Origin of the sequence: Leptospira venezuelensis, from assembly GCF_002150035.1 — a bacterium.
Lineage (GTDB): Bacteria > Spirochaetota > Leptospiria > Leptospirales > Leptospiraceae > Leptospira_B > Leptospira_B venezuelensis.
The window spans coordinates 980,416-1,095,758 of record NZ_NETS01000010.1 but is presented as its reverse complement, the minus strand read 5'-3'; the positions used below and the strand labels follow the sequence as shown (position 1 = coordinate 1,095,758).

Below are 115,343 nucleotides of genomic sequence, written 5' to 3'. Positions count from 1 at the left end.
GACCTATTCTTCTCCTATAGCAAGAAGTCAAACGTCTGCTACAAATACCGAGATTGTAGGACTAATCTGGTTAGTAATTACTGTATTAATTTTATATAATGCAGGAATTGCGTTTTTTCGGAATTTATTCTTAGAAAATTTTTCTGTAGCCCAAGAAGGTTACAGAAGTCTCGAAGCATTGCTTTTTAGCGTTTTAAGCCTCGTTCTTTTTTTAATTGGCTCTAAAGTTGGAAGTTTATTCAAAGCAGATATAAGTACACCGGAACTTCTAATGGCCGTTCCTATTATCTTAGTTGCAACCTGGGAAAATTTTCTAACTAGAACGATTGGTTTAAAATTCAGATCTGCCTATCTCATCTTTACGGCAGTATTTCAAATCATAGTTTATATTAGTTTTATGCTCTCATTTCTTAAGCTGGCAAGCTTGGATGGATTCGACTGAAACAAGGTCGGACCACATTTTAGAACAGGTCGCTGAAAACGATTTTTGAAAAATTTTAAATCTGGTTTGGATATGTAGGCTTTTTCCCGTCTTAAAAAACATGCCGACCATTCTGGATTTCGTTCATAGCGTTTTTACTCGGGTTTATCCCAAAGATTCCTTCATATTCAAAGAAGGAGAAGAATCCGACGGAAACATGTATTTCCTTTTTCAAGGACATTTAATGGTCAGCAAGAATCGTCCTGATGCTGGAGACAAATCCATTAAGGAAGTTTTCCCTGGAGAATTTTTTGGAGAGATCGCTTTAATTTCAGGAAGAGCGAGAGCGATGTCGGTCCAAGTTCTTTCTCCTTCTGCAAAACTAGGAGTCTTGAACAAAGGTGTTTTCGAAAAACTGGAAAAAACCAGTCCTCAATTCTTACTTTTACTTCTCAAAAACACTTTCGAAAAACTGAATAGAGCAGAGATGAAACTGGAAACTCTTTATACAGAGATCCACAAAAAAGAAGAAGAATCTAAATCTTCAGAAGCACCAGTAGCCGAAAAACGAACAGAAGTTTCAGAAGCAACAAAAACTGAGGCCACTCAAGAAGAAACTCCTGCCGAAGCGGCCGCAAATAAGGAATCATAAGATGGGAATCAATATTTTAGAGTTCATCAATAACGTATCCGTTAAAACCTATCTAGCCGGAGAAGATGTCTTTAAAGAGAAAGATCCTTCTAATGGAATGATGTATTTTGTTTTTACCGGCTCTCTAGAAATCAGAAAGTCTTATGACGGAGAGGAAAGGGTAATTCGAAATTTAGAGCCAGGGTCATTTTTCGGAGAAATTGCATTGATCAATAATGTGCCAAGAGCCGCGACCGCAAGGGTGATCACTGAAAAAGCAAAGATAGGCATTTTGGATCAAGAAATGTTCTATAGGATCGGACAAACAAACCCTAAATTTTTCTCACTACTACTAAATACCACAATCCATAGATTGGTTTCTGTAGAAGATGAAATCTCAAAATTAAGTGCAGGACAACCTATTCATCCGATCCGAAGTTAAGAGTAATTTTCGATCAGGCCACCTTCTTCTTTTTGGAAACCTCCGAAGAAGGAGAATCCGAAAAGAATTTATTTAATAAAAACGTAAACAAATAACACTTCGAAACTCCGTGTTTTCTTGCATAATTCCCTAATAGATTCCAATCTTCCAGATCAGGTCTAAAATTCAGACGATTCCAGCCCGCTTGCCTCCTTCCTTCCTTTTTTTGGTACATCATTAAAGCTGAATCAGGATTTAGTTTTTCTTGGAATTGCAAATCCGGTCCGTATAGTTGTAACAAATCCTTCAGACATGTTGCTCCTGGCCTTGACCCGTGCCAGTTTTTCAGATAATTTTTGTATAACTTATCTGGAAGTATCAATGTACAAACTGGCATAGATTCTCTGGGAGACTTTGCTTTCCACGATTTACTTTTGATCGGTTTGGGGTTTAATATTAGTTTGAACTTCATACCCGTCCCGGTCTCATTTCGTGTTTAGCGCTTACGTTTTTTCGGAATAAATTCGGAAAAATGTTTCCGCAATTTGACTTTCTGACCGGAATCAAATCTAATAATAGAGGAGGATGGGATGTCAGAACAAAAAGATCTGGAATATGCAATTTTAGGTGGGGGATGTTTTTGGTGTGTCGAAGCGATCTATCAATTGGTAGATGGTGTAGAATCTATTGTCTCCGGTTATGCAGGAGGACATGATCCTGCACCAAATTATAAATCAATTTGTACGGGACTTACGGGTCATGCAGAAGTGATCCGAGTAGGATTTGATCCAACTAAGATCTCCTATAAAGACATTTTGCAAATTTTTTGGGAAGCTCACGATCCAACTACAAGGAACAAACAAGGTAACGACGAAGGGCCTCAATACAGAAGTATCATTTTATATGAAAATCAAACTCAGAAGGAAATTGCAGAAACTTCCAGAACAGAAGCAGGACCCAAATTTGCCTCTCCTATCGTAACAGAGATTGTGGCCTTAGAGAAATTTTTCCCCGCGGAAAATTATCATCAAAATTATTTCAGACTGAATCCAGGACAGCCTTACTGTCATTATGTGATCCGTCCTAAAATAGAGAAATTCCTAAAAAAGAAAACTCATTGAGGTAAAGTTACTAAGAACGCTGTGCCTTTGGGAGAAGTTTCGAATCCGATCGATCCTCCGTGGTTTTCCACGATACGTTTTACAATGTCTAAGCCTAATCCGGAACCTTCTCCGGGAGCTTTAGTTGTAAAGAATGGTTCGAAAATTCTTTCTTGGATCGATTCAGGAATTCCAGGTCCGTTATCCGAAATTCTGACGCAGATATGGTCCTTCCCCCCTCCACCGCCTACATTTATTTTTAGGATTCCTTTGAATCCCATCGCTTGGGCAGCATTATAGATCAGGTTGGTCCAGACATGTAATAGATCATCTGAATATCCTTGGACAACAGGGGTTTCTGGTTCATATTCTTTTATGATCTCTATTCCTGATTTCAATTGGTTTTGATAGATTGTAAGAACTGTATTTATACTTTCTCTAATATCAACGGGGGCCTTCGGTCCACCATTACTGAAATGAGAAAAGTTCTTAAGCGCATATACTATTTTAGAAGTCCTATCTACCGACATATCCACCAATTTGGAACTTCTACTCGCTTGGATCTCATCCAATGCATACTGGATTACTTGTTGGATTTTTTCTCCGATGAATAGTTTTGGAAAATCTTCTAACGCATCTTCCAATCCTGCCTCTACTAAACCTTCCGCTAAATTTCTGGCTTCTGGAATTCCAAGTTCCTTAAATCTAGATTCTAAAATTTTAGTTTTAGCTCGTACTTCTTTAGGAGGAATAATTTCTTGATAAGCCCTTCCCTTCTTTAATAAGGTTTGGAATTCTATCTTTGCATCATTACCCAGATTTTCTAAGACAGAAGCAGCTTCCTGCATTCTATCCAAGACGCGATCAAAATGGCTTTTAACAGATTCATTCGCTGCTCGGATCACTCCAATCGGATTATTGATCTCATGTGCAATCCCAGCAACCAACTGTCCAAGCGAAGCCATCTTTTCAGAAAGTATCAGTTGGTTTTGCGTCTTTTGAAGATAATCAAGTGTGGATTCTAATTCTGCTTTTTGTTTTGCAATCAATTCGTTTTGAGCAGAGATTTCATTATTCAAAACTCTTAATTCTGCTGCTTCTTTTTTGGAAGAAATATCTTTCACCATATTGATCATACGGGTTTCTCCGTCGATGATCGCAAATCTAGTAGAAAACTCCACTTGCAGCAAACGCCCATCTTTGGCCCTAAATGTTACTTCTTCATTATATAAGAATCCGTCTTTTTTGATCTTTTCTTTAAAGGAATCTCTTTCAGCCGGATGCAACCAGACCCCCAATTCAATGCTAGTGCGACCTATCACTTCTTCTCTGGTGTAACCGAGTAATTCGGTAAATCCATCATTTATATCTACATATTTTCCATCCTCGAAATTTGAAATGGAAGTTGCATATGGACTTAGTTTGAATACTTTAGAAAATAATTCCTGACTTGCTTTAATCTCCTCGCCGGCTATATGTTTTTCCGTAATATCTTGGCCAGTTCCATAACCCATTATAGAATCTTTATATTTTCCCTTGGCCAAAATGTATCTGGTCTTGCCGTCATCTCCTTTTGTTCTAAAAATAAACTCAGTAACGTAAGACGGATCGCTAAAATATTGCGCACCTTCTGCGAGTATTGCCGGTATCCTTTCTTTATCTTCGCCTTCCACATACTTTTCAATGAACTTATTCATATGAATTGTAATAGATTCTTTGGCGCTCTTATTTCCGAGCATGATGCGATATTCTTTGGATAAAGTCACTTCTTTGGTTTCCAAATTTAAAGTGATCGCTCCTAACTTGGCATCGATTTGAGCTCTAGACAATTCTTCTCGTATTTTAGATAATCCTGATAAACCAAATTTCATCAGGATCCAAGACATAAATAAACCTACGGAATTCCCTATAAATGCAGACCATTCTCCAGTAGGATAATTTGGAGCAGGTATCATTCCCTTTGATTTCAAATAAATACTTAAAAGCCCTGTGAAGAATGAGAGAAGTGCATAGAATAATGCTCCGCCCTGTCCTAGAATCAAAGATGCCAACACTATAATGATCATAAATTGAGAGAATGATGTGGCATAGACTCCACCTTCTCTCATTGATACAATACAAAGAGCCAACCATTGTAAGAAGATCATGATATGTGCGCCGAGCTTTATCCTTCCCGATTTTGCGAGAAGGTGGCAAATGATCACTGCAGTTGGAATGAGATAGAAAGAGTAATACGCGTTCTTCGGTTTTTCAGAAATAAGTGGATGAAGTATCCGATATAAAACTGCTACTGCGAAAGTGACATACATCAGACCATAAAGAAGTCTGATCGAAACGTCTTTTTCGGGGTCTGCTGACAATGGGGGAGAAATCGATCTTTTAAGACGTTGTAAAATCATTCTTACTGCCGTGAACATTCAAATAAGAATTTCTTATTCGGGATTGAAAAGAAGGATTTAAAAATCCGAATAAAATTCAAGGGTACGAGAACATTCCGTTAATCCGAAATATCTAAATTCTTAACCGATCTATCTCTTATGTATCGGTTTTATAAGGATCATTTTTTTGCCTAGGCAAAGAGATCAGGTAAAAAAATTTTGCAAATCGGGACCTAGGCTATAAATGAGAACCATGAACTTCCTGAAAATTTTATTCCCTTCTCCTTTTAAAATCCACAGGTTAGTGGAAGTTCTAAGTATACTTTTATTCTTAGTTTTTGCCGGACTATGTCTGTATGAGTTCGGAATATTATCCTTGTCGGTCTTAAAGGATTCTCCATGGATTTTCTTAGCCGAACTTGTAGCTCTCTTATTCTTAGCTTATATTACCGCAGACTTTCTTTCCGGCTTTGTTCATTTTTTGGGAGATAGTTTCGGGAACGAATTCACTCCTTATATTGGACCTGCTTTTATTTTTCCTTTTAGAGATCATCATGTAGACCCAAAAGGGATCACTCGACATGATTTTGTGGAGACTAACGGAAATAATTGTCTAGTGTCTCTTCCCATTCTTTTGTATTGTTTTTTTGCTTCTATAGAGGATGGGATTTTTCCTTGGGCGAGAACATTCTGGATACTCGTTCTGGTCGGGATCTTTTTTACCAATCAGATCCATAAATGGGCCCACCAAGACGAGCCAAATAAACTTATCAAATACATGCAAAAAAAGCGTTGGATACTTTCTCCCGAGCATCATAAAATACATCATACTGCTCCATATGATACGTATTTTTGTATCACCACAGGTTGGTGGAATCCTCTACTGCATAAGATCCGATTCTTTCCTACTATAAAGAAGTCGGTGGACTCCTTTCTAAATTTTCTACACATCGGTTAGTACGAACATTGTTCTTTACTTGAAATTTAGTTTTGAATTTTCCTTGATTCCATTTCGGCAAGGAGGAGGATCGCGGGTATGCTTCGTTTTCTTTCCGCATTCTTCGTATGCGTACCGCTAATCGTTTCTTGTTCCGCGAATATCGCGTTAAAAGGAGAGATCCTTCATCCGAAAACCTCAGATGGTTGGGACATCACTCTCGAACATTTTCCTCCTCTGCAAGGAACCACTAATAAAAAATATCCTGTGATACTTTGTCACGGATTCATAGCGAATCGTATCTATCTTAAGATCAATGAAAAGTCATCCATAGTGGCTAATCTTCAAAAAGAAGGATATGATGTTTGGCTTTTAGAGTTACGAGGAAAACAAGAAGCCGGGTCTCCTTCCTTATTCTGGGGAGATAAAACTTTTGATTATTCCATCGATGATTATATAAAACAAGATGCAGATGCTGCTATCCAATATGTTCTCAAAGCTACAGGCAAAGAAAAAGTAAACTGGATCGGTCATAGTATGGGAGGTATGCTCCAATACGCAAGACTCGGAAGTTTAGGAGAGAATCGAGTGGCTAACTTTGTTGCGATCGGCTCTCCTGCGATCATGGATCCTCCATCAGACGCTTTAAAATTATGGTCTAGTTTTACTTGGGCTTTAAATCTGTGGCCTGCAGTTCCGACTGAAACTTGGTCCCAGGTCAGAGGAGGAACAGGACTCCCCATTTTTCCGAAAAGAAGTTTCGAAGAAGTATTTTGGCACCAAACAAATATAGATCCTAAAATTGTTTCCGGTATCTTTACCGACTCCATCGCCACTGTTTCTAAAAGAGAAGCAAGACAGATGGATAAGATCGTAGAAACAGGGCATTTCCGTTCAGAAGACGGCAAACTCATTTATTCACAAGCTTTCGGAAATATTAAGATCCCTGTGCTGTTAGTCGCGGGCAGAAGGGACAAACTAGGATTCACATATTCTCTCAGATATGTTTACGACCAATTAGGCTCTGCAGATAAAACCTTATTCGTACTTTCGAAAGGGAAAGGTTTTTCAGAAGACTATGGCCATACTGACCTAGTAGTTGGAAAGAAGGCGGATGATGAAGTATTTCCGACTATCATCCACTGGTTGAACAAAAGAAATTAATTCTGGATCATAAAATGAAATTCAAAAATAAAATTATATTTTTCTTATTTTCCATTTTTCTGTTTTTTTCCTGCACTCGTTATGCAGTGATCACGGAAGAAGCCTTCAAGAATCAAACCGCAAATATAGCGTCTAATGTATATCTCACGAACTTTTTAAAACATAGTTCCGAATATCCTCCTATTCTACTTTTGGATCCGATCCTTGTGAATAAAAAGTCTTTGTATCTTGGAGATTACAACGGACTTATCGGAGTTCTGAGCGGAAATGGATTCTCCGTTTTCCTTTTACATTTCGAAGTATATCCTGGATTAGATCTGAAAGAAGTGGGAGAAAAGCTCATACCTCAGGCAGTCTCTCAAGTACAAGGACTAAGCAATCGTAAAGATTATATTTTAGGTGGGGTCTCAGTCGGAGGCCAAGCGATCCTTCATTTTATCCGATCCAAAAAAGATCCTGCAATTTCTAAGGTTTTCTTTTTGGGAACGGGGATGGATTATAAATATAATGATAGTTTCATAGACGATATGAAAAAAGAAAAACGTTTCGGAACTGACCTTTCCAATTCTTGTAAAAACAAAGATAGTTTCTGTTCCAGATTTATTTCTTTGGACGAAGACAATCCTACAACATTATATCTTTATCAAACATTATGGAATTATCTTCCTTCATTAGAGGAAAATCCAAAAGTTTGGGCGGACTTTGAGTTAATGGATTTCCCAACTTTATTTGTCGCTGGTAAGTTAGATAATATTGCTACTTCAGAATCTATCCATCCAGTTTATCGCAGAAAAAAAGGATTCACTCAGTTCTTGGAAGCAGGACGTGATAACGGTGGAAAAATAGATTATGATCATCTTTCCTTATTCGCACATGAGTCTGCTCCTTCTGATATCTATCAAAAGATCGCAGATTGGTTAGCTAAGAAGAAGGGAGAGTAATACATTACTCACATTTTGAAATGCGATGTTGGAACTCCAACATCGCGTAAAAAGCAAATTTCATCCAGGACGTTTCCAGTCCAATCTGTCCAAGACCTTTTTTATATCTTCCCAAACATCTCTTTTTAAAGGACTATTCTCGCCACCGTTGCGAATTACATAACTTGGATGATAAGTAGGCATAACAGGGATCCCGTGAAAATCTGCCCAATGCCCTCTGAGTTTTGTAATCCCTTCTTTCGTTCTCAAAATGAATCTAGTAGAAGGGTTTCCTAAAGTAATGATCACCTTTGGTTGTATGACGGAAATTTGCCTGAGTAAAAAAGGGGAACATGCGATTACTTCGTCATCCTCAGGAGGTCTGTCTTTTTCGAATTTTAGATCTACGGTGGGTCTACATTTAGTTACGTTCGCGATATAAACACTGTCTCTGGAAACTCCCATCCCCCTTTCTATAATTCTAGTTAATAATTCTCCTGCTTTTCCTACAAATGGCCTGCCGGTCAGGTCCTCTTGTTTGCCTGGACCTTCTCCTATGAACATAATATCTGCATTTGGATTCCCTTCTCCAAAAACAGTTTGGGTCCGAGTCGAACTCAATTTGCATCGAACGCAAGGCGCCACTTCTTTTGCAATGATCTCAAGCTCTTGTTCTTTTGAAGATTCACTCATACCAGCTCTTATCGATAAAGAGAACCCGTTATCCTGCAACCAATTTCTAAAAAAGGTACTGGAAGAATTTTGATACTTTCATTATTTTAGATTCATGCAAGGGCATCATCATTCTCACGATGATCATCATGGACACTCTCATTCCCATTCGGGAGATCCTCATGCATCTTCAATGCCGGAAAACTCCAGGGCTTTTTTATTCGCATTTTTATTAAACTTTGGATTTGCGGGAATAGAATTTGTAGGTGGATATTTTTTTGAAAGTTTGGCAATCCTTTCCGATTCTCTTCATGATCTGGGAGACAGCGGCTTCTTAGCTCTTGCTTGGATCTTTCAAAAGATCGCTGCAAAACCAAGGAACCAAACCTTCACATTCGGGTACAGGAGACTCAGTCTTTCTGCTGCATTAGTAAATTCTTTTGTTCTATTTTTAGGATCTTTCGGGATCTTATTCTTTGCTATTACTAAATTGAACGAGCCAGGTTCTCCGAATGGTTGGGGAATGTTAGGTCTTTCAATTTTAGGTGTGATCGTTAACGGAGCGGCATTATTCAAATTAAAGAATAGTTCCGGACTAAATGCAAAGACTGCATTTCTTCATCTTCTGGAAGATGTACTCGGATGGGTTGCAGTATTCTTCGGAAGTATTGCTTTGATCTTATTCGGATGGTCTTGGGTAGATCCTCTGTTATCTATCGCGATCTCACTTTGGGTCGGGATCCAATCCTTCCGTAATTTACGAAAGATACTTCTTTTACATCTTCAATCTTCTCCGGAAGGGATCGATACAAAAGAATTAGAAAGCCGTATCTTGAAATTGAAAGGTGTCCGCTCCGTACATGATCTTCATCTTTGGTCCATGGATGGAGATTATCATGTTCTTACTCTTCATGTTGGTGTTCAGGAAACTTCTATCGCGCAAGCTCAGAAGTTAAAAGAAAAGATCCGCAATATTACTAAAGAATTCCATATCCCTCATGCAACTGTGGAAGTTGAACCCGCAGGCACCGAATGCCCTTACCAAGAATGTTGATGACTAAGCTGTAGGAGCTCCTACAACTTAGTGCGATATCTTAAAGAGACATAATCCGCCGCTTAAAACCGCATTACCCTCACGAGTCAGCCCTTCCCCGCAGTAACGGACCTTCTATACTTGACAGTGGGGAAACGACCCGGATTTTGGTTGGTATGAACCAAAAAACAGCTAAACTTCTCAAAAAATACGCGGAAGCAAAAGGTATTAACGAGAAACAAATCAAACGTGAGTGGCTGGTATTAAACGAATTTCAGAAGGACCAGAAAAAACAGGAAATCCTGAAAGAACTGGTTAAAAAGTAATCCGCTACTGATCTTTCTTAAGACCGACTTAATAAAGTCGGTCCGTGTATTTCCGGATCGGTACTCCGAAACCGGGCTTTCATTTTTCAGAATCAACCATTCGTCCAACATCTAAATGGAAGAAATAGAACTTACCAAAGAATTTCGTTTCGATGCCGCTCACTTCTTACCGAATGTTCCGGAAGGTCATAAGTGCAGAAGGATGCATGGGCATAGCTTTCGTTTCAAATTACATCTGAAAGGTAAGGTGGACGAAAAAACAGGTTGGTTGATGGACTTCGCCGAAGTAAGTAAGGTTGTGAAACCTTTACTCGAAAACTATCTAGATCATTATCTTTTGAACGAAATAGAAGGTCTGGAAAATCCAACCAGTGAGAATATCAGCATCTGGTTGTGGAAAAAACTAAAACCTCAACTTTCTCTTTTATACAAGATCACTTTAAACGAAACCTGCACTAGCGCATGCGTTTATAACGGACCTTCTGAGAAATAAAAAATGAGTCCTTCTTCTAAGTCGAACGGTGTTCGAACGAAATCTCATTCAAAAAATCCAAAAGCAGTAGTTCTTTTCTCAGGTGGATTGGATTCAACCACTTGTTTGTACCAAGCCATTCAAGACGGTTATTCTCCCATTGCTCTTTCATTCGATTATAATCAAAAACACAAACAAGAACTCAAATCTGCCAAAAAGATCACAAAACTTTTAGAAGTTCCTCATCTAATCCAAAAATTGAATCCTGAATTTTTCCAAGGTTCTTCTCTTACCGAAAAGAAGATCAAGGTGCCTAAAAATTCTTTAGGTCATTCTGAGATCCCAAACACTTATGTTCCTGGTAGGAATATTTTGTTTTTATCTTTCGGAGTTTCTTTGGCAGAAGGTATCGGAGCCCAAAGACTCTATATTGGTGTGAATGCTTTGGATTATTCAGGTTATCCGGATTGTAGACCTGAATTTATAAAAGCATATTCAGACGCGATCCACATTGGGACCAAAACAGGATCGGAAGGTCATCCTCTTGAGATCTGCACACCTTTGCAGTTCTTAGATAAAAAAGAGATCGTGTTATTGGGTTCTAAACTAGGTGTCCCGTTCTCTATGACTCATTCTTGCTATGATCCCGTCGGAGGCAAACCCTGTGGAAAATGCGACTCCTGCTTGCTTCGAAAAAAGGGTTTTCAGGAAGCAGGCGTCCCGGAAAAGTGAACGAACAGATTTTAAGGCATCGGTTTTGAGGATTTATCCCTGCCGCCGTCCATAGGAAGCTAATATGGAACAGTTCGTAAGCTACCTGACGATATTTTTAATCGCAGTGTTCGTAGGAATCGAGGTCATCAACCGTATTCCTCCTTTATTACATACCCCTCTTATGTCAGGCTCTAACGCCATTTCGGGGATTACAGTCATCGGAGCGATCTTAACTCTTCATACTACAAATCATTGGATTATTCAAGTATTAGGATTTATCGCGATCGTTGCAGCAACCGTCAACGTAATTGGAGGGTTCGTAGTAACTCACCGTATGTTGGGAATGTTCAAGAAAAAGGATTAATACATAAATGGAAAAAGCGTATATCAACCTCATTTATCTAGTTTCAAGTATCCTTTTTATCATTGGATTAAAGTTACTTTCTCATCCTAAAACTGCAGTAAAAGGAAACTTTACCGGAGCATTCGGTATGTTCCTAGCGATTGTAGGAGTATTCTTCGAATACGGAACTATCAATCAAAACGATATCATCATTATCGGTGCTGCTCTCCTAGTTGGAACTGGAATCGGAACTTTTATCGCCCTTAAAGTAGAAATGACCGGAATGCCTCAGCTTGTGGCGCTTCTGAACGGACTCGGAGGACTTGCTTCCTTCTTAGTTGGTGGAAACTCCTTAATGGAAATTCTACAACCTGGTCATGATACTAAACAACTTGCAGATCTTCAGTTCACAATCTCTACTGCAGCAACCGGTATTATCGGAGCTGTAACTCTTACAGGAAGTTTGATCGCTTTTGGAAAACTGCAAGGTTTGATCTCTGAAAAATCGGTTCGTTACTTCGGAGACCAGATTGTAAAAGTTTTATTCTTAATTGGTGCGCTTTACTTAGGTTATTTGAACGTAACCGAGCCTACTAAGATCGAGTGGTACTGGTACATCGTACTAGTAGCGTCTATCCTTGGAATTCTATTAGTAATTCCAATCGGTGGAGCGGATATGCCGGTGGTAATCGCTCTTCTTAACTCTTATTCAGGACTTGCAGCTTCTGCAACTGGATTCGTTTTAGGAAACAATGTTCTTATCATCTCCGGATCTCTTGTAGGAGCTTCCGGTATCCTTCTTACCCAGATCATGTGTAAGGCGATGAACCGTTCTCTTCCGAATGTTCTTTTCGGTGGGCTCGGCGCTGCTCCTTCTTCCGCAGATTCCGGGGACATCTATACTGGAAAAACAAAAGCTACTTCCGCAGAAGAAGTGGCAATGTTGCTGGATATGGCGCAAAGAGTAGTTATCGTTCCTGGTTACGGAATGGCAGTTGCTCAAGCCCAGCACGCAGTTCGCGAACTTTACAACCAACTTACTGATAAAAATATCGAAGTTGAGTTCGCTATCCATCCAGTTGCAGGAAGGATGCCTGGTCACATGAACGTTCTATTAGCAGAAGCTGATATTCCTTACGACAAAATGAAGGAAATGGATGAGATCAATCCTACTTTCAATACTGTAGACGTAGTGATCATCAACGGTGCAAACGACGTGGTTAACCCTCTGGCAAAAACAGATCCAGGCTCTCCAATCGCTGGAATGCCGATCTTAGATGTGGACAAAGCAAAAACCATTATCGTGATCAAACGTTCCTTGAGCCCAGGATTTGCAGGAGTTCCTAACCCACTCTTCATCCAAGAAAACTGCTTAATGTATTTCCAAGATGGTAAAAAAGCCACCCAAGAGATCGTGACTGCACTCAAGGATACCTGATAAGAATTTTCCGAGAAATTCAGGAAATGATTCTTGCAAAAGGGAGGCGATAGCCTCCCTTTTTATTTTCAACACAAATTGAAAACGAAACACCTTCAGCAAGAGGAATTCCATTGGCAGAACAAAAGGATTATAGCCACGAAGTAAAACTTCATAGATATGGATTCGTTCGTTATTTATTGATCATAATAGGAACCATATCTTTGATTTTGGGGATTATCGGGATCTTCACCCCGGTCCTTCCTACTACTCCATTCTTACTTCTAACCGCGGCTTGTTATGCGAGGGCTTCTCAGAAGTTCTATAACTGGCTGATGAATAATAAATATTTCGGAAGTTTTATTAGAGATTGGAGAATCCACAAAGCGATCCCACTTAAAGCAAAGATTATCTCTGTTTCTACGATAGTGCTTACCATGACAGTGAGTGCGGTATTCGCTCCTCTATTACCGGTTCGCATCGGAATGGCAGTAATAGGTGCATGCGTAATCTTTTATATTCTTCGCTTCCCTACAAAAAAGGAAGAAATGGCTGAATGATCAGTTATACGGAGAACGAGAAGGAAGCATATGATACACTTTCGGATCGTTCTCTCTAAGAAGTTCCGCAGTATCCAAAGCTTCTTGGATCTTTAGTTTTTTTTCTGGTTCTTCTAACATCCAAGAAGCTACAAAAGTTTCTAATCTTCTGTAATCCTTAATATATACTAAAGATCTGAGATAGTTAATTCTATCTTCTTCCGTAAGTATTTTAGAACCTGAAATGATTGAATAAATATTTGCAGAAGCCCTGTAATTCGAAGTATGAAAGTAAGCGTGGGCCAAAAATCTTTTTTCGTTAAAAGGAAGATCCGGGAACTGATTATAAAGTTTGATCGCCTTACGAAAATTTTTATCTATATCCATCGCGAGTCTTGCGTAGATATATGCGAATTCCCTATGAACAAAACCTTCTTTTGCAAATTCCTTACACTGAGCCAAAGCATCCGCTTTATTTCCTAAAAGAAAATTCACTTTTAGTAATATCAGCTTTAGATTTCTATAATTAGGTTTTAGTTCTATTCCCTTCTCCGCTTCAGCTTTTGCTTTTAAATATTGCCCTGTTTCAAAATAAGCCAGAGCCATATTCAATCTGTAAAAAGGATTATAATTCGCAAGTTCCACTGCTTTTTGGAAGTATTGAACTGAAGATTCCCATTTACTTCTTCTTACGAATATCATTCCAAGAAGATAATAGGATGGATCGTGACTTGGATTAATCTCCACAGCTTTTAAAAGTGCTTTTTTGGATTGGGGATATCTTCCAATCACATACAAATACGCACCATTCAGATAATGATATTCCAAACAATCAGGATCCAATTTTTTCAAACGTTCTATATTTGCTTGGGCACGCGCTATTGCATTGGATCTTAATAGATTAATTGTCTCAGTATTCAAAGCCAAGATCTGATATTTTCTTCTAGAAACTTCGCTTTGGTCGGTTGGTTGAGGGGGAAGAGGTAATTCCCCTTCCGGAGAAGGGGCAAGTATGGATTGGTTTTCGTCGGAAGTTTCGGTTTCCTTAGATCCTAGGCCGGCTCCTAACAGAAGTATAAAGCCTAGGAGTAATGCAGAAAGTTTCTTCCGACTAATAATCATTCTGGAGCAGGACCTAATTTTTTATAAATTTCGGTATTGTTCAGATCGGGATTAGATAATTCGAGAGTTTCTTTATTCGCTTTTTTCACGATATAACGAATATCAAAGCCAAGGTTCAAAAATCTAAATATAAGTTCAGGCTCTCTGGATTTGGTTTCTTTTTCATAAAACTCATATTCAATTCTGCGTTGGTTTTCTGGATCTTCGGGATTTTCATAGATCGCAAGTCCAGGTCTGAAAATAGAAAGTTTAGGAGCCTTGCCTGGCTCAGAATTTTTACACTGACCATCTGCGGTACAAACGGAAGTTCTTTCCCATATACCTAAGATTCTTTCCTGCAGAGGGGGTTGACAGCCTATGAGTAAGGATAAGACCGCTAAGGAAAAAAGATTTTTTTTCATGGAAACCAAGCTATACCGAATAGTAAGGATGTCCAGGGAATTCCCGACGCCTTTGAACCTGAAAGCGTGAGGGTTGAGAGAGCTTAACTTGTGAACTTTAGATTCGTTGAAAGTATTCGTCGATCTTGAGAACTTCGAAAGTTTTCATCAAATCGGGATGTATCTCTCTTATATCGATTTTGATACCTTCTAACTTAGCATTTTTACAAAACCAAACCAGGGAGCTGATAGAAATTGAATTCATTACTGGAATTTTGCTTAGATCTAGGACGATTTTAACCGGTTTTTTGGCAATTGCATCCATCAACTGGTTTCGAAATGCGTAATAGTCGTTAAAAAGGGCAGTCAGCTCCGGCTTGATCTCGATAATCTCCGAATTTTCACCCATTTTCGATTCGAGTCCTTTTCTAGCCTTTTCTGAGAAATTTTCGGCCAGATTTCTTTTTTTATCTTTGGGAATTTTGAAATTCAACCGAAATTTTATATGGGAGAGCTTTATGTTCCAAAAAACACATTTCATGAAGACTCAGGACTTACTAGAGAAGGGAATGAACGCCGCCTCTATGAAAAGAAAAGTCCTCGCAGACAATATCGCAAATGCGGATGTTCCCCATTTTAAAAGAAGTGAAGTACTTTTCGAATCCATGATCAAAAGAGCATTGGAGTCAGAAAAGATAGAAGCTTCTAAAGCCATCCCGACCAGGATCGAAGACGAACGTCATATCTCCTTTTTTACTCCATTAGATTATAAATCCGTAAAGCCTAAGGCAAACATAGATTATCTGACCACCGTTAGAGCCGACGGAAATAACGTAGATCCCGAGAAAGAGGTAATGGAAGCTTCCAATTCTCAAATGCAATACATGATGATGGTCGAAAGAATGAATGCAAACTTCCGTGATTTGAAAAACGTAATGAGGTTGGCTTAATCTCAATAGAGACATAGCTAAGATTTAGAGGAAGAAGATGGGACTATTTAGCGCAGTTAATATCTCCGCCACTGGACTTTCCGCACAAAGACTTCGTATGGATGTGATCGGAAACAATATCGCGAACGCAACCACTACAAGGAATACTAATGGAGACGGCCCTTTCCGCAGGGACAGAGTGATCCTTACTCCTGTAAATCTTAGAACTAAATGGAAAAGTCCAGTTTATCCTTTTGGTCTTTCTCCTGGAGAAGGTAAAGGTGTGAAAGTAATGAAAATCGAGAAGGATATGAGTCCTTTACGATTAACTTATGATCCGACCCATCCTGACGCGATCCAGATCGGACCTAAAAAAGGCTATGTGGAAATGCCGAACGTAAATATAGTCACCGAAATGACGGACATGATCTCTGCTTCCAGATCCTACGAGGCAAACGTCCAGATGATCAACGGATCCAAGGCTATGTTCAATAAAGCCTTAGAGATCGGAAGAGCTTAATAGGAGAGAAGAATGAACGTAGATTTTAATTCCAAACTTTGGTACAACTATAACTCCGGATATTCCGATTCTCGCTTTCCACTTTCTCCAAAAGGAGACAAGGTTTCCGTAAAGATAGATGACCAACGTCATTACGGAGATGTGAAAGAACCTGTGGCTCCTGACTATGTTGCTGAAAGTTTTTCAGAAGCAATGAGAAACGCATTCAAATCTGTAAACGATCTACAGGTAGAAGCAGACGAACTCACTCAAAAAATGGTATATGATCCGAATAGTGTGGATGCTCACGAAGTAATGGTTGCTTCTGAAAAAGCAAGAGTAGCGCTCACATTCACTAAAACATTAGCTGATGGGGTTGTAAGAGCTTATAGAGATCTTACTTCCATGAGATAATTTTTCGAATTAGAATTTCGATTCGACTAATCTATTCCTAAAATACAATAAGACCATGCCTGAGTTGCTCGGATGGTTTTCTGACGGGATGATCCTCTTCGGAGGATTTCTTTCTTTTTTGCTCGCAATCGGAGAATTTCCTTCCGATAGAAAACATAGATTCCAAGTTTACCTTTCTCTTACTCTGGTCTCCTTAGGATTTATGCAACTTTCAGGTTCTCTTGTACTGAACCCGAATGCAGGCCAGGATCTAAACCTAAAACTTTGGAACCTTCCTCTTTTATATCTTCCCCCCACTTTTGCTTTTTTATCCCTTCTAGCTTTTTTGGAAGAAGACTTCAAATATAAGCCGGTACATACACTTTTCTTCCTTCCATTCTTACTTTGTTTGGGAGTTATTTTATTTTTTAGATTGGGAGAATATACCGGATCTTCCCCCTTTTCCGAGATCCATTGGAGTATCCAAGATCCAATTTCTGGAGCAGGGATACTTTATTTAGGAGCGGGGATTTTTTCTTTCAGTTTTGTTTTTCCGATCTTCAAGATACTTCCTCAGATCTCTGAACTAAAATTTAAGATCTTATTCGGAATCTTTGCATTAGATTGTTTGATCGTTTCTATTTTTGGAATGATAGGACTAATATTCAATCCTGTCTTTCTGAAACTGGCGCTTCTGACTGTAACACTTGCAGTCTCACTAGTATATTATATCCGCAGGAAATATTTCGATTTTCCCGAAGTTGTTCGGTCTGATCTGGCAACGTCAAAATATTCAAGGACCAGATTAGAAGGTCTCGAAATCGACCTTATATTAGAAAAACTAAACCTTCTATTCGAATTCGAAAAAATACATAGAAGAGAAGATCTATCCTTGGCAGAACTTGCAAAAGAATTGTCTCTGACCACTCACCAATTTTCAGAACTGATCAATAATAAGATCGGAAAAGGATATTTTTCTCTGATCAATCATCATCGGATAGAAGATGCAAAACAACTTTTAACTGAGACCGACAAAACTGTTTTGGAAATCGCAATGACCGTTGGATTTAATAACCGCTCTTCCTTTAATGAGGCTTTTTTGAAACTTACTCAAAAAACCCCGATTTCTTACAGAAAAATGTGTAAGCCTTTATAACGCCGGACGACCGACCTTCAGAAACAGTGTATCCTCTTCTCATCCCAAACGAGAGGACAACGATGCAAACTCATTCACTTTCAGATCAAACTGGTTCACTTATAGGTTGGATCACTAAAATTTTTCTGGCACTAAACTTAGTTGTATATGCCGGATTTACCGTAGCCTTCCTTTTCTTTCCGATTCCGCTAGCGAATACAATCGGTTATACAATCCATTCTAGCGCAGCTCTTGCTGATTTCAGGGCAATGTATTCAGGATTGTGTTTCGGTGTTGGGCTTATTGTATATTATGGTTTAGTAAAGCCAGAGTTCAAAATTCAGGCGATTCTTCTTTCAGTAGCTAGTGCAGCAGGATTGTTCGTAGCAAGACTATATACTCTATTCTTGGACGGGCCAGGAAATGAATATATCTACTTGAGCATGGCAACTGAAATTGTTTCTGTATTCTTGGGAGCTTGGCTTTTAAAAAGAAACTAAGTACACGGAACTTTTACAGAAATAAAAAAGGCGGGTGAAAGCCCGCCTTCTCATCTTAACAATCAGCTAATCTTATGGTTTGATCTTCTTGATCAATTTCAGATCCGCCTTGCTGAATACCGCAATTTCCGTTTTTCCGGAACCTTCTTCTTTACCGGTAACGTAAATTTTTTCACCAAAGAAGGTTACGTTCGAGTTCGGGCTGATCTCTTCTTCAGTTCCAGCAGTTTTCTTTAAACCTTTGTCGTAACGGCTTAAATAATATTTTCCGTTTCTTTCTTCAAAGGCATAAATCTCTTCTCCTTTGACGATCATTGGAGTTCGCCAGAATACAGAATCTCCGGACCAAACTGCAGGTTTTAATGTTTCTTGATCTATCAGTATGAGTTTGTGAGCAGCAGAGTGATCTGACTCGTAACCTACTACAAGAGCTTTTCCATCCACTACTTCAAATGTACGTCCACAAATCTTGTTAAAGTCTCCTTTGAAGATCGTATCATCCTTAGCCGGATCTAACGCGTGAAGTTCATTGCTATAATGTCCGTCAGAAGTGTACTTTAAAGTTTTAAGAAATAGAATTTTTCCACCGACAACGTTCTTGTCGAATTCTTCTTTTTTCTTCTGTTCTTCTTTAACTGTTTCTAACTCTTTTTTAGTTTCTTTCAGCTCTTGTTTGATCTCTTCCTTGGACTTATTGTCGTCGGACTTAGCTTCGGACTTTTTAGAGTCTCCGGAAGAAGAACTTTTGGAATCGGATGAAGATGAGGAAGATTTAGAATCCGATTTACGAGATTCTTCTTTTTTAGCGATATCTTTCTCTTTCTCTTTTAATTGTTGCTCTTCTTTTTTGGCCTTTTGTTGTTCTTGCTGGGCCTGTTTACGTTCTTCTTGTTTTTGAGTGATCTTTTGTTTGTTCTTAACAGGATCTTTGTTCAGTTCCTGGATCTCTCTTTCTGCATTCCTTTCTTTGCTGGAAGCATCTTCTTGTTTTTTGCGATTCTCTTCCTGCTTGTCCTTGAGTTTACGTTTTTCTTCTTCCGCCTTCTCATTTTGAAGGTCGTTCATTTTTTTCTTATCGTCTTGACCTTCTTTCTTTTTATCCAGGTCTCTGTTTACTTCTTTCTCAAGTTCGTCTGTATCCAGATCTTTTCCATCATCGGAAAGAATATTAGTTACGATAGGGATAATGATCTGGGTTTTTCCTGGCCATTCCGTATAACGTCTGCCGATACCAATCTTATCATTTTGTGCGTTCTTCACAACTTCAGCATTGTATTTACGTTTAACGTAATCTGCGCCCTTCCGATGGATCGCATTATAATAAAGTATATATGTCGCTAATGTATCCGAGTTTGCTTCAGAATATCCGAAGTTTGCTTTCACATATCCGGAAAGAATCCTTTGGATGGAGTTGATATGTCCATAATCCGCATCTTTACCTATGCTGATTAGATCTGCTCCGAATTTTTTTTCTTTCTCATCTGGAAGAATACGGATCGCGGTGATCCCATCTGCAGAAGCTGCTGATTTTGGATCCTTCTTTAATGCTTCGGATAATCCAGCACCCGTTCTTGCGTTACTTCCTTTTGTCTCCTCGTCAGCTCTTGCAGCAGACCTATTGACGAAGTTCACTTTTCCGGAAGAACGAACTTCCTTTTCTCCAAGTTTAGGCCCCTCTTGGGCGAAGATCGGAAAGCTAAAACTTCCGAGGAAGATTAGAAATACGGCCAGTCGAATCCGTGACATTATGGAACTCCTTTGAAAAACGAACCCCCCAAACTTGGGAGAGACGAATGGCTATCTTATGATTCTAGATAGGACTCTGCCAAGGATTTTTCAATTCTCTAAGAATGTTGGAACAGTAAGAAGTTGCCTCCCAAGACCTGATTTTTACCCTAACCTCATGAGCAAATTTGAGCGCCGAATCTACAATTTTTGCGCAGGTCCTGCGATGTTACCTACTCCAGTCATGGAGAAGGCAGCTTCCGAGTTTCTGAACTACCGCGGGTCCGGTATGTCCATTATGGAAGATAGCCATAGGGGAAAACTTTTTGAAGAAGTCCTAGATACTTCCCTTTCCTTGCTCCGAGAATTATTATCTGTTCCTGAAAATTACGAAATTATGTTTCTTTCCGGAGGAGCTAGCCTCCACTTCTCCGCCCTACCCTTAAATCTTCTGAAAGATGGAGAGTCCGCTGACTTTGCAGTCACTGGTATCTGGGCAAAGAAGGCTATGGAAGAAGCACTTAGATTCAATCCGGTCAAAAAAATTTATGATGGAGAAGATCATAAGTATACAGAATCTCCGGAACTGAATGACTCAATGGTAAATCCTGGAGCGGCATATGTGTATATCACTTCTAATAATACTTTATTAGGAACTCGTTATGTAACACTTCCGACGATCACTAAGGCTCCTCTAATCGCGGACATGACTTCTGAAATTCTTTCTAGAAAGATAGATGTGAGTAAGTTCGGTGCAATTTTTGCGGGAGCACAAAAGAATATCGGACCATCCGGTTTAAGTGTTCTGATTATCCGCAAAGATTTACTAGGACGTTCCGGCAGAACTGTTCCTATACTCATGGATTATGCACTCACTGCAAAAAACAAATCCATGTATAATACTCCTCCTACATATTCTATTTATATGGCCAAACTTGTATTCGAATGGTTAAAGGATCTAGGCGGAGTGGAGAAGATCGAAAAGATCAATGAGGAGAAGGCCAAAATTTTATACGATTATTTGGAAACCACTTCCTTTTATAATGCTCCGGTAAAACCGAATTCAAGATCCGTAATGAATGTTGTCTTTACTATTCATGACAAAAATTTAGAATCTAAGTTTTTAGCTGGAGCAGAAGAAAAAGGACTCCATGGTTTAGAAGGTCACAGACTGGTCGGCGGCCTGAGAGCTTCTATCTATAATTCCATGCCAAAAGAGGGAGTAATTTCCTTAGTAGAATACATGAAGGAATTTGAGAAGAAGTCCTAAATCTTCTGAAAGAATAGAATGAAACACATTCTTCTGATTCTAATATTTCTATGCGCAGGTATCGTTCAGATGCCTGCTTCTCCTTTATTCTTTCCTACAAAACTGAAGATAAGCCATTGCCTATCTCAGGGCGTAAATCATAAAGAATTAAAGGAATTTTATACTTCTAAACTTTCTCCGGACGAAAGAACTAAGATTGCAGAAAATCTTGCCTTACAAGAAGCAAAATCTGCTTACCAAAGTATAGAATGTATTCGTATGTCCGGACTGACTAAAGAAGAACAAGTGACCTTACTCGCTGACCATTCTCATCATAGAGAAACTAAAGAACTTATGTTTTCTTATTATGAAAACTTTTTGCTCTCAGACGAAAAGACGATCCGTCTATCCGCCTTCGAAGAGAAAAACCTGCGCAGCTTTATAGAGGCGAAAAAAGAACTCTTAACAAGATTGCACCAGGCAGAGGTTCAATCCTTATCAGAAAAACTTCTACCCATATCTACTTTCCAAAACACCTATATGGCCCTCTTCTTCCAACATTGGGAATTCTACCAGACCGCTCCCGATTTCCTGAAAGAAGGACTCTTCGATTAAGAAACTTTTCCTTATTTTCCGATCCTAGTTGTAAATTGCTTGAATCGGAGAATTCGCGTAGGTACGGTACCTTTAGAACATGAAAAAAATTGGCATCGCTTCCGATCACGGTGGATTCGAACTTAAAGAATTCCTTCGCAAAGAATTAGCGGACTCGATTGAGATCTTGGACTTAGGAGTTAAGGACGAGACCTCTGTGGATTATCCTTTAGTAATTGCAGACGCCTGCAAAAAAGTACTCTCTAAAGAAGTGGATGGACTGATCGCACTTTGTGGAACAGGTATCGGAGCATCTATCGCAGCAAACCGTCATAAGGGAATTAGAGCTGCTCTTTGCCATGACGAATTCACTGCAGAAATGTCTCGCCGTCATAACAATGCAAACGTATTGGTATTAGGCGGAAGAGTTTTAGGCAAAGAACTTGCGACCCGCATCGCTCAGAAATGGCTGAATACTTCCTTCGAAGCTGGACGTCATGAAAGAAGGGTGGGTCAGTTAGACACCATCGTTTAATAAGCGGAATACCTTTTTAAAAAATGCGAAACAAGATCCTTTATCCGGTCTATCTCTTAGGTTTGGTCGGTCTTGTTTCTTTTTTCTCCGGCTCTATTTCAGCCGAATCCAATTCATTCTCTCTAAGTGCATTCGTTCTTAAATATGTCCGTTTGGGAAGTACCGAAAACGGAGCTCCTAAATTAGAATTAAGCCCACGTGACAGGAAAGAAGGTTCAGATCTATTCTTAGATTTTGAGGAGAAGGAAGCAGCTGACCTGAACGATAAGGCCGGTGGCTACAGAATATTATCTTCTTCTTATCTTCCTGATGCAGCAAAAGCACATTCTGGAAAAAGGTCTGCAGGTTTCGTAGGCAAACGTTCAGGGATCAAAGTTTCTGGAAAAACCAAAGGAATTCTCACAAGTCCGGACATCAAAGAAGAATTTTATATCTCCTTCTTCTTATTACCTGGAAACTTAGATAAGGAAGCAATCTTACTTTCTAAAGACTTATATACCAGAGGAAAGAAGTATGGTTGGGACCTCAGAATTAAAGACGAGATACCAATATTAGAATTTCGTAACTTTTTCCAAAAAGCTGACAAAACACATCTTTCTCTTAAACTTGCAGGAAATTCAAGACTTTCCAGATCGGATTGGAATCATTTTATCATTCATTTCAGACCCGCTCAAAGAGAGATCGTATTCTATATTAATGGAAAAGAAACAGATAGAGCTTCTGTTTCATCGAAAGAACCTATTATCCGAATTGGTTTTCATCCAGAAGACAGCACACCCTTTAAAATTGGAGAAAGTTTTTACGGATGGTTGGATGATTTTTTAGTCTCCAAAGGAAGCCCTGATCCGGAAGTTTTATCCACTCAGTACGATGGACAAAAATACGATCCTTCTTCCTTTACAGCGGATGCAAAATTCGGAACAGCAATATCTCCTGTTTATAAAACTAAATTTTCTAATTCTTTACCTGAAGCCGTGTTATTTAAAGCAAATGTTCCTAATTCTTCGGTATTAGAATTATATTTTAGATCTTCTCCTAAAATTTTCTCCAAAACAGAAGAATACCCAGCTTGGAAATCGATCGATCTCAGAAAGATAGAAGAAGAATTCAAAGAAGACGATCCCTACAGAGAAACGGAAGAAGAAAGTTCTCCTAAAGGAAAATCTTCCACCTATCGGATCCCATTGGATAAGGTTTGGGGAAACAAACTTTCCTATTTCAAATATTACCAGGTAAAGGTAAAATTTAAAACCGATTCAGGATCTAAGTCCAGTCCTGAATTAGAAGCATTAACATTTTCTTATAGAGAGACTATTCCACCGGTCAGGCCTGCCGGTTTAAAAATAGTAAATTTTGACGATTACGATCCTGAGGCTCAAGGCCCTCGAGTTTGTTTGAGTTGGACCCAAAATCCGGAAAAGAATGTACAACAAAAAGGCGGCTATGTAATCCACTACGGAGTAGGTCCGAATCGTATGGTGGGGATCTTGAAAGGTACTAGCAAAGAACTAGCAAAAGGAAAAATGCCAGTTTTAACCACCAAGGGAAAAACCAAACATCCTATGAGCGAATATTTGGATCCAATCTTGGGCGATGATTCCAGCTGTCCTAAACGTAATGATATGAGTGGTCCTAAACTTTGTCAGTGTATTGACAATCGACTCATTTCTTTGAACGCGGAAAAACCTGAAGAAAACGATGATGAGGACGAAAGTCCGAAACCAAAAAAGAAAAAATCAAAACCTCGCAAGGATCCTTACGATAAAAAACTTTTATTTTTCCAAAAGGGACTAACGTATTATTTCAAAGTTGCAGCTTATAATTCAGTATACGATCCGGAGAATGGACCGGATCAACTCAGTCCCTTAAGCGACTCCGTCGAGGTCTATTTCCTGAGCGAGTAGGATCTTTACAAGATTCTGCTCTTTCCATTTAGGATCCGTACACAAGATCCCATCCAGATCCGCCAAAGAAGCGGTAGCAATCTCCAACCATTCTCTCCATTCTAAGTTCTTAGAAGAAGAAAGTCGTAATGCGAGGGAGATCTCTTCTTTTCTTATGGCAAGGAAATCCAAGAATAGATTTTTAGATTGGGTCCAGATGATCTCTCTGGTCAAAGGATCAGATTCTTTTTCAAGAACAGCTTCCAAACTTGGAAGAGCTAAAACGAAAATATGATTTTTTTTGGTAAGTGATTCGATTGCATTCGATACATATCGACGAGAAGGGGAATTTCCGAGTACCAATTCCTTAAAACAATCAGAAGAGACTAATAATTTCAAATTTTCCCTTCCGGATAAATTTTGGATAATTCTCTCAAAGCTTCTAATCTCTGATAAGAATCTGACTTAAAAATTTCGTTCCTAAAACAAGAGCGAAGTAACTCTGAAGCGGAGAGATCTCTTTTCTCTGCTTCGGTCCTCAATAATTCGAATTCTTCCTCAGTGAGGAGCATCTGAAATCTTCTTTCGACACGTGCCATTACTCCTCTTCTTTCAGTTCCTTTTCGTTTTTCAAGTAGGTTCCATAATAAATTTGAGAATCTAGTATCTGCCCCAAGCTTTCATAAATGGCAGCGATATTATAATTTGCCTGGTTTAAACGAAAATCATGCTTAAAAGACTTCTTAAATAGCTGGATGGCCCGATCTTCCCTTCCTGCATACCATTCGGACATGGCCCATAAAAAGGTCCATTTTCCCAAATCTGGATCTCTTGGACTTACCTTTCCTAAATAACCTACATTCTCTTCGAAAAGGCTCGCCGCTCTAAGATAATTGTCACGTATCCTTCGGACCTTCTCCATTCTAGAAAACACATCTTCTGAATGACCTGGCAATTCTAAGTCCGCTCTCCAAAAAAGTGCTCGAGCAAGATATAACTTATAAATCAACTCGTTCGGATTTTTTTTAACATACTCTTCTAAGAAAGGAAGGCTCTCTGCTTCTTTTCCACTTTGATGAAGAAGTAAAACTTTTTGTTTTGCAGCTTTATTCCATTCTCTTCTATTTTCTTCTTGGGGGTAAGAAGAAGTTACACTAACACATAACAAAAGGATACAGCAGAGGGTGCGCATTTCAGATTAGATTATAGCCAATTTAGAAATATTTTTTAAATATATGTGTATAGATTTTTGCCATTTTCCGGATAAGGAAGTGGAGTGATCTTATATTCTTTTCCTATCGAATCCAAGATCATTTTCAGTTCGGATTCTCTTTCTTCTCTAGACAAAACAAAAATTTCAGAAGGAGAGACCCCGAATCCGTAATCTTCCGATCCAAGCCTAGGTTGGATTTCCTCAAGGACATCTTTTCTCCATTTGTCTATGGAAGAATAATCTAAGTCACCTGTACATTTAATCTTATACAAATTACATCTGCTTCTTTCACCATGGGTTGCCCAACGTAGAAGCAAGAATTGTATTTGGACCAAATCTCGTTTGTCCTGGATAGCATGTGAAGCTTGCTCGATTTCCAATTGTAAAAATGCATCTTCTACCGGTTCGATAGAATTTTCTACATTCTCCCTAATCTGATCCGCTAAATCATTATTAGGTGGATCTGGGAACATTAAGAAGAATCTGAAATCTAAACCGCATCGGAAAAGTGAGAAGGAAACAATCCTCATCACTCCATCCAAATCAGCCGAATCAAATTTTTTACGGAAGAAATGATCATTACGTCTTTCTTCAGTAACGTCTATGATAGAAACATCTCCCGCTTCTTTTCCCAAGAACTGATCACCATATAAGAAGATCATGTTCTGTCGGCTATAAGGTTGTAAACCATAGGAAACAACAGGAAGATAAGCTCCTCTTCTTCTATCATAAAAATGAATACTAAAAGATTTCAAGTGGAGAGAAGAGAAGATAGTAAGATAATATTTCAATAACGAAGATATCGGAGTATCTAAACCTTGATGGATCTCATCTAAAACTTCTAGGATTTTTCGTTTTTCACGAATAGGTTGTTTGTCCAACCACTCTCTGAATTTTTCAGAAAGAGGAAGTTCTTCGTTCGGATCTGTTTTACGAATTCCCCACCAAGCCCTTGCCCAAAGGAAGAATCTAGACTTATGTTGAGGAGCAAGACCTCTTGCTGCTTTCAAACCGATCTCTGCGAGTCCAGTCACTCTCAATGCTTTAGCTAAAAGTCCTGAATCCTTAGGACGATCTGAAATTTCTATCCGAGGAATTTCAGGGGAAGTGGATTTGACCTTATCCACAAGTCTTGCAAGTTCATCTGTAAAGATAGAATCTCTCTTTTTTTGAAGAGCTTCCGGCATTTCCACAACGGATACAGCGGAAGGAGCAGATGCCACCTCTCTTTCGACATGAATTGGCTCTCTCTTCTCCCTTAAAAACTTAGGAGTTAAAAATGAATCCCCAGGTAAATCAAAAGGTAAAACATAAAATGTGCCGCTTGCATTAGGTTTAGTTTCCAAAACAGGAGGAATGGTTACCATTTCGGGAATATCATTTAACTCTGGCAATTTTACCGTTTCTACCTGTTTAAAATTAGTTTCTTCGATTCTTTGAGAAAGAGTTTGGATGAGATTAGACACATCTGATTTTGCGTAAGCAGAAGAAGATTTATTTTTTCTAACAAGCAGAATGCAAACATCGAGCAGAAATAAAAACCCAAAAAACACTGGGAATAATATTAGAAAAATATTACGTTCATAAGGAACTAACAGTAAGATCCCTTGGATAAAACCTATCTTATCTTCCGGATAGAAAGCGTAATAGGCCCTGTATAATTTATCCCCTAAACGAATTTCTCTGAAGTCGTTTCCGACGTCCTTCATGGACTTCAAAACTTCTTCTGAAACTTTTCTTGGATCAGTCTTGTCTCCATTTTCTTCCCAGTCTCGGAAGGTGCCAAGTCTTGGTTCTGGAACAAAATATTCTATTTTATCATCTAAGGAAATTTTGAATTTTTCTTTGTCGAGTACGGCGAGAACTGCAGTTGACTTTGTATATAATGGAACAAAGAGTACAGGCTCATTTTCTAAAGAAAGAAAGCGACTGGTCTTACCTTCCCAGGCTTGGGACAATAAATATCTTTCTTTATCACCTGAAAATTCCAAGTTCGGAGTATTTTTAAGACTCGGATCCCAAGACAAAAAATTTCGAACAGGAAGGAATAGATTATTCGCATCCAATTCTTCTGGATCTGATTCTCTGATCTTTTTTTCTAACTCTAGTATCTCTTTATTAAAGGAAGAAAATACTGAATCCAATCTAGACTTATAAAAAATCCCTGAAGGAAAATATGGCTCTAAAAGGAGCACCGAGACGGAAAATATAAACGATAAAGCAAGTATAAGTCTGAATTTAAAGCCGATCATTTTGTCTTTTCCCTAAATTGTCCGAGCAAACGAACCAGCTCGGTTTTCACTTGGATCACTTCTTCTCTTTCAGAAAAACGATTCTCTGTTCGGATCGTGAATAATATTTTAGAAGCAAGTATCCCGCAAATCAAAGCGATTAAAGAAATTCCGAAAGCACTTAAGATCAATAGTAACTCTTCTGCTCTTGTCTTTCTAGGTTGTGATAGAAAAATTTCTAGATCACCTTCGATTGTTTTTTCCCAAACAGGACGGATTAAAAAATTCTGAGGTTTTGAATTTTTATCCAGCAACGCATGTATCATTGCCTTTGATTCTTCCGAGTTAGAAACTTCGATACCAGGAAGTAATGTACTGTCTGGACTCAAATTTGTTTCTAGGAGCTCTGAATCTTCTTCCTTCTTTTTGTATACCCAATATAAGATCCCTTCTGAAAAGTCCCGAGGCAAAAATGATTTTTTAGAACCACTTGCTTCTTGAACAATCCGATCCCCATCTTCCTTCAGGATTTGAAGATAAAGATCTCCGGAGGAATTTCTATATAACAAAAACCCATCGGTATCTTCTAACCAGCTAGCTACAGGCAACTGCATTCCGAGTAGTCTTAGCCCTTTATGAAATCCAGGCCCCTTTGGATCGGAAGAATACATTGTTCTATAATTATAATCATAAATGCGGATCTGTTTTAATTGAATGGAAGAGATAAAGTGTTTTCCTAAAACTTCTGCATCTTTGTCGGTCTCAGGCTTAGGAAATTCTCTCATTAAATATTCGAACCTATAACCCAAGTCATAATACTTGTTCTGAAATCTATCTAGGATAGAGTCTAGGAAAGATTCCTTTTTCAGTTTAGGGTACAAACTAAGAATTTGGATAGGAGAGAAGAAAACTGCATCCTTCCAAGCACTGGGAAAAAAAGGGATGGAAATCAATACGATACATAGCAGTATCAGAGATAGAATTTGAGATCTTTTGCTATGTTTGCGCGGGTTCACCTTTCTAGTATCGGCGATTCTATCATAAAGAATCAGTCTAATTCGATAGGATAATCGATACTTCTCGGGCCAATTAAATGATATTTTATGTATTTATAGACGGGATAGGCTTTGGGGAAAACAATCCGGATAAAAATCCGTTCTCGAAATATGCGAAGGGGATTTTTCTACCTTTAGGCGGCAAGTCGATCCCTGAAGATTCTCCATCCCGCATAAAAGACCTCACCTATCTAAAAACTGATGCGAGCATGGGGATTAAAGGACTTCCCCAAAGCGCAACTGGACAAACTTCTCTTTGGACTGGGATAAATGCCTGCCAGGTATTAAACCGCCATATGAGTGGATTTCCTACATTCACTTTAAAACGTATCATTGCTAAATATTCAATTATTCGCATTCTAGAAGAGAACGGATTTAAAGCAGACTTGCTGAACTGTTACACTCCAGGATTTACTGAACATATAAAAAAACATCCAAGACATGTATCTGCTTCTACTCTCATCCAAATGGCAGCAGACAAACCGCTAAAAGATATGGATGACCTGAGAGATGGAAAAGGTCTCTACATGGATATCAGTCGTGATTTCCTCAGAAAATTCGGAAAAGATTTTATAGATAAGGATGACCCAGTTTTAGAGATTCAAGATCCGTACAAAACTGGAAATGATATTATTCCTGCAATGAAAGACCATACTTTATGTATCTATGAATACTTTATTACAGATAAAGTAGGTCATAAGATGAATTGGAAAGGAGCTGAAAAGTGTATCTCCGACTTAGAGCACTTTTTGTTAGGAGTTATAGATGCGATGGATCCGGAACAGGACCAACTCATTGTAACTTCCGATCATGGAAACTTAGAAGATCTCACTGTCGATGTTCATACCGTAAACCCAGTGCCGACCATTCTTTACGGTAAATACACTGAACAAATGAAAGATAAAATCCACGCCTTAAAAGATATCCCTCATGCAATCTACGATTGTTTAGGGGTGCAGATCCAAATGTCCGAACAGGAATTTGTTCAGACATCCACTAATTAAAATTTCTTAATATTTCCAATCGTCATCTTGGCGGTCGTCGTCAGAAGGTTTTGTTTTTCCACCACTTTCTCCATCCTTGTATCTAAGATCGTCTTCGATCTGATCCAAAGCTTCCTTCTTCCAAGTAGCTGATTTTTTACCGACAGGACTATCTGGATTTCTGTCAGCCGATTCTTGGAAAACCGCGGCGGCCTTCTCATATTTTCCGCCTCTGAAATAGATGGTTCCTTTTCTAAACATTGCTGCCTGGTCTAAAGTTCCATCTGAGTTTTCCAGAATTTTGTTCAGATATTGAATAGCTTGTTCAGATTTTCCTAAAGCATCATAACTTTCTGCGATATAATACCAGGCTTGTTCTCTAGCTCTTTCGCTAACTCCAATGTCCAATGCTTTCTTCAAGGTTTCGATCGCAGAATAATATTCTTTGCGTACGTATAATTCTCGTCCTTTCTCCAATAGTCCGGAGCGGAATTCCTTATCTACAGCAACCTTATCCGGATCAAAATATGCATCAGACTGAACATAGTCCTCATACACATCGTAAGCAGACCAATCCTTGCCCATTCTACGTAAAGATTTTCCCCATCTGACTCTTGCTTTTACGTTTTCAGGATCTTCTTGTAAGGCCAATACGTAGTTCTTTCTGGACTGATCGTAATTGCCTTTTTTCATGTAATAGTCGGCAATTGCAGATAACGCGTTGGATCTAAGTTTATTGTCTCCAGAAGTCCTGAGTACTTCCTCTAAATGACCTTTTCCTTCTTCGTCTCTGTTTAATAAAAGAAGAAGGTTTCCAAGTCCATAGGCAACCTTAGCTTTCTCTTCACGAGCCAAACCTTCTTTTTGGTTCAACTCTCTGAAAATTCCGAGGGCTCTCATTTTATCGCCGGTTTTATCCAAAGCAGTTGCAAGATCATATTGGATCCTGAAAGAAAGATCAGATCCTACATCCTTAGCGGACAATTCTGCAAAAATATCCAGTGCCTTTTCTGAGGATTTAGGGTTGGAATGTTTTAGGAACTCCTCCCCTTCTCTTACTTTCTCAATGATCCCTTTATTTGTAGAATCTGTATCTTGGATCACCGCAGTGTAAATCCCCGTAAGAAGACCTGCACACACGAATAAAAATCCTGTTACTAATATGATGGAACGGTTCATCTTCTTCCTCCGCTGATCCGGGCCAGACATTGTTTGGTCCAGAACTCGGTTCGTTCCGGATTGTAGTTCTTTGTATCTTTTTGTACGAAGAACTTTAAGGCTTTATTATATTCGCCTTTTTTATAAAAAGACATTCCGAGGAAAAACTTAGCCTTTCCTCTTATATCGATATCGTTTGAACCAGCATAAGGAGCCAATTGTTTTACTGCTTCTCCGTATTCGTTTTTCCAATAAGTAGATCGTAAAACTCGATCGACTTCTTCTTCACTTGGTTCTTCCTGCTCAACGATCAGAGGCTGTTTTTCATTATTCTGAACATTTTGGTTGTTCTGATTATCCTGGGGAACTTGCTCTTCTTCTTTAGGCTCGTTTTTATCAGGCTTATCGTTGTTATCTGCAGTTTGAGTATTATTATCAGTAGAACCTGGGCCACCAATTGCAACATAAGATTGATCCTGAGTCAGAGTGAAGTCTTCCAGATCTCCTCGTTTGACTGTAACACCAAAATACATTGTTCCAGAGTACGGTTTCATCTTAACCATAACGTTAGTATCCGGATGAGAAACTTCTCCCAGTTTCCTAACATTACCACCTAGGAAAGTGGAAACTCCTCCTGACAAAGGTTTGCCCGCTTGATAAATAGAATATACAGTATTTTCGTCCGCGCGATCTGGAGCTTTCCAATCCAAACGAACTCCTCCATCAACTGCATTCGCATTCAGATCCTTAACGTGCATTTCATCATATGCGAATTGAGGATTGGTTACTACCTCATCTTCTTTAGGAGGTTTTCTTTTATCCTGATCATAAACATAAAACTGGCGAATGAATGACTGGTTCTGCACTAAAGGCAAAACTTCTTTCAATCCTTGTTTTACTGAAACACCATAGTATAAAGTTTGAGACTTGGTCAGATCTTGATCCAAGAAAGTATTTTCAGGATGAGAAACTTCCGCTAACTTCTCCGCTTTTCTCATCAATGTCATACTGGACATTGGCTCTGCCGATTTATAGATAGTGTAGATTGTTTCTCCTTGAATTCCTTTTGGATAAGGTTCCCAAGAAATTCGTAGGAACTGGCCTTCTCTTTTTACAGATATATCAGTTACTCGAGCATTATCTGAAAGATACTTTTGTTCTTCAGGCGGAGGTTGATTCGTATTCGTAGCAGGTGGATAATTATTCTGAGTATTGGTCGGAGGATAATTATTTGTTTGAGGTGGCGGATTATTTTCGATTACGATCGGGATCGTAGTGTAGTTACGATTAGCAACTAATCTTACATCCTTCTTCCGTACATGATGAGCTAACACAACCGCGTAATAATATGTTCCGGGTTTCAGATTATAATCATAAATCTGATTCACACCGTTAGCTACACCGCTTGGAAATTTTCCTAAAGAATCTGAGATGTAACATTTTTCAGGGCTATCAATGATAGAAGAAGACCTAGCAACGATAATCTCGCCTGTTTCTCTCGGAGCTTCCCAACTGATACGAACTGATCTGCCGTCTTTAAGGACTTCTACATTAAGAGAATTTGCGACACTTGCGTTATCATTGTCCAGACGAAAGGTGTCCTGGGCATAGATAGAATTTCCCAATGCCATCAGGAAGAATATAGATAGGATCCGGAGTCGAATTTTCATCTGGAAATAAGGTTCCGAATTAGATTATCGGTTGCTACAATGGAAATTTTTACTTCGGTTTTTAGCAGAAAGTGGGGAAAATAATATAAAATGCGCAAGTTACGGAAACTTCCCCCTGCGGTTTGATCTTGACTAATGAAAGCATTCATAAGACATAATACGACTTCCGGCATATAAATGATCGATATAGAATATTATTACGACCCAGAATATCAGAATTTTCTCCTCTCTAGTAAGAGACGTGAGCTTACTCCTCCGGAAACCGTTTTAAAACATTTTTCCCTGAAGGATGTGCAGAATATCGTCGATTTCGGGATGGGCCTCGGTTTCTGGACAGAAACTCTTTTGAAATCGATCCACAAAGAGGGTTGGGTTTGGGGTGCAGAATGCAATCAGGACTTCCTAGACGAAGTATTGCATTGGAAAAATAGAGAAAATATCCAAAGATTTACGCCATTTTACATGGAGAAGGCAGATCGTCCCTTATTGCCTGAATGGATTCCTGTCCCTGAAGTCATTTTTGCTTCCCTAGTACTTTCAACCTTTGCAGACCCTGGACAAGCAATGGACGGTTTAATTCGTTCTATGAAGAAAGGTGGCAAATTGATCGTTCTTGATTGGGTTAAAAACGAATACCCTGTCGGCCCAAGGATTAACGATAAGATCTCTTTAGATAAGATGAAGTTCTTAGCAGAACAGTATAAATTAGAGATCGTTAAAACAGTAAGAATTAGTGAAAACGTTTATGGTTTGGAAATCCAATCCGGCCCTGAATTCGAATACGGGTATTACGATCTAAGAGAAGAGGAAACTTACTCCGAAGAATTGATCAGGTCTTAAAGAAGCGATTTTAAGAGATATTCCCTTAAAATCGCTAATATCTTTTTATTTTAAGTTATAGATTCCGTCTTTAGATGCTTCTTCTAATACAGAATAAATGGTAGTTTTGAAGCCAGCAGGAATTTCTGAACCTGGAGACTTGAAAGGAAGCGCAAAAATAAGTAAAAGTTGGATCCAAGTATTGAAAGTAACATTTCTAATGTATTGTTTCACTACTTTATCTTTTTTATCCTTAAAAGTATAAGTGATCGTAAAATCATCCTTCGCCCAAGCAGGTAAAACAGTAAGTGTCAATCCGCTAATAAAAGCAAGGGCCTGACCGCCGCCACCACCTTGGTCAACTCCTTCGATTTGTAATTTCAAATCAGAAGGTTGTAATGCAGTTGTGGTACCTTTAAAATAACCGGATTCGGAAACATGCTTTTCAAACTCTTTCTGCATTGCTTCGAGAGCATTAGCATTTACCTCTAACGATTGCCCGCTTGGAGAAAAGGATTTCTGAGTATAAGTCACTGAAATAGTTTTATTAGAAGCTTTTTCGGGCTTTTGGTAAGTGGGGCTTTGAAAACCTTCAGGGTATTTGGTAAAAGTAGCACAATTGAACAGTCCTATTACTGCACAAGTAGCTAAAGCCAATTCAATTTTTTTCATTAATTTTGTCTCCATTACTATGTTTTAATATGAATCGATGAGCATTATAATACGAGTCGATCAATGAGGATATCACTTCAGTCCTATCCTCAATTCCACTCGGGAAAACATAATATTTGCTGTAGAAATTTACATCACGAGTATTAAAGAGTTTCTTAACATTTCTAAATAGAACTTTATTATTAGGATTTTTAACAGTCAAATCACACTCGTAGCTCGCTGAATCTGTTGCGATCGCTCCCCCCGCCCAAATATAAATTGTTAAAGTCAAAATTGCTAAGGGAAAGTAAGCAGGATGAGGTTTTCTGATTTCCTCGAAACTGGAGCAGGCAATATTAAAAATTTTATAGTTATGATCCGAAGGCTCTCTATAATTTATATATGCGACCCTTTGGAAATAATTTGCTTTTCGAGCGTATTCTATAACCGCAAGGGTTAAATTATCTTCCTTGGTTTGTACTGAATTAATTCCAGACGGCAAAGTTACTCTTTCTATAAAAATGCTCAAAGGAAGAGGTTGTTTTTGATCTTTTGGATCATTCAAGGAAACCTGAACTGGAATAGTAATGCAGGAAACCAGTGTTAGAAAAGAAAAGAATGCTAAGAATTTCAATTTCATCCGTATAAAAACCTAATTCACTTTTAGGACAGGCCTAACCCAAGAAGGGACAAGTACGCTAACGTTTGAGAATTATTTTTTTGCGGGGCAGTAAGGCAATAAATTTTCTCCTTTTTTCAAGGTTTTGACATATTATAAATATTCGTTTTAGAATTTTATAAAATCAAAATATTCTTTAATATGTATCGAGTAGCAGTCTTCTACATCTCAAAGAGGTGAAAACCACTCAAAAGATATATATTGTTTTTGATTAACCGATCGCGGCAAGAATCCGCGCAGAGACCTTACCTTCTTTGTCGGAGGCATCTGGGATATATTCTCCGATTTCTACGGTTAAGAATTGTCCTGGGCTTAAACTTTTCAGATCATTTTCAGGAATTACTGCTTTCAGATAATTATCAGTAACTGCAATTCCTCCGCCTTCCAAAACTGCCTCTCTCTTTTTAGAGAATTGGCTTTCTGCATATTTACGGTGCAGCCTTTGAGAAAGATCCATCAGAGTATGAACCCTTTCCTTTTTAGTTTCTTTAGAAACGGTTTCAGGGAATTGCTCCGCAGAAGTATTCTTGCGAACAGAGAAAGGGAATGCATGTATTTTAGAAAAACCCAATTCTTCTAAGATTGAAGTAGAATCCGCAAAGTCTTGTTCCGTTTCTCCAGGGAAACCAACGATCACATCTGTTCCTAAGAACAGATCCGGAACTTTAGATTTAGCGAGCTCTATCCTTTTACGGAAAGTTTCAGGATTATAACTACGTTTCATCCTTTTTAGGATCTCTTTACTTCCACTTTGTAAAGGAACATGTAAGAATGGAGTAAATCTAGGATGAGTAAGAAGTTCAGCAAGTTCCACACCCACATCAGGTGGTTCGATGGAAGAAAGCCTAAGTCTAGAGTATTCTAATTTATTCAGGATTGCTTCGAGCATTTTAGGAAATGCCTTTCTACCTTCTCCATCTCTATACCAACCTAGGTTCACACCTGTGAGGATAATCTCTCCTACTCCATTATCTTGTAAGAAGGAGACCTGATCTAGTACATCTTTCCAATTTCGGGAGACACCTTTTCCTCTTGCTTGAGGAATTTTACAATAGGAACATTGGCGATCACAACCGTCCTGGATCTTTAAATATGCTCTTGTATGTCCGTTAGGTAGAACATCAGAATATGCAAATCGATCAGAAACTGTTTGGATATGAGAAGAATCTGCGCCTTCTTTTTCTAAGATCAACCTAGGTAAATCCGATTTGTTCTCATTACCAATCACACCCGCGATACCAGGAATTGACTCTATAGATTCTTTATCAGTTTGTGCATAACAGCCGGTTACCCAGACCTGAGCACCTGGGTATCTTTTGATCGCATTTCGAATAATATTACGATTTCTTGAATCTGCTTTATTTGTGACGGTACATGTATTGACCACCACCACATCCGGAATATCCTCTCCAGCAGCCACGGAATATCCGTGTTTACTCAAAGAAGAAAATAAACCGTCTGACTCAAAAAAATTGAGCCTACAACCTAAGGTATGAAATAGTACCTTTTTTTCACCCGGCGGAAAGGGCATTGATCCTTGCCTCTATTCTTCTGATATTACCTTTTATTTTTTCATCGTCAGGTTTTATCTTAAGTGCTGATTCTAATTGTTCTTTAGCATTTCTTAATTGTTCGAGGGCCTTTTTGATATTCCCTCTTTTTGCTTCTTGGTTTCCCGCTTTTTCGTAAACTAATCCTAAGTTATTTAACACGTTAGGATTATTAGGAACTAAGGACTGAGCCCATTTCAAACTGACTTCTGCTTTTTCTGCGCTTCCTAAATAGAAGTATACCTGAGCTTCTAAAACAAGAGGGCGATAATCGTTTCCATCTTCCGCTTTTAGTTTTTCGATAATATATAATGCTTCTCTTGCTTTATTATTATATAATAAGGCAGTCGCATATAATAGTCTTACTTCTCTGTTCTTAGGATTAGATTGGTAAGAATTATAAATGATCTCTAATGCGTCGGAATTCCTACCTGCTTGGATCAAATATCTGGCAAAATCCAAGCTAACCGCAGGATCTCCAGGTTTTAGTTTTAATGCTTCGGACCAGTGAGTGGCTGCGGATTTATTTCTTCCTGCATTATAATGACAGAATGCCGCTAAGTAATGAGTGTCGTAAGATCTTTTACCTTGTTCGTGAAGTACACGAATGATCTCTAGAGCTTTTTCTGAATTTCCCTTTTGGAATTCTGCTAATGCTGTTTGATAATCCGGTTCGCTCTGAGCGAAACTATTCCCCGCGGAAAAAACAAATAGTATCAGTGTAAGTAGGAGTATTTTTCCTTTGTGCATCTTTTGGTCACTTTTTATAGGCGGGAAAAATTTTAGGTGGGGACCCCCATTGATTTTGTATTTAGACAATCAATTAAGGAATGAAATGGCTCCACCGGGTCGATGAATACGATTATACTCGGATATCGTATAGAAAGGAAATGTTCTATTCTTTCCTCAGATACGATCTGAAAATCACCTGTTTCTAAAACAGGTAAACCATCCAAGTTTCTGTAGATCTCGTATTCCTCTTGATCGAGGAAATCAGTCAACAGCATATAACCGGATCCGAAGTAGACCCCGCCTTGGAAGTAGTATTTGTAGAGGACGCGTACCTCGGGAAGAAATAAATCAGGCTGGAAAACGCATAGGGAAATTTTTTCGATCCCGGCAACGGTTCTGATCTTACGTAGATGAAACCATACCTTACGGACTAAAAGGTAAAGGAGCACAAATATAATGGGAATCAGGTACGGCATAGACCCTCTCCAATAAAGTCTCCCTTTTTAGATCAAAAGCCCTCCTTTCGTCTCCGGAGGGAGGGCAAAGATCTTTTACACTAGCGCAGGTTCTTCGGAACGCTCCGGATTGTTCGGAGAGCTTCCTCCGTCTGAACCTTGATCTGCAGGTTTATAATCTGTCCAAGCTTCTTCCAAGAAGTCCAGTTTGCCCTCTTTGAAAGCAACTGTGATCTTGGTAGGCTCTTTGTAAGCGCCTTTCAAGGTTTGGACTGCCATATAATCTTCTAACTCGCGTTGGAATACTCTGCGTAATGGACGTGCTCCGAACTTCTCGTCGTATCCGATATCCATGAAGTGATCCTTCGCTTCTTGAGTCAGGTCTATCTTGATCTTCTTGTCCAATAATCTCTTATTGGTGTCTCTGATCATGATATCCATAATCGCCATAAGTTCTTCTTTTCTGAGAGGTTTGAAGTAAACAACCTCATCCACCCTGTTCAAGAACTCTGGGTTGAAATGTTTTTTCAACTGCTCACGAGCTTGGTCTGACTTATACTTGTCGGTCTCTCCGGAACGATCTTCGAATCCTAAACGAACTGTGCTGGAAATTTCCTTAGCACCGATGTTAGAAGTCATGATGATAATCGCATCTCTGAAGTTTACCTTACGACCTTTAGTATCAGTCAGGTTACCTTCTTCCATTACTTGGAGAAGAACGTTGAAAATATCATGGTGAGCTTTTTCGATCTCATCCAATAGAATGATTGAATACGGTTTTTTGCGAACGAACTCAGTCAATTGTCCGCCATCATCGTAACCAACATAACCTGGAGGAGCTCCGATCAATCTACTGACTGCATGCGGTTCCATGTATTCAGACATGTCCACACGAAGCATAGCATCTTGGTCTCCGAACAAGAACTCAGCAAGTGCCTTAGCTAACTCAGTCTTACCAACTCCTGTTGGTCCTAAGAAGATAAAGGATCCGGTAGGTCTACGCTCTGCTTTGAACCCTGTGCGTGCTCTACGAACAGATTTTGCGATCTTCTCGATAGCTTCGTCCTGACCGACAACTCTTAGTTTAAGCTCTTCTTCCAAACGAAGTAGTCTAGAAGATTCGTTTTCTTCCATTCTTTGTAATGGAATTCCGGTCCACTGAGAAACTACGGAAAGAATATCGTCTTCGTCGATAGAAACTGCAAAATCATCCAGTTTCTCCTGCCAAGATCTGATCTTTTCTTCCAGAACTTGTTTCTTACGATTTACTTCGTCGCGAACTCCGGCAGCTTTTTCATACTCTTGAGAACGAACTAGATCTTCTTTCTTTTGAGAAAGTGATTTGATCTCTTCTTCCAAGTCTTTTACTGCTTGAGGACGAGCGCAATTTGCAAGTCTTGCTTTTGCACCCGCTTCGTCGATGATGTCGATCGCCTTGTCAGGTAGATATCTATCATTGATATATCTATGTGATAACTTAACGGATTGTTCCAAAGCACGATCCGAATAACGCACCTTGTGGTGAGCTTCGTATGCTTTTTTGAGTCCGGTAAGGATTTGGATAGCATCGTCTACAGAAGGTTCTGCAACTTTTACTACTTGGAACCTTCTTTCTAACGCAGAATCACGCTCGATATACTTGCGGTATTCAGTGCTAGTTGTAGCTCCGATACATTGCAATTCCCCTCTTGCAAGTGCAGGTTTTAGGATATTTGCTGCGTCCACAGCCCCTTCTGCAGCACCTGCTCCGATAAGAGTATGCAACTCATCGATGAATATGATGATATTATTAGAAGAAGAAATTTCTTTCATGATCTTCTTTAATCTTTCTTCGAATTCTCCGCGATACTTTGTTCCTGCGATCAAGCTTGCAAGATCCAAGGAAAGTACACGTTTATCAAATAGAAGATCCGGAACATTCTTCTCTACAATTGCAAGTGCGAGTCCTTCTACGATAGCTGTTTTACCAACGCCGGACTCTCCCACTAATACTGGATTATTCTTAGTTTTACGAGAAAGGATTTGGATCACCCTTTGGATCTCGTTAGCTCTTCCTACAACTGGATCCAATTTTTTATCTCTGGCTAGTTGAGTTAGATCTCTCGCAAACTCATCCAAGATTGGCGTTTTAGTTTTTTCGGCGCGAGGAGTTCCAGGCTGAGCGGTTGGTTGACTGGATACACCAACTGTGCTTGTAGGAGGAGCGCCTAACAGACGTAATATCTCTCCTTTGATCACATTATAATTCACGCTAAAGGAGTATAACGCTCCGCCTGCGATATTATTATTATCTCTCAATAATGCGAGAAGGATATGCTCTGTGCCCACATAGTTGTGTTTCAGACGTTTGGCTTCTTCCTTAGATAGTTCGATAATCTTTTGGTATCGATCCTGTCCTTGGGCCATGTCCATCAACAATGTGCCGGAGTTCTCCCTGGTCCTGCGCTCTACTTCTTTACGAAGTTCGTTCAGGTTGATGTTCAGGTTATTCAGTATTTTTATCGCGACTGAATCTTCTTCCTTTAACAATCCTAATAAGATATGTTCAGGGCCGATAAATTCACTGCCAAGACGTTTTGCTTCGTCCTGCGCGATCTCGTTGATTACTCGTTTTGCTCTTTTAGTAAATTCCAACATAATTGCACGCCCTTCCTGATGGGTTCTGTAGGTTAGACTGTATTCGCATCCAATTTCCAACTGGGAGCCGGAATCTCCCTTAAAGAATATATCGGACTAGTTAACCAAAAAGGATTACGGGGCAAATGAGGCTTTTGTCCCTTCTTTTCCGCTTATTACCAGTAAGGCTAAATACGAAACCAAATTGAAAAAGGAATTTTTTCTATTTGGGCCGAAATTTTTTCGGAAAAAGACCAATCTGCCCTTCAATTCTTCCCGATAGAAGCCCCAGTCCGTAGGCAGCCTAAAATCCCTTAACTCTCCCGAGTCCGCAAGTCTTGCCGGAATAGAAACAGAAAGTTTGTCTCCAAAACCGGAGTTTGTAGGACAGGAATTGATGAATCCGATCCCTTTTTGAAAATCAAACTTATCTTCTGCCTCGAATTTCGCTAAAAATTCGGATTTTAGGACAGAGTTTAACTCAAGCAAGGAATCAGTCACATATTCCCAGCGAATATGATCCTCGTCGCCCATCACTAATGTCCCTGAATTCCAGGGAATTCTTTGTTTTAATTCTAGGTTCTGACGTTTTTTTACCTGATTCAGATCTTCAGTTTGGGAATCATTCTCTTCTAAAAATGACTTTAGGAACTGGTTCGTTTTTTCAGTACGTTTTGTATAAGTAGAATGTTTCGGATTTCTAGCGATACGAAACCTATACGTAAATGGCAAACGATAAGAATCTATATAGGCCAAACCTTCTTCCCAATTTGTTTTTCTGAATTTTTCCCAGGTTGAGATTGCAGTAAAATGAGAAGGAGGTTCCCAATCAGAAGGGGCCTGGATTGGAATAAACTTAGTATATTCTTCTCCCAGAAATTGGATACAGTGAGCACATCCTATCTTCCCCCGATTTTTCCAGTCGAGAAGGGATAAGCCGCAATAAATACAGCCATCCATAAATATTTATACCGTTTGTGGGACCACTGCGGGTTTGAGTTTTCCTTGGAAGATCTGGTTTCTTTTATGAGCGAGTGCTGCCAGTTCCATATCGTGGGTCACTAGTATTAGACTGAATTTAAGATCCTTTTGTAATTCTTGGATCAGATTCATTAGGTTTCTAGAATTTTCTCTATCCAAGTTTCCGGTAGGTTCGTCCGCAAGTATGAGTTTTTTTCCGGCGACTAAGGCTCTTGCCACACCTACTCTAGCACTCTCTCCTCCGGATAATTGAGAAGGATGAGAATGTATCCTTTCTTTCAGTCCAACTTTCTCCAACATGGAGATAGCTTCTTTCTCCGCTTTAAAAGTAGAATAACCTTTGATCAAAAGCGGGATGCTCACATTTTCCAATGCTGAAAAGTCGGGAAGAAGAAGATGATGTTGGAAGATGAATGCAATCTTCTCCGCGCGGAAACTTTCTTTTCCTTTCTCATCTAAATTGTTTAAGTTGATACCACAGATTTCGATCTCACCTGAATCGAAGCTGTCCATTGCACCGAGTATATTGAGAAGAGTCGACTTTCCAATCCCGGATTTCCCTTCAATGGAGAAGATCTCGCCTTCTTCCACATCCATATCTAATCCATCTAGAACGGAAAATTCCTTTTCTAGGATATGATACTTTTTAACCAGATTTCGGATCTTAATAATACTCACGTTAGTCGTTCCTTATGGTATCGACAGGATTCAAGCTGGCAGCCCATCTTGCGGGGAAGTATCCGGCGATCCCGGAAAGTATCGTAGCAGCAGTAGTTACCATAAAAATAAAAGGTATATTGATATCTACAGGCAGTTTATCAAAATAATAGATACGCTTGGGAACTAACTCTACAGGAGTCCAATCGGAACCAGTGAAAGAAGGTCCCAGTAAATTGATAATCTCTTCAATATAACCTATAATAGTATCGAGAGAGTTTGCCAAGAACACTCCTCCAACACCTCCGGTCAAAGAAGCTAAGATCCCCACAAGCATTGCATTCAATGTAAAAATCAAAAGAATATCAGAAGCAGGAAGTCCAAGTGCTTTGAGCACTCCGATAGACTTTCGTTTTGCTCGCACTAAAGAATATACCGAAGCGACCATTCCAAGTGCGGCCAAGATAATAAATAAGAAAACGATAATAGAGATGATTGTCTTTTCTAACTGTAAAGCTGCTAAAAGATTTTCTTGCTCTTCTGCAATGGTTCTAACGGATAATGAAGAAGCTGCATCAATTTCTTGTTCAAACTCTAAACTATTAAAAAGTTTATACAATTTACGTTTACTGATCGCAAGATCATCCAAAGATTTAGCCTTGATAGTGATCTGATTTACAGAATCTTTCATTTTGAAAAATTTCTGAGCAACAGGCAATGCCATATAAACAAAGCTAGAATCGAACTTATAATTCCCAGTTTTGAAAAATCCGGATACTCTGAAATTTTGAACGCTTACTTCGACCCCTTTTCCGAGAGAAAACCTTCCCCCCGGAACCGCTAAAGTAAGTTGTTTGCCTAAACTAAAATTGTAAAGGTCCTCCATCTCTTTTCCCAAGATGATATAACTTTCGCGGTTTAGATGACCTAACTCTTCTCTATCGTAATGAACGATTCTCGGGAAGTTATGAAGTTTATGTTCTATCAATTCGTCCACACTTGGAATAGCTACTGCCTTGATAAGAACTGGATAAAATACGTTATATCGTTGGATGAGTCCGTGGCTTTGGATCCCGCCTTCCACAGAAATGATCCTATCTTTTAGTTCAGGATCGTTTTGTATATATTTGATGATCTTTTGGTAGTCTCGGATCTCTCCGCCATTGGAACTACTTTCAATTGTAATATGTTCGCCACCTTGCCACAGGGATTCCTTAAGTTGTCTTTGGAATCCATTGAAGATGGAAAGTACTACGATAAGCAGGGCAACTCCGACGGCCATTACGATAAACGAAATCCTGGACTTGATCGAAAGTAGTCCTGTGACTCTGGATCCTCGGATATAGCGGGAAGTGAGAAGTAGGATTAGGGGGGATCTATGAAAGAAGAAATTCATCAGTTGGGCGGCTGAAATTAAACAAATCCGCAAATTTCCTTAGTTTGACAATTATCAGATTCCGATGCAGGATGTCAAAAAAAAGTCGATACCGATTTGGCCTCATAGTAGTATCGGTGTTTCATTCGAAATTTTATGCCATCCGAACAAGTATATTCCTTATTATTCCAGTCTAGGGACTCGACATCCTCACTTTACATCTTATTTGGGGGAATTGTAGATCCGGTTTCCAGTCGAATCGATAGATTCGAAGTAGTGGCCGTAGGAAACAGCGAGTTGATCAATATTCCGTTATCCGGAACCACCTTCAAAGATATCACCAATGTCTGCCAAAAGATCAAATACGAAGGCAAACAACTTAAAAACCTTACGAATAAACTTCAGGAATTATTCCAAAATAGTGGGCGCTCCGACGATTTTATGGAGCAGCTCATTCATTATATCAATAAACGTGAAGACGATAAAATCAAATACCTGATCAACCAGATCCAAAACCAAGCAATGGGAAATTCCAAACCTGATATCAGTCTTTGGTATTCTTTAATCAATCGTGACAAGATTGATGAAGCAGGTTCCGGAAAATCTTCCTTTGAATCTCTGGACTCTGAAGAAGCACATGAAGATTCTGCTCCCGAAGAAGCCCCGACAATCCCAATTGGAGTTCCAACAGGTATAGATGCTTCGATTCCGCCAACTGCTTCAAGGGTTCAGTTCAAATTTATCCTTTCTCCCGTTTCTGGAATTCCAGTCAACCAGCTCAAACCTGGTGACCAAATCGTAGTACAACTTACAGGAAGTGATCCTACAACTATGGGAATCATAGATTCTATGAAACTCAAAACGGAAGACGGAAGTATCAAACCTATTCCTGCCACAGTCGTCGCCACAGAAAACAAAGGTGTGGAGAATGAAACCGTTGTCAAAATAGGGAACGATGTCTTCGGTAAAATTTACGAAGAAGAAAATTCCATCAAGGTCCGTCTTTACACAGGAGAAAAACCTGTCGCTAAATCCGGCGGATCAAGTGCTTCTGCGGCTTCTAGCGCTTCCTTAGAGGCAGGAGAATCCAGTCTACTTCTGACTGTACTAATCGCTTTGGGAGTTGTAGGAATTGGAATGATCGCGATTTTTGTATTCTTACTTTAAGTCAGGTATTTCTCTCAGAACTTTTTGGATGGAGAGAATCCAGCTTAGTAAAATCATAGCCCTATCAACGGATCCGATATGAAATCTCGCATTAAATTGACCATCACTTACATTATCCCTTTCGTTCTTCTATTGGTCAGCGGATTTCAACTTTTCCTTCAACCTACATTTTTAAATACAAACGACACTTCTACTATGGAAGCGTTATTAGACGGAACAGCAAGGGAGCCAATCTCCGGATTTTATTTCCAAGGTGGCGCGATCTCTCAGATGCTTCTGACTGAAAACATCTTAAAAGAAATAGAAGATCCAAGTCTTCCGAATGATTCTCAACCTGAAGAAATTAAAAACAGATTGGGAAGAGTTCTACTCGGTCAAAGATTGCAAATCTTCTTTTATGTATTCTTAGCAATTCTTTCTCTGACTTCTTTTCTTTCTCTTTATTTCAGAGCATTTTTCTATGCCTTCTTAAATCGAATTCTATATTTTTTCGGTTTTATTCACGGACTTTTCAGCATGCCGAATATCGCTCTGGCCGGCGCAAGTTCAGGAAGGACAGAAGATCTTGTTTGGGTGATACCTTCTCTATTCTTAGCATTTGCTTGGATTATAGGTATGGTTTATTTAATGTTCACCATCGGAAAACTTTTCTCTAAAGATGAAGCGGATCGTTTTCATTCTCTTAAAAATTTAAGAGAAGACGAATCGGAATTTAGGTCTGAAAATAATCGAAACAATTCTTTTGCTACTGCACTTCTACACTTTTTGGGTATTGTAGCATTAGGTACTTTGATCGGGAATATAGTTTATATTCCATTATTTGTTCTTCAAAAAAATTATTCTGAACCGTTTGGGATTTTGATCGCAGGAGCGGTTATCGCTGTTTCAGCATTTTATATCCGAAATTATCTTAAATTCGGAAGAAGTTCCGAGCTAAGTACTTACCAGAACTTGGCGTTAGGGATCAGTTATTTACAGGTAAGATTTATTAGAATCGCTTTGATGATTCTTTTGGTTCTGGTCTTGGTAATTGTATTTATTCTTTTCTTATTCAATCTACTTACTATCAACTTTGGGATCTTAGAATCCTTGTTTCCATCCATCGATAGTAGACAAAATCTCTAAAGCGTTCTTTCCCAGCCAATAACAAAGAACAATATGAGAAAAAGATAAAGCAGAATAACTTAATCTGTCCAGAACCCTTCTGAACGCGATAAATATTCCTAGATGAGTCACCATCAAGGAAAGTATAAGGCCTTCTCCTGCATAATGATTCAATGTAAGATAAAAACTTAAATAAACTGTGATGATAACGAATCCCCAGGCTACAAACTTCTCCAGTTTGAGATGCCTTGGGTCCATATTAGCCGCAGTTAGATTCTTTTTTCTGAACTTCGCAGAGAACTTTACCAGTTGGAGAAAAAATAGTTCTAGATAAGAAAATACCATTCTCATCAAAAACTTCTACAGACTCTGTTTGTCTGTTTGGGAAATAATAGAACCAAGTGCGAATCTTCTTTCCCTTGGAATAATAACCTGAATATTCCAATTCCCCGTCTTTGAAGTATTTTTGCCAGAAATCGGACTTTTGTCCGTTCTTATAATTGCCTTTTACTTCTATAGTTCCTTCAGGATAATATCTCTCGTACAAACCTTCTTCGTTTCCTTCGTCACCATTAAATTGGGCGAATTCGTTTTTGATCTGGCTTCCGAATCTTTGTTTGATATAAGGTTTGCCGTCGGAAAAATACCAAACCCAGTCCCCAATCTTGGACCCGTGCTCATATTTTCCAACAGAAGAGATCCCGTCTTCGGATCTTAGATAGGATTTGCATACCCCGTGATAGAGTCTATTCTCATCTAAGGGGCATTCAAAATACAACTTTCCATTATCGTAATATATTCTAGTGAGTCCCGGCTCGTTTAGAATATATGCATTCATGTTTTTGTCGAATTTTGCTCCCGCGGGCAGACCGTTTGGCTTTTCTGCAGACTCACAAAAAAATGCAAAAGAGCAAATGAAGAATATTATAAATTTTGAAAATTTCATCTAGTCGATGGTAAACTTTTTGGATACGAGAATTTCTCCATTCTCGTCTTTGATCTCTGCTTCGTAAGAACCTTCGTCATCGAAAAAAGAATCATCATAATAGGTTTGGAATTTATCAAATCTACGTTTGAATTCTTTTTCTTGAACGCTGATCTCTTCCTTAGATTCATCCACCTTATAGATTGTAAGTTTGATCTTGTCAGGGGAGAACCAACCGCCTCTCTTATAATAAATGAAAAAGTCCTGTCCATGAGTGAAATGGTATTCTTTTTCGGAACCCATCCCGGAAACTTTGTCCGGAGTCATCTTATCCACGTCCATATAAATCTCGTGTTTAGAAGGCCAGATCCACCAAACAAAGATCAATACCAAGAAGACACCGAGGATTCGGATCCATTTTTTATTTCCGTTGGAATCACGGAGTCCCGTTTGTGTGTATTCTTCTATCCTCATACCGTTGTTTAGCTTGAAAATGGGCTCTTTTTTGGGCAATTGTTTTTCCCGGCTTTTCTCAGCTTCTGAGGAAACAGAGGTGTCAGCCCCGGATTTAGAATTCTGCTCTGGTGCCTGTGGAATAGATTGGGAGGTAGAAGATTCCGGTTTCGAATTTTGCTCAGCAACCGTGGACTTGGAGCCTTCTTCTTTAGAAACTTCTCCCCCAAGTGTTTTTTTGACGGCTGCTCCTGCCGCTTTTTTTAATAAGTCCTTCTTACCTGCCAAAAGAGTAAACCTCGTCTGTGAATCGTTGGTAAGCCTTGGTCGTTTTGTTTTTGGGTTGGTATTCGTATAAAGATTGGTTCAAAAGATGTGCCTCTTCTACAGCAACAGAAGGAGGAATTTTAGATTCAAAGAGTCGAAGATGTTCTTCGACCATAGGAACTACTGTTTGAGACATCGTAGTCCTTTGTTGGAATAAGGTCAATAATGCTCCTAAAATTTTCAAATCAGGATTAAACCTTTTTACTGTATGATTTTTGGCCTCTAAGATCGCTTCTATCCCATCCAATGAAAATTTAGAGATCTGCAATGGTACAATCACTCCAGTCGCAGCAACAAAAGCATTCATGGTGATCAAAGAAAGACTAGGCGGACAATCTATCACCACCCAATCAAAATCATTCGCGACAGTTTCCAGAGCTTCCTTCAGGACAAAAAATCCATCCATTTTTCCAGACAGCAAAACATCAATCTGAGAAAGTTTAGAAGATGCAGGAAGCAAACTTAAACCTTCTATCCTGGTAGGCGTAATCAATTCACGAATTGGGACCTTCTCGCTAAAAAGCAAAAATGAGTCCTTACCATTCTTGATAGAAGATTCCGGAAATACGGAACTCGCGTTTTTTTGGGCATCCAGGTCTATGAGCAAAACCCTATCTCCCTTTCTGGCAAGACCCACAGCAAGATGGACGGACGTGGTCGTTTTCCCCACTCCCCCTTTTTGATTGGCTATACAAAGAGTTTGTTTCATTCAAAAATCCGTTGCCGGTACTGGTCCTCTTGGAAGAATAACTACATAGGCCTCTAAAATTTCAAGGAGAAGGAAAAAATTCCTAATCTTTCAGGAGCTGAGGCAAGGGAGTCCTAATGGAATACGAAGTAATCATCGGTTTGGAAGTACATGCTCAGTTAAACACGGATTCCAAAGTTTTCTCCGATAGCCCTTCCAAGTTCGGAGCCGCTCCTAATTCCCAGGTCTCCTCGGTCTGTTTAGGACTTCCAGGTTCTTTGCCTGTTTTAAACGAAGAAGCTTTGACCAAGGCAATCATGGCCGGTCTTGCATTCGGTTCTAATATCACTCTTCATACTAAGTTCGATAGAAAGAATTATTTTTATCCAGACCTTCCGAAAGGTTATCAAATTTCACAATTCGACAGACCGATCTGCGAAGGTGGAAAAATCTTTTTCACAGTTAAGGGAGAAGATAAACCAAGATTTGTAAACCTTACCCGCATTCATATAGAAGAAGATGCCGGAAAATTAATACACTCCGCAGATCCTAAAATTCCTCAGTCTTATGTAGACTTAAATCGTGCTGGAACTCCTCTAATAGAGATCGTTTCCGAACCTGATATGCGTTCTTCTGACGAGGCATACTATTATCTTTTAGCTCTTAAATCTGTTCTTAGATATATTAGAGTTTCCGATTGTAATATGGAAGAAGGTTCACTCCGCTGTGATGCGAACGTTTCTATTCGTCCGAAAGGTTCCGACAAATTCGGGACTAGAGTAGAGATCAAAAACTTGAACTCATTCAAAGCAGTCAAAGCTGCCATCGATTATGAAGTAGAATGGCAAAAAGATATGTATACTCAGGGAAAAACTTTCCCTCAACAAACCAAACTTTGGGACTCGGCCTCTAACGTAACTCTCACAATGAGAACCAAAGAGATGAGCCATGACTATAGATACTTCCCGGATCCGGACCTTCCTCCTGTAATTCTTACTAAAGAAACTGTAGAAGATATTCGGAAATCTCTTCCGGAACTTCCTGATGCAAGAAGAGACAGATTTGTAGAAAAATTAGGACTTCCTAAATACGATGCAGAAGTATTAACTGCGGAACGAGAAATTGCAGACTATTATGAAAGCGCTCTCAAAGTTTCCGGAGACGCTAAAAAAACGTCCAACTGGGTCAAAGACGAAGTATTAGGAATTGTTAATAAAGAAAGTATTACCATCTCCGAATTCAAAGTAGGTCCGGAAAGAATAGGCGGCCTTGTAAAACTGATCGCTGACGGAAAAATTTCAGGTAAGATCGGTAAAACTGTCTTCGAAGAAATGCTCGGAACAGACAAAGATCCGGAAACAATCGTAACCGAAAAAAATCTGATCGTAGTTCGTGACGATAAAGAAATCGAAAGGATCGTGGACGAAGCCATTGCCGCAAACGAAGATGCTGTGCAAAAATACAAATCTGGTAAAGACAGAGCTCTTGGCGCTATCGTGGGTTACGTGATGAAGGTTTCCAAAGGAAAAGCAGATCCGAATCTAGTGAACCAGATGTTGCTCGATAAATTAGGACCTTTGCCTCCTAAGGGTTGATCCGAGTTTTATTCCATAAAAGGCAGATCTTAGATACGAGATTTTTTCTTTCCTGAGTTCTGCCTCTGATCGGATTCTATTTGCCCATCAACCATATTGATCCTTCGATCGGCTAAAGCCGCATATTCTGGATCGTGAGTAACGTATAGTATGGTCGTGCCGTTCTCCTTATTCCTTTTTTTAAAGATCTCCATCGTCTTGTCGCCGTTTGTGGTATCTAAATTTCCTGTGGGTTCGTCAGCGAAGATCAGCCCCGGATCCATGATAAGGGCCCGGGCAATTGCAGCCCTTTGTTGCTCTCCCCCTGACATTTGCGAAGGATATTTATCTTTACAATGTTCCAATCCGAAGTCCTTCAACAGACTTCTAGCGTAATCTCGTTTTTTGCCTTCTTCTCCGATCTTTCTCGTAGGCATCAATATGTTCTCTATCGCACTCAATTCCGGCAATAGATAATGGAATTGAAAAACGAATCCGATATTTTGATTCCGAAAACGATGAGCCTCTTCACTTTCCATTTGGAAAAGGTCTCTTCCGTCCAAATATACTTTTCCGGACGTTGGGATATCCAAACCACTCAACATATAAAGTAAGGTAGACTTTCCGGAACCGGACCTACCGGTCAAAGAAACAAACTCTCCTTTTTTCATACTCAGACTTACATTATTAATAGCTAAAGTAGCCGGTTCTCCGAAGGATTTAACTAGAGAATCACAATTTAGGATCGTATTCGGATCGGATTTCATGCGCTACCTCTAATGATCTCTACGGGAGATAATTTAGATGCGGACCGTGCTGGAATATATGCGGCTATACCACTCGTAATTACAGAAAGGCAGAATGCTTGGAGGTAAATACTGTAATCCCAGGAAATCTTCATTACGTTTGTCATAATAGGACCCTTCGTACTTTTTCCTCCGATCGGATAACCGTCCAACCAATAGCAGACAGTTGCTCCGACTAAAAGCCCTAAGATAGCCCCAACTAATCCCAATAATAGGCCTTGGATTATAAAAAGTCGGATTGTATCGTTCTCGTCGAACCCAAGAGATCTCAAGATCGCTATCTCTTTTTTCTTGTGATTCACGACCATATTCAATACATTATAAATTCCGAATGCAACTACCAGTATGATTGTAAAGGTGGTAGTGTTCCTCACTATGTTTTGGGTCTTAAATACGGAAAGAATACTTTCGTAAGCTTGGTCCCAACTTTGCACTTTATCCCTAGTCAAAAAAGACCACTCGGTAGCTACATCCGCTGCTTTAGAAACATCTTTTAAACGAACAACTATCTCCGAAATAATGCCATTTGCTTGAGTGAGTCTCTGCACTGTGCGGATCGACGCATATACGGAACCTTCGTCTATCATCCGATTTCCGACCCGAATCACTCCCTCAACTTTTACGTTCGAAATTTTACCGTCGGTCGAAACTACCTGAATAATATCTCCTGCCTCTGCTCCCAAACGTTCTATGAGCCCGGCACCGGCAAAAATAACATCTCCTCCTCTATCTAGGTCTCTTAAATTTCCTTTTTCAACATAGCTACCGATTGTCGTAACTTTCATTTGTCGAACAGGATCTATACCGAAAAGTTTAGCAGGTAGAGTTTGTTTTCCGAACTTGAAAATCAATTGCCGATTCAATTGAGGAGCATAAGCCTCGACTCTCTCATCAAGATCCAGTTTTAAGAACCATCCCTTAACGTTCGTTAGCTGAGTTGAATCGGTCTTTCCGGATGGAGGTTTGATCCAATGAACAAATGAATCCGGAAAAAAAACTCCACGAAAACTTTCTTCTTTTAAAACCTCATCCCTAGGAGATATCCTGATCTGAGCATCGTTGTTAACTAACTGGTCGGTAATATATTCTTGAAAACCGAGCATCATCCCAGAAAAAACAACATAACCTGCGGTTCCTAAAAGTATTCCGAAAAATGTAAGAAAAGTTTGTTGAGGACGACTGATCAATTGTCGGATCGCTAAAAAAAACATACAGATCTCCTAGCGGCTCCCGTTTAATAAGACAGAATCAGATTCTAAGATGGAGTCTTCTAATATCTCACACCACTCTCCGTCTACCGCTCCTACTTTGGCGTCGACCCAAAGTTTTTTGCCAGATCGTATCACATGAATTCTTCCTTTTATGATGGCACTTACAGGAACTAAAAGTGCCCTATCTTTTTTTGCCACCTCTACCGCCACATCAGCGGTCATTTCTGGCAGAACTCCTTCGGGCATCGAATCCACATCTACAGTAACATAAAATTGCCCGTCGGAAGGATATACTCTAGCTATCTTTCCAGTGAGTTTATTTCCTCGGATCGTTTCAAAACTTAATTCAGCTTTTTGGCCTGGGCGCATTCTCAGCACCGAATCCTGATCCAAAGAGAGTAAAACATAAGTTCTTTTCAAATCCATGATTGTAAGAATGGGAGCGCCAGGCATTACTACCTCACTTGCTTGGTATGGAAGAGTTGTCACAGTTCCTGAAAAAGGAGCTTTAAATAAGGTCCCGGTATCTGTGTAAAGCAGGTCTGCACCTTCTTTTACTTCTTGGCCTTCCTTTACGTACAATTTTCGAATAGAAGAGGTAACGCCTAACTTTAAGTGATAAACTCTTTCCGATTTCACGGTTCCGAGAGAATAAACTAATTCGACGATAGGCCCTACTCTTGGCGAGATCTCTTCCTTTCGACCCTGTACATATGCATAAATAAGGAGCAAGACTAGAACCAGGAAGATTCCGGTAGCCGCAAATCTTCCTTTTTTGGACGAGTAGACAAATTTTACAAAAGCGAGAAACTTACTCATTCGGAAATCCCAAACGTATTTGATCTTGGTAAGTTTTTACGATATTTATCGCAATAGGTCAACCAGAGATGTGGTAAAAGGGCAATCCAGCAGATAATCAGTCCAGTGATAGGGAAAAAAATCACTCAGCTGGACTGAATAGGCCTCCAAAGTATTATTTTCCCTTAGGAATAGCCCAGTAATAGTGTAAATATTCTTCGTTTAATTTAAATCCAAAACGCTCATATAGATGTCTCGCGTGGCGATTGTCAGGATGAGTTTCTAGTCCCATTCCCTTACCACCATGTTCAATCACTTGATTGGCGGCTTCTTGCAGGATTTTTTTAGCTATTCCTTTTCTTCGTTCTGTTTCTCTAATAAATAGGTCGTTGAGTATATAATCCCTTTTCATGGATAAAGAAGAGAAGATAGGATAAAGTTGTGCGAAACCGAGCAAACTCCCCTCTTCTTCCGCAACTATCAAAATGGAATCTTTATGTAAAAGCCTATCTTCTAAAAACTTTTTTGCTCCCGCAATGTCGGAAGGAAGTTCGTAAAATTTACGATAAAGATCGAATAGTTCAGAAAGTTCTTCTAGATCGGAACGGCTGGCAATTCTTAGGTTGATTGAATTTTCTTTTTGCATGTGTTTTCGAAGAGAATAAATATACTAGACGTTTTAAAGTCTATTTCGATTTTCTTTATTATACCTTTTCACTCTTCATTTTCTCAAACTTTCATCTGCTTTCGCTTTTTTTTGAAAGATTTCCTCATCCATAAGTAGCAAAAATCATTACAATGGGACTTTTTGATTAGCAGGTTTAAACTTCAGTAGATTGACTTAGAGAAGCATTTTAGAAAGAGCAGATTTTAGTATTTTTTCCCATTATGATTCTCAAGGAAAGGCTTCGAGAAATTCTGGCATTTCGATCCGTAAATCCAGAACCGGTTTTTGAAATTTCCGGCTACTCCGCTTGACGGAGACAGGACCCGCTTTCTATTATGTCCCTTGGTATGGAAGACTTCGCCCACCTTCATCTCCACACAACTTATTCTATGCTCGACGGGGCGATCCGCATCAAAGAGCTAATGCAACATGTTAAGGAGCTTGGAATGAGCTCCGTGGCAATGACTGATCATGGAAACATGTTCGGTGCCATCGAATTTTACAATGAAGCGACCAAAGCAGGTGTAAAACCAATCATTGGCTGCGAATTTTACGTTTCTCCTAACAGAAAAGCAGAAACAGAAGAATTTAAGATCGCCGACGGAAACGCATATCATCTTATCCTTCTCGCGAAAAATGAAGTAGGTTATAAAAATCTAATAAAGCTCGCAAGTAAATCTTATACCGAAGGTTTTTATAAGAAAGCACGAATCGATTATGATCTTCTAGATAGGCATAGTGATGGTCTAGTCTGCCTTACCGCCTGCCTTGCAGGAGAAGTGAACCGCAAAATTCTAGAAGGCAAGGCTCCAGAATCCTTCCTACTTGCAGGAAAGCTAAACGAAATTTTCAATAAAGAAGACTTCTACCTAGAGATCCAAAACCACGGAATTCCAGAGCAGGATATCGTCGCAAAAGGTGTCTACGATCTTGCTCAAAAAACGGGGATCAAATTAGTAGTCACAAACGATTCTCACTTCTTAAAAAAAGACGATAAAGAAGCCCAAGACATTCTTCTTCGGATTGGAATGAGAAAAAACATCGAAGACGAGATGGAGTTTGGATTTAACCAACACTTCTACGTTAAAAGTCCTGCAGAAATGAAGGCCCTCTTCCCAGAACTTCCTCAAGCATTTTATTCAACATTAGAAATTCGTGATAAAGTAGATCTAAAATTAAAGTTCGGAAACTATCTTCTACCTGAATTCACCGTGCCTGATGGTTTCGATGAATACGGTTTTATGGAAAAGCTGGTTTGGGAAGGAATAATTCACCGTTATTCTCAGGTTACTCCCGAGATCAAAGAAAGAGTAGAATTCGAACTAAACACGATCAAGAGTATGCACTTCGCAGGTTATTTCTTGATCGTTCAGGATTATATTAACTTCGCCAAAAAAACTGGAATTCCGGTAGGTCCGGGTAGAGGATCCGCTGCAGGTTCTATCGTTGCTTATGCACTTGGAATCACTAACGTAGAACCTCTTCAATTCAATCTACTCTTCGAAAGATTTTTGAATCCTGACAGAAAGGACATGCCGGATATCGATACTGACTTCTGCGTGGAACGCCGAGAAGAAGTAATCAATTATATCCGACAAAAATACGGAGAAGATAGAGTCGGTCAGATCATTACATTCGGATCTTTAGGTGCAAAGGCTGCACTTAAAGACGTTGCACGAGTGATGAATCTTCCATTCGAAGAATCTAATAAACTCACAAGTTATTGTCCTAGTAAACCGGGTATCACAATCGACGAAGCTCTAGCAATGTCTGGAGATTTGAAACAAGCGAGCGAAAAAGACGACTTAAACAAAAAGATATTCGCGATCGCAAAACGTTTAGAAGGGAATCATAGACAACCTGGACGTCACGCAGCCGGTGTTGTGATCTCACCTTTCCCTTTAGAAGAAGTGGTCCCTCTTTCTACAGTTGCGGAGAAGGATAAGCCAGGCTTCCGCTCTATCGTAACTCAGTACGAAAAAAACAATTTGGAAGCCGTCGGTCTCATCAAGATGGATATCTTGGGTCTTAAAAACTTAACGACCCTAAATTATGCGATCAAACTTGTAAAAGAAAGAAGAGGGATTGAATTAGATTTAGATAAAATTCCTCTGGATAACGCAAACACTTACGCATTATTAAGAAAAGCGAATACACTCGGGATCTTCCAGTTAGAATCCACCGGTATCACTGATCTTGTGGCTCGAAGCCAGGTCTCCAATTTTGATGAGATCGTTGCCTTGATCGCACTCTATCGTCCTGGTCCTATGGAATCAGGGATGTTAGAAGAATACTTGGAACGTAAAAGCGGCAAAAAACCGGTTACATATCCGCATTCTTCTACTGAATCTATATTAAAAGAAACTTTCGGACTTACAGTTTACCAAGAGCAGGTGATGAGTATCTCCCGTGTTGTGGGCGGATACACCATGGGCGAATCGGATATGCTCCGAAAAGCAATGGCCAAAAAGAAAAAAGAACTTATGGATCCACTCCGGGTCAAGTTCATCGAAGGTGCTCAAGCACAAGGCCACGCTAAAAAATTCGCAGAAGAACTTTTCGATCAGTTGGAAAAATTCGGAGGATATGGATTCAACAAATCCCACTCCGTGGCTTATGCGTTAGTCACCTATCAAACTGCTTATATGAAGGCCAATTATCCAACCGAGTATATGGCCGCATTACTCGCAGGAGATCATTCTAAAACTACTGATATTACAAAATATATCAACAACGCCCGAGAAATGGGAATCAACGTTTTAACGCCTGATGTAAACGAGTCTGATGTATCCTTCTCCGTAATCGATGACCAAACAATCCGATTTGGTATTTCTGCAATGAAAGGTGTAGGAGAAGGCGCTGCAGAAAATATTATCCGAGCAAGAAAGAACCTCGGAGGTTTCAAAGAGATCACCGAATTCATGACTAATATTGATACTCGAGTATTGAACAAAAAAATTCTCGAAGCATTGGTGCAAGGTGGTGCATTAGATTCTTTCGGCTACACTCGAAAATGTTTATTCGAGTCCATGGATAGCTTGGTTTCATTCGCACAAAAAGAGCAAGAAAGATCGAGAGAAGGTCAATTCTCACTTTTTGGGGACAGCGGACTTAACTACGAATTAAAACTTCCGAAAGATGCAGACGAATGGGAGATGGAAGACAGACTAAAGAGAGAAAAATCTGTCACCGGTCTTTTCCTTTCCGGTCACCCATTAGATAAATATAAAGGCCACTTAAAAAGTTTAAACTCGGTCCCTATTGAGACTTTAGATAATATCAAAGCGGGAACCAAGGTAGAAGTAGCTGGAATCCTCACTTCCCTAAAGATCAAGTTCACAAAGAAAAAAGAAGAATTCGTAAACTTCAAACTGGAAGATCGCACAGGAGAAATAGAATGTGTAGCCTTCCCTAAAGTATACCAAAAGTTCAAAGAAATTATCAAAGAAGACCAAGCAGTATTCCTAAAAGGAGATCTGGACAGGATCGAAGCAGGAGAATCCGAACTCAGAGGTCAGATCAAAGTAAATAGTTTCGAGATATTGAATGATGCCACCATCGAAGACAAAATGGAAAAGGCTCTTCATATCAAACTTGGAGACCGTCACAGAAAAATGCCGGATATCATCGGCCAACTGCATACTTTACTCGCTGCTTACCAAGGAAATTCCCAAGTATATTTCCATCTAATCTCCGGGGACGAAGAGAAGAAGGTAATACGCGCTCATAATCATTATTCCGTACAACCAAATCCTGAACTAATGACTAGATTGGTTACTTTACTGGGAGACGATACTGTGTTTGAAAGTTTCGGAGATAACGTTAGACTCTACGGTACGAACGGAACCAAGCAAGCGGTTAAGATCTAAATCCTCGACAGATTGACCCCACTCTCCCCATTTGCAGATGCTCGAAACTTCTCGCTTAATATTACGAAAATGGAAAGTAGAAGATTTAGAACCATTTTCCAGAATGAATTCTCATCCGAGCGTGATGAAGTTTTTTCCTAAACTACTCAACAAATCCGAAACAGAAAAACTCATTCTTAGAATAAATGAGCATTGGGAAAAATTCGGATTCGGATTATTTGCCTTAGAAGAAAAGTCTTCCGGAAAATTTTTCGGATTCACCGGGCTTATGAATACAAATTTCCAATCCTTCTTCACACCTGCATTGGAAATAGGATGGAGATTGGATCATAACTTTTGGGGCAAAGGATTCGCGAAAGAAGCTGCGGAAGCGTCCTTAAAATTCGGATTTGAAAATTCTCTTTCAAGGGAGATAGTTTCTTTCACTTCCAGGATCAATCACGCTTCCAGAGGGGTGATGAATAGCCTAGGATTACATTACTCAGGAGAATTTGAACATCCTAGAGTTAAAATAGGATCTTCACTTAGAACCCATGTTCTGTACAGGATCAATTGTGAAGAATGGAAAAGCAAAAATAAGTTACCTTTTTAAAGTTACCAAACTCGCAGAAACTTTTCCGCTTCCGCTTGGATCTACTTTTAAGTCTCCACCAGAATGACTGAGTAGATCTCTAGAAAAACGACTCCAATCACCTTCTGCTAAATTTGCTCCTTCTACTTGTAGCTCCAAAGTTTTTACTGTTGGATTTCTAAAACTGATCTTCAGATCTTCTACATGATTCGTAACAGATTCTGAAGTGGCAGAAACTATCTCCCCTAAAACCAAAAGAAGAAGGTTGGCTTCTTTCACATCCAACTGATAATGTTTTGTAACAGGATCCAAATTCGGAAGTGCCTTGTATTTGGAAACGATCCGATTCAGATAATTCTCGATTACTTCTCCGATAGAAACACTTTGTACATGCTCCGCATCTTGAGAAACAGTATGCACAGAAGACAGAGCCAATATTCTTCTTTCTAAAATCTGCAAAACATTCCTAGTCTCCATAGATTGTTCGGAGTCTTTCAGAAAAGAAACCATCTCCATGATGACTTGCATATTGTTTCTTACCCTGTGAGATAGTTCTTTTAAAAGAATATCTTTGTCCAAGATCAGTTTGTCCATATTTGCGCCAATCAAAATGGCAAATAACGTAAGAACACAAAGTGATGCAATAGAATCTGTGTAAATTTCACTGCCAGTCGGTCCGATCGAAGCTCCTGTTTTCCAAAAGATAAGTCCTAAACAATAGAACATTGCGATGACTGCCATCTTACGATTGAAAAAATAAAGTTGGAAAAAAACTAAAACAGGAAACCAAACCGCAGCATTCTTCACGCCTGGACCGTAAATAATTCCAAGTCCCAAAGCTAAAGCAAATAAGAAGGAAGAAAGATAAACTGCTTCTTTATATCTGGACTTATAAAGTAATAAACAACAAAGGATAGAAGTGATCCCAGCAACTGTGTATCCAGGCCTAAATGTATGATTGCCCGTTAAAAACTCAAAGCCCAAGATCCCTGCGGACATCAAGCCAACCACTATCGCGATCCCTAAAAGAAATTTTTTACGAGGTAAACCTGGGATATCTACGATTTCAAACATAAGTGTATCCTATTTTCCGAAAGACCGGAAGATGGTCTATTGGACGATTAACGAATACGGTTTACGTAGAATGTAAATGTTTTTTCGGTAAGATTTTGACGGAAGTCCCAAGCCAAAACCTTAATAACATTCTCTCCATTACGAAAATCCAAATTACCTACCAAATATTGGTCTTTAAAATATAGATCTGAAAATGGAAACCCTTCCGAGTTTCTCCATTCTCCTTTTTCGTAATGTAGATTTGAGAAGCTTGCCTTCTTCAATAATTGTCCATTTAAGGAAACTTGGATCTGAGAAACACCTCGTCTCTGACCTGATTTTTTTCCCGCATCTTGGATGCCGACAGTAACTGGAAACGCACGAGATATATTAATATTATCTCCGTCATTTACCTGACTGTATTTATATTCATCCTGATGAATGAGCAGATTTCCAATCACCGGAGGATTTTCATCTTCCACGATAGGCAAAACCTTCATAGGGTCTTGAATAGTTTTTCCAAAATCTTTAAGTAAGACGAAATGGAGGTGAGCTCCACTGGAGTGGCCAGTGTTTCCGGTATAGGCGATTTTTTCTCCCCCGGCAACTAGACGCTCTTCTAATAAACCTGGAAGTCGTCCGTCTTTCAAATGGTAATAGGAAGAATACGTCCCATTTCCGTGATCCAACCAAACAGAGTTTCCAGTCCCGAATTCTTCCCCAAAAGGATCATCTTCGCCAAACCGTGAATAGAGGATCTTCCCCTCAGCCATCGCCAAAACCGGTTCTCCGGTGGAGGCTATGTCCATTCCGTTATGAAAATGGTCCCCCCTGGATTCTCCGAAGACCGAGGTGACCTTATTCTCGATTCCGTCGGTTTTCACCGGGAAAAGAAAATTTATTACTTTATCGTTTTGCGCAAAGGTGCTTAGATGGAACGCGGCCAAGATAATTCCGAGGGATATACTACGTCTCATATCGTTGGCTCTCAGGTGCAAGGTTACATAAAGAATGAATTTGTCAAAGGATAAAACCCTCGACCTAGTTACCCGTTGCGGGGAAGGAGACGAGGCCGCTCTCAAGTTATTCTTCGAGTCTTATTCCGAAGATATTTACAATTTTCCGATGAAGATCTTTCACCTCAGTGAAGATGATGCCGGAGACTTCTTCTTATACGCATTCGAAAGACTGAAAACCGGAGCTAGATTCTCTAGCTTCAAAGGTAAATCAAGTTTTAGAACATGGTTCTATTCCGTTCTGCGTAATATGCTTATCGATTGGCAAAGGACCAAACGAGAGCTGAAAATGACCAACCTTGGAAAGATCAACAAGGAAGGAAAAGAATACGCAACTATCGAGGATGAGCCGGATCTTCGCCCTGATTTAGTAGAAGAGGCTCAAGAGCTAACTAAACATTTCCACCAAGTATTGGGAGAAATAGGCGTAGAGAAGAGAGTCATTTTTAAACTTTCTTATATATATTACCTCAACCTAGACGAGGAAGAGATCCAATTCCTGATCGAAAAAACCAATCTGGGCGTAGAGGAAATTAAAAAGAAAATTCTGGCTCTTCGTTCTGAACTTTCCAAGCGGGAAGAAGAGAATATCCGTATGGAAGACAAAATTACGTCTCTATATTTAAATATTCTAGAGCTGAAAGAAAAGCAGACTGTAACTGTTAAGAAAGCTCCTCTACTCCCTCAAGAAATAGATAAAACTTCCCAAGCATTAAAGAAGAAATACGAACAACGGAAAAAACTCTTAGAAAAGCGCAAAAAAGGCCATTTCCTGGCAAGGACTCCCTACAGAGAGGTTGCTGACCTTTTAGGGATAACCGAGGGAAATGTGAGCGTTACATTACTCAGATTGATCGAAAAAATACAAAAAAAACTCAAATTTTCGGAATTGTCTGAGTAGAAACAATCGTCTTAAAACCTATTGGAGAATCTTACTCAAATGGAATCCAACCGCGAAAACTCGGTGCCAGAAATCATCCAGTCACTATTTGAAGGTAAACCTGAAGTTCTGACTAAACTAGAAAAAGACACCGAACTACAAAACGAACTTATTAGAATGGAAGAAGCTCTCCAGGCTAGCCTAAAGGCTGCCGGCGAGTCCTACTTCGATTCAGCGTCACGTACACATTCTTTCCAGTCCTTCCAAGAGGATCTGGATCTGAATAAGGCCGAACTAAACGAAGGCTGGCAGGTGAAACCTTTTCCAGAATATCTGAAAAGATATGTGGAGATGGAATTAGCCCGTAAGGCACAAGGAAAAGAATCCATCGTAGTTAAATTAGGAAAATCCGGAGCACAACTTTTCGGAAGCCTGATCGAAACTCTTCAAATCAACACTCGTGTAGATTATGCGCCTGCTATGCGTTCTGCAGTAGCAAAATCGCCTTCTTCTTCCGAGTTCATTGTATTTGAAGAAAAAATGGATAAGGACTGCAAGTTCACTTACCAAGTCGTACAAGAAACCGAAGAAACTGCTTACTTAAGTGTCAAAATCGAATGTCCAAGACCGGAAGATTTCCAAAGGGTAAATCTTTCTAAGGACGGAAGATTCATACTTTCTAACCAATTCAACTCCGAAGGGATTACTAATTTCTCCGGATTGAGAGAAGGAAAGTACACAGTAGAGTTTCAGGGAAAAGACTTGTCTAAATCCATAGATCTCTTTATCCTTTTGGATTAAGAGCGTTATAACCAGTTTCCTTCCTGACTCTTATGTCACGGCGAGGAAACTTCTTAGGCGCAGTCTGTAGATCCAATGCTGAACCTAATCATAGACAGAGTCGGTGCTGTAAACGTATTCAATATTCTAGATAGTTCCGGCAGTGGATCGGAATCGCATCTTCAGTCTACAATGGACGAAGATCTAATATTAGAGTACATTAAGGAAATCGAAAACTTAGTTCGTGTTTCCGTTGCGATCCATCAAAAATCGGCACAAACCCCAACTTTAGAAACCGACATTCTTCATGATCTAAAGATCTTGGGAGAAACTTTTTACGATCAGTTCTTTCCTGCTGCCATCCAAGAAAAACTCAGACTTACTACTGAAAAGTATCTTCACTTTAATATAGATCCTAAATTAGGAGTGATCCCGTGGGAACTCCTACATGACGGCACTTGTTTTCTCTCTGATAAATTTTATATAGGAAAGACAGTTAGAGGAGAATCTAGCAGCGGTGCTTTCAAAGAAAAAGAAAAACTCCGTATGCTCATTATCGCTGATCCAACAGAGGATCTAGAATGGGCACAAAAAGAAGGAGAGCAGATCTTTAGGGTTTTAAGTGAGAAGGTACCAAGCTCCAGATTAGAAATCGAATTCATAGGCGGACGCCAAGTTACTAAGCTAAAACTTCTTTCTTTGATCAAAGGAAAGAATATTATCCATTACTCGGGACATTTGTATTTTTCCGATGATCCTTTAGAAAACGGATGGTTGATCTCGGAAGGAAAAATCCTGAAAGCAAGAGAGATCAAAAACTCTGGATTTAATACTGACATGGTATTCTCTAACTCTTGCCAATCTAACAAGAGTGCTACTAGAAATCTGAACGCAGACCTGATGAATAATTTTGCCGGATCCTTTTTGATGTCCGGGATCAAAAGTTTTATCGGTACAAATTGGGAGATAGCTGATAATCAGAATACGATCGATTTCACGATCCAATTCTACACGAACTTATTTGCCGATAGAAGTATAGGAGAATCCTTATATTTAGCAAAGGAACATGCTAGAAGAAATTACGATCCAAGCGATCTAACTTGGACTAACTATAGTCTTCATGGTCAGCCAATCATTAGAGTGGTTTCCGATCCTACAAAAGGTAAACCTGTCCATAAGATCATTAATCCTTCTTTAATATTTAAATTTTATCCGAACCCGATCGCGGCATCTTATTATAAATTCACTGAAAAACAAAAAGAAGAATCGCTCACTTCCTATCAATTGATGGAATATTTGATCTTCGCTTTTGAAGAATTTTCAAAAGTGATTGGTGGAATCTTATTCAGCGATCACCAGAATCATTCTTTAGGAAAGTATATCCCGAACAATCCGGATGATGCTTATAATACGGAGAGATGGTGGGAACTAATGTTCCAATGCCTACATGATTTCAGAAAATTAGAGATCACTCCTGTTGTTACGGACCTTCCCGAAATACTTTTTGCGAATAAGGATACAATCTCCAAGATGATCAACTGGATCGATCTCTACTCCAAAGGACAGATCCAACCTGAATCTGCAGATGGATATCTGATCACATTCCAGTATTATTTTGAAAATCTTCTTACAGAGTTAGAGGAGCTGGAAAGGATTAGTATCTTCTTAGTTTCTACCAACTCGAATAACCACCTATTCTTCCGAGGAATAAAATCCGAATCTTCTCTTGTTGCTGCTCCAATGATCAAACAAGATTTTATTGGAGAGCAAATAGAAAAGTACAGAGGAAAGGTAATCGTTTTTCATGAAGATAGAATGCAGATCTTCCCTCTAAACTGCAATATAGTCGAAAATCCTGAGACCAAAGAATTGGAACTCGCGTTCTTAGGATTTCTTCCTTCTAAGCCAGGAAGCCTGCCTCACGGCGGTTTATAAGAAGTGGGGCTTTGCCAACCTTCTGCAGATGTTCCGTTTTCTTGCGGAGCCTGCTGCGGATTATTTAATCTAGAATTAAAACCGGATCAATTCAGGACTTTATTAAAAGATAGGACTGAAACTTTCAAAGAGTCTGTCGACTTCTCCAAACCATATACGATGGCTGAATTCAGAAAGGTTCGAGAAGAAGCAGAAAAAAATTACATTAAGAAAGACCCACTCACATATAACTGTCCCTTTTTAGGAATGCTTACGGAAGAAGTTTCGGGACCTTTGCCGGAGATCAAAGCCAGAACTAGGATTGGATGTATGATCCATCCTGTTTATACAGGAGATCCACGTAGCCAAAATTATTCCTTTTATGGGGCATCCATCTGCCAAGCCTACGATTGTAGGAACAAAGAAAGAAATTTTGCGGATGAATGGGAGAACGTATTCTCCGAATTTGCGGATGATTCTTTTTCTTATTCTGCTCTTTCGTCGGATTATAAAAGTATAGATTTGATAGAAGGTTATCTGACTGAAAAAGGAATCCCTTCTTCTGAATGGTTTACTAACTCGAGAGAAACTATTCTTAAGATCCTGAAGATCAAATTCGAACAAAATATTTCCTTATGGAATACTTCTTTCGAACTTGATATGGAAAGTCCTCCTCCAATCTCTTTCAAAGAAAGATTGGAGAAATGGTTGGGCCTGGAATCGAATGATCCCAGGCTTTAAGTTAGTTTTGAAAATTGATTTGGATTAGTGGGGAAGGATAAAAAATAAAAGGTAATATCTCAATCGTTAGAGTTTTTCTTACCGAATTCTTTTTTTGCTTCTTCTACTTTAGAATTCACTTGGCCGGCAAGACCTTCCACAGAACGTAATGCGTCTTCGATATACTTTCTAAGATTGTTTGCAACTTCGCTTTGGTCTTGAGAACCTTTTGCGGAGAGCTCTTTAAATTCTTTTTCCACTTTTAAAAGAATACTGTCCGCTTGTTCTCTCAGGGTTTTTGCCGCTCCGATCGCGAAATTCAGTGCTTCTTTGATTTCCTTTTCCATACTTTTGATCCCTATGTATTCTATGATGATTATGCGCCGCACAACGGCTTGTCAACAACTTACCGACACTAAGAAGGCATAAAAAAGGAGTAAGGGGAAATCCCACTTACTCCTTCGGAATCAATCCGACTTTTTAGAGATTAGCCTATACTTGAGGTCCAAACGCTGTGAAGTCGAAGTCTTTAGAACCTTCTACATATTTTTTGAAGTTCTCAATAAACATGCCGGCAAGCTTTTTAGAAGACTCATCGTAAGCAGCTTTATCAGCCCAAGCCTCACGAGGATCCAGTATAGAACTATCCACACCTTCTACGGTTTTAGGATATTCTACTTGGAAGATCGGGTGTTTTACAAACTGAGCTTTGTCGATGTTTCCATTCATAATCTCGTCAATAATTTTACGAGTAGAAGGAAGGTTCATCCTCTTACCAGTTCCGTAAGCTCCACCAACAAGTCCTGTGTTCATCATATATGCGCGAACATTATGTTTACGCATCTTTTCTCCCAACAACTTAGCATAAACAGTTGGGTGAAGTGTCATGAACGCAGCTCCGAAACAAGCGGAGAAGGTTGCAGTAGGCTCTTTAACACCTCTTTCAGTCCCTGCAACTTTCGCAGTATAACCAGAAAGGAAGTGATACATCGCTTGTTCGATAGACAGACGAGAAACAGGAGGAAGAACTCCGAATGCATCGTAAGTCAAGAAGATGATCACTTTAGGATGGCCACCTTTAGAAGGAACTTGGATGTTTTTGATATGGTAGATCGGGTAGGAAACTCTGGTGTTTTCGGTTTTAGCAGCGGAAGTATAATCTACAACTTTCGTTTTTTCGTCGTAAACTACGTTCTCTAAAAGAGCGTCTCTTTTGATTGCTTCGAAAATTTCAGGCTCCGTCTTAGGATCCAGGTTGATCACTTTCGCGTAACAACCACCTTCGATATTGAAAATTCCATTATCGTCCCAACCGTGCTCATCGTCTCCGATCAGTTTACGGTTCGGGTCAGTGGAAAGAGTAGTCTTACCAGTTCCGGAAAGTCCGAAGAACAGAGCAGTGTCTCCATCCTTGTTTCCGATATTCGCGGAACAGTGCATAGAAACGATCCCTTGTAATGGTAACTTATAGTTCATTACAGAGAAGATACCCTTCTTCATTTCTCCGCCGTACTCGGTTCCGCCGATGATACAAAGTTTTTTTGCAAGGTTGAAGATCACGAATACTTCTGAGTTCAGGCCATGCTCTTTGTATTTTTCGTTTTTCACTCCGCAAGCGTTGATGATAGTGAATTCAGGAAGAAGGTTAGCCAACTCTTCCTTGCTAGGGCGAAGGAACATGTTGGTGCAAAAATGGTGCTGCCATGCTTTTTCGGAAACTACACGAAGACCAATTCTGGTCTCAGGGTTTGCTCCTGCGTATCCGTCGAATACGTAGAGTTTTTTTCCGCTAAGATAGTTTACACATTTTTGATAAAGCTCTTCGAATACTGCTTCGGAAGCTTTAAAGTTAATATGAGACCACCAGATATTCTTGTTAGAAGAAGGTTCATCTACGAAGTATTTATCTTTTGGAGAACGTCCGGTGAAAATACCGGTATCCACCATCATGGTTCCGTTAGAAGAAAGAACGGTTTCACCGTTATTCTTTTCGTGTTCGAAAATTTCGTCGTATGAAAGGTTATGGAAGACTTCGGAGGGCTCTATACCGAGCTCCTTCAGTCCCTTCACTTGCGCTTGGGCCTGCATTTGGCTCTCCTTATTGAGATCGTATTTCAATTTTTTTTCGGGGGAAGATACCGTCAATTCGGAACCGGGTCGAATTTGAAGGCAATTCCTAATCCGACCCGTATTCTGTCACTTTAGCGACTGGTTATTGCTGTTGTTGCTGATCTTGGAAGTCTTTACGATTTCCGAAATCATCTCCACGACCCTCGCTTTTATCGCCTCTGTCTTGGTAATTGCCACGGTTCTGGTTTTTGTTTTGGTAATCTTTACGGTTACCTCTTTCCTCGTTTCCTCGGTCACCACGATCGTATCTATTTCCACGATCTTCTCCGCGTTCTCCGCCCTTACCACCTCTGTTTTCTTTTTCAGGGGCGCGTTCACTTTTGTCAAAGCCGCTGTTTCCGTTAGCTTTGGTGAATATCATTTTTCCGGCTGCAGTTTGGATGATAGAAGTAACAGTAACTTTCACTTCTTTACCGACTAGATGTCCGCCGTTCTCTATCACTACCATGGTTCCGTCTTCTAAATAGCCGATACCTTGGTTTTCGTCCTTTCCTTCTTTGATGACTTGGATAGCCAACTCTTCTCCAGGAAGAACGACTGGTTTTAATGCGTTAGCCAAGGTGTTCAGGTTAAGAACTTTTACTCCTTGGAGTTCTGCTACTTTGTTCAAGTTGAAGTCGTTAGTTACGATCTTTCCACCGGTGTCTCTAGCAAGTTTGATCAACTTAGCATCCACTTCTCTAGTATCAGAATAATCTTTGTAAGTGATCTTAACTTCGATGGAACCTTTTCTTTGGAGTTTGTTCAACATCTCCAAACCACGACGTCCTCTTGCTCTTTTGATAGGATCAGAAGAGTCGCTGATTAGCTGGATCTCTCTTAATACGAAATTAGGTAGAATGAGAGGACCATCGATAAAATGTGTATCAGCAATATCTAATATTCTTCCGTCGATAACAACAGAAGTATCCAGAATTTTATCTCTGACTTCGTCTTTACCGATAGAAGCAACACCAAATGCATCCACTAGAGAAGTAGATCCACCACCGCCTCCACCGAATACAGCAAGGCCAGGTTCTTTTGCGAATGACTTACCTGCTCTAGCTCCGAAAAGACCTAGGATCAGGTACAATGCAAGATTCAATTCCTCGAAACGAATGATAGTTCCAATAAACCAAGCTAGGGCAAATCCTAATAATGCACCCACACCTACACAAAAAATAACGTCACCGCGAAGTTTTGGAAATAGTTTAGTTTCACCGAACAAAAGTACGAGAGAAATTACGAGTACAAGCCCAGCACTGGAGCCTGAGAATACAAACTCTTGAGTTTGTTTTTGCGTTACAAAGAACGACACTAAGGAGAGTAGGACGGCCGTTAGACCTTTATAAAAATACGCCATAACTCAAATCCTTTTAAATAAGATTCGAGTTTTATCGGAAACTATTCTTCGTCTATGTCGACTGCTGCTACGGGAACTCTGTCTCCCGGAGCGAATGTACTAGCTAAAACATCTGACACTAGGTTCCCAGCTTCTTCTTGGGAAACCCCTTTGCTTAGGGCGACTTCCATCTTCACTAAATTATACGCACTTTCGTACAATTTACGTTCCATGATAGACAGTTCTTTACCGTTTGCCCTTCGGAATAAATTCCTGCACACATCCGCCACTTCGAAAATCGATCCGGACTTTATTTTGTTCAGGTTGTTTTGGTACCTGATCTTCCAGTCCTCTTCAGTATCGACCTCGTCTTTCTTGAGTAGATTGATAACTTTTTTGATATCCTTCTTGTCGATAATCGGTCGAATTCCGACCTGTTTTGCTTTATCGACCGGGATCATCACCTTCATCTTGCTACCCTGGATTTCCATTACGTAGCACTCTTTTTTCTTTCCCAGGATAACCTTTTTAGAGATTTCGGTGATTTCACCTACCCCGTGGATCGGATATACGACGTAGTCACCTACGCCATGATCGTAGCCAGATTGTTTCTTTTTGCCAGCCAATTAGTATTAAGACTTCCGTTAAAACTCTGCCCAGAAATATAGCAAATTTTGAGGCAAAGTCAAGGAAAAAATGAGTTTAAGCTAAGATCTGAACTTAGTTCGAAAATTCAGATCAAAATTGAAGTTTGTGAATAGAAGTTTTGTGAAAAATGGGATCGTTCAGAGGACGAATGGATTCCAGAGCCTTGGTAGCTTCTTCTTTTCCGTAAAAATATCCGAGGAATAATTCTCCATCTTTGGATCTGAAAAATCTTCCTTGGAACTCAGGTTTTGCTCTAAGCAATTTTTTTCCAATTTCCATCGCTTCAACCGAATCTTCAGTTGGGATAGATAGGAAATAATTTTCCTTATCTGATCTAGCCGGAAATTTGAGTCCTGGGTTCTTATTTGAGTTGGAAGAAGAAGTTTCAGTAGAATTCTCGCTCACATTAGAGCGTACAGTTTCAGAAGAAGAATTTTCTCTTTCTTCTACGGACTGTTCCGTTCTTACATTCTTTCCCGCATTGTAAAAAGACTGAGTTTCGTTTTGAGCAAATGCCTGCTCCTTCTGATCCAATCTAAGACCGACTACTACCCCGCCCGTAAAAAGAGAAATTGCTCCCACCAAAACCAAAAAAATAGATCTGGAGCTTGGGAAAGAACGGATTGGAGAATTTCCTCCCCTCACATGCTGGATTGTTTGCACGGTTGGAAAAGACTCTCCCTGACGTGGGGCCGGACCTCTGGTTCCGGATTGTCTCAGTCTTCTGGAATAATCTATATTTTGCATATTGCGTCCGGGAAAACCTGTCTCTTTTCAAATATCGGCAGGATTCGCCGTTTCTTCGCAGTTTTTTTATGCGCAGCTTTGGAGCGAAAAATAAAAAAGCCGGAGAGATTTCCCCGGCTTTTTGCAACAAACCTTTCGGTTGTTTGCTTGTGACTTAACTTATCCCACCAAATAAAGAAGAGGGAAGAGGTAAATCCAGATCAAGTCTACCACGTGCCAGAATAGACCCACACCTTCCACAGGAGTGTAATATTCAGGACCAACTTGGTTTTTGATAACTTTCAAAAGCACCCAGAAGATCAGGAATGCGCCTGCAAGAACGTGCAAACCGTGAATACCGGACATTACAAAATAAAATCCGAAGAACAAAGGCCAGTTTTTGGTTTTTTCCAAAAGAGTCAGGTGTTCGTACTCAGTCTCGTCCAGATGAAGCTTGTGTTCTCTTTCTACAACGCTAAGTTTATTAGCTTCTGCAAGTAGAGCACCAACTTTAGTTACCTTCTCACCGGAAGCGCTTAACTCTTCAGTGTAAGCGTATTTTCCAGGAACCGTACCCACATGGAACTTATGAGTATATTCGAAAAACTTAACGACCATGAAGATCGCAGCACAAGCAATAGTTACTGCAAGAGCGATGATCGCTTTATTTTTCAAACCTCTTTGCACGTAGTTAATTCCAAGTGCCATAGTGAAAGAACTGAATAGAAGAACTACTGTGTTCAATGCACCCAAGACAACGGAAAGCTGCTTACTTCCCGCATGGAAAACTTGAGGATAAAGAGAATGATAGATGGAATATCCTACGAATAGTCCACCGAACATTAGGATTTCTGTAACAAGGAATAACCAGATCCCTTGTTTAGAAGATTCGTACTGATGTTCTGCGCTATTAAAATGATGCGCGTGATGAAAACCACCCGAGTGATTAGCGGTACTCATAAGGCCCTCCGGTTATTACTGGGGTAGATTCAAAATTTTCATGAGGTGGAGGAGAAGCAGTAGTCCATTCCAGAGTTTTTCCTCCGAAAGGATTGTTTCCTGCTTCTTTTCCTTTTAAGAGTGCATGGATCACTCCAAAGAGTCCGACCAAAAATCCTGTTCCGATCAACCAAGATCCGAAAGTAGACATTTGGTTTAACTCGGTGAATGTAGGAAGATAGTCATAATATCTACGAGGCATTCCCATATTTCCCAAAATGAATTGAGGGAAGAAGGTAACGTTAAAGCCTGTGAAGATAAAGACCCAAGAAATTCTTCCGAGTAGGTCGCTATAGATTTTTCCGGTAACTTTAGGGAACCAGTAGATTAAAGCGCCCATAAGAGCCATTAGAGTTCCACCAACCATTACGTAATGGAAGTGAGCCACCACGAAGTAAGTATCGTGGAAGTGAACGTCCATACCAGTAGATGCCAGATACACTCCAGTCAATCCACCGATGGTGAATAAGAACATGAAACCGATCGCATACAACATTGGAGCATCCAGACGGATACTTCCTTTATACATAGTCGAGATCCAGTTGAACAATTTGATCGCTGTAGGAACCCCTACAAGCATTGTGATGAAGGAGAAAAGAACTCCAGCAAACTCAGATTGTCCGGAAACGAACATGTGGTGTCCCCATACTAAGAAGGAAACCCCAGCGATCGCTAAGGAAGAGTAAGCGATTGCAGTATACCCGAAGATCACTTTACGAGAGTAAGTAGCGACTAACTCGGAAATCACTCCCATCGCAGGAAGGATCATGATATAAACCGCAGGGTGAGAATAGAACCAGAAGAAGTGTTGGAACAGAACCGGATCTCCTCCCAATTGAGGATCGAAAATCCCCACTCCGAGAGTTTTCTCTGCAATAAGTAGAAGCAGAGTAATCGCAAGAACTGGAGTTGCCAATACTTGCAGGATCGCAGTTGAGTAAAGTGCCCAAACCATCAGAGGAATTCTGTTCATGGTCATTCCAGGCGCTCTCAGCTTGTGAGTAGTAACGATGAAATTCAGACCAGTTAAAATGGAGGAGAATCCAATGATGAATACTCCAAGAACCATCGGAATTACACCCAATCCGGTCTTGATAGAAGAATATGGAGTGTAGAAAGTCCAACCGGTATCTACGTTTTCCAAGAATAGAGTGGAACCTGTGATCGCGGCACCGATCATCAGCATGTACCAGCTCATTAAGTTCAATCTTGGGAAAGCAACGTCTTTTGCTCCAATCATGATCGGAAGAACGAAGTTTCCGAAAATTGCAGGAATACCAGGAACGATTACCATGAACACCATTATGGCTCCATGGTAGGTCATCATTCTGTTATAAACGTCTGCAGAAAAAAGTGTTTTTCCAGGTGTGAATAATTCTGCGCGAACTAATAGAGCGAAAACTCCTCCTAAAAAGAAGAAGCTCATGATCGCGACAAAGTACATGATCCCGATACGCTTATGATCTAAGGTCGTAAGCCAGGACCAAATCCCCTTTTGGTGATTCAGGTAATTATGTTGCTCGTGGGCCATTGTCCGTAATCCTATTTAAGCGTCTTAATGAATTCGATGATGTCCTTGATCTCGTCTTCTTTGATTCTTCCTTGAAAAGAAGACATCGCAGGAGGGAAACCAGCTACAATCTTAGCTGTTGGAACAAGGATGGATTGTTTGATATAAGCATCGTCCGCAACTACAGAAGATCCGTCTGCGAAGTCTCTCTTATTACCATAAAGACCTTTGAAAGAAGGTCCAACAATCCTGGATCCGTCGATGGAGTGACATCCGCTACATCCAAGGCTTCCTTTGAAAAGAGCTTCTCCTCTTTCTGCAGGTCCTTTGTTATTAGCGCCCGCCATTCCAGCCAGCTTTTCAGCCTGCCAAGCAGCGAATTGTTCACCATCTACCACGCGGATCGTAGCCATCATATTGGAGTGTTTAGTTCCGCAATACTCAGTACAGAATACTGTGAAGTCTCCTTTCTCGATCGGAGTGAAAGTGAAAGTTGTTCTTCGGCCGGGAACCGCATCCATTTTGTTCCTGAACGCAGGAACATAGAAGCTATGTAGAACGTCGTCAGAAGTAAGAATGAAACGAATTGTTTTACCTACAGGAACTACAACGATCTCAGGTTTGAGAAGTGTAGAGTCCGGATCATCAGCTACTAACTTTTTATCAGTAGGGCTATTAATCTCGATATCATTCGCGTATTTGAAAGTCCAAGCCCATTGACGAGCAGTTACGTGAACCTCAACATCTCCTTTCTCTCCGACTCTGCGAAGATCATGAAATACACTCCATCCCCAAGCGAAGATGATCATCATGATCACGAAAGGTATGAAGGACCAAAGAAACTCAGCAAGAGTATTGTGCGTGATGTACGCACTTTTCTGGTCTTCAGTTTTTCTTCTATACTTGAAAATGAATATTACCATTCCCCCAATGAGAATGATAAAAGAGATAAGGCCCGAAACAAGAAGGAAGATATAGAGGCTGTCTACATCTCCCGATTCTTTAGTCGCTGGAACCGGCATGAAGCTTGTCGCCGTAATAAAAGAGAACCAGTTCATCGGATCGAAATCACTCCTTCCTTATTTATATTGTACTAGACGAGTTTTGTTTCTTCCAAAAGCGGAATAAGAACGCTGCAAGGATAACGACAGTGAGAAAACCGCCGATTCGCATGATATTGAACGCGTATAATGTATACCTATTTTTGGATGGATCAAATTGGAAGCAAAAAAGGGCAACACTGTCAGTCAAATCGCCGATTTTACCGTTTCCGGCCTCTACGAGAGATAATCTCAGAGTCCTTTCTTCCATTGGGATCCCTTTTAAATATCTGGAAATTTGCCCTTCAGGGGTAATCACATAGGCAACGGAAACATGCACCCATTGATCATTATAAGGATTCCATTTGTAGCTAAAACCTAAACTGGAAGATAAAGCCTTTATTTCAGGATCATTTCCGGTTAAAAAACTCCAGCCAGAACCGTCCCCTCTTCCATAATCTTTCACATATACTTCTTTTTTCGCTTTTGCTAGATCCGGTTTTTCTTTTGGATCAAAGCTTACTGCAACATAATTGAATTCTTTTCCTACTTCTAAATTCAATTCTTTAAGTGCGGTTGAGATCTCATTCAGGTAGAGACTGCAGAGTGTAGGACATCTATAATACACTAAGGTAAGAAGAAGCGGCTTTCCTTCTTTCAGATAGTCGCCGATGCGCACTTGTTTGCCTTGCTCATCTACGAAAGATAAATTCTTATCTATATAATTTCCTAATTTTTCTTCTAGACCCACACCTTCAAGCTCAGCAGGAACTGCGTGAGCAGGTAATTCTCTTTCGGTATCGAAGGATAGAAGGGATAGGAATGGTAGAAAAAGAATAAGAGCCGCAGCTATTCTAAAAAATCTCCGCGGATGATTGGAGGAGAACAACGTTCTATCCCGGATTCTTTCCTTACTTCGCTGCCGAAGTGTGGGAAGGAACTACTTCATTATAATCTTTAACACCTTTGTGGAATGCAGAAAGATAAACGAAATAAAGAATGTTAGCGGTCAACACGACCACGAATGTCCAAAAACCTGCCTTGTTGTAATGGTCTCCGTTTTGGCTCATGGAATAGCTCCTAAAAGTATCAGAAAAAAACGTTTCACTTAGTAAAAAGCGAAAGATACCAACCAGTTTTGGAGACCTGTCCTTTTTTTGAAAGCGTTTTTGCTTTTCATCGTTTTCAACCATTTAGAACCGACATAAAAAGCTTCTGACCGAAGGTCGGGACAATAGAACAGTCGTTCTTAGAATCTTGAAATGTTCTTTGCATGAGAATTAGTCTCAGATCAAAATTGAAGCTTTCGTTTTTCAAACATCAAATCTCTTGCCCCAAATCAATCACGCCCAAGTATGGTAAAGAAGAGCTCGGATTCTCCGCAAAAACAGAATGATCGCTTCTACTTATTCTCATTTCAGAAAGTTTTCTCTCTTTCTGGTAATCTATTCAGTTTTAATTTTTCTAAATTTATTGTATGGCCCTCTTGTAAGAGCTACTGATTCAGGACTTGCTTGTCCTGATTGGCCTTTTTGTTTCGGTAAAGTTTTTCCGGACTTCGACTTTAATATTTTTATGGAAGTCGGACATAGATATTATTCGGGATTTTTAGGAATTGTTCTTATTGTAGGTGCCATCTGGGCAGCAATCGTTCCCGAATTAAGAAGACCTTTCTTAGGTTTTTTTATCATCGGGATATTACTCATCGCTTCTCAAATTACTTTAGGGGGATTAACTGTCCTTCTTTCTCTCGATCCAGCAACAGTAAATCTTCACTTATTGAATGCGATTTTATTTTTACTCTGCATAGTTACTGCGACTTTCAAAGCTCGCCATCTTGCAAACTCCGCAGGTTCAAATGAATTCCTAACAAAACAAAGTTTATTTCAGAAGGACCAAATACCTCTTCTGGTCGGAGTATTATTAATTTTCTTCCAGATCATTTTAGGAGGAAGAGTAAGTTCCAACTACGCGGGACTTGCTTGTTTGGAATTCCCAACATGTAATGGAGAATGGATCCCTTCGGTTCCGGAACCTAAGATACAGATCCAAGTTCAACACAGATTAGGCGCCTACTTGGTCGCATTTTATGTTCTTCTAATAAACCTTTATGGAATATTCAAAGGATTCTCTGCGGAAACTAAAAAATATGTGAGAACAGCGATCATCCTGCTACTCATTCAGATCGGTCTGGGAGTCTTGAACGTATACACAAAACTACTAAAACTAGTGACCGCTGCTCACACCGGAGTTGCCATTCTTCTTTTCTTATCAATATATGCAGTTTGGGTACAGAGAGCTTCTGAGCTGTCTAAGAGTAAGGTTTCATAAATAGAATGAATAGTTTTCTTTCAGACTGGAACCAAATGATCAAACCAAGGGTAAGTTCCCTGGTTTTAGCAACAGCCGTGCCTGGTTTATATCTTGGTGGTTCTACAGCACCTAGCACACTTCTGGTCTTTATGACTATGCTAGGGACTTTTTTAATGTCTTCTGCATCTTTTATCTTTAATCAGATCATAGAAATAGATAGAGATTCTAAGATGAAACGAACTGCAAATCGTCCGCTCCCTGCAGGAAGGATCAGCGCTATTCAGGCTTGGATCGTTGGATTTGCGATGACGTTCGTAGCGTTTGGGATCTTATATTATTTTGCAAACTTGCTGACTGCGATATGTGCGTTTGCAGCACTTCTCGCTTATGTTTTTCTTTATACAATTCTTTTAAAACCAAGAACACATCAGAATATTGTAATTGGTGGAGTAGCAGGTTGTGTGGGACCTTTGATCGGTTATGCAGCTGTTAGTAATTCCTTACCTTTACCGGCTTGGATTTTATTCCTGATGATCTTTCTCTGGACCCCAGCACACTTCTGGGCGCTGGCAATCTTCTTGAAAGAAGATTATAGCGACGCAAATTTTCCAATGCTTCCCGTAGTGAAAGGTGTAAAGGAAACTGGACGTTCTATTTTATTCTATACAATTTTGTATGTAGGATCAGTGATCGCGTTCTATTGGGCGGAACCTTCCATGGGCTGGTTATATATGATCTCCTCAGTGGTATTGAGTATCTCCATACTTTATCTTTCCGTAAAATTATTCCAGAATCCAGAACCAAAGTTTGCCAGAGGATTTTTCTTCTTCAGCATTCTTCACTTGTTTTTAATCAATATTTTAATTCTGATCGATCATTCCATCCCTGCCTAAACTTAAAAGACCTTCGAATCGGTTTTTCGGTCAAAAAATTTCATCTCATTTTTTAAACCTTTCAGAGTTGACAGTCGCTTAATAGCAGATAGTTTTCTCTCCTCAAGAGGTTTTTCCTATGATCGATCTTTCGAATTCGGTTCGCCCTTATGTCCTAAAACTATTGGTGGTTTTAGGGTTAGCATCCTTCTCGGGCTCTCCAATTTTTTCTCAAAGCAAACCGGGAGAATTCGACGCAGAATTGTATGCTCAGTTAGTGCGACAAAGTAATGTACAGTTCACAAATCTGATCAAATCAAAGACTGTACTTTCAGATCATAAAGGTTGGAAGAAGCCGATAGACAAAGCATTCGGTAAACTTTCCAAAAATTCGGGCAATCCTCCTTTTCCTCTAGTTTACAAAATTGTAAAAGAGCCCAGCTTCAACGCTTTTGCAATGGCAGGAGGACAATTCTGTATTCATTCAGGTGCACTGGATTCTTTAGATGAGATCATCAAACAAAAAGAAGCAGACGCGGCTCAAAAACTGGACTTTCATCGCGAAAGATATATTGCAGGAGTATTGTCTCACGAGTTAGCTCACTTCTATAATAAACATGTTTTCAATAGTGTAAAAAAGTTTTACGCACTCAAAGATGAACCTTCTGGAAAAGCATTTTTAGAAAACAGCAAGTTCTCCCAAGAACAAGAGTTAGATGCTGATCAAACCGGATTATTCTTATTAGACAAGGCAGGTTACGGTGGTGACTTCATGCTAGTCACTCTCCAAACTTTGAACGAAGTAGAACAATCTTATAAAGAAGCATTAGCTTCTTCTAAAGCGGATAAAACAAGACCTGAACTGATAGGTTCTCATTATTTTTCCAGCCACCCTTCTCCGAATGAAAGATTATCCAGACTTAAAACGGATAAACAAGAACTGTATGCATTCTTAGCTAAGATGGAAAAAACATTCGATGATATCCAGTTAGGAAGAAATTTAGATGATGCAAGATCCAACTTGGAAGACGGGATCAAAAAATTCCCAGAGAATACTTATTTAAGCAAAGCTCTAGCTGTTTGTATGCACAAGATCTGGATGGCAACCGCTTCTAACGAAGAATTAAAATTAAAACCCGTATTGGACATGCCTTCTTTTAGAGACACTATGGTGTTTCCTCCGGACAAAAGTAAACGTGCAGTTATGAGGATTGTTCCTGGAAACGAAGCAGCTTATAATCGTGCACTCAAAGCATATAGAGAAGTGATTGTGAAAACAGATGATCCTTACTTTCTCTCCAACTATGCAGTACTACTTTCTTATTCCGCAGATGAAAAAGATTTAGATGTGGCAGTTAATGTTGCAAACCAAGCTTTCCAAGCAGAAGGAACTGTTGCGTTAGCAAATAACTTAGGAGTAGTTCTATTCTGGACTGATAAGAGAGAAGAAGCCAAAGAACTTTTCAATCGTCTTGCTCTTTCGATCGATCAAAAAATCAGGACTCTTGCCAATCAAAGTGGAAACAATCCTCAGATTGCTCAGTATCTAAAAACAATTGGGCAGTCGACTGCTCAAAAACAACAGGTGGATCCTGATTATATTTATGAGAATTTCACTCCGATTTTAAACATAGCACTTGTAGAATCTTATTCTGCAGTTGATCCAAAATCAAAAGGACTCGCTAGTTATTATCTAACCAATTATGATTCTACTTCTGGTTGGGCAAAAGTATTAGCAAAGATCCATTCAATCGAACTCACTGCTCCTACAGCTCCGAATGAGGTGAATGCTTTTAAAGTAGGAGGAGTCGGTCCTGGAGATAAATTAGAAGATCTTCTGAAAAACTGGGGAAAACCTACACGTATCAAAACAGATAAAAAAAGCGGTTTAGAATACTTTGAATACGATAACAAAGAGACTGCTTTCATCTTAGATATGGGAACTGTAGTTCAGGTGAATGTAGTAGGAGATAATAGCCCTGGCTTAGGACAAGGGATCACAGTTGGATCTTCTAAACCAGCTGCAGAAAAACTTTTGGGCTCTAAGTTCAGAAAACAAGGTGAATATCATGACTACTACGAAAAAGGAAAAGCATTCGTGAAGTATAACAAACACGGAAAGATAGATCTGCTAGTGGTTCAGTGATCTATCTTTAGAAATAAACCTTCTAATCAAGATACCGGTTCCGGACACTAAAACTGCCGGGACCCAAATATACAAAAGTTCTGATTGGATCACAATCCAACCCCTTTCCGTAAAAAAGTTTTTTGGACCGATAGGAGAAACTCTGATCGGTCTATATTCAAAAAAGATCCTTTCAGAACTCCAAGGAATAAAAAACCCAACTCCCAACCCACCTGTGGTCATCGCATCCAATACTCCGTGAGAGATTGCAGACACAAAAAGAAATAAAAAGATAGTAAGCCAACTTGTCTTCAGTTTGGTCCTGAAGAATGCCACAATGCAGGAGGCGATTAAAGCAAATAAGATAGAATGAGTAAATCCTCTGTGACCCCAATCGCTTTCGTATGGAATTCCAAATTTGAATGCAACCACGTCAAAATCAGGAAGAATGGAGAAGAATATTCCGAAAATCGCAAGTAGGACCGGGACCTTCTTTTTTCCGAAAAATAGGAAGAGAGATATAGGGACTGCCGGATGGGAGAATATTGTGGCCATGATTTAATATATCAAGTCCTGCAACGGACCAGACTCCCATCCTTGCGGAAAAATATCTTCATCTCCATTCCTTTTTCAGGAGCCTGGGCATGATAATCCAATTTGCATTCGGATTCAGAAGGAGAAAAAGGATTTCGAGGAAGTTTTTCCTTAGAACACCAAAATCTTTCCTTTTCGGAGCTATATAATTTCCAATCGGAAGGGTAGAGAGGAGTAATTCCTGCATCTAAAAACAGATTTCTGGAAAGTTCCTGAGGCTGGTAAGGACTTCCACCTCCGTGAACTCCTACAAACATATCTACCCTATCATCTCGGATATATAAAGGTGATCCTGTATCGTTTAGGCAAAAATACCCATCATGGTACTTTCCATTCTGCATTTTGATCTTTTTGTCTTTGATCTTAGGAATGAAAGCGAGCGTTCCGATCACCTTGGATTTATTGCAGGAAGAAATTCTAGTTCCGATCTTCTCGCATAGATCCTTAAAACTCACGGCCAAGGTGCGGTATGGAAATACTTGGTAATTATATCCTGCTCCCCAACCCCATTCTAGATCATAGAGTTCGTATTTTCCTTCTCCGGCGAAATGGTATTTCTTACCATCTTTTGCGATGCCGGAACCTTCCCAGCGTACTTGTTCTAGAAATGTAGCGGATGCTCTGCCAATTTCTTTTCCAGAAGGAGAATATGCTGCCACTTCCGTTCCAGGAAATGCTTCTTCCAAAGCCAAATGATAATACGTAGGATAATAAGCTCCCAAACTCGTTGGTTGGAATTCCGACAAACGTTCCAGGTCTTCTTGGGAGAGAAATCTTTCTAAAGGCTTAGGAGAATGATCCAGAGACGTCTGCATGGGTCGAAATGCATGTTGGTATGCCAAAGGTTTCAAATTGGTCCTTGGATAAATGCATGACTCTTTAGAGCGACGTATCTTAGAAGTTTCTGACTTGGTAAATGGATCTTCTAAAATGACTGCTTCTCCGTGAAATACACGGATGCCATGTTCCTTTTCAGGAAACTTACATTCACAACCCTCCGGAGAGTTAAGGCAGAGTACTTTTGCGTAAACTGGTGGAGTGTTTTGGCTGAATTGGGAACTGGAGAATAAGGATAAGAGTAGAAGGTAGAGTAATATCCCGCTCCCAAGAGGGAGCGGGACCAGTTTCTTTAGAAAAAAGAGCAATTAGATATTGCTCTCTCCTTCGCTGGAACCGCCAGTTGGGAACAGGCTTGGTGCAGGCGTAGGTTCTGGGGTCGCAACTGGAGCAGCAGGACGAGGCGCCGGTTTCTTTGGAGCAGCTTTTTTCTTAACTACTTTCTTTTTAGGCGCAGACTTCTTCTTAACTGCTTTCTTCTTAGTGGCTTTAACGACCTTTTTTTTCGCTACTTTCTTCTTTGCCGCTTTCTTCTTAGGTGCGGCTTTTTTCTTTGCTTTCTTCTTAGCTACCATGGTATAGATACTCCTTGTATCTGGGGAATCTTTCCGTTATTCCTAGAGTAAATTTCCACTCGTAAGACTTACAGCCAAAAGAGTAAAACCTTTTTTCATTTTCTTTCGTTAAAGCAATCTAAAACATTTCATAATGTTTCATTTCTATCTTAAGTTGCACTGAATGAGTATCCTAGATCGGTAAATCTCTCTTCAGGAGAGCGAAGTCGATGGCTAATTAAGAAGGTTTTGACTAAACCTTTTCCTTTCACCTTGATCTCTCCTCTTTCTGTTAACGCAAAATCGGATTTAATTAGTTCAGCAGTGGATTCTGTGACCTGAATTTCTCCCGGAACACCATGAGATTCCATACGACTCGCTAGATTTACTGCATCTCCCCAGATATCGTAGATGAATTTTTTAGTTCCGATGACTCCGGCAACTACTGGACCAGTATTAATTCCTATCCTCATACGCAGTTTAGTACCCATTTTCTTGAGTTTGAATTTAGAAAGAAGCTCCTTCATGTCCCAAGCCATATGAGCTACAAGCAAAGGATGTGCTTCATTCGGTAAAGGAAGGCCTCCAACCGCCATATACGCGTCTCCGATGGTCTTAATCTTCTCCAAACCGTATTTTTCTGCCAGAATATCGAAATGAGAGAATACATCGTTTAAGATGCGTACTACGGACTCGGGTCTCATCACTGCAGAAAGTTTAGTGAAACCAACGATATCCGCAAAAAGAATAGAAACATTCGGATAACTATCTGCAATTAGCCCCGTGTTCGACTTCAACTCCTGAGCAATAGAACCCGGAAGAATATTCAGAAGTAATTTTTCGGCCTTATCCTGCTCGATACGCACCTTTTCATAAGCATCTGCAATCTCTACCCTTGCTTTCTCATTGTCTGCAAGTGTAGAACGTACTGTTCCTAAGACCAGATTGTAACGTTCCGCAATCTGGCCCACTTCTGTAAATGGTTCAACAGGAACATCCACTGCAAGGTCCCCAGTTTTTCTCTGGTAATCCATAGCTAAGAATAGGTCGATCAGCTCCGTCGTTGCTTTATGCTCGGAGATATTCAGCCCCATTCTTTCTTCGTCCCCATCCACCCGGAGCGGGAAAAATTTATTAATTAGGTAGAAGATCAGCAAAGAAAGTCCGAATGCAAATCCTCCTACAGAAAGGATTCCCAATAACTGAGTGAGAATAAGAGAGGACCTTGTTACATTATGCCCAATCAGGTTCAGATCGCCAAAAATTCCTACAGCAATCGTTCCCCAAATTCCTCCGATCAAGTGGACAGGGATAGCTCCCACTGCATCATCTATCTTCAATTTTTCTAAAAGTTTTTCCGCAGGAAGAACAAAGGAACCCGCAATACTACCTATGATGGCGGACTGAATTGGAGTAAAACAATCCGCTCCTGCGGTGATGGCAACTAATCCAGCCAAAGATCCGTTCAATGGAGCAGTCGCTTCTGGAAATCCTTTGATCAACCACGCAGCCAACATAGCAACCATGAGAGAGAATCCGGAAGAGATGATCGTATTCAGTATAATGCCCGGAACTTTTTCGTTAAAACCTAAAGTACTTCCCCCATTAAATCCCATCCATCCGAACCAAAGAAGAATTCCACCTAACATCGCCATAGGTAAATTACTTCCGGTCACAGCCTTAGGTGGTTCATTCTCCGGAAATCTTCCTATCCTTGCTCCTACGATAAGAAGAAGTGAAAGTGATACCCAACCCCCCACGCTATGAACCAAAGTGGAACCAGCGAAGTCGTGAAATCCTCTCGCGGCTAACCAACCATGATTCTCATCTGTTAAACTTCCTCCCCAACACCAATGACCGGCGATCGGATAGATCACCCCTGAAATGAGAGCGGTTGCAAATAGGTAAGAATGGAATTTTAATCTTTCTGCAACTGCTCCTGAAACTATAGTCGCAGAAGTTCCACAGAAAACTAGTTGGAATAAGAAGAAGGTAGGAGGCCAAGCCTTACCTTCTGGAAACACAGGAGCAAATAAAGAAGTTCCAATGAGTCCGTTCCATGTGACTCCGAACATGAGTCCAAATCCGAATGTATAAAAAAGAAGAGTAGCTACTCCGAAGTCCGCCACGTTCTTGATAGCAACGTTAATGGAGTTCTTTGCTCTGGTAAGTCCAGATTCTAATACAAGGAAACCACCTTGCATGATTAGCACCAGTCCTGAACATACCAAGACCCAAAGTATATCTAATAAGCTCTTTTCTAAGATCATAGAAAAGGTTCCCCCGAATGATTCCTGTTAACTGTTTCGCTTATCAATGTAAATTATCGGAATCATTTTATTCTAATCTAACAAGAGGCAAGCGGGAAACCTTCGGATAATGTAACAAAGAAGGATGATAATTGCCCAGAAACCCACCCCTCACTTGAGTGAGTTCTACGTTCTAAAGAGGACATGGCTCCTTCTTCAAAACCCAAAACTTCTCAGGTTTTGATAGAAAATTCGATTTTTCTGAAGAACAGTGTTTATTTCGAACGTAACGACCGTTCTACAAAGTCTTATAGATAACGGCTAAAGCAGGCGCTTCGAAGGAGAAAAAAGCCTTTCCCTCTAAAAAGCCTGTTTTAAACAAGGACTTAACTCTAAAAAACCGAGATGTTGGTATAATTCCATGAGGGAAATCAAAACCGTAACCGTTCTTGGCGCAAATGGGACAATGGGCGCCGGATCCGCAGCTATCGTAGCAGCCTTCGGTAAGGCAAAAGTCCATATGTTAGCCCGTGACGTAAACAAGGCTAAAGAAGGGATCGAAAAAGCTATTTCTTCCATCAAAACGGACACTATCCGTCCTAGATTAATTCCTGGTTCTTATGACCAAGACCTGGAAAAAGCAGTCTCCGAATCCGATTGGGTTTTCGAGCTTGTTGCAGAAAGTTATGAAGTAAAAGAACCGATCAACAAAAGGATCGCGAAAGCTCGTAAACCGGGCACTATCGTATCCACTGTTTCTTCCGGTCTTTCTATCGCTCGTCTAGCAGATGCTTTCGACGAAGACGGTAAAAAACATTATTACGGAACTCACTTCTTCAACCCTCCGTATAAAATGATCCTTTGTGAATTAGTAACTCACGCAGGAAATGATAAGAAAGTTACCAAAAAACTTGGCGAGTATCTGGATAAAACTCTAGGCCGCGCTGTAGTTTATACGAATGATACTCCAGCATTCGCAGGTAACAGAATCGGATTCCAGTTGATCAATGAAGCTGCTATCAAAGCGGAAGAGTATTCCGACAAAGGTGGTATCGCACTTATCGACGCAATCATGAGTGGATATACCGGAAGAGCAATGGCTCCTCTAGACACTGCCGACTTCGTTGGTTTGGATGTTCATAAAGCAATCGTAGACAACCTCTATGAGATGACTAAAGATGCTGCACATTCTACGTTCAAACTTCCTGGTTATTTCCAAAAGTTAATCGATAAAGGTGACTTAGGAAGAAAGTCCGGACAAGGTCTTTACAAAATGACCAAAACTCCTGACGGCAAAAAGGAAAAACTATATTACGATATCAAAGGTGACCTGTTTGTTCCGGTCCCTAAATTTGATATTCCTTTTATCAAAGCAGCTAACAGCAGGATAGGCGAGGCTGATTATATCGGCGCAATGAATATCGTAAAAGAAGCGAAAGGTCTGGAAGCAGATATCGCTCGTTACTTTATCGCTCGTTACGTAAGCTACTCTCTTTCCATCGTGGGAGAAGTTGTAGATACTAAAGAAATGAGCGACCTTGCAATGGGAACTGGATTTAACTGGGCACCTGCTTCTGCATTCGTAGACTTCTTAGGCGGTCCTAAGGAAGCAATCAGTCTAATCACTAAAGCAAAACTTCCTGTTCCGGAAGTATTGGCAAAAGCGAAAGCGGGAAAACCTTTCTATCAACTGAAAGATATTTTAGACGCTCGTTCTCTTTTTAAAGGATAATAAGGGAGGAAAGATTACATGAAAGATGCAGTTTACGTACTCGGCGGAGAACAAACAGACTTCCAACGTAACTGGACTAAAGAAGGAAAGACCTTCATGTCCTTGTTCAGGGAAGCCGTTCAAGACGGACTAGAAAAAGTAGGTCTTACTCCTGACGAAATCAAAAAGTTAAACAAACAAAATCGTATCGGTGTTTTCATCGGAAACTTCGACGCGGAACAATATGCAGTCCAAGGACATTTGGGCGCTTTCTTAACTGAAGTAGATCCTTGTTTCTTTGGAGTTCCAGGCGCTCGTTACGAAGCAGCTTGCGCTTCTGGATCTGTTGCTCTTGATGCAGCTCAAACCAAACTTCGCGCTAAAGATTATGATGTAGCGATCGTTGTTGGTATGGAGATCATGAAGACAGTTTCTTCCTCTGTTGGAGGAGACTTCTTAGGAACCGCAGCTTATTACGAAAAAGAAGCAAAGGGAGTTCAATTCCCATTCCCTAAACTTTTCGGAAAACTCGCAGACGTTCTTTTAGAACGTTATAAGTTAGATGAAAAACGTTATATGGGAGCTCTTGCGGAAATTTCCAGAATCAATTACGCAAACGCAAAACGTAACCCTAAGGCTCAAACTCGCTCTTGGTTCATGAACAACGAACATGCAAACTCAAGAGGTGGAGAGTTCAATATGGCAGTGGGTGGACGTCTTGCAATCACCGACTGTTCTCAGGTAACTGACGGCGCTGCGTTAGTAGTTCTTGCTAATAAGAATTACGCAGAAGAATTCGCTAAGAAAAAAGGAACTAAACTTTCTGCTTATCCTAAGATCAAAGGATGGGGACACAGAGTTGCTCCAATCACTTTCGAAGCGAAAGTTGCTGAATCTAAAGGTGACAAATGGGTTCTTCCTTGGACTCGCCAAACTGTTAAAGATGCATTCGATCGTTCCGGTATGAACACTAAGGACATCGACGTTTTCGAAACTCACGACTGTTTCACTTCTTCTGAGTATGCAGCAATCTCCGCATTCGGGATCACTCAACCAGGTAAAGAACATGAAGCAATCGAAGACGGAGTGATCGACTTCCATGGTAAAAAACCGATCAACCCATCCGGTGGACTAATCGGAGCGGGACACCCTGTTGGAGCGTCCGGTGTTAGAATGATGTTAGACATCTACAAACAAGTTACTGGAACTGCAGGTGATTACCAAGTAGAAGGCGCTAAGAATGGGTTGATGCTCAATATCGGCGGATCAGCTACTACCAATTACGTGTTTGTAGTCGGAAAATAATTTCCTACTACAAAAAAAGAATGGAAAAGCCCGGCAAGTCCGGGCTTTTCGTTTATATGGGTTTACGCACAGCAAAAGATTGGAATCAATTCTTACTTAGGTTCTTCGTAGCTCTTGGAATTTGGGAAGTAGCCTCAGTTTCCCTTCGAACTTTATTATTCTCTACTTTCTATTTTGATCCAAACTTAAAGAACTTCTTCGTTCCAATGTCACAAGTTTTTTGGATCGGACCAATCGTTGCAGACCTCTTAGAAGTATTCTTCATTGGAATATTAGCATCTCTTGTTAGACCAGCACTACCTTACGGGCTTCTAGGTGGACTACTTACTGGGATTTGTTTTTCTATCGCCGCATTTGTAGCTCCAGCTTTAGCAATCTCTCAATTCACTGGTGCCTTTCCTGTAAAACTGATTTGGCTTTGGGTATTCTATCAATCCGTTCTAAGTATATTAGCTTCTCTCGTTTTTACATTCACAAGCGAAGAAGATTAACAGACTCGTTTCGTTCGCCATTTCTATAACTTCATTCCAAATTCTGAAACTCAGGGAGTAAATCAGACCTAGCCCGGGTCCAATTTGTAAAAGGGAGATCCTTTTTCGGTTTTTGTATGAAAACGATCCTTTGGGTGCTAATTTCGCTGTTTACATTCGGAAGTCTATCCGCTGGTCCCAAGGATCAAAATGAGATCCAAAACTTTCCCTTATACTCCTTAGATCTAGAAAGAAAAACGTTATACCAAGAACTCGGACAAATCTCGGAAGAAGACCTGGTAGTCCTAAATTTCACCAGTTCCGACTGCCCTCCTTGTAAAGAAGAGGTGCCCGACCTATTAGAATATTCTAAAAAATGGAACTTTTCTCATCAAAAAAGAAAACTGCATCTTTGGATTATCTTTGTAGGAGATGATCCTAATTCTGTATCCAAACTGGCAAACGAACTTGGGATCAAAAAACAAGCTTCTCTATATTTTGATAGTCTTCAGACAAGTATGAGAATTTTAGAATTTCCCGGAACTCCTACAACCGTAGTGATTCAAAAGAAAAAAGTACTATTTAAAGAATATGGATACACCAAGGAAAACTGGTCCAAACTGATTTCTATTCTGGAAAATGGGAGATAATCCTTTGGAATTTCTTTTTAAGACTAACTTACAATGGAAATCTTTTGATGTTGGAATTCCTAGAAAAAATACTTTTTCTAATCTTCGTTTTGTAGTAGCTCCTACTAAAAAAGGAATTTCGATAATTACTTGCGTTCTATTAATTTTATTTCTTTTCAGCGCCGAACTTCTTTCTAAAGAAACCTCAGTCCAGAAGATCTATATCCATAAACTTAAATTAGAGAATGGAGTTCCCAAATACTTAGAAAGCAGATTTAGAAACGGGATCATCAATTCTATATTAAAAAATTTTGAAGGAAAATTTAACATCGCGGACGACGACTCCTTAGCCGCGCTTCTAAAACAAGTAGAATTGAATCAAAAGTTAAACTGTAGCGACGAGATCTGTATGAAACAAATTGCAGATGCAATCGATGCAGATGAGTTGATCTCGGGGACAATTTTCCAAACGAATAAAGGGTTTAAGATCAATTTAAGATCTCAAAAAAGAGATTCGGTTGCGCTAACCTATACAATCAAGGCCTCTTTTGATCTAGAATTTCCGGAATACCAAATAGATTACTACTCCTCAGAAGCCGGGCGCAAACTAATTGATCCAAGATACGCAATCAATTTTGCAGCCGCATTTCCAGGTTCGGTGGAGAAGGTAGAATTTCCCAGCTTTAAGGGCCAAGACGATAAAACTGGCGAGATCAATGTTCTAAATTTCAAAATAGAAGACCAAGGCGCTAAAAATTTCGTCGAGACAATTAGGCCGAAACTTTCCAAGGCAGATGATCTAGTAAAAGAAAAACTCTATGAGAAATCCATTCTAGAATATGGGGATACATTAAACGCTTTAGAGCAAAGGCTTTCGGAAAGATCCAAAACAGAGATGTCCGATTATCTAAAAAACATCCGAGGGAAAATATCAAATTCATATTTTTTAATATATAAAGATAAGTTTTCCGCAATGGATTTATCTGCGGGGAAAGGAGGAGAGATCTCTGTTTTAAAAAAATTAAGTGAAGAGTATACAGATCTAAAAAAGGAATATACTACTAAAACACCTTCTTCCTTTCGATTGTCTGAATTTGAAAAAGCATTGGATGATCGTATTGAAAAACTGAATTTTCTGGTCTTTGGTCTTCAAGAGAAAGAGGGAGACAGGCTTTACGCGGATTTTGATTTCACAGGTGCTATTTTGAATTATCGATCTGTTCGCAGCGAGCTTATCAAATTAAAATCCGGACCTGAATCTTCTGCATTGAAATCAAGAGTAGAAAGAAAGATCCTAACTTCCGAAACTACAGGACGATCTTATCTACAAAGTAAACTTTCTGGATTATACCAAAGCTTGGAAAAATCTTTTCTTGCGGAAGCATTGGAATCGGATCCTGATCGTCAAAAAAATCATCTAGAAAAAATAGACGAAGGTTTCAAACAGATCCTTGAAATTTTAGCTAGATCTGAATTTGTTTCAGAAGAGCAGATAAAATATTTCAATCATTTCCGGACTAAGGCTGCTCCTCAAGTCGGTAAAAATTTATTCGATCAGGAAAGAGCAAACCTTCTTCTCCATGAAGGAATAGATAAAAAATCTAAAACCCAAGTAGATACCTGCATTAAGTTAGGAGCCAATCCGAATTCGATCCATTCAGATTCAGGCAAAAACGCGGCACAAAGATTGGCGGAAAGCGATACGATCCTGATCAGCCCTGACTCTTTAAAAATTTTAAGAAATTCCATAAAAACGGATCCAGACTTAGATTCAGATTTTTTCGAATCTGTGCGCCAAAGAAAGATAGATGATATCAATCGATTCGTGTTAAAAGGTTCAGACCCAAATACAAAAGATTATTTAGATAATACTCCTTTGCATAAGTCTGCAGGTTTCGGATTTTATGAGGTATCTTCATTCCTTTTGCAGATTGGTGCAGAGTTGAATTCCAAAAATGGAGAAGGAGAAACTCCTTTGCATAGAGCTGTTCTTCATGGATTTTATGAATTATGTACTTTGTTCTTAAGATCTGGAGCAGACCCGAACGCAACTCGAAATGATGGAATGACTCCTTTACATCTAGCCGTTCAATTCCCTGATATTACAAGATTACTTTTACAAAGAGGATCGGATCTGAATTTGAAGAACGACGAGGGCTGGACGCCTGTTCATAAAGCTGCAGAAAGCGGAGATCCAGAATCTTTAAAACTTTTGATCCAAGCTGGCGCAAGAGTAAACGAAAAAGATAATATTGGCTGGACTCCTATGGATTGGGCAGTCCAAAAGAATCGTTATGAAAATCCGAACATTGTAAAAATTCTAAAAAAAGCAGGGGCAGAATGCCAAGTCAATTGTGTAGAGTAATGCGGAGGCTTCTTAAAATTTCCAGGTCTATTTAAAAGCCTGAAATACTTTTAGAATATTCTTCAGGGCTTTTACCAACCATTCTTTTGAAATCTTTTATAAAATGAGCCTGATCAAAATATCCCAACTCCAAAGCTAACTCAACCCAGTCTGTATCTTTGGTAATTCGATCCAAGATCTCGAACATTCTATATCGATTGATCACCCATTTAGGACCAACTCCCACATATTGATTGAAGATACGTTGCAAAGAACGTTTATTCATTCCTGAAAGTTTGACCATATCTTCTACTTTCAAGATAGATCTATCGTTCGAAACTTTTTCGGTCAGCTCATTGATCCAAGTAATCGTCTCATCTTCTTCAGGAAGCCTTTCATATAAAAAATTTTCTGCAAACTGCACAAGCTGGGATTCTGATTCCAATTCGAATACTTCTCTTTCCAATGGTTTTGTGGGAATTCCAAAAACTTCTTCGATTCGGATTGTTTTATCTGTGATCTCCGAAACTGATTTTTTATAAAAAGGATAGAATGCACCTGGCCTGAATTTTATTCCGAATACTCTACCTTCTCCTTCTAACCTTTGTGCAAATCTGCCGCTCACTACTCCGAAAATTTTGGTATTTTCTTTTTCGAAAACCAAATGAACAGAAGGATGAGGAAGATTTTCTTGCACCTTTGGTCCGGATTCTCTCATGTCCCAACGAACAGACCAGTAATGTTCTACGAAAAAACTTAAATCCTGAGAAGGAGCGCTTCTTGTTAAACTCCAATTCTCTCCTGCGAAGGATTTGATGATTCCTTTTGGTTTGTTTAAGTCTGTTTTCAAGATAGAACCCTGGATTTATTCTTCCAAATTCTAGTTGTTTGTCGCGTTTTTACAATCTTTTTGTTTAGTGCTCTGCTATTCTTCTTTCTATAAAAATAAGAGAAGATCAATCGGATCAACCTCGGGAGAAATTATGGAAATCAAAGTTGAAATTTATATAGCAGCTAAACCGGAACAGGTCTGGAACATTTTAGTTTCTAAAGAAGAAAGTAGCAAAATTTTTCACGGGTGTGGGATCGAATCCGATTTCAAAACGGGAAGCAATTACGCTTATATAGGCCCTGGACTTTCAGGAGACAGAACAGTTCATGTGGAAGGAAAAATTTTAGAAATTGTTCCGAATAAAATTTTATCTATGACTCTTTTAGTCGGCTCCGTATACGGAGAACATTACAAAAACTTTGAGTCCAGAACAGTTTATACCTTAGAACCGTACGGTAAGCTGACCAGGTTAAAATTAGTGAACGATCAAATTAAAGAAGGAGATCCTTCTTATGAACGTTCTGCGGATGGAGGGTGGGCCAGAGTTTTATCTTCTATCAAAAGTTTAGCAGAAACCGGAAAACCTTTGGAACTTCCAATGGGAGAAGATTGATTATCTATCTTTGATTCTAGATTATTGAATCGGAGAATTCAATCTACTTTTTCGAAAGTGGCTTTGAATCTCTCCAAATCCCCTTCTAAAATTTTGCGGATCCAATCTGGGATCGGAATCGAAGTTTTATTACGATGATCGTAAGATACTTGGACTGTTTTCGCCTTAGTAAAAATTTCCTTTGTCTCACTGTGTCGGATCAAAGATGTAAAGTCCCAAGACTTATTTCCTATCTTAGAAACGCTGGTCCAAACTTCTATAGGATGAAAAAGTTCTACAGCTTTAAGCATGTCCACTTCCATTCTTGCAAGTAAGAACGGGACATCATAAATATCTTTTGTATTGAACTTCTTGGAGCAATAATCCACTCTTCCTATCTCAAAATAGGACATGTATCTTGCATTATTCACATGAGCGAAAGGATCCAAATCGTTCCATCTGGTTTGGATCGGAGTGATAATCATATTAGAATTGTTTTAAGAACCTGAGATTGCCTGAATGCAAATAGCGGATATCATGGATCCCATATTTCATCATTACCAATCGATCTAGTCCGAGTCCAAATGCGAATCCGGTCCATTCTTTAGGATCTAAACCGTTCAATTTGAAAACATTTGGATGCACCAAACCGCAAGGCATCAACTCCAACCAACCGGATTGTTTACATACGGAACAGCCACTTCCTCCGCAAACCTGGCAATTGATATCCAACTCAAATGCGGGTTCTACAAATGGGAAAAATCCGGGTCTAAGTCGAGTCTTTACTTCCTTCTCAAAAACTTTTGAAAGTAGGACTTCCATCGTATATAGCATATTTCCAGCAGAGATATCTTTTCCGACCACCATTCCTTCTATCTGATAGAAGGATGTTTCGTGAGAAGCGTCCACTTCTTCGTAACGGAATACTCGTCCAGGGCCAATGATCTTGAAAGGTGGTTTCAATTTTCTTAATGCACGGACTTGGATCGCAGAAGTATGTGTGCGGAGAAGGTTTCCATTTTCCAAATAGAAAGTGTCCTGCATGTCCCGAGCTGGATGATCGTCTGTAAAATTTAGAGCGCCGAAATTATTAAAATCCGTTTCTACTTCTGGGCCATCCCAGATCTCGAAACCCATTGAGGTAAAAATGTCCTCTATCTCATATTGAATTTTCGTAATAGGATGTAATGTGCCTGGCTCGCTCTCTCCCTGAGGACGAAGAACATCGAACCATTCCTTTTCTGACTGCTCTCTAAAACCTTTAGTCTTTAGATTTTCCCTAGTTTTGGAAACGATCTCTTCCAAACTTTTAGATAAGTCATTTGCCTTTTGGCCTATAGTTTTCTTTTCTTCAATAGATAAAGAAGCCAGATTTTTGAGTACTGAGGTAAGTTTTCCTTTTTTACCCAAATACTCATTCTTATTTTTGTCGAGATCCGCTTCGTCCACGGAAGATCCGATCAAACGATTTGCTTCTTCAAAAATTTTGTCTAATTCTTCAGATAAATTCATTTTATAGATCCGACCAATTCCTTCAAAGAAGGATAAATTCCGCCGAAAGCCCCATTGGACATGGCTAGGATCAGGATTTTATCCTTCTCGAATTGGGGAAGGATTTTCCGAACTTTCTGGACCAGATCCTTAGGATCCTTACAGTAAAATGGAAGGGTACCTGAATGTTTTGGAAGTTTTAGGATCAGCTTTTTCACGTCCAAACGGGAATCCTTGGAGACCTTTTTAAGATTATAAATCTCGGTAATCATGGTCACAGCAGAACCCTTAAACGCAAAAGAGTATTCCTTTTGGAAAACATTTCGATGAGAAGTAGCACTTCGGGGCTCAAATAAACTTATAATTTTGAAGCCTGGAAATCTTTGCTTAACAGAACGGATCGTTTCTTCGACAGCAACAGGATGGTGGGCAAAGTCCTCAATCAGGATACTTTTTGCAGATTCGAATAAGATTTCTTGTCTACGTTTTACACCTGGGAAAGATTCCAATGCATCTAACAACTTATCTTTTGCCTTAGGAATATTCTCTTTTTTTAATATCTCTTCGCAGACTCTAAGGGCAACTTCCGCATTTCTGTAATTATGATTTCCGAAAAATCCAGGACGGAGAAGTCTCTCTCCAGAGTATAATTCTCCCTTTCTCCAAGCGAGAATCGAATCTTTCTTATTAAATTCAAATGCTTCCGATTTAACGAATTTGGAAGCTTCTCCACAAATCCTTTTTAAATTTGCTGCGCCCGCCCAATAGAAAACTTTTCCGTTACCAGGCACAAGTCTTAATAACCTAGAGAACATTGTTTCGATCTCGCCAATATCCTTAAAGATATCTGCATGATCAAAATCTAATGCATTTAACACTGCATATGTAGGTCTATAATGTAGAAATTTGGAGGCCTTATCGAAGAAAGCAGTATCATACTCATCACCTTCGATTACGAAATAATTCCCATTCGTGAATTCGAAACCTGGAAATCCATCCTTACGAATTCCACCCACGAATAATCCAGGATTTAATCCTGTTTCTTTAAGCAGGTGATGGATTAAGAATGTGGTCGTGGTCTTTCCATGTGTTCCTGCAACAACTACCACTTTTTTACCTGCAAGAATATATCTTTCTAATGCAGCAGACATGGAAACGTATTCCAATCCAGAATTTAAGACTTCTTCTACCTCAGGATTTCCTCTGGAAATTGCATTTCCAACTACAATTAAATCTTTACCCTTAACTCTCTCTGCATCGAAACCTTCTGAGTAAGGGATCCCCCACTCTTTCAATTTATCCGACATTGGAGGATACACTCCTGCATCGGAGCCGGAAACTTCATGACCTAGACTTCTTAACATAGAAGCCAGATTTCCCATGGCGATCCCGCCTATCCCAATCAGATGGATTTTCAATTTAATAAGGTCCTAATAATATTATAAATGAATACAAAGACTAAAGAAATACTTAAAAGGTAAGCGCTTCCAAAGAGAAAGAATATTAGAATTTCTTTAGAGTCGACTCCGCTTACTCTTTTCATTCCAATAAAGGAAAGATAAACAGAATACAAAAACGAAATTCCTATTAATCCCAAGTTGATCGGGCTCGGCAATATCCAAAATACGGAAGAAGCAGAGAAAGCCAAAAATGCCAGAGTCAAAACATCGGCAGCAGGGTAGTTTTCCCCTTTTGTACGGTCCACTTTTCTATAAAAGACTCTGACAACATCATACTGAGAAACTACCAAAAGTAAAACCGGATAGATGATAAGAGATGCGATAACACCGGAGAACGGATTAAAATCCACCTCATCTCCAAAGATAAGATCTAGAATTATTTTGATTAGATTTCCTGCAATCTTGGAAACCGGTGCAAGCACCCAAAGTGCATAATGTAATCTTAATAGTTCTTTTCTACCCAAAGAAGCATTTCGGAGATATAGATCAAAAGCTTCCGTAGGAGCTTTGAATATTTTCTCTAGGAGTGAAAGTTTGGACTTTTCTACTTCCGTGAGTTCTGAATTCGGCGTGATCAAAAACATTATTTTTTCCGAGAAGTATTTGCAGGTTTAGACTTATCAGGTTTTGCAATTGCTTTTGCATCCTTGATTGCCTTAGCCGCAGTCGAGATTTGAGTAAACGCGTTTGCCACTACATAAATCGGAGGTTCTTTAAAATTAGAATTAATAATTCGGATCACAGGAGTTAACTTTTTATCCCCTATGCTGGTTTCCTTATGAAAACGAAATACTATCTCGTTCCCATCAGAAATCAAAACTTTCACGCTCGCTAATGAGAATTCAGACTTCTCCACGTTAGGAGCTAGAATATTTCCAATCCCAAACCCCGCACCATTCTCATCATCCGGAAAAGTTTCTACCTTTAAGCCGGTCATAAATCTATACAGATCTTCGCCTAACTTTGGTTCGAGTAGAATAATCTCTCCCGAAAGTCTGCGCCAAAAATTCTTTTTAACACCATTAGATTCGTAAGGAGTATTATCTATACGGATAGAAGTACCATTTTCATCTATATATGAGATCTCTTTTACATATTCCTTATTCAAGGTCAGAATACTTTTTTGACGAAAGTCCTGAGGACCTTTTTGGAATCTATCAAATAGGTAAGAAGAAGAAGTTAGAATATTTCGGATCGGCCCTTCATGCAAGATCACTCGAGTAGAACCTAAAGAATGTTTTTTTCCGATCCTTAAAGTTTTGGAGACATTTCCAGAATAAAGAACCAATTTAGGAGAATCTTCTCCAACTTGTAAGGAATCTTTGATTTGAATTCCTTCTAAAATTTCTTCCGTACCTTTTACTCTATAAGTCCCGAAATCCCTGACAGTGTTTTCAGAATTATAACCACCTTCGTATTCTATATCTTTTCCGGTTTCAGTATCTTTGTTTATTACTGTAAAAAATTTTTCTCCCTTTTTGATCCCTTCTTTCACTGAGATAGTAAAAGGTTTAGAATAAAATTTATCTCCGGTTTTTTCTATCCATTGTTCACTGGGCGGATAGTATTCGATACGATCTAAAGAAAGTTTCCAGTATTCTATCTCTGTAGCATCTTCCTTTGTTTTTTCTAAAAGAAAGAAGGCCAGAAAAAGTAAAACGACAACTACGCCGAGCAGATAGAGTTTATTTCGCATCTTTCTGTCCGGCCTTTTTACGCTTAATCACATAGATGGAACCAAGGCCAGCAATTAGTCCCGGGAATAAAAACATTCCCAAGATCCAGACTGCTCTTTTTTGCCCATCAGTTAAGGAAACTGTTTCAATCTCTTCTTTTTTAGGAGCGATTGCAGGAAGACTAACGTCTTGGTACATCCAAGTCACGGAAGCACCGGCGAGTTCATAGTTCGCTTCGTATGGAATATATTGATTCGTGATCCAAGAAGTTCCGGAGTAGATCACGATCCTTCCTTCGTCTTCTGATTTTGTTTCAGGTAAAGTAGTAGGAGGCGTATTCGGATCTGGAGAAGGAATAACCGGAGTAGCAGATTTGGTCTTTAATACCAAAGCGATCGGAAGATTTTTTTTCTCTTCTTCCTTCTCTTGTTTTCCATTTCCGTTCTTATCTAAGTAAACATCTCCACCAGTTTCCAAAAGGATAGAAGCATCTAGCTTTATATCAGCAGGATTTGTAGGAGGTTTCTGTTGGAAAAAACCTCCGTACGGAAATACTATCCCTGTATCTTTTTTAGAAAGAGATTCTTCGATTGCATGATCTCTAAAAGCTTTAGTCAGGATCAAACCAGGGGCCCTGCTTGGACTTTGTGAAAGATTTCCTTTCTCAAAAGTGTATCCAGCTTCTTCTAAGAGCCAATCGAAATTTTCCGCTCCCCTTTGCTCGATCGTAATGAAAAGTTTTCCTTTCTTCTTAAAAACAAAATCTAAAATAGAAGCTCTTGCTTCCGGAGAGAATGGAACAGTAGGTCCTGCAATAACCAAAAACTCCGCATCATCCGGAATCTTAGAAGGCCAATTGTTTTGAAAACCAATCCCAGTAGATTTGAAATTCAGAAAAGATAATGCATCCGCAAAACGAACCAGTTTTTCATTCGGAAGATTTTGGAAAGTTTGGGAATATCTTTCTCCGTTCGCTTCCGTGAAATAAACTTTACGTTCCTTAGTAGTCACGTTCATAAAAGCCTGGACCAATCTTCTTTCCAGATCTTCTAACTCGGACTTATCTTTTACTCCGACCTTTTGTTCAGGATACGGCCCTGCTGTTGCACCAGCCTTTCGATAACGTATTAAAATATTTCCGTTAGAAACCTGGCCAAATTCAGCGATCTCATCCAACTCAACATCAGCGTTGATAAACTTTACTTTGAATCCAGGATGAATAGAAGTCATCTGGCTGAGTAAAATTTCAAGATCCGGGCGAATTCTTTTTAAAGCTAAAGAAGAACTTCCATCTGCGTTTCTTGCAGTGCTGTCCAATGGGCGAGGATAAAAAGCAATTACGTCTACTTCGGCACCTTCTGGAATTTCTTTTAAGATCTTTTTAGCTTCGATAGAAAAGGAATGCACTCCTTTAGAGCTTAGATCGAAATTATGATTTCTCATTACAGAAATATAATTTGCTAAGATTAATATAAGAAGAAGTATCCCTGTTCCCAGGAAAAAATCCCTGACAAGGCTTTGTTTTCTTCCCTTAAGACTGGATTGGTTCTCGAAAGAACTTCTTTCCCATTCTCTTAATATTCCTAGAAATACACTTCCTAATACGAAAAGGACCAAGAAGACCAAAAGGAATTCTCTTAAGTTTGTGATCCAAACAGGTGCAGTTCCACCTTTTTGCAAAGAAAGATCTTCTAAATATACTCTAAGAAAATAAATTCCTAAGGAAATGATCCCAAGTCCTGAAGAGATGAGTAAGTTAATTTCTTTATCTTCTTTTTTGGAGCCTATATATGATAAGAATCCGGATCCAGCAACGATAGAGATTACTAAAATTGATGTCGCCCATCTAAGTCCCGTACTTGAAAAAGATTCATAGATAGGAAAAAAGAGTAATAAAGAAACAATAGATGCCCAGGATAGAATTCTGGAAATTAAATTTGATTTCATCCTCTCCATCTCCTAGATTCCAAAACTTTTACGGTCAGATACAAAAAGAAGATCGTTCCGCTGATAAAGAAAACGGTACTGCTCAAAGGGAGCACTCCTTTCGAAAAACTGATAAAGTGAGTGAATATATGCAAGTGGAACAGAACACTTCTAGTTGCAGCATCGAATAAATGGGAGAAGTATCCGATCACCCAGAGAGTTAACAAAATTGCGATCGAAATCAGAAGAGAGATCATTTGGTTTTTTCCCAAACTAGACCCAAACAAACCTACTGCAAAAGTAAAGAGTCCGAGCAAGAATACTCCGATCGTTCCTGAAGCAACTATATATAAAGGCGCTTTCCAAAAGAAATACAAGAATAAAGGAAAAAGTCCATCCACTGCAATAGCGATAATCGCACAAACGAAGGTTCCGAATAAAAACTTACCTATTACGATCTCCATATCTGAAATCGGCGCAGTAAATAGGAGCTCCAACGTTCCTCTATTCTTTTCTTCGGTTATAGAGCCCATTGCAACGATTAACATCGCAATCAACATCGTACTCATAAAAGAGATAAAAGTGATAATTGTGGTTTCGGTATAATTTGTTCCTGAGTTAAAATTCAAAATTAATACGAATAATGAATTTAAAAACGCAGTTCCGCCTAAAACCAAAGGAGCTAAATAGGTACCAAAAAATACCCTGACTTCTTTCCAGAAGATCCATTTAATATTTCGAAACATGAATTAAACCTTGTTCATAAAGATTTGTTCTAAGGTCACATCCTGCTTACGAATAAATTCTGGCAGGATACCAGAGGAAGAAATTCCGGAATACAATTCTTCTTTAAACTTTCTTTCTGAGGAAGTGTTGATTAAAAATGTAGAACCTACAGAATCCTCTCCCACAAATTTAAAAGTCGCACCTGACTTGCTTGCGACACCATTCAAGTAGGTTTCAGTTTCCGATCTGGATTTTCCGGATAAGGTTACTTCGAGACCGGAGAGATTTTCCATCTCTCTTTCTAGTTCCTGGCGATCACATTGGTATACCAATCTTCCTTTATGTAAGAAAAGGAATCGATTACAGGTTTTGTAAACTTCAGGAAGTATGTGGCTCGAAAGAAGGATTGTATGTTTTTCTTTAAGACCATGAATTAGATTACGAATTTCTACTATTTGTTTCGGATCCAATCCTGAGATAGGTTCATCCATGATAATAATTTCAGGATTTCCTAAAATAGCCTGAGCGATCCCTACTCTTTTTCTGAATCCAAGAGAAAGAGTTTCGATTACTTTGTCCTTCACTTGAGTAAGATCGGTAAGACCTAAAACTCGATTGAGTTCCAAAGGAACATCTTCTTCTGAGATCTGTTTGATCCTAGCTGCGAATATGAGATACTCACTCACAGTCAATTCAGGATACAAAGGAGGAGTTTCCGGAAGATAACCGATCTTCTTCTTTACATCAATGGGATGTTCGAATGTGTTAAGTCCGTTGAACTCGCATAATCCGTCGGTTGCCATTAGGTAACCAGTGAGTATTCGGATCGTAGTTGTTTTTCCTGCACCGTTAAGGCCAAGTAATCCTACAATTTCTCCCTCTTTGAGTTCGAAATTCAGACGATCAATGGCTAATTTCTCTCCGTAAAATTTGGAAAGGTTCCTTACTTTTATCATATTGTTTTCTGTCCGGTCCTACCGGAGATTGGGAGATATTTCTAATTAGAAGGGTTTCGGAAAGAATAACCTCATGCGGACCCAACTAGGTCAATCATTTTCCCGGAGAAGGAGCTAACCACAAGGTTTTGAGAGATTTCAAGGGAATAAACGGATGTTTAATGGAACGGTCGTTCTTTACGAACGCTATTCAGGACGAAAAAGCTCTTTAAAAAAGAATTGCGAACCCAAGGCAGGAAAGAAAAGCATCTTCTAACGACTTATAACAAGGCATTGTATGGCAGTAGCAAACTTTTTGAACGAAGCAAAAGCTCAAGGCAATAAACTATTTTTGCAATTCGGAGGCCAGGGTTCTCCTTGGTTGAAGGAACTTTCTAAACTTTACGAAGCAGATCCTTCTTTAAAAGAATTGTTTGATACAGCTTTCAAAGCTCTCGCAGAAGAAGTTCCTAGCTTAAGAAAAGATATCATCTCTCAAGGATATGATTTCGAATCCTGGATCAAAAACCCAGAATCCGCTCCAGATGAAAATTATCTCTGCAGCGCGACCGTTTCTATCGTAGGTATCTTCCTCACCCAAACAGCAAATTACGTCTCTTTAGTTAACAAAGGTTTCGCAACTTCCGAGCTTATCGCAAATGCTGCGGGAGCGACCGGTCATAGCCAAGGGATTATTCCAGCTGTATTGATCGCCTTAGGAAAAGAAGGCGCCGACTTCTACAAAGAATACGCTAAATTTTTAAAATTCGTTTTATATCTTGGATACAGAGCTCAGGAACTTTTCGGAGTTTATAATCCTTCTGAAGAAGTTCTAAAAGGTAATGAAGAGATCGGAGACAAACAACCTGCTCCAATGGTTGCAGTCATTGGTTACAGCGCCGCTGAACTTTCAGAAAGAGTTCAAAGCACAAACGCAGAACTTGGACTTAGCGGAACTAAAGCGATTTATGTTTCTCTATTCAATACTCCTGATTCAAATATCGTTTCCGGAACTCCAGAAGCACTTCTTGCTTTCCGTAAAAAGTTCAAAGCTGAGATGGATGAGAAAAAAGTAAAATTCGTCTACTTAAGAACTACTGCACCATTCCATTGCCCAATCATGGACGAGACTGAAAAGACTGTTCCAAAAGATATGGAAAGGATCGGATTCAGCTATAAAGGTTCCGATCTAAAGATCCCAGTTTATTCTATTTTTGATGGAAGAAACTACCAAAATGAAGCAGACATCACCTTACCTCTATTCAGAGAGGTTCTGATCAAAGCTCTTTACTGGGACAAAGCAACGACTACTTTTGTTAAAACTCCTAAGTTAGTCGGTATTGATTTTGGACCAAGCGTTGTTTCTCAAAAACTAACTCAAGCAAACTTGGGTACTTCTGAGAACAAAATTTATAGCGCATCCAGCCCGAAAGACATCAAGGTACTTCTGGCTTAAACTTTCCGATCTAGGGAATTCTCCCTTCGGATAAGAAAAGACTCCGCTATGGATTCGGTTCCTAAATTACTAAGAACCTCGATTCGGCGGTTGTCTTTTCTCTTTCCGGAAACACTCAGAAGAAAACTTCTATTCGATGTTCTGGCTCCTTATAGAGAAAAAGAACTTCCTCTCTTAGGAAGATCCGCATTCCAAACAGGACAATACTGTGAATTACAATTTTGGAAATTTCTAAAAGAACCGAATCATGAATTTGATATCTCCAATCAGTTTATCTCTCCGAAACAAAAATCACTCCTCAAAGATATTGCAGGTAAACTTTTCCCAGATGCAAAACATGCAGGATACAAGGATTCCAAAACTAGATCTTATCTAGATTCAAAACAACCTGTCAAAGGTGCTTGTGTTAGAACAAAATTTTTCGATACAAGGGCAGACTTTTTAATTCCTGGAGAAGAAGGTTTGCAGGCAATTATCATCAAGGCTTCTTCTTCTGCCAAAAGAACTCATATCTCGGAACTTTCTTTTATAAGAATGGTATTGGAAGAAGCAGGATATAAAGTATATTCCACCCAAGTTTGGACGATAAGTTCTGAATATTCATACACAGGAACCGAAATAGATCCAAATCGACTATTTCATAAAAAGGATTGCAGCAAGGAAACTTTGGCGAACCTGGAAGACACTAAAGAAAAGGCTTATAATCTTTTAGAAGTATTAGAAAAAGATAAAATTCCTTCTATCACCTTCTCCAAACATTGCGATCACCCTAGAAATTGTATCCATCCTGAATCTTGCTACTCAGATTCACCTCCCGGTGATCTATTTACATTAAGAGAAGGAAAAGAACTTACCCTTACTCTTTGGAATCAAGGAATCAGAAATTTATCCGAAGTGGAACCTGATTCCGAATTTACTCATAGACAAAAGATCCAAGTAGAAGCTGTAAAAACCGGGAAAGAATATTTGGATAGAGATTCACTTTTATCTTATCTGAATCAGTTAAAATTTCCTTTATATTGTTTGGATTTTGAAACGATTAATCCGCCTGTTCCCTTCTATAAAGATACACATCCATTCCAACATGTTCCTTTTTTATATTCTTTACATGTGATCCGAAAAGATCTGAAAGAAACACCGGAAGAATATACTTATCTGGATGATCACGATAAGGATCCAAGACTTGGTATCTTGGAATCACTTTCTTCTCAAATCAAACCAGGAGGGACAATTCTTGCATTCAACGATAGTTTTGAAAAACGCTGTTTGAAAGAATCCATCCAAGCTTATCCAAAATATAAGGAATGGTTCCAATCCATAGAGCCTGATTTTTCGGATCTAGCAAAACCGTTTTGGGATTACGATTATTATCATCCTGCGCAAGAAGGAACCACTTCTTTAAAGGTAGTTCTTCCAGTTCTTACTGGAGCAAATTACAAAGAACTTACAATCAATGCGGGTCATATAGCTAACTCCGAATTTTTAAGGATCAAAACTGAAAATGTATCGGATCAAGAAAAGAAGAGGGTAGAGTCCGACCTGATAGCTTATTGTAAGATGGATACCTTTGCTTTGATCCTGATTCTTAGGGCCTTAGCGGAGAAGTTAAACTGGCCCGGAAAATTATAATAAATCCTTCCGGATCGATTCTTAATAGAGGAATTCCAACCAAAATCGGACTTGTCGGGAGGGGTCCAGCGATTTCCCTATCCTTAGAATGGCGGCTCAAAAGAACATAAAGAAAATCGTATTAGCATATTCCGGCGGATTGGACACATCCGTAATTCTAACCTGGCTTAAGGAAACCTATGGATGCGAAGTGGTAGCATTTACCGCAGACGTAGGCCAAAAAGAAGAGCTCACAGGCCTGGAAGAAAAAGGGATCAAGACCGGAGCCTCCAAAGTTTATATAGAAGATCTTCGTTTAGAATTCGCAAGGGACTTTATCTATCCCGCCATCCAAGGAAACGCGATCTACGAGATGCGATACTTGCTAGGAACTTCTTTAGCAAGACCATTGATCGCAAAAGCAATGGCCGAAGTTGGTAAAAAAGAAGGAGCAGATGCATTCGCTCACGGCGCGACCGGAAAAGGAAACGACCAAGTTCGTTTCGAATTAGCATTCAAATCCTTAGCTCCAGAAAAGGAAATTATAGCTCCTTGGAGGACCTGGTCTTTCGGAGGAAGAGCCGACCTAATAGAATATGCAAAAACGAAAGGTATCCCAGTACCTGTAACAGCTTCCAAACCATATTCTATGGACAGGAATCTAATGCATGTTTCCTACGAAGGTGGAATATTAGAAGATCCTTATAAAGAACCGAACGAAGATATGTTCCTTCTTACCGTTTCTCCGGAGAAGGCACCGGATTCTCCTGAATACGTGGAATTAGATTTCGTTGAAGGAAATTGCGTAGCAGTAAATGGGAAAAAACTCAATCCTTATGAAGTTGTAGATACTCTAAATACAATCGGAGGAAAACACGGAATCGGAAGAGTGGATATAGTAGAGAACAGACTAGTAGGGATTAAATCCAGAGGAGTTTACGAAACTCCAGGTGGAACCATCCTATTCCACGCGCATAGAGATTTGGAATCCATCACAATCGACAGAGATACACAACATCATAAAGATAAATTATCCGTGGAACTTGCAGAGTTGATCTATAATGGACATTGGTTCTCTTCCAGAATGGCTGCAGTAAGAGCATTCATCTCTGAAACTCAAAGGTTCGTAACCGGAACCGTAAAAGTGAAACTATATAAAGGAAACTGCATTATCGTTGGAAGAAAATCCTCTGTTTCACTTTATAATCCTGAAATGGCAACTTTCGAAAAAGAAGAACTATACAATCAAAAAGATGCCGAAGGTTTTATTAACCTATACGGACTTCCTGCAAAAGAAGCTGCGAGGCTGCGAAAAAAATGACAAGAATTGCTGTTTATCCTGGCTCCTTCGATCCTTTAACTAGAGGACATTTGGACATTCTCCAAAGGTCCATAGGTCTATTCGATAAAGTGATCATAGGTGTTGCGGTAAACTCCAATAAAAGTCTACTTTTTTCTATCGAAGAAAGAATAGAATTCATCAGAGAAGCAACCAAAGGTTGGGAGAATCTAGAAATAGACACTTTCGAGGGACTGACAGTGGACTATTGTAAAAAGAGAGGAGCAAAAAGTATCATCAGAGGACTTAGAGCAGTCACTGACTTTGATTATGAATATGCAATTTCTCTAATGAACAGAAAGCTCGCCCCGGAAGTAGAAACAATCTTCCTGATGTCCTCAAACGACTACTCGTTCGTATCTTCTACAATCGTAAAAGAAGTGGCAAGACATGGCCGGGATGTATCCGCTCAAGTGCCGGAACACGTTAGCAAAGCATTACTTAAAAAATTATACCACAAGTAACTAAGGAATAAAAATGGCTAGAACATTTATCATGATCAAACCCGACGGAGTAAAAAACAAACATGTCGGCGATATCCTACAAAGAATCGAAAAAGAAGGATTCAAAATTTTAGGACTTAAATATCTTAAACTTTCTCTCGAAGATGCAAAACAATTCTATAAAGTGCATTCGGCTCGTCCTTTCTATAATGATCTTTGTGGCTATATGTCTTCTGGACCTATCGTTGCAGCTGCTTTGGAGAGAGACAATGCGGTTCAACATTGGAGAGACGTAATCGGAGCTACAGATCCGAAAGAAGCTGCTGCAGGCACCATTAGAGCTTTATTCGCAGAAAGTAAAGAAGCAAACGCAGTACATGGTTCTGACTCGGATGATAACGCTGCATTAGAGATCAGCTTCTTCTTCAAAGGAAACGAACTCTTCTAATAGAACGAATCTTTCCTTTTATAGACCCGGTGTCCCTAAAGAGACCACCGGGTTTTTTATTAATATCTTCTAATATACAACAACCTAACATTCGTTTTATATAAAGACCTCCCTTGACCGACGTTCTTGTCGGAGAAAAAAATCCGGATTATAACAAATTTTTCTTGTACTTTTTGGAAATATCTTTCTCTATTTTTCCTACGTAGGCGAAATAAAACCACCGTTTCGACCGAAGCTAATAATATGAACGCAGTGACCAAAGAGCAGATCATTAAGCATAGCCGTATCATAGAAAAATACAGAACAAAAGATACTTTGTTCGACGGCTCCCCGGATTGGATGGACGATGTTTTGGAAGTGATCTACTCCCAAGAAGATTTTATCGCGGATAAACCAGATATAGATCTGGATATAGAGTAATCTTATCCCTTATCTACCTTTTGCGAGTTCTTTAGGCCGGAGCAACCGCTCCGGTCTCTCTTAAAATTTTCAACACCTCAGGCTTACAACTTCCGCAACCTGTCCCCGCACCAGTCTTTTCCGAAAGTGTTTTAAGATCACAGACACCGTTTCTGATCTCTTCTTCTAAATTACCTTTTCCTACTCCATTACAAGAACAGACTAAAGGACCTATTGGAGGTTTCAGCGGAGAAGATCCGGTAAGAAGTCTATCTCTCTTATCGCCTAGCTCAATTCCGGAAGAGATCATAGCCTTAAATTCTGAAAACTCAGATTTATCTCCTACCAAGATCGCTCCTACTAAACGATCTCCTTTAATGATACATTTTTTATAACGACCCTTTCTTTTGTCGAAGAATACAATCTCTTCGTATTCGGGACCTGCTTCGTCCATTGGAACATCAGGTAATCTCAATGAGACCAACTCTAAGCCAGGTACTTTCAGAAGATTAGAATGCATGGAACCCGAATAAGAACCAATCTTATATCCATACATATGCCAAGCCGCAAACTCAGCTTGCTCTTCAGTTGCAGCAACAGTTCCGTACATTCCAGTAGAATGTTCAGCAACTTCTCCTATCGCATAAATATCCGGATCACTAGATTGTAAGAAATCGTTTACCAATATTCCAGACTTACAATTAATCCCTGCTTCCTTAGCTAATTCCAAATTCGGAACCGTACCAACTGCAAATACGATGCCATCCGGTCGAATGCTGGAGCCGTCCCTGAACTTAACACTCTCCAACCTTTCCGTTCCATATACTTTGGAAATTTCAGTATCGAATAAGATTTGTATTCCTCTTGCTTCTACTTCTTTTCTTAAAATTTCTGCTGAGATTTCGTCCAATTGTTTGGACATCAATCTATCCGTTCTTACTAGAACAGTCACATTTACATGCAAAGATCTTAATGCAGCTGCTAACTCTAAACCAAGCAGTCCTCCGCCCACGATCAACGCATGAGTATTCGGAACAAAAAATCCCTTAATCCTATCCGCATCGTTTTTTGAACGGAGACTAAAAATCCCCAACATCTTTTCTGGAATATATTTAGGGATAGAAGGTCTACTTCCAGTTGCAATAATCAGTTTGTTATAAGAATATACATTACCTTGGGAATCTTTTACTTTCTTTCCTTCAGGAAGTATCTCTGATACTGAGATGGAAGATTTAACTTCTATATTCCAGGATTCAATCTCTTCTTCGCTGACGGCAGATAATTGGGAGAATTGTTTATCTCCGCTGATTAAATCTGGTAATAGAATTCTGTTATAAAATGGATGTTCTTCTTTACATAATACTGTTATTTCATCATCAGGAGAGATGGCTCTGAACTTTCTGAGGAATGCAAGAGTTCCGTTCCCTCCTCCTACAATCAGTATCTTTTCCTTAGGCTTTTTATAAGGAAGGACCTCTACAGCCGAAATTTTAAACCCAGGCTGTTTGGAGAATGGATCAAACTTTGAACTTGTAAGATTATTTGCTCTCGCTTCATCATTTCCATTCTTTCTTCCCCAATGCATAGGTAAGAACACAGTTCCTTGTCGGATACTTTCAGTGATCGTAGCTCTAACCCTAACACTTCCCCTTTCATTTTTGACTTCTACGATTTGTGATTCTATAATCTCTCTTTCTTTTGCATCAATAGGATGGATCTCTAGATAAGGTTCCTTTTTATGCTCCTTGAGCTTTCTTACCTTTCCTGTACGAGTCATTGTATGCCATTGGTCTCTGATCCTACCCGTGGTTAAAATAAGAGGAAAGTTCTCTGTTGTTTTTTCGGAAGTATCTTCCGGCTCTACGGAATGTATTTTTGCTTTTCCATTCGGACGATAAAACTTTCCGTCGGAAAATAATCTTGGAGTTCCTTCATGGTCCTTGGAAGGAAAGGGCCATTGCACTGATCTTCTATCTTGTAAGATAGAATAGTCCAAACCGCCAATATCCAGATTTGTACCTTTAGTAAGAAGGCAATGTTCTAAGAAGACTTCTTCTTCATTCTTATAATTGAAAGAAGATCCAAATCCCATCTTTTCCGCAAACTCAGTTAGTATCCAGGTATCTGCCTTTGCATCTCCTGGTGGATTGAAAATTTTTGGAAGGTAGGTTATTCTCCTATCCGAGTTGGTCATTGTACCTTGCTTCTCTGTCCAACCGGCAGCAGGAAGAACATAATGAGCAAACGGAATAGACTCATGACTATTTGAAATATCTTGGACAACTACTAACTCTGCATTTCTAAGTCCAGCCTCAACGGTTCTTGCATCCGGAAGACTTACAGTTGGATTTGTACAAACAATCCAGATCGCTTTCATCTTTCCGTTTTTGAGATTTTCGAACATCTCTGTGGCTGAATAACCCGGTTTGTCCCGAATAGATTCCACGCCCCAAAAATCCGCTACTTCCTTTCTGTGATTTTCATCTGCAAGGTTTCTATGGGCAGGAAGAAGATTGCATAATCCGCCCACTTCTCTTCCTCCCATTGCATTCGGTTGTCCAGTTAAGGAGAATGGACCAGACCCGGGTTTGCCTATCTTACCGGTAATTAGATTCAAATTTATTAATGCTAAATTTTTATTAACGCCAACCACACTTTGGTTAAGCCCCATTGCCCAAAGAGTTAGAAATCCTTTTGCACTCGAGATCAGACCAGCTGCTTCTCTAATAGATTCTTCTGAAACTCCACAAGAGTCAGCATATTCTTCCATACTAATAGAAAATACCCTCTCTTTTAGTTCTTCGAAACCTTCCGTATGTGATTTGATGAAATTTGGATCTAATGAATTTGTCTCTATCAGACTTCTTGCAATTGCATTGAATAATAATATATCAGTTCCAGGAATGATCTGAAGATGTAAGTCTGCATTCTCGCAACTTTCCGTTTTTCTTGGATCTACTACGATGATCTTAACGTTCGGGTCTGAATTTTTTCTATCTTCTATCCTTCTGAAAAGAATTGGATGACACCAAGCCGGGTTAGCGCCAGCGATTAAAAAACAATCTGCAATCTCAATATCATCGTAAGATATAGGAACACTGTCCTCACCCAAGGACATCTTATAACCTACAACTGCAGAACTCATACATAGCCTGGAGTTGGTATCTATATTGTTTGTATTTAAAAAACCTTTGGTGAGCTTGTTCACCACATAATATTCTTCCGTCAATAATTGCCCGGACACATAGAAACCTACCGAATCAGGTCCGTATTCTTTGATCAAATTTTTAAAACGATTGGCGATCTCTCCTAATGCAGAATCCCAATCGGTCTTTTGTAATTCTCCAGTTTTAGGACTTCTTGCCATTGGATATAAAAGTCTATCGCTCTTATCCAAAACGGTGTGATGCAGATTCATCCCTTTGGAGCATAACATTCCTTTATTCGCAGGATGATCAGGATCCCCTTGGACTTTAAAACTAGTCTCGTCCTCTTTTTGAATCAATACACCGCATCCGACCCCACAATAGGAACAGGTGCTTCGAAATCCATTTTCTGTATTCACAACCAATTTATAGCAATTTTCATGCCAATTAATAAATTTTATAACCAATCCGTCTAAACTTGCAGTATCTCGGAATAGAATATGGGCGATTTCAAATAATGCGTATTTAAATTAAGCATCATGTACAATATATGCATAAATTCTAGCAATTTTGCTCTTTATCCTTTGTTTCACTTATAAGAAAATTTAAATAAGTGTTCGAAAAAGAAGGCCTGAATCTAATTTTTTATATCATTCTATCTTAATATAACGTTTTTCAAAAATTCAACCAATTACTTGGCACGACTTTTGCTATAAGCACTATGTGAGCGTTTCTGCTCGTTAACGGAGAGCTTTAAATGAAAAAATTTCGTGAATTTCTATCTATAGGTCACTTTCCATCGCTCGTGAGCTCCTTTCTATACTTTGACTTCAGCTTCATGGTATGGATGCTGCTTGCCGCTTTAGGCGTCTTTATTTCAGAAGAATTCAAATTAGGCCCTGCCCAAAAGGGTATGTTGGTTTCAGTTCCTCTATTGGGAGGAACATTATTAAGAATTCCTTTAGGGCTATTATCTGATCGTTACGGATCTAAGATTGTCGGTCTTTGTGGAATGGGCGTCACAATGCTTACTCTACTAGCTGGCTGGAAATTTGCTCATACTCTTCCTGAAGTAATTCTTGTAGGACTATTATTGGGAACTGCAGGAGCAAGTTTTGCAGTAGCACTTCCTTTAGCGAGCAGATGGTATCCTAAAGAATACCAAGGTTTAGTGATGGGTATCGCAGGTGCTGGAAATAGCGGGTCTGTGATTGCTACTTTTTTCGCTCCTGATCTTGCGAGAAACTTCGGATGGCATGCCGTTTTCGGCCTTGCTCTTATTCCTTTAGCCTTTGCCTTCGTTTTCTTCTTATTCTTTGCTAAAGATTGCCCAGGAACAATTTCTAAAAAACCTTTAAAACAATACTTAGTACCGATCAAGTCCAGAGATGCTTTATTCTTCTGTTTACTGTATAGCGTAACGTTTGGTGGATTCGTAGGTATAGCAAGCTTCCTACCTATCTTCTTCCATGACCAATACGGTGTAGATAAAGTCACCACTGGATTTTATACATCTTATTGTATCTTAGGTGCAAGTTTGGTTCGCCCTATCGGTGGATATCTTTCCGACAAATTTGGCGGTGTATCAGTTTTACTTGGAGTATTCGCAGGAGTTGCTTCTTGTTTGATCGCTGTCTCATGGTTGCCGTCCGTAGGTATTATACTTCCGCTCTTCATCACATTAATGATCTTCTTAGGTTTAGGTAATGGATCCGTATTCCAACTCGTTCCACTTAGATTTAGCAAAGAGATCGGGATCATTACTGGTTTTATAGGAGCGTTCGGAGGTTTGGGAGGATTTTTCGTTCCGAATCTATTAGGAACTTTGAAAGCGATTTCCGGAACCTTCTCCGTAGGATTCGTAGTGTTATCTGTGGTGGTTGCGTTATCTGCCTTCTCACTATTCATGATGAACACTTTTGTTTGGGAAAAAAATAGAAAAAACGAATCCTTAGAATTGGAGTCGGCTTAAGCCGGCTCCTGCTAAAAAGGAAAGGAGATAGATAAAAATGAAACGGAAGTTAGTAATTCTTGGAAACGGAATGGTGGGTCATAGATTCGCCGAAAAAGTCGCTGAGTACGGTGGAACAGAAAAATTTGAAGTAACTATTTTAGGCGAAGAGCCTAGAAGAGCTTATGATCGTGTTCATCTTTCAGAATATTTTACAAATAGATCCGCAGATTCACTTTATCTTTCTCCTTCCGATTGGTACAGAGCCAATGGGATCCGCTTATTACTTTCTGAGCCTGCAATCTCGGTTGATACAGTTTCTAGAAAGGTAACTACTTCTGCCGGAACTGAATTGCTTTTTGATGAATTGGTAATTGCTACCGGTTCTTCTGCTTTTGTCCCAAATTTCGATGGTGTGGATAAACAAGGAGTCTTCGTTTACCGCACAATTGAAGATCTAGAAAAGATCATGTCTTATGCTAAACAAGTTTCCAAAGTAGCAGTACTTGGTGGCGGTTTATTAGGTTTAGAAGCTGCCAAAGCAGTTTTAGACATGGGAAAAGAAAGCCATGTAGTTGAATTCGCATCACGTTTGATGCCAAGACAATTAGATGAGGCCGCTTCTTCCGTCCTAAAATCTAAGATAGAGTCTTTAGGTGTTCGTATTCATTTAAATAAGGAAACCAAACAAGCATTAGGAGAATCTAATTTTCAAGGATTGGAATTCGTAGATGGTTCCGTTTTAGATGTGGAGATGTTGATTGTTTCCGCAGGTATCCGGCCAAGAGATGAACTGGCAAAAAATTCTGGAATAGAGGTCGGACAAAGAGGCGGAATCATTGTAGACGATGAGTTAAGAACAAACGTCTACGGAGTTTATGCAATCGGAGAAGTTGCACTTCATAAAGGAATGATTTATGGACTCGTGGCTCCAGGTTATGAAATGGCGGAAATACTCGCTTATAATCTTTGTAGCCCTGGACAAAAAACGAAATCTTATGCAGGTTCCGATCTTTCTACAAAACTAAAACTGATTGGAGTGGATGTTGCTTCTTTCGGTGATGCTTTAGGTCAAACTGAACATCTTCCTATCGCTTATACAAATCCCCGCACAGGTGTGTATAAAAAATTAGTACTTTCTCCAGACGGTAAAAAACTGAAAGGAGGAATATTGGTAGGAGATGCGGATGCATATTCTAACCTTCTTACTCTTTACTTAAATAATGTAGAACTTCCTGCTGAGCCTGAATCTTTGATTGTAGGAACTCCATCGGAAGAAGGTTCCGCATTTGGTTCTCTTCCGGATGATGCAAAGATCTGTTCTTGTAATAACGTTTCTAAAGGTGATCTTTTAGGGGCGATTCGGTCCGGTTCTTGTTCCAATCTAAAGGGTTTGAAAGAATGCACTAAGTCTGGAACCGGCTGCGGCGGTTGTATCCCTCAAATGAATTCCATCCTAAAGGAAGAACTTCGAGCACAAGGTAAAGTAGTCACTGAACATGTTTGCGAACATTTTAAATATTCCAGACAAGAGTTGTTCCAGATCGCAAAAGTTAAAGGGATCCGTAGCTTCGAAGAAATGATCCGTACTCATGGAATGGGGAATGGTTGCGAAGTTTGTAAACCTGCTGTGGCTTCTATCATCGCAAGTATTTACAACGAACCAATCCAAAAACACAGGGAGATCCAAGATACCAACGATAAGTATCTTGCAAACATCCAAAGAGGTGGAACTTACTCTGTAGTTCCTCGTATTCCTGGTGGAGAAATCACTCCGGATAAATTGATCGTGATCGGTCAAATTGCAAAGAAATATGATCTTTACTGCAAGATCACTGGCGGCCAACGGATAGACTTACTCGGTGCAAGAATGGAACAACTTCCCGACATCTGGAAAGATCTAGTAGAAGAAGGTTTTGAAAGTGGACACGCATACGGTAAAGCAATGCGAACCGTTAAAAGTTGTGTGGGTTCTACTTGGTGTAGATACGGAGTACAAGACAGCACTGCGTTTGCAATTCGTATCGAAGAAAGATATAGAGGGATCAGAGCTCCTCATAAATTAAAATCAGCGGTCTCAGGTTGTATCAGAGAATGTGCAGAAGCAAGAGGTAAAGACTTTGGTATCATCGCCACTGAAAAAGGTTGGAACCTTTACGTTGGCGGTAATGGAGGAGTGAATCCTAAACATGCAATCCTTCTCGCTGCCGACTTGGATGAAGAGACCTGTGTTAAGTACATAGATAGATTCATGATGTTCTACATTAGAACCGCAGACAAACTTGTAAGAACTTCTGCTTGGTTAGAACAATTAGAAGGCGGAATAGAATATTTAAAAGATGTGGTCATCAACGATAGGTTAGGCATCAACAAAGATTTAGAAGAAGAAATGGACAATCTTGTAGGGACCTATGTATGCGAATGGAAAGACGTAGTAGATGATCCAGAAAAACAAAAGAAATATAAACATTTCGTAAACAGCGAAGATGCTGATCCAACTATTAAATTCATCGAAGAAAGAGGACAAAAACGTCCTGTAGATTGGCCTAAAAAAGAATTGGTTTCGAACTAGGAGACAAAAATGAATACAACTACAAAAGAACCTGTTTGGATACCTGTTAGTACAGTTAGCGAATTTCCGGATGATGGTGGAGTTTGCGCCAAAGTTTACGGAGAGCAAATTGCAATCTTTCATTTCAGTTCAAGAAACGAATGGTTTGCTTGTGAGAACAAATGTCCTCATACGGGAGACATGGTTTTAGCGAGGGGAATGATTGGCGACTCTCAAGGAGAACCAAAGGTTGCATGTCCAATGCATAAAAAATCTTTCTCTCTTAGAACCGGTGCTTGCATCAGTGGAGAAGAATATTCCGTAAAAACATATCCAGTTCATATCGAGGACGGAACAGTTTATATTGGGATGGAAGACCCGAAAACTCAGGGTTAAGAAAATGAATTCATCCGCGGGAAAAGTATATTTAGTAGGTGCTGGTCCGGGAAATCCGGATCTTCTCACAGTTCGCGCAGTAAAACTTTTAAGAAAAGCAGATGTAGTTTTATACGATGATCTAGTTTCTGCTGGAGTTTTAAAATACTGCAAAAAGTCTGCAGTCTTAGAATACGTAGGAAAGAGAATTGGACAACACAGTTGCCTTCAAACGGAGATCAATCAAAAATTAGGAGAATATGCTAAACAATATTCTAATATAGTTCGTTTGAAAGGTGGCGATCCTTCTATTTACGGAAGAGCGGGAGAAGAAATAGAATATCTGGCTTCTCTTGGCATTGAATGTGAAATTTTAGCAGGAGTTACAACTGCTTCCGGAGCTGCTTCCAGTTTAGGAATTCCGCTCACTCATAGAGACTATGCAAGAGAAATACTTTTCTTATCTGGCCATAAGAAGACTGGGAAAAACCCGGAAAGTTTTGAAGATCTAAGCTTAGAAGGTAAAACAGTTTTGGTCTATATGGGACTAAATAGTTTGGAAAGTATCCGGGAGAATTTGTTGGAATCCGGAAACTCTGGCTCAACTCCAATGGCATTCATAGAAAATGCCACACTTCCCAACCAAAGATTGGTTTTGGCAAATATAGATACTTGTTTAGAAAAAGCGGAAGAATTCCAGATCAAAACGCCTGCGTTGTTGATCTTCGGAGAGATCGTGAACTTTTATACTGAGTTACAGAGGTTAAAAGAAGAAGGTAAACAGTTAATTTACTCGCAGTTTTCCTAAGCAGAATTATATTGATTCCTGCGGATTCCCGCTAAGAGGAAGCATGAACGATATTACCGGAAAGAAAACAACTCTTCGAACTGCCCAAGCAGAAGGTTTTGTATTCTGCAAACCGGAAACCATCATTAGGATCAAAGAAAATACTCTTCCTAAGGGAGATCTTTTTGGAGTGGCAAAGGCAGCTGCACTTCTTGGCTCCAAAAAAACTGCAGAGCTGATCCCTCATTGTCATCCTGTTTCCATTGACTCCTTTCAAATAGAATTCGAAGTTCTTTCGGAAAAAAACGCAGTCAGGATCTTAACTACCGCCAAGTCGATCGGAAAAACCGGTATAGAAATGGAGGCTTTGACAGGTGTAAGTGTGGCTTCATTAGTGATTTATGATTTATTAAAACCTATCGATAAAGAACTAGAAATTTCTTCCATTCGCCTTTTAGAGAAGAAGGGAGGCAAAACAGATTCTCAAATCACAAAATTTGCCGCAGGTTCCAAGGCAGGCATCTTGGTTTGCTCTGATTCTACTTTCCAAGGCAAACGAGAGGATGGATCCGGAAAAGCTATTTTAAGTCTATTAAAAGAACATGATGTAGAAACTGTTAAATCAGAAGTCCTGCCAGATGAACCGGAGCAGATCAGAAATAGAATATTAGAATGGTCTAAATTAGGTTTAGATCTGATCGTCACTACAGGCGGGACAGGACTCGGGCCAAGAGACAATACTCCTGAAGCGATAAAAGAAATTTTAGAACAGGAAATCCCGGGAATTGCAGAAGCAATGAGATCCTTCGGTCAAGACAGAACCCCATTTGCAATGTTATCCAGATCTATCGCGGGCAGGATTGGAAAAACAATAGTAGTATCTGTTCCAGGAAGCACGAATGGTGCTACGGAAAGTTTACAAGCAATTCTTCCAGCAGTATTCCATGCTAAAAAAATGATGAGAGGAGAAGGACATTGATCTCTGTCCAAGAGGCACTGAAACTCGTAGAATCTTCTGCTAGTATTTCTTCTTTTGAAAATACGAACTTGGAAAATTCTCTCGGGAAAGTTCTGAGAGAAAAGATTTACGCAGACAGAGATTATCCTCCTTTTCATAGAGCCACCATGGATGGATTTGCTCTTAAGTCAGAAGGTTTTTCAGAAGATAGGATCTATTCTTATACAAGAGAACTTCATGCAGGAGAATCCTTTCAGTTAGAAAGCGGAGAAGAAGCCATTCGTATCATGACAGGCGCTCCTGTTCCAGATGGCTTCGATCTAGTGATAAAGATAGAAGACTCAGAAGATTTAGGATTTTCTAATGGAAAGAAACAAGTTCGGTTTCGGACAGAAAAATCCGGCTCCTTCTCCAATATAGCGATCCAAGGAGAAGATCTAAAGCAAGATCAGGAAATTTTAAGAGAAGGGACATTAGTCAGTGCTTCAGTTCTTTCTTTGCTTTCCTCCTTGGGGAAATATTCGATTCAAACTTCTAAACTTCCGAGAGTGAGGGTGATCTCTACAGGAAATGAGATCGTTGGTCCGGGAGAAATTCCAAAACCTTGGCAAATCAGAGATTCGAATTCTTACTCTATCCGGTCTTTATTACAAAAATATGGTATAGTTCCGTTATCTGTGGTGCGAGCTGGAGATGATCCTATTCTTTTGGAAAACGCAGTATCGGAAGGTTTAGATTCAGATCTTCTTATTCTCTCTGGAGGAGTTTCTATGGGAAATCTAGACCTGGTTCCTAAAATTCTGGAAGCTTCGGGTGTGAAGGAAGTTTTTCATAAAGTTAAGATCAAGCCTGGAAAACCGATTTGGTTTGGTAAGAAGAATGAGCAGGCGGTCTTTGGTCTACCTGGAAACCCTTTCAGTGTTCAGGTTTGTTTTCGGATCTTCGTGGAAGCATATATCAGAAAATTTTTAGGACATTCTTCGGAAAAACCTATCTGTATGCCTTTTGCAGGAGAAAGAAAAAAGAAAAACAAACTGACCGAGTTCTTTCCGGTTTCTTATGAGACCAAAGGCCAAACATTTTTATCAGAAAAGAAGTTTAACGGAAGCGGTGATATCCGCGCAGGAATTTTTTCGGATGGACTAGGAGTCCAATTTTCGGAAACGGAAAGTCTGAAAGAAGGGGATCTGTTGGAATTCTATTCATGGACCTAATCCAGATTGACTTAAAGCACCTCTTCGATTGAAATAAACCTAATGAACAAACGGATTGTAGGAACTCCTACAACAAATGCGGATATTCAAAATATTTCGCCGGAGGTCGGTATGAGCTCGAAGAAAAAAATCGCTGTTGCTAAAGGAGATGGGATTGGTCCGGAAATCATGGACGCTACCCTTAGGATCTTAGAAGCGGCAGGTGCGAGCATCGAACCGGTCTTCATAGATATCGGAGAACAAGTCTACAAAAAAGGCCATAGCGCAGGAATAGAACCGAGTGCCTGGGATATTCTTCGCGACACAAAAGTATTTTTTAAAGCTCCAATCACAACTCCTCAAGGAGGCGGTTACAAAAGTTTGAACGTAACCGTTAGAACCACCTTAGGATTATTTGCAAACGTTAGGCCTTGTATATCACTTTATCCTTATGTAGATACTAAACATCCTAAGTTAGATGTAGTTATCGTAAGAGAGAATGAAGAAGATCTTTATACTGGTATAGAACATAAACAGACTTCCGATACTGTCCAATGTTTAAAATTAGTTTCAAGACCAGGTTCCGAAAAGATCATCCGCTATGCTTTCGAATACGCTAAAGCTTATGGCAGAAAAAAAGTAACTGTTATGGTTAAAGACAATATCATGAAACAGTCTGATGGATTATTTCATGATGTGTTCAAAGAAATTGCAAAAGAATATCCCGATATAGAAGCAGCAAGCGAGATCATTGATATAGGTGCTGCCCACTTAGCAGAACGACCTCAGGCTTACGATGTAGTAGTTACCTTAAACTTATACGGAGATATCATTTCAGATATTGTAGCCCAGGTAGCTGGCTCAGTCGGTATGGCTGGATCTGCAAATATAGGA

113 protein-coding genes (2 of these 113 only partly in view) are annotated in these 115,343 nt (G+C 39.6%); 56 read left to right on the top strand and 57 right to left on the bottom strand.

The genetic code is table 11. The features are described 5' to 3' along the window. The 3 genes from B1C82_RS12340 to B1C82_RS12330 form a co-directional block, all read left to right on the top strand. Positions 1-442, top strand: partial view of a hypothetical protein gene (locus tag B1C82_RS12340; RefSeq protein ID WP_086447850.1) — the 3' portion only. It extends 83 nt beyond the left edge of the window; the window shows 442 of its 525 coding nt (coding positions 84-525); the start codon falls outside the window, past its left edge; its stop codon occupies positions 440-442. A 100-nt stretch (positions 443-542) separates the two neighbouring features. Continuing rightward, positions 543-1,073 carry a Crp/Fnr family transcriptional regulator gene (locus B1C82_RS12335; protein ID WP_086447849.1) on the top strand — a complete coding sequence of 177 codons (531 nt, stop codon included), beginning with the start codon at positions 543-545 and terminating at the stop codon, positions 1,071-1,073. Position 1,074: 1 nt separating this feature from the next. Continuing rightward, positions 1,075-1,494, top strand: coding sequence for a cyclic nucleotide-binding domain-containing protein (locus B1C82_RS12330; protein ID WP_086447848.1), 420 nt, complete (start codon positions 1,075-1,077; stop codon positions 1,492-1,494). Between the two features lie 13 nt (positions 1,495-1,507). Here B1C82_RS12330 and B1C82_RS12325 read toward each other — a convergent pair whose 3' ends face one another. After that, the gene (locus B1C82_RS12325; protein WP_086447847.1) at positions 1,508-1,945 is read right to left on the bottom strand and encodes a DUF1564 family protein; all 438 of its coding nucleotides are present in this window, start codon (positions 1,943-1,945) and stop codon (positions 1,508-1,510) included. Between the two features lie 118 nt (positions 1,946-2,063). On the opposite strand from B1C82_RS12325, the gene msrA reads away from it, so the two are divergent. Beyond that, complete coding sequence (gene msrA, locus B1C82_RS12320; protein ID WP_086447846.1) at positions 2,064-2,594, top strand: peptide-methionine (S)-S-oxide reductase MsrA; 531 nt, start codon at positions 2,064-2,066, stop codon at positions 2,592-2,594. On the opposite strand, the gene B1C82_RS12315 is transcribed toward msrA, so the two are convergent. Then, the gene (locus B1C82_RS12315) at positions 2,588-4,972 is read right to left on the bottom strand and encodes a PAS domain-containing sensor histidine kinase (RefSeq protein WP_086448591.1); all 2,385 of its coding nucleotides are present in this window, start codon (positions 4,970-4,972) and stop codon (positions 2,588-2,590) included. The genes msrA and B1C82_RS12315 overlap by 7 nt on opposite strands. A gap of 232 nt (positions 4,973-5,204) precedes the next feature. Here B1C82_RS12315 and B1C82_RS12310 point away from each other — a divergent pair, with 232 nt between their 5' ends. From B1C82_RS12310 to B1C82_RS12300, 3 genes are all read left to right on the top strand, one after another. Beyond that, entirely contained in the window at positions 5,205-5,909 is a 705-nt protein-coding gene (locus B1C82_RS12310) for a fatty acid desaturase family protein (protein ID WP_234008289.1), read from the top strand. Between the two features lie 78 nt (positions 5,910-5,987). Further along, entirely contained in the window at positions 5,988-7,052 is a 1,065-nt protein-coding gene (locus B1C82_RS12305; protein WP_086447844.1) for an alpha/beta fold hydrolase, read from the top strand. A 14-nt stretch (positions 7,053-7,066) separates the two neighbouring features. After that, complete coding sequence (locus tag B1C82_RS12300; RefSeq protein WP_086447843.1) at positions 7,067-7,993, top strand: alpha/beta hydrolase; 927 nt, start codon at positions 7,067-7,069, stop codon at positions 7,991-7,993. Between the two features lie 60 nt (positions 7,994-8,053). On the opposite strand, the gene B1C82_RS12295 is transcribed toward B1C82_RS12300, so the two are convergent. After that, complete coding sequence (locus B1C82_RS12295; RefSeq protein WP_086447842.1) at positions 8,054-8,665, bottom strand: uracil-DNA glycosylase; 612 nt, start codon at positions 8,663-8,665, stop codon at positions 8,054-8,056. 94 nt (positions 8,666-8,759) lie between these two features. Here B1C82_RS12295 and B1C82_RS12290 point away from each other — a divergent pair, with 94 nt between their 5' ends. The 7 genes from B1C82_RS12290 to B1C82_RS12265 all read left to right on the top strand — a co-directional run bounded on the left by B1C82_RS12290 (position 8,760) and on the right by B1C82_RS12265 (position 13,509). Then, complete coding sequence (locus tag B1C82_RS12290; RefSeq protein ID WP_086447841.1) at positions 8,760-9,698, top strand: cation diffusion facilitator family transporter; 939 nt, start codon at positions 8,760-8,762, stop codon at positions 9,696-9,698. A gap of 155 nt (positions 9,699-9,853) precedes the next feature. Then, positions 9,854-10,003: a hypothetical protein gene (locus B1C82_RS20695; protein WP_008594055.1), complete on the top strand. Its 150-nt coding sequence runs from the start codon at positions 9,854-9,856 to the stop codon at positions 10,001-10,003. Positions 10,004-10,118: 115 nt separating this feature from the next. After that, positions 10,119-10,496 (top strand): 6-carboxytetrahydropterin synthase QueD, encoded by a 378-nt coding sequence (queD, locus tag B1C82_RS12285; protein ID WP_086447840.1) that lies wholly within the window; start codon positions 10,119-10,121, stop codon positions 10,494-10,496. Between the two features lie 3 nt (positions 10,497-10,499). Further along, positions 10,500-11,207 (top strand): 7-cyano-7-deazaguanine synthase QueC, encoded by a 708-nt coding sequence (queC, locus tag B1C82_RS12280; RefSeq protein ID WP_086447839.1) that lies wholly within the window; start codon positions 10,500-10,502, stop codon positions 11,205-11,207. Positions 11,208-11,271: 64 nt separating this feature from the next. Continuing rightward, on the top strand, positions 11,272-11,553 hold the full coding sequence (locus tag B1C82_RS12275) for an NAD(P) transhydrogenase subunit alpha part 2 (RefSeq protein ID WP_008594681.1): 282 nt from the start codon (positions 11,272-11,274) through the stop codon (positions 11,551-11,553). Positions 11,554-11,560: 7 nt separating this feature from the next. After that, positions 11,561-12,970, top strand: coding sequence for an NAD(P)(+) transhydrogenase (Re/Si-specific) subunit beta (locus B1C82_RS12270; protein ID WP_086447838.1), 1,410 nt, complete (start codon positions 11,561-11,563; stop codon positions 12,968-12,970). A gap of 113 nt (positions 12,971-13,083) precedes the next feature. Beyond that, positions 13,084-13,509 carry a YbaN family protein gene (locus B1C82_RS12265; RefSeq protein WP_086447837.1) on the top strand — a complete coding sequence of 142 codons (426 nt, stop codon included), beginning with the start codon at positions 13,084-13,086 and terminating at the stop codon, positions 13,507-13,509. Here the strand turns inward: B1C82_RS12265 and B1C82_RS12260 are convergent, their stop codons facing one another. From B1C82_RS12260 to B1C82_RS12250, 3 genes are all read right to left on the bottom strand, one after another. Next, complete coding sequence (locus B1C82_RS12260; RefSeq protein WP_086447836.1) at positions 13,510-14,610, bottom strand: tetratricopeptide repeat protein; 1,101 nt, start codon at positions 14,608-14,610, stop codon at positions 13,510-13,512. Next, on the bottom strand, positions 14,607-15,011 hold the full coding sequence (locus B1C82_RS12255) for an LIC10301 family lipoprotein (protein WP_234008288.1): 405 nt from the start codon (positions 15,009-15,011) through the stop codon (positions 14,607-14,609). The genes B1C82_RS12260 and B1C82_RS12255 overlap by 4 nt, the downstream gene beginning before the upstream one ends. Positions 15,012-15,108: 97 nt before the next feature. Beyond that, a complete protein-coding gene (locus B1C82_RS12250) occupies positions 15,109-15,399 on the bottom strand; it encodes an STAS domain-containing protein (RefSeq protein WP_167373761.1) in 291 nt (96 codons plus the stop codon). A gap of 109 nt (positions 15,400-15,508) precedes the next feature. Here B1C82_RS12250 and flgB point away from each other — a divergent pair, with 109 nt between their 5' ends. From flgB to B1C82_RS12225, 5 genes are all read left to right on the top strand, one after another. Continuing rightward, positions 15,509-15,940, top strand: a complete 432-nt coding sequence (gene flgB, locus B1C82_RS12245) for a flagellar basal body rod protein FlgB (RefSeq protein ID WP_086447833.1) — start codon at positions 15,509-15,511, stop codon at positions 15,938-15,940. A 37-nt stretch (positions 15,941-15,977) separates the two neighbouring features. Continuing rightward, the gene (flgC, locus tag B1C82_RS12240) at positions 15,978-16,439 is read left to right on the top strand and encodes a flagellar basal body rod protein FlgC (RefSeq protein ID WP_008594730.1); all 462 of its coding nucleotides are present in this window, start codon (positions 15,978-15,980) and stop codon (positions 16,437-16,439) included. 12 nt (positions 16,440-16,451) lie between these two features. Continuing rightward, positions 16,452-16,832: a flagellar hook-basal body complex protein FliE gene (gene fliE, locus B1C82_RS12235; RefSeq protein WP_086447832.1), complete on the top strand. Its 381-nt coding sequence runs from the start codon at positions 16,452-16,454 to the stop codon at positions 16,830-16,832. A gap of 55 nt (positions 16,833-16,887) precedes the next feature. Then, positions 16,888-17,967 (top strand): helix-turn-helix domain-containing protein, encoded by a 1,080-nt coding sequence (locus B1C82_RS12230; RefSeq protein ID WP_086447831.1) that lies wholly within the window; start codon positions 16,888-16,890, stop codon positions 17,965-17,967. Between the two features lie 62 nt (positions 17,968-18,029). Beyond that, on the top strand, positions 18,030-18,446 hold the full coding sequence (locus tag B1C82_RS12225) for a DUF4345 family protein (protein WP_199775759.1): 417 nt from the start codon (positions 18,030-18,032) through the stop codon (positions 18,444-18,446). A gap of 72 nt (positions 18,447-18,518) precedes the next feature. Here B1C82_RS12225 and B1C82_RS12220 read toward each other — a convergent pair whose 3' ends face one another. Next, positions 18,519-20,192 carry a P83/100 family protein gene (locus B1C82_RS12220; protein WP_086447829.1) on the bottom strand — a complete coding sequence of 558 codons (1,674 nt, stop codon included), beginning with the start codon at positions 20,190-20,192 and terminating at the stop codon, positions 18,519-18,521. Positions 20,193-20,349: 157 nt separating this feature from the next. On the opposite strand from B1C82_RS12220, the gene serC reads away from it, so the two are divergent. From serC to B1C82_RS12200, 4 genes are all read left to right on the top strand, one after another. Beyond that, a complete protein-coding gene (gene serC, locus B1C82_RS12215; RefSeq protein ID WP_086448590.1) occupies positions 20,350-21,441 on the top strand; it encodes a 3-phosphoserine/phosphohydroxythreonine transaminase in 1,092 nt (363 codons plus the stop codon). A gap of 18 nt (positions 21,442-21,459) precedes the next feature. Then, positions 21,460-22,035, top strand: coding sequence for a hypothetical protein (locus B1C82_RS12210; RefSeq protein WP_086447828.1), 576 nt, complete (start codon positions 21,460-21,462; stop codon positions 22,033-22,035). Between the two features lie 79 nt (positions 22,036-22,114). Next, positions 22,115-22,549, top strand: a complete 435-nt coding sequence (rpiB, locus tag B1C82_RS12205) for a ribose 5-phosphate isomerase B (protein WP_086447827.1) — start codon at positions 22,115-22,117, stop codon at positions 22,547-22,549. 23 nt (positions 22,550-22,572) lie between these two features. Then, positions 22,573-24,453, top strand: coding sequence for a hypothetical protein (locus B1C82_RS12200; protein ID WP_086447826.1), 1,881 nt, complete (start codon positions 22,573-22,575; stop codon positions 24,451-24,453). Here the strand turns inward: B1C82_RS12200 and B1C82_RS12195 are convergent. From B1C82_RS12195 to B1C82_RS12175, 5 genes are read right to left on the bottom strand one after another with little or no spacing between them, the layout of a single operon-like run. Beyond that, the gene (locus B1C82_RS12195) at positions 24,415-24,831 is read right to left on the bottom strand and encodes a hypothetical protein (protein ID WP_086447825.1); all 417 of its coding nucleotides are present in this window, start codon (positions 24,829-24,831) and stop codon (positions 24,415-24,417) included. The genes B1C82_RS12200 and B1C82_RS12195 overlap by 39 nt on opposite strands. Then, a complete protein-coding gene (locus B1C82_RS12190; RefSeq protein WP_167373760.1) occupies positions 24,828-25,031 on the bottom strand; it encodes a CopG family transcriptional regulator in 204 nt (67 codons plus the stop codon). The genes B1C82_RS12195 and B1C82_RS12190 overlap by 4 nt, the downstream gene beginning before the upstream one ends. Further along, positions 25,031-25,624: a tetratricopeptide repeat protein gene (locus B1C82_RS12185; protein WP_086447824.1), complete on the bottom strand. Its 594-nt coding sequence runs from the start codon at positions 25,622-25,624 to the stop codon at positions 25,031-25,033. The genes B1C82_RS12190 and B1C82_RS12185 overlap by 1 nt, the downstream gene beginning before the upstream one ends. 35 nt (positions 25,625-25,659) lie before the next feature. Next, the gene (locus tag B1C82_RS12180) at positions 25,660-27,897 is read right to left on the bottom strand and encodes a hypothetical protein (protein WP_086447823.1); all 2,238 of its coding nucleotides are present in this window, start codon (positions 27,895-27,897) and stop codon (positions 25,660-25,662) included. Beyond that, positions 27,894-28,829 (bottom strand): hypothetical protein, encoded by a 936-nt coding sequence (locus tag B1C82_RS12175; protein WP_086447822.1) that lies wholly within the window; start codon positions 28,827-28,829, stop codon positions 27,894-27,896. Before B1C82_RS12175 ends, B1C82_RS12180 begins: the two co-directional genes overlap by 4 nt. Before the next feature lie 140 nt (positions 28,830-28,969). On the opposite strand from B1C82_RS12175, the gene B1C82_RS12170 reads away from it, so the two are divergent. Then, a complete protein-coding gene (locus B1C82_RS12170; protein ID WP_086447821.1) occupies positions 28,970-29,935 on the top strand; it encodes a metalloenzyme in 966 nt (321 codons plus the stop codon). A 6-nt stretch (positions 29,936-29,941) separates the two neighbouring features. On the opposite strand, the gene B1C82_RS12165 is transcribed toward B1C82_RS12170, so the two are convergent. Beyond that, a complete protein-coding gene (locus B1C82_RS12165) occupies positions 29,942-31,093 on the bottom strand; it encodes a tetratricopeptide repeat protein (protein ID WP_086447820.1) in 1,152 nt (383 codons plus the stop codon). After that, positions 31,090-32,742: a hypothetical protein gene (locus B1C82_RS12160; RefSeq protein WP_086447819.1), complete on the bottom strand. Its 1,653-nt coding sequence runs from the start codon at positions 32,740-32,742 to the stop codon at positions 31,090-31,092. Before B1C82_RS12160 ends, B1C82_RS12165 begins: the two co-directional genes overlap by 4 nt. Positions 32,743-32,919: 177 nt before the next feature. Here B1C82_RS12160 and B1C82_RS12155 point away from each other — a divergent pair, with 177 nt between their 5' ends. After that, entirely contained in the window at positions 32,920-33,582 is a 663-nt protein-coding gene (locus B1C82_RS12155; RefSeq protein WP_086447818.1) for a class I SAM-dependent methyltransferase, read from the top strand. A gap of 45 nt (positions 33,583-33,627) precedes the next feature. Here B1C82_RS12155 and B1C82_RS12150 read toward each other — a convergent pair whose 3' ends face one another. From B1C82_RS12150 to B1C82_RS12110, 9 genes are all read right to left on the bottom strand, one after another. Beyond that, positions 33,628-34,233 carry a hypothetical protein gene (locus tag B1C82_RS12150; protein WP_086447817.1) on the bottom strand — a complete coding sequence of 202 codons (606 nt, stop codon included), beginning with the start codon at positions 34,231-34,233 and terminating at the stop codon, positions 33,628-33,630. Beyond that, positions 34,220-34,852 carry a hypothetical protein gene (locus B1C82_RS12145; RefSeq protein ID WP_157894127.1) on the bottom strand — a complete coding sequence of 211 codons (633 nt, stop codon included), beginning with the start codon at positions 34,850-34,852 and terminating at the stop codon, positions 34,220-34,222. The genes B1C82_RS12150 and B1C82_RS12145 overlap by 14 nt, the downstream gene beginning before the upstream one ends. A gap of 250 nt (positions 34,853-35,102) precedes the next feature. Beyond that, positions 35,103-36,422, bottom strand: a complete 1,320-nt coding sequence (mtaB, locus tag B1C82_RS12140; protein WP_086447815.1) for a tRNA (N(6)-L-threonylcarbamoyladenosine(37)-C(2))-methylthiotransferase MtaB — start codon at positions 36,420-36,422, stop codon at positions 35,103-35,105. Beyond that, complete coding sequence (locus tag B1C82_RS12135; protein ID WP_086447814.1) at positions 36,403-37,191, bottom strand: tetratricopeptide repeat protein; 789 nt, start codon at positions 37,189-37,191, stop codon at positions 36,403-36,405. The genes mtaB and B1C82_RS12135 overlap by 20 nt, the downstream gene beginning before the upstream one ends. A 32-nt stretch (positions 37,192-37,223) precedes the next feature. Beyond that, positions 37,224-37,649, bottom strand: a complete 426-nt coding sequence (locus tag B1C82_RS12130; protein ID WP_020769211.1) for a hypothetical protein — start codon at positions 37,647-37,649, stop codon at positions 37,224-37,226. A 75-nt stretch (positions 37,650-37,724) separates the two neighbouring features. After that, on the bottom strand, positions 37,725-40,265 hold the full coding sequence (locus B1C82_RS12125) for an ATP-dependent Clp protease ATP-binding subunit (RefSeq protein WP_086447813.1): 2,541 nt from the start codon (positions 40,263-40,265) through the stop codon (positions 37,725-37,727). Positions 40,266-40,379: 114 nt separating this feature from the next. Continuing rightward, a complete protein-coding gene (locus tag B1C82_RS12120) occupies positions 40,380-41,204 on the bottom strand; it encodes an ATP--guanido phosphotransferase (RefSeq protein ID WP_199775758.1) in 825 nt (274 codons plus the stop codon). A gap of 6 nt (positions 41,205-41,210) precedes the next feature. Then, the gene (locus B1C82_RS12115) at positions 41,211-41,903 is read right to left on the bottom strand and encodes an ABC transporter ATP-binding protein (RefSeq protein WP_086447812.1); all 693 of its coding nucleotides are present in this window, start codon (positions 41,901-41,903) and stop codon (positions 41,211-41,213) included. Between the two features lies 1 nt (position 41,904). Further along, positions 41,905-43,278, bottom strand: a complete 1,374-nt coding sequence (locus B1C82_RS12110; protein ID WP_086447811.1) for an ABC transporter permease — start codon at positions 43,276-43,278, stop codon at positions 41,905-41,907. Between the two features lie 135 nt (positions 43,279-43,413). Between B1C82_RS12110 and B1C82_RS12105 the strand changes: the two genes are divergently transcribed. Beyond that, a complete protein-coding gene (locus B1C82_RS12105) occupies positions 43,414-44,424 on the top strand; it encodes a hypothetical protein (RefSeq protein ID WP_086447810.1) in 1,011 nt (336 codons plus the stop codon). Between the two features lie 78 nt (positions 44,425-44,502). Continuing rightward, entirely contained in the window at positions 44,503-45,549 is a 1,047-nt protein-coding gene (locus tag B1C82_RS12100) for an LIC_10230 family protein (protein ID WP_086447809.1), read from the top strand. On the opposite strand, the gene B1C82_RS12095 is transcribed toward B1C82_RS12100, so the two are convergent. Genes B1C82_RS12095 through B1C82_RS12080 form a run of 4 tightly spaced genes read right to left on the bottom strand, consistent with a single transcriptional unit; the run spans position 45,505 to position 47,942 of the window. Next, positions 45,505-45,786 carry a hypothetical protein gene (locus B1C82_RS12095; RefSeq protein ID WP_086447808.1) on the bottom strand — a complete coding sequence of 94 codons (282 nt, stop codon included), beginning with the start codon at positions 45,784-45,786 and terminating at the stop codon, positions 45,505-45,507. The genes B1C82_RS12100 and B1C82_RS12095 overlap by 45 nt on opposite strands. A 1-nt stretch (position 45,787) precedes the next feature. Beyond that, the gene (locus B1C82_RS12090; protein WP_086447807.1) at positions 45,788-46,474 is read right to left on the bottom strand and encodes a toxin-antitoxin system YwqK family antitoxin; all 687 of its coding nucleotides are present in this window, start codon (positions 46,472-46,474) and stop codon (positions 45,788-45,790) included. Then, positions 46,475-47,194 carry a hypothetical protein gene (locus B1C82_RS12085; protein WP_086447806.1) on the bottom strand — a complete coding sequence of 240 codons (720 nt, stop codon included), beginning with the start codon at positions 47,192-47,194 and terminating at the stop codon, positions 46,475-46,477. Continuing rightward, the gene (locus B1C82_RS12080; protein WP_086447805.1) at positions 47,184-47,942 is read right to left on the bottom strand and encodes a ParA family protein; all 759 of its coding nucleotides are present in this window, start codon (positions 47,940-47,942) and stop codon (positions 47,184-47,186) included. Before B1C82_RS12080 ends, B1C82_RS12085 begins: the two co-directional genes overlap by 11 nt. A gap of 116 nt (positions 47,943-48,058) precedes the next feature. Here B1C82_RS12080 and gatB point away from each other — a divergent pair, with 116 nt between their 5' ends. Next, the gene (gatB, locus tag B1C82_RS12075; protein ID WP_086447804.1) at positions 48,059-49,516 is read left to right on the top strand and encodes an Asp-tRNA(Asn)/Glu-tRNA(Gln) amidotransferase subunit GatB; all 1,458 of its coding nucleotides are present in this window, start codon (positions 48,059-48,061) and stop codon (positions 49,514-49,516) included. A 29-nt stretch (positions 49,517-49,545) separates the two neighbouring features. Here the strand turns inward: gatB and B1C82_RS12070 are convergent, their stop codons facing one another. From B1C82_RS12070 to B1C82_RS12055, 4 genes are all read right to left on the bottom strand, one after another. Beyond that, positions 49,546-50,262, bottom strand: a complete 717-nt coding sequence (locus B1C82_RS12070) for an ABC transporter ATP-binding protein (protein ID WP_086447803.1) — start codon at positions 50,260-50,262, stop codon at positions 49,546-49,548. Next, positions 50,259-51,512, bottom strand: coding sequence for an ABC transporter permease (locus B1C82_RS12065; RefSeq protein WP_086447802.1), 1,254 nt, complete (start codon positions 51,510-51,512; stop codon positions 50,259-50,261). Before B1C82_RS12065 ends, B1C82_RS12070 begins: the two co-directional genes overlap by 4 nt. A gap of 9 nt (positions 51,513-51,521) precedes the next feature. Then, positions 51,522-52,331 (bottom strand): efflux RND transporter periplasmic adaptor subunit, encoded by an 810-nt coding sequence (locus B1C82_RS12060; RefSeq protein WP_086447801.1) that lies wholly within the window; start codon positions 52,329-52,331, stop codon positions 51,522-51,524. A 154-nt stretch (positions 52,332-52,485) separates the two neighbouring features. Then, positions 52,486-52,956 (bottom strand): GNAT family N-acetyltransferase, encoded by a 471-nt coding sequence (locus B1C82_RS12055; protein ID WP_086447800.1) that lies wholly within the window; start codon positions 52,954-52,956, stop codon positions 52,486-52,488. Positions 52,957-53,324: 368 nt separating this feature from the next. Here B1C82_RS12055 and dnaE point away from each other — a divergent pair, with 368 nt between their 5' ends. Together dnaE and B1C82_RS12045 are read left to right on the top strand one after the other, a co-directional pair. Then, the gene (dnaE, locus tag B1C82_RS12050; protein ID WP_199775776.1) at positions 53,325-56,846 is read left to right on the top strand and encodes a DNA polymerase III subunit alpha; all 3,522 of its coding nucleotides are present in this window, start codon (positions 53,325-53,327) and stop codon (positions 56,844-56,846) included. Positions 56,847-56,883: 37 nt separating this feature from the next. Continuing rightward, positions 56,884-57,438, top strand: a complete 555-nt coding sequence (locus tag B1C82_RS12045; protein ID WP_086447798.1) for a GNAT family N-acetyltransferase — start codon at positions 56,884-56,886, stop codon at positions 57,436-57,438. On the opposite strand, the gene B1C82_RS12040 is transcribed toward B1C82_RS12045, so the two are convergent. Next, entirely contained in the window at positions 57,427-58,491 is a 1,065-nt protein-coding gene (locus B1C82_RS12040; protein ID WP_086447797.1) for a histidine kinase dimerization/phosphoacceptor domain -containing protein, read from the bottom strand. The two genes, B1C82_RS12045 and B1C82_RS12040, sit on opposite strands and share 12 nt — an antisense overlap. A gap of 47 nt (positions 58,492-58,538) precedes the next feature. Then, positions 58,539-59,447: a M23 family metallopeptidase gene (locus B1C82_RS12035; protein ID WP_167373759.1), complete on the bottom strand. Its 909-nt coding sequence runs from the start codon at positions 59,445-59,447 to the stop codon at positions 58,539-58,541. A 34-nt stretch (positions 59,448-59,481) separates the two neighbouring features. Here B1C82_RS12035 and B1C82_RS12030 point away from each other — a divergent pair, with 34 nt between their 5' ends. The 4 genes from B1C82_RS12030 to B1C82_RS12015 all read left to right on the top strand — a co-directional run bounded on the left by B1C82_RS12030 (position 59,482) and on the right by B1C82_RS12015 (position 63,801). Further along, positions 59,482-60,387: an RNA polymerase sigma factor gene (locus B1C82_RS12030; protein ID WP_086447795.1), complete on the top strand. Its 906-nt coding sequence runs from the start codon at positions 59,482-59,484 to the stop codon at positions 60,385-60,387. Positions 60,388-60,426: 39 nt separating this feature from the next. Beyond that, a complete protein-coding gene (locus B1C82_RS12025; RefSeq protein WP_086447794.1) occupies positions 60,427-61,167 on the top strand; it encodes a hypothetical protein in 741 nt (246 codons plus the stop codon). A 75-nt stretch (positions 61,168-61,242) separates the two neighbouring features. Continuing rightward, positions 61,243-63,081, top strand: coding sequence for a CHAT domain-containing protein (locus tag B1C82_RS12020; protein WP_086447793.1), 1,839 nt, complete (start codon positions 61,243-61,245; stop codon positions 63,079-63,081). Between the two features lie 3 nt (positions 63,082-63,084). After that, a complete protein-coding gene (locus tag B1C82_RS12015) occupies positions 63,085-63,801 on the top strand; it encodes a hypothetical protein (protein ID WP_086447792.1) in 717 nt (238 codons plus the stop codon). A 59-nt stretch (positions 63,802-63,860) separates the two neighbouring features. Here B1C82_RS12015 and B1C82_RS12010 read toward each other — a convergent pair whose 3' ends face one another. The 10 genes from B1C82_RS12010 to B1C82_RS20690 all read right to left on the bottom strand — a co-directional run bounded on the left by B1C82_RS12010 (position 63,861) and on the right by B1C82_RS20690 (position 73,224). Beyond that, positions 63,861-64,127, bottom strand: coding sequence for a phasin-related domain-containing protein (locus B1C82_RS12010; RefSeq protein WP_008595105.1), 267 nt, complete (start codon positions 64,125-64,127; stop codon positions 63,861-63,863). A 145-nt stretch (positions 64,128-64,272) separates the two neighbouring features. After that, a complete protein-coding gene (pckA, locus tag B1C82_RS12005) occupies positions 64,273-65,868 on the bottom strand; it encodes a phosphoenolpyruvate carboxykinase (ATP) (protein WP_086447791.1) in 1,596 nt (531 codons plus the stop codon). 124 nt (positions 65,869-65,992) lie between these two features. Beyond that, the gene (locus B1C82_RS12000; RefSeq protein ID WP_086447790.1) at positions 65,993-67,252 is read right to left on the bottom strand and encodes a PIN/TRAM domain-containing protein; all 1,260 of its coding nucleotides are present in this window, start codon (positions 67,250-67,252) and stop codon (positions 65,993-65,995) included. Positions 67,253-67,293: 41 nt separating this feature from the next. Next, positions 67,294-67,857, bottom strand: a complete 564-nt coding sequence (locus tag B1C82_RS11995; RefSeq protein ID WP_086447789.1) for a CarD family transcriptional regulator — start codon at positions 67,855-67,857, stop codon at positions 67,294-67,296. Positions 67,858-67,969: 112 nt separating this feature from the next. Next, positions 67,970-68,626 (bottom strand): hypothetical protein, encoded by a 657-nt coding sequence (locus B1C82_RS11990; RefSeq protein WP_086447788.1) that lies wholly within the window; start codon positions 68,624-68,626, stop codon positions 67,970-67,972. Between the two features lie 159 nt (positions 68,627-68,785). Further along, the gene (locus tag B1C82_RS11985; protein WP_086447787.1) at positions 68,786-69,565 is read right to left on the bottom strand and encodes a cytochrome c oxidase subunit 3 family protein; all 780 of its coding nucleotides are present in this window, start codon (positions 69,563-69,565) and stop codon (positions 68,786-68,788) included. Next, positions 69,552-71,135 carry a cytochrome c oxidase subunit I gene (gene ctaD, locus B1C82_RS11980; protein ID WP_086447786.1) on the bottom strand — a complete coding sequence of 528 codons (1,584 nt, stop codon included), beginning with the start codon at positions 71,133-71,135 and terminating at the stop codon, positions 69,552-69,554. Before ctaD ends, B1C82_RS11985 begins: the two co-directional genes overlap by 14 nt. A gap of 11 nt (positions 71,136-71,146) precedes the next feature. Next, positions 71,147-72,172, bottom strand: coding sequence for a cytochrome c oxidase subunit II (gene coxB / locus B1C82_RS11975; RefSeq protein ID WP_199775757.1), 1,026 nt, complete (start codon positions 72,170-72,172; stop codon positions 71,147-71,149). A 25-nt stretch (positions 72,173-72,197) separates the two neighbouring features. Next, positions 72,198-73,007, bottom strand: a complete 810-nt coding sequence (locus tag B1C82_RS11970) for an SCO family protein (protein WP_411550326.1) — start codon at positions 73,005-73,007, stop codon at positions 72,198-72,200. Positions 73,008-73,065: 58 nt separating this feature from the next. Further along, positions 73,066-73,224 (bottom strand): hypothetical protein, encoded by a 159-nt coding sequence (locus tag B1C82_RS20690; RefSeq protein ID WP_165780220.1) that lies wholly within the window; start codon positions 73,222-73,224, stop codon positions 73,066-73,068. 322 nt (positions 73,225-73,546) lie between these two features. Between B1C82_RS20690 and B1C82_RS11960 the strand changes: the two genes are divergently transcribed. The 3 genes from B1C82_RS11960 (at position 73,547) to B1C82_RS11950 (ending at position 77,485) form a co-directional block, all read left to right on the top strand. After that, entirely contained in the window at positions 73,547-74,485 is a 939-nt protein-coding gene (locus B1C82_RS11960; RefSeq protein ID WP_086447782.1) for a COX15/CtaA family protein, read from the top strand. A gap of 5 nt (positions 74,486-74,490) precedes the next feature. Further along, a complete protein-coding gene (gene cyoE / locus B1C82_RS11955; protein ID WP_086447781.1) occupies positions 74,491-75,360 on the top strand; it encodes a heme o synthase in 870 nt (289 codons plus the stop codon). Positions 75,361-75,478: 118 nt separating this feature from the next. Next, positions 75,479-77,485, top strand: coding sequence for a M48 family metallopeptidase (locus tag B1C82_RS11950; RefSeq protein WP_086447780.1), 2,007 nt, complete (start codon positions 75,479-75,481; stop codon positions 77,483-77,485). Here B1C82_RS11950 and B1C82_RS11945 read toward each other — a convergent pair. From B1C82_RS11945 to amt, 4 genes are all read right to left on the bottom strand, one after another. Next, positions 77,471-78,019 (bottom strand): metal-dependent hydrolase, encoded by a 549-nt coding sequence (locus B1C82_RS11945; RefSeq protein WP_086447779.1) that lies wholly within the window; start codon positions 78,017-78,019, stop codon positions 77,471-77,473. The two genes, B1C82_RS11950 and B1C82_RS11945, sit on opposite strands and share 15 nt — an antisense overlap. 11 nt (positions 78,020-78,030) lie before the next feature. Next, the gene (locus B1C82_RS11940; RefSeq protein WP_086447778.1) at positions 78,031-79,203 is read right to left on the bottom strand and encodes an RlpA-like double-psi beta-barrel domain-containing protein; all 1,173 of its coding nucleotides are present in this window, start codon (positions 79,201-79,203) and stop codon (positions 78,031-78,033) included. Next, positions 79,204-79,470 (bottom strand): hypothetical protein, encoded by a 267-nt coding sequence (locus B1C82_RS20750; protein ID WP_010513955.1) that lies wholly within the window; start codon positions 79,468-79,470, stop codon positions 79,204-79,206. 149 nt (positions 79,471-79,619) lie between these two features. Then, positions 79,620-81,719 (bottom strand): ammonium transporter, encoded by a 2,100-nt coding sequence (gene amt, locus B1C82_RS11930; RefSeq protein ID WP_086447777.1) that lies wholly within the window; start codon positions 81,717-81,719, stop codon positions 79,620-79,622. 400 nt (positions 81,720-82,119) lie between these two features. On the opposite strand from amt, the gene B1C82_RS11925 reads away from it, so the two are divergent. The 5 genes from B1C82_RS11925 (at position 82,120) to B1C82_RS11905 (ending at position 88,178) form a co-directional block, all read left to right on the top strand. Beyond that, entirely contained in the window at positions 82,120-83,430 is a 1,311-nt protein-coding gene (locus B1C82_RS11925; protein WP_086447776.1) for a 3-hydroxyacyl-CoA dehydrogenase family protein, read from the top strand. 18 nt (positions 83,431-83,448) lie between these two features. Next, a complete protein-coding gene (locus B1C82_RS11920) occupies positions 83,449-84,714 on the top strand; it encodes an acetyl-CoA acetyltransferase (RefSeq protein WP_086447775.1) in 1,266 nt (421 codons plus the stop codon). 56 nt (positions 84,715-84,770) lie between these two features. Continuing rightward, positions 84,771-85,205: a hypothetical protein gene (locus B1C82_RS11915; protein WP_167373768.1), complete on the top strand. Its 435-nt coding sequence runs from the start codon at positions 84,771-84,773 to the stop codon at positions 85,203-85,205. A 116-nt stretch (positions 85,206-85,321) separates the two neighbouring features. Continuing rightward, on the top strand, positions 85,322-85,834 hold the full coding sequence (locus B1C82_RS11910; RefSeq protein ID WP_086447773.1) for a TlpA family protein disulfide reductase: 513 nt from the start codon (positions 85,322-85,324) through the stop codon (positions 85,832-85,834). Beyond that, on the top strand, positions 85,824-88,178 hold the full coding sequence (locus B1C82_RS11905) for an ankyrin repeat domain-containing protein (protein ID WP_234008286.1): 2,355 nt from the start codon (positions 85,824-85,826) through the stop codon (positions 88,176-88,178). The genes B1C82_RS11910 and B1C82_RS11905 overlap by 11 nt, the downstream gene beginning before the upstream one ends. A 31-nt stretch (positions 88,179-88,209) precedes the next feature. On the opposite strand, the gene B1C82_RS11900 is transcribed toward B1C82_RS11905, so the two are convergent. Beyond that, positions 88,210-89,007, bottom strand: a complete 798-nt coding sequence (locus B1C82_RS11900) for a helix-turn-helix domain-containing protein (protein ID WP_086447772.1) — start codon at positions 89,005-89,007, stop codon at positions 88,210-88,212. A 133-nt stretch (positions 89,008-89,140) separates the two neighbouring features. Here B1C82_RS11900 and B1C82_RS11895 point away from each other — a divergent pair, with 133 nt between their 5' ends. Then, positions 89,141-89,602: an SRPBCC domain-containing protein gene (locus tag B1C82_RS11895; RefSeq protein ID WP_234008285.1), complete on the top strand. Its 462-nt coding sequence runs from the start codon at positions 89,141-89,143 to the stop codon at positions 89,600-89,602. A gap of 38 nt (positions 89,603-89,640) precedes the next feature. On the opposite strand, the gene B1C82_RS11890 is transcribed toward B1C82_RS11895, so the two are convergent. The 8 genes from B1C82_RS11890 to B1C82_RS11855 are packed head-to-tail and all read right to left on the bottom strand — an operon-like array spanning position 89,641 to position 97,816. Beyond that, positions 89,641-90,066 (bottom strand): acyl-CoA thioesterase, encoded by a 426-nt coding sequence (locus B1C82_RS11890; RefSeq protein WP_086447771.1) that lies wholly within the window; start codon positions 90,064-90,066, stop codon positions 89,641-89,643. Between the two features lies 1 nt (position 90,067). After that, positions 90,068-91,093 carry a phenylalanine--tRNA ligase subunit alpha gene (gene pheS / locus B1C82_RS11885; protein ID WP_086447770.1) on the bottom strand — a complete coding sequence of 342 codons (1,026 nt, stop codon included), beginning with the start codon at positions 91,091-91,093 and terminating at the stop codon, positions 90,068-90,070. After that, complete coding sequence (locus B1C82_RS11880; protein WP_086447769.1) at positions 91,090-92,490, bottom strand: UDP-N-acetylmuramate--L-alanine ligase; 1,401 nt, start codon at positions 92,488-92,490, stop codon at positions 91,090-91,092. Before B1C82_RS11880 ends, pheS begins: the two co-directional genes overlap by 4 nt. Next, the gene (locus B1C82_RS11875; protein ID WP_086447768.1) at positions 92,487-93,116 is read right to left on the bottom strand and encodes a hypothetical protein; all 630 of its coding nucleotides are present in this window, start codon (positions 93,114-93,116) and stop codon (positions 92,487-92,489) included. Before B1C82_RS11875 ends, B1C82_RS11880 begins: the two co-directional genes overlap by 4 nt. Further along, entirely contained in the window at positions 93,116-94,228 is a 1,113-nt protein-coding gene (locus tag B1C82_RS11870) for a DUF4340 domain-containing protein (RefSeq protein ID WP_086447767.1), read from the bottom strand. The genes B1C82_RS11875 and B1C82_RS11870 overlap by 1 nt, the downstream gene beginning before the upstream one ends. Continuing rightward, entirely contained in the window at positions 94,218-96,155 is a 1,938-nt protein-coding gene (locus B1C82_RS11865; protein WP_086447766.1) for a motility-associated ABC transporter substrate-binding family protein, read from the bottom strand. The genes B1C82_RS11870 and B1C82_RS11865 overlap by 11 nt, the downstream gene beginning before the upstream one ends. Next, positions 96,152-96,880: an ABC transporter permease gene (locus tag B1C82_RS11860; RefSeq protein ID WP_086447765.1), complete on the bottom strand. Its 729-nt coding sequence runs from the start codon at positions 96,878-96,880 to the stop codon at positions 96,152-96,154. Before B1C82_RS11860 ends, B1C82_RS11865 begins: the two co-directional genes overlap by 4 nt. Positions 96,881-96,883: 3 nt before the next feature. Continuing rightward, the gene (locus tag B1C82_RS11855) at positions 96,884-97,816 is read right to left on the bottom strand and encodes an ABC transporter ATP-binding protein (RefSeq protein WP_086447764.1); all 933 of its coding nucleotides are present in this window, start codon (positions 97,814-97,816) and stop codon (positions 96,884-96,886) included. A gap of 277 nt (positions 97,817-98,093) precedes the next feature. Here B1C82_RS11855 and B1C82_RS11850 point away from each other — a divergent pair, with 277 nt between their 5' ends. From B1C82_RS11850 to B1C82_RS20685, 6 genes are all read left to right on the top strand, one after another. Next, the gene (locus B1C82_RS11850) at positions 98,094-99,251 is read left to right on the top strand and encodes an ACP S-malonyltransferase (protein WP_086447763.1); all 1,158 of its coding nucleotides are present in this window, start codon (positions 98,094-98,096) and stop codon (positions 99,249-99,251) included. A 48-nt stretch (positions 99,252-99,299) separates the two neighbouring features. After that, the gene (locus B1C82_RS11845; protein WP_086447762.1) at positions 99,300-100,880 is read left to right on the top strand and encodes a DUF2779 domain-containing protein; all 1,581 of its coding nucleotides are present in this window, start codon (positions 99,300-99,302) and stop codon (positions 100,878-100,880) included. Between the two features lie 88 nt (positions 100,881-100,968). Next, a complete protein-coding gene (locus tag B1C82_RS11840) occupies positions 100,969-102,180 on the top strand; it encodes an argininosuccinate synthase (RefSeq protein ID WP_086447761.1) in 1,212 nt (403 codons plus the stop codon). Further along, on the top strand, positions 102,177-102,662 hold the full coding sequence (coaD, locus tag B1C82_RS11835) for a pantetheine-phosphate adenylyltransferase (protein ID WP_086447760.1): 486 nt from the start codon (positions 102,177-102,179) through the stop codon (positions 102,660-102,662). The genes B1C82_RS11840 and coaD overlap by 4 nt, the downstream gene beginning before the upstream one ends. A 13-nt stretch (positions 102,663-102,675) precedes the next feature. Beyond that, complete coding sequence (locus tag B1C82_RS11830) at positions 102,676-103,089, top strand: nucleoside-diphosphate kinase (RefSeq protein ID WP_086447759.1); 414 nt, start codon at positions 102,676-102,678, stop codon at positions 103,087-103,089. Between the two features lie 243 nt (positions 103,090-103,332). Beyond that, positions 103,333-103,509: a hypothetical protein gene (locus tag B1C82_RS20685; protein WP_086447758.1), complete on the top strand. Its 177-nt coding sequence runs from the start codon at positions 103,333-103,335 to the stop codon at positions 103,507-103,509. 31 nt (positions 103,510-103,540) lie between these two features. Here B1C82_RS20685 and B1C82_RS11820 read toward each other — a convergent pair whose 3' ends face one another. Then, positions 103,541-107,053 carry a nitrate reductase gene (locus B1C82_RS11820; protein WP_086448586.1) on the bottom strand — a complete coding sequence of 1,171 codons (3,513 nt, stop codon included), beginning with the start codon at positions 107,051-107,053 and terminating at the stop codon, positions 103,541-103,543. A 338-nt stretch (positions 107,054-107,391) separates the two neighbouring features. On the opposite strand from B1C82_RS11820, the gene B1C82_RS11815 reads away from it, so the two are divergent. The 7 genes from B1C82_RS11815 to B1C82_RS11785 form a co-directional block, all read left to right on the top strand. Beyond that, the gene (locus B1C82_RS11815; RefSeq protein WP_086447757.1) at positions 107,392-108,606 is read left to right on the top strand and encodes a nitrate/nitrite transporter; all 1,215 of its coding nucleotides are present in this window, start codon (positions 107,392-107,394) and stop codon (positions 108,604-108,606) included. 37 nt (positions 108,607-108,643) lie between these two features. Next, complete coding sequence (nirB, locus tag B1C82_RS11810; protein WP_086447756.1) at positions 108,644-111,157, top strand: nitrite reductase large subunit NirB; 2,514 nt, start codon at positions 108,644-108,646, stop codon at positions 111,155-111,157. 9 nt (positions 111,158-111,166) lie between these two features. Then, positions 111,167-111,532 carry a nitrite reductase small subunit NirD gene (gene nirD / locus B1C82_RS11805; protein WP_086447755.1) on the top strand — a complete coding sequence of 122 codons (366 nt, stop codon included), beginning with the start codon at positions 111,167-111,169 and terminating at the stop codon, positions 111,530-111,532. Between the two features lie 4 nt (positions 111,533-111,536). Then, positions 111,537-112,319 carry a uroporphyrinogen-III C-methyltransferase gene (cobA, locus tag B1C82_RS11800; protein WP_086447754.1) on the top strand — a complete coding sequence of 261 codons (783 nt, stop codon included), beginning with the start codon at positions 111,537-111,539 and terminating at the stop codon, positions 112,317-112,319. 43 nt (positions 112,320-112,362) lie between these two features. Next, positions 112,363-113,277 (top strand): bifunctional molybdenum cofactor biosynthesis protein MoaC/MoaB, encoded by a 915-nt coding sequence (gene moaCB, locus B1C82_RS11795; protein ID WP_086447753.1) that lies wholly within the window; start codon positions 112,363-112,365, stop codon positions 113,275-113,277. Then, the gene (locus tag B1C82_RS11790; protein WP_086447752.1) at positions 113,274-114,470 is read left to right on the top strand and encodes a molybdopterin molybdotransferase MoeA; all 1,197 of its coding nucleotides are present in this window, start codon (positions 113,274-113,276) and stop codon (positions 114,468-114,470) included. The genes moaCB and B1C82_RS11790 overlap by 4 nt, the downstream gene beginning before the upstream one ends. Positions 114,471-114,581: 111 nt before the next feature. Further along, positions 114,582-115,343, top strand: the 5' portion of a protein-coding gene (locus tag B1C82_RS11785) for an NADP-dependent isocitrate dehydrogenase (protein WP_086447751.1). It continues 705 nt past the right edge of the window; 762 of the gene's 1,467 nt are visible here — the first part of the coding sequence; it begins with the start codon at positions 114,582-114,584; the stop codon falls past the right edge of the window.

Excerpts from the sequence above, each read along its gene's own strand:
- gatB (WP_086447804.1), top strand. The coding sequence starts at position 48,059 with ATGGAATACGAAGTAATCATCGGTTTGGAAGTACATGCTCAGTTAAAC.
- B1C82_RS20750 (WP_010513955.1), bottom strand. The coding sequence starts at position 79,470 with ATGGTAGCTAAGAAGAAAGCAAAGAAAAAAGCCGCACCTAAGAAGAAA.
- B1C82_RS12250 (WP_167373761.1), bottom strand. The coding sequence starts at position 15,399 with ATGGGTGAAAATTCGGAGATTATCGAGATCAAGCCGGAGCTGACTGCC.
- B1C82_RS12025 (WP_086447794.1), top strand. The coding sequence starts at position 60,427 with ATGGAATCCAACCGCGAAAACTCGGTGCCAGAAATCATCCAGTCACTA.
- pckA (WP_086447791.1), bottom strand. The coding sequence starts at position 65,868 with ATGCAGGCCCAAGCGCAAGTGAAGGGACTGAAGGAGCTCGGTATAGAG.
- B1C82_RS12135 (WP_086447814.1), bottom strand. The coding sequence starts at position 37,191 with ATGCACAAAGGAAAAATACTCCTACTTACACTGATACTATTTGTTTTT.
- B1C82_RS12120 (WP_199775758.1), bottom strand. The coding sequence starts at position 41,204 with ATGGATGGCTGTATTTATTGCGGCTTATCCCTTCTCGACTGGAAAAAT.
- B1C82_RS11870 (WP_086447767.1), bottom strand. The coding sequence starts at position 94,228 with ATGCGAAATAAACTCTATCTGCTCGGCGTAGTTGTCGTTTTACTTTTT.
- B1C82_RS11895 (WP_234008285.1), top strand. The coding sequence starts at position 89,141 with ATGGAAATCAAAGTTGAAATTTATATAGCAGCTAAACCGGAACAGGTC.
- B1C82_RS11925 (WP_086447776.1), top strand. The coding sequence starts at position 82,120 with ATGAGGGAAATCAAAACCGTAACCGTTCTTGGCGCAAATGGGACAATG.
- B1C82_RS11845 (WP_086447762.1), top strand. The coding sequence starts at position 99,300 with ATGGATTCGGTTCCTAAATTACTAAGAACCTCGATTCGGCGGTTGTCT.
- B1C82_RS12255 (WP_234008288.1), bottom strand. The coding sequence starts at position 15,011 with ATGAAAAAAAATCTTTTTTCCTTAGCGGTCTTATCCTTACTCATAGGC.
- coxB (WP_199775757.1), bottom strand. The coding sequence starts at position 72,172 with ATGAACTGGTTCTCTTTTATTACGGCGACAAGCTTCATGCCGGTTCCA.
- B1C82_RS12020 (WP_086447793.1), top strand. The coding sequence starts at position 61,243 with ATGCTGAACCTAATCATAGACAGAGTCGGTGCTGTAAACGTATTCAAT.
- B1C82_RS20685 (WP_086447758.1), top strand. The coding sequence starts at position 103,333 with ATGAACGCAGTGACCAAAGAGCAGATCATTAAGCATAGCCGTATCATA.
- cyoE (WP_086447781.1), top strand. The coding sequence starts at position 74,491 with ATGAATAGTTTTCTTTCAGACTGGAACCAAATGATCAAACCAAGGGTA.
- B1C82_RS12100 (WP_086447809.1), top strand. The coding sequence starts at position 44,503 with ATGAAATCTCGCATTAAATTGACCATCACTTACATTATCCCTTTCGTT.
- queD (WP_086447840.1), top strand. The coding sequence starts at position 10,119 with ATGGAAGAAATAGAACTTACCAAAGAATTTCGTTTCGATGCCGCTCAC.
- B1C82_RS20695 (WP_008594055.1), top strand. The coding sequence starts at position 9,854 with ATGAACCAAAAAACAGCTAAACTTCTCAAAAAATACGCGGAAGCAAAA.
- coaD (WP_086447760.1), top strand. The coding sequence starts at position 102,177 with ATGACAAGAATTGCTGTTTATCCTGGCTCCTTCGATCCTTTAACTAGA.
- B1C82_RS12210 (WP_086447828.1), top strand. The coding sequence starts at position 21,460 with ATGAAACACATTCTTCTGATTCTAATATTTCTATGCGCAGGTATCGTT.
- B1C82_RS12110 (WP_086447811.1), bottom strand. The coding sequence starts at position 43,278 with ATGAATTTCTTCTTTCATAGATCCCCCCTAATCCTACTTCTCACTTCC.
- mtaB (WP_086447815.1), bottom strand. The coding sequence starts at position 36,422 with ATGCCCTTTCCGCCGGGTGAAAAAAAGGTACTATTTCATACCTTAGGT.
- B1C82_RS20690 (WP_165780220.1), bottom strand. The coding sequence starts at position 73,224 with ATGAGCCAAAACGGAGACCATTACAACAAGGCAGGTTTTTGGACATTC.
- B1C82_RS12105 (WP_086447810.1), top strand. The coding sequence starts at position 43,414 with ATGCCATCCGAACAAGTATATTCCTTATTATTCCAGTCTAGGGACTCG.
- B1C82_RS12095 (WP_086447808.1), bottom strand. The coding sequence starts at position 45,786 with ATGGACCCAAGGCATCTCAAACTGGAGAAGTTTGTAGCCTGGGGATTC.
- B1C82_RS12035 (WP_167373759.1), bottom strand. The coding sequence starts at position 59,447 with ATGAGACGTAGTATATCCCTCGGAATTATCTTGGCCGCGTTCCATCTA.
- B1C82_RS12305 (WP_086447844.1), top strand. The coding sequence starts at position 5,988 with ATGCTTCGTTTTCTTTCCGCATTCTTCGTATGCGTACCGCTAATCGTT.
- B1C82_RS12315 (WP_086448591.1), bottom strand. The coding sequence starts at position 4,972 with ATGATTTTACAACGTCTTAAAAGATCGATTTCTCCCCCATTGTCAGCA.
- B1C82_RS12270 (WP_086447838.1), top strand. The coding sequence starts at position 11,561 with ATGGAAAAAGCGTATATCAACCTCATTTATCTAGTTTCAAGTATCCTT.
- B1C82_RS11990 (WP_086447788.1), bottom strand. The coding sequence starts at position 68,626 with ATGCAAAATATAGATTATTCCAGAAGACTGAGACAATCCGGAACCAGA.
- flgB (WP_086447833.1), top strand. The coding sequence starts at position 15,509 with ATGTTCCAAAAAACACATTTCATGAAGACTCAGGACTTACTAGAGAAG.
- B1C82_RS12070 (WP_086447803.1), bottom strand. The coding sequence starts at position 50,262 with ATGAAATCCGATCCGAATACGATCCTAAATTGTGATTCTCTAGTTAAA.
- B1C82_RS12190 (WP_167373760.1), bottom strand. The coding sequence starts at position 25,031 with ATGGCACGTGTCGAAAGAAGATTTCAGATGCTCCTCACTGAGGAAGAA.
- B1C82_RS12165 (WP_086447820.1), bottom strand. The coding sequence starts at position 31,093 with ATGAACCGTTCCATCATATTAGTAACAGGATTTTTATTCGTGTGTGCA.
- B1C82_RS11910 (WP_086447773.1), top strand. The coding sequence starts at position 85,322 with ATGAAAACGATCCTTTGGGTGCTAATTTCGCTGTTTACATTCGGAAGT.
- cobA (WP_086447754.1), top strand. The coding sequence starts at position 111,537 with ATGAATTCATCCGCGGGAAAAGTATATTTAGTAGGTGCTGGTCCGGGA.
- B1C82_RS11985 (WP_086447787.1), bottom strand. The coding sequence starts at position 69,565 with ATGAGTACCGCTAATCACTCGGGTGGTTTTCATCACGCGCATCATTTT.
- B1C82_RS12045 (WP_086447798.1), top strand. The coding sequence starts at position 56,884 with ATGCTCGAAACTTCTCGCTTAATATTACGAAAATGGAAAGTAGAAGAT.
- B1C82_RS12335 (WP_086447849.1), top strand. The coding sequence starts at position 543 with ATGCCGACCATTCTGGATTTCGTTCATAGCGTTTTTACTCGGGTTTAT.
- B1C82_RS12220 (WP_086447829.1), bottom strand. The coding sequence starts at position 20,192 with ATGTCACGGATTCGACTGGCCGTATTTCTAATCTTCCTCGGAAGTTTT.
- B1C82_RS12065 (WP_086447802.1), bottom strand. The coding sequence starts at position 51,512 with ATGTTTTTTTTAGCGATCCGACAATTGATCAGTCGTCCTCAACAAACT.
- B1C82_RS12225 (WP_199775759.1), top strand. The coding sequence starts at position 18,030 with ATGCAAACTCATTCACTTTCAGATCAAACTGGTTCACTTATAGGTTGG.
- B1C82_RS12010 (WP_008595105.1), bottom strand. The coding sequence starts at position 64,127 with ATGGAAAAGGAAATCAAAGAAGCACTGAATTTCGCGATCGGAGCGGCA.
- B1C82_RS12230 (WP_086447831.1), top strand. The coding sequence starts at position 16,888 with ATGCCTGAGTTGCTCGGATGGTTTTCTGACGGGATGATCCTCTTCGGA.
- B1C82_RS12300 (WP_086447843.1), top strand. The coding sequence starts at position 7,067 with ATGAAATTCAAAAATAAAATTATATTTTTCTTATTTTCCATTTTTCTG.
- ctaD (WP_086447786.1), bottom strand. The coding sequence starts at position 71,135 with ATGGCCCACGAGCAACATAATTACCTGAATCACCAAAAGGGGATTTGG.
- B1C82_RS12090 (WP_086447807.1), bottom strand. The coding sequence starts at position 46,474 with ATGAAATTTTCAAAATTTATAATATTCTTCATTTGCTCTTTTGCATTT.
- B1C82_RS12130 (WP_020769211.1), bottom strand. The coding sequence starts at position 37,649 with ATGCCGTACCTGATTCCCATTATATTTGTGCTCCTTTACCTTTTAGTC.
- B1C82_RS11920 (WP_086447775.1), top strand. The coding sequence starts at position 83,449 with ATGAAAGATGCAGTTTACGTACTCGGCGGAGAACAAACAGACTTCCAA.
- serC (WP_086448590.1), top strand. The coding sequence starts at position 20,350 with ATGAGCAAATTTGAGCGCCGAATCTACAATTTTTGCGCAGGTCCTGCG.
- B1C82_RS12040 (WP_086447797.1), bottom strand. The coding sequence starts at position 58,491 with ATGTTTGAAATCGTAGATATCCCAGGTTTACCTCGTAAAAAATTTCTT.
- B1C82_RS12080 (WP_086447805.1), bottom strand. The coding sequence starts at position 47,942 with ATGAAACAAACTCTTTGTATAGCCAATCAAAAAGGGGGAGTGGGGAAA.
- B1C82_RS12155 (WP_086447818.1), top strand. The coding sequence starts at position 32,920 with ATGATCGATATAGAATATTATTACGACCCAGAATATCAGAATTTTCTC.
- moaCB (WP_086447753.1), top strand. The coding sequence starts at position 112,363 with ATGAACGATATTACCGGAAAGAAAACAACTCTTCGAACTGCCCAAGCA.
- dnaE (WP_199775776.1), top strand. The coding sequence starts at position 53,325 with ATGGAAGACTTCGCCCACCTTCATCTCCACACAACTTATTCTATGCTC.
- B1C82_RS11860 (WP_086447765.1), bottom strand. The coding sequence starts at position 96,880 with ATGTTTCGAAATATTAAATGGATCTTCTGGAAAGAAGTCAGGGTATTT.
- pheS (WP_086447770.1), bottom strand. The coding sequence starts at position 91,093 with ATGAATTTATCTGAAGAATTAGACAAAATTTTTGAAGAAGCAAATCGT.
- B1C82_RS12325 (WP_086447847.1), bottom strand. The coding sequence starts at position 1,945 with ATGAAGTTCAAACTAATATTAAACCCCAAACCGATCAAAAGTAAATCG.
- B1C82_RS12330 (WP_086447848.1), top strand. The coding sequence starts at position 1,075 with ATGGGAATCAATATTTTAGAGTTCATCAATAACGTATCCGTTAAAACC.
- flgC (WP_008594730.1), top strand. The coding sequence starts at position 15,978 with ATGGGACTATTTAGCGCAGTTAATATCTCCGCCACTGGACTTTCCGCA.
- B1C82_RS12000 (WP_086447790.1), bottom strand. The coding sequence starts at position 67,252 with ATGGCGTATTTTTATAAAGGTCTAACGGCCGTCCTACTCTCCTTAGTG.
- B1C82_RS11830 (WP_086447759.1), top strand. The coding sequence starts at position 102,676 with ATGGCTAGAACATTTATCATGATCAAACCCGACGGAGTAAAAAACAAA.
- B1C82_RS12275 (WP_008594681.1), top strand. The coding sequence starts at position 11,272 with ATGGAACAGTTCGTAAGCTACCTGACGATATTTTTAATCGCAGTGTTC.
- B1C82_RS12260 (WP_086447836.1), bottom strand. The coding sequence starts at position 14,610 with ATGATTATTAGTCGGAAGAAACTTTCTGCATTACTCCTAGGCTTTATA.
- B1C82_RS12125 (WP_086447813.1), bottom strand. The coding sequence starts at position 40,265 with ATGTTGGAATTTACTAAAAGAGCAAAACGAGTAATCAACGAGATCGCG.
- B1C82_RS12030 (WP_086447795.1), top strand. The coding sequence starts at position 59,482 with ATGAATTTGTCAAAGGATAAAACCCTCGACCTAGTTACCCGTTGCGGG.
- amt (WP_086447777.1), bottom strand. The coding sequence starts at position 81,719 with ATGATCTTAGAAAAGAGCTTATTAGATATACTTTGGGTCTTGGTATGT.
- B1C82_RS12060 (WP_086447801.1), bottom strand. The coding sequence starts at position 52,331 with ATGAGTAAGTTTCTCGCTTTTGTAAAATTTGTCTACTCGTCCAAAAAA.
- B1C82_RS11855 (WP_086447764.1), bottom strand. The coding sequence starts at position 97,816 with ATGATAAAAGTAAGGAACCTTTCCAAATTTTACGGAGAGAAATTAGCC.
- B1C82_RS12290 (WP_086447841.1), top strand. The coding sequence starts at position 8,760 with ATGCAAGGGCATCATCATTCTCACGATGATCATCATGGACACTCTCAT.
- queC (WP_086447839.1), top strand. The coding sequence starts at position 10,500 with ATGAGTCCTTCTTCTAAGTCGAACGGTGTTCGAACGAAATCTCATTCA.
- B1C82_RS12200 (WP_086447826.1), top strand. The coding sequence starts at position 22,573 with ATGCGAAACAAGATCCTTTATCCGGTCTATCTCTTAGGTTTGGTCGGT.
- B1C82_RS11960 (WP_086447782.1), top strand. The coding sequence starts at position 73,547 with ATGATCGCTTCTACTTATTCTCATTTCAGAAAGTTTTCTCTCTTTCTG.
- B1C82_RS11890 (WP_086447771.1), bottom strand. The coding sequence starts at position 90,066 with ATGATTATCACTCCGATCCAAACCAGATGGAACGATTTGGATCCTTTC.
- B1C82_RS12055 (WP_086447800.1), bottom strand. The coding sequence starts at position 52,956 with ATGCAAAAAGAAAATTCAATCAACCTAAGAATTGCCAGCCGTTCCGAT.
- B1C82_RS12150 (WP_086447817.1), bottom strand. The coding sequence starts at position 34,233 with ATGAAAAAAATTGAATTGGCTTTAGCTACTTGTGCAGTAATAGGACTG.
- nirD (WP_086447755.1), top strand. The coding sequence starts at position 111,167 with ATGAATACAACTACAAAAGAACCTGTTTGGATACCTGTTAGTACAGTT.
- B1C82_RS12185 (WP_086447824.1), bottom strand. The coding sequence starts at position 25,624 with ATGCGCACCCTCTGCTGTATCCTTTTGTTATGTGTTAGTGTAACTTCT.
- B1C82_RS12180 (WP_086447823.1), bottom strand. The coding sequence starts at position 27,897 with ATGATCGGCTTTAAATTCAGACTTATACTTGCTTTATCGTTTATATTT.
- B1C82_RS11915 (WP_167373768.1), top strand. The coding sequence starts at position 84,771 with ATGGGTTTACGCACAGCAAAAGATTGGAATCAATTCTTACTTAGGTTC.
- B1C82_RS11865 (WP_086447766.1), bottom strand. The coding sequence starts at position 96,155 with ATGAAATCAAATTTAATTTCCAGAATTCTATCCTGGGCATCTATTGTT.
- B1C82_RS12170 (WP_086447821.1), top strand. The coding sequence starts at position 28,970 with ATGATATTTTATGTATTTATAGACGGGATAGGCTTTGGGGAAAACAAT.
- msrA (WP_086447846.1), top strand. The coding sequence starts at position 2,064 with ATGTCAGAACAAAAAGATCTGGAATATGCAATTTTAGGTGGGGGATGT.
- B1C82_RS11905 (WP_234008286.1), top strand. The coding sequence starts at position 85,824 with ATGGGAGATAATCCTTTGGAATTTCTTTTTAAGACTAACTTACAATGG.
- B1C82_RS11840 (WP_086447761.1), top strand. The coding sequence starts at position 100,969 with ATGGCGGCTCAAAAGAACATAAAGAAAATCGTATTAGCATATTCCGGC.
- B1C82_RS11815 (WP_086447757.1), top strand. The coding sequence starts at position 107,392 with ATGAAAAAATTTCGTGAATTTCTATCTATAGGTCACTTTCCATCGCTC.
- B1C82_RS11875 (WP_086447768.1), bottom strand. The coding sequence starts at position 93,116 with ATGTTTTTGATCACGCCGAATTCAGAACTCACGGAAGTAGAAAAGTCC.
- B1C82_RS11850 (WP_086447763.1), top strand. The coding sequence starts at position 98,094 with ATGGCAGTAGCAAACTTTTTGAACGAAGCAAAAGCTCAAGGCAATAAA.
- rpiB (WP_086447827.1), top strand. The coding sequence starts at position 22,115 with ATGAAAAAAATTGGCATCGCTTCCGATCACGGTGGATTCGAACTTAAA.
- nirB (WP_086447756.1), top strand. The coding sequence starts at position 108,644 with ATGAAACGGAAGTTAGTAATTCTTGGAAACGGAATGGTGGGTCATAGA.
- fliE (WP_086447832.1), top strand. The coding sequence starts at position 16,452 with ATGAACGTAGATTTTAATTCCAAACTTTGGTACAACTATAACTCCGGA.
- B1C82_RS12145 (WP_157894127.1), bottom strand. The coding sequence starts at position 34,852 with ATGAAATTGAAATTCTTAGCATTCTTTTCTTTTCTAACACTGGTTTCC.
- B1C82_RS12295 (WP_086447842.1), bottom strand. The coding sequence starts at position 8,665 with ATGAGTGAATCTTCAAAAGAACAAGAGCTTGAGATCATTGCAAAAGAA.
- B1C82_RS11945 (WP_086447779.1), bottom strand. The coding sequence starts at position 78,019 with ATGGCCACAATATTCTCCCATCCGGCAGTCCCTATATCTCTCTTCCTA.
- B1C82_RS12310 (WP_234008289.1), top strand. The coding sequence starts at position 5,205 with ATGAACTTCCTGAAAATTTTATTCCCTTCTCCTTTTAAAATCCACAGG.
- B1C82_RS11950 (WP_086447780.1), top strand. The coding sequence starts at position 75,479 with ATGATCGATCTTTCGAATTCGGTTCGCCCTTATGTCCTAAAACTATTG.
- B1C82_RS12160 (WP_086447819.1), bottom strand. The coding sequence starts at position 32,742 with ATGAAAATTCGACTCCGGATCCTATCTATATTCTTCCTGATGGCATTG.